The organism is Candidatus Providencia siddallii (genome assembly GCF_964026685.1).
Classification (GTDB): Bacteria; Pseudomonadota; Gammaproteobacteria; order Enterobacterales; family Enterobacteriaceae; genus Providencia_A; species Providencia_A siddallii_A.
The window spans coordinates 115,343-230,685 of sequence record NZ_OZ034688.1; the positions used below are offsets into that span (position 1 = coordinate 115,343).

A 115,343-nucleotide genomic window follows, 5' to 3' on the forward strand; every position below is an offset into this window, starting at 1 on the left:
TAAATAAAAATATAGTATGTTTTACTTAAAAATAGTTAATTTAAATAATAAAAAAAATTTTATAATTTTTATATAAAATTAAATTTATTTTTAATATTAAATAATTTTATAATCATTAATTATATTTATTTTAAAAAGTTATTTTTATAATATGTTTTTTTATTGGTAATAAATATTTTTTTGTATTTTTAATTAACGATTGAATTAATATATCATTAATATTTTTATGTATTCTTGATAAATAAAGATCTTTTATTTCACCGTATTTAATTTTATTCCCTTGAAGATTTTGAACAAGGATAGATTCTGCTTTTTGTAAAACATTTGGAGATGAAAAATCATATTGATTTGTTATTTTATTAAAACATGCTGATAACCAATTCCAACAACTGTTATTTAATAATAAAAGTGGAGAATTTTGTCCTTTTAAATATCCCATAATTAATAATTCTAAATAATTTAAATTTTTTTTCTTTTCTATAGAAGGAAATTTATAATAGTTATTATTGATATCTAAAATTGTAGTTTCTTTTTCTGATATTTTAAAATTAAAAAATAAATGTTCAATCCATAATCGAATAAAATTATTTGCATTTATATAATTTGGTTGATAACGTAATATTCCTGTTTTATAAATATTTTTTAATGAACCGTTAATATTAATATTTTTTATTTTACATTTAATATAATAATCAAATGGTTTTTCATTATGTTCTTTAATTTTTTTTATTAAATGTGATGTATTTTTAATAGATTCTTTTCATAAAATTTTATCAAAATTATTTATAGGTAATTTACCTTCTATTTTTAATTTGTCATAGATAGATTTTATATTTTTATTTTTTATTGAAAAATCTAAAATTTTTTTATACAAGTTATGTAATTGTAATTTATTAAAATAAAATGGTTCTGAATCAAATGATTCTTTTTCTTCAGAAAAATATACATTTAATTTTTTTTGAAAAAAAAATTTAATTGGATTATTGTAAAAATTTAATAGTTCTTCTATATTTATTTTTGTTATTATTTTATTTTTTTTAATTAAAAATGAGTTTTGTTTATTTTTTGATTTTGTTATTATTGTTTTTTTTAATGATTTATTTATATAATTTTGATTTTTTGTTTTATTGAAAAAATTTTCTTTTTTAAATTGTATATTATTGTGTTTTGTAATTAAATGTTTTTTTAAAATTTTATAACTATCGTCAACATTTAAATTTTCTGTTCCTATTATACGAAAATTTTGACAAATATAATTTAATAGCTCTTCAATTAAAATTGAAGGATTTCGGGGCTCATTATTAATTGATATTCCTATATAACTTAAGTAAAATATTTTTGTTGTAGAAATTAATGTTTCTAAAAAAAGATATTTATCTTCATAATCTGTTTTTTTATCTCCTAAAATTATTTTATTTTTTTTTAAATCAAAATTTTCTTGTGTTATATTTCTAGGAAAAACATTGTCGTTCATACCGAGTAAACAAATAATTTTAAAAGGAATAGATTTCATTTGGGTAAACGTACAGAAAGTAACTGATCCTGTAAAAAAATTATAATTTTCTTTTTTTTCATTTATACTAATTAATAATTCATCTCTAATTAAAAGTGATTTTATATGTTTTGTATGTCCAGAAGTAGTTGCTGTATTGATAATTTTATATAATTGATTTTTTAATAATGTTAAAATAATTTCTGTATTATCATTGATAATAAAAAAATCATTAATAAGTTCTTTATAAATATTTTTCCATTTTTTTAAAGAATATTTTTTTTTTAGTAATATTCTCCATTTTTTTAATGTTTCTATAAAAAAAAATAATTTGTTAATTAATTTTAATTTAGTATTGTTGTATTTATCATAAGAAAAAATATTATCTAAAGACTTAAAATCTTTATTAATAGAATATTTTGATAATATTTTTTTCAATCCAAATTCCCAAGTATTTTGATTTATGATTGGTAAATTTAAATCTTTGAAATTATTATTATCTAAACCAAATTTTATTTCATATTTATTAATCCAATTATTTAATATATCAAGTTCATTTTCATTAATATCAAATTTTTTAGAAATAGCAGAAATATCTAACAAATCAAATATTTGATCTTTGAAAAATCTAACTTTTGGTAAATTAAGTAAAGAGATAAATGCTTGTATAATTGGATTAGATTTTAAAGGTTTTTTATTTAAAATTGAAAATGGAATATAATTTTCAGATTTATCTTTGCTAAATATTGCGTAAATATAAGGTGTATAAACTTCTATGTTTGAAACTTTTACGAGAATGTCTTTTGGGGTTAATGTATTATCTTTTTCAAAAAATTCAAGTAGTTTTTCATATAGGTTTTCTATTTCTTTTTTTATATTATAACAAGAATTAAATGTTATTGTATTATCTAATAAATTTATAAGTCGCTTATTTTTACTAGTTTTATATTTTTCTATTGTTTTACCTAATTGAATGTTATTTTTTGAATCCAATATATCTTGTTTTATATTTTCTAATAAAGTTAATCTATTGGTATCGGTGAAAATAAAAAATTTTTTAGAATTTTTTATATTAGTAATAAGTTTTAAAAAATCATTTCCTAATTTTCCCCATGAAACTAATAATGGATTAATTTTTTTTTCTTTTTTATTTATGTTTATTGGTTTTTTTTGTTGTTTTGTTATATCTAAACATAATAAATATTTATTATATTTTAAAAAATGTTTGCAAGGATTTTTAAACATTAAATAAATATCTGTATATTTAGAAATAATATTTAAAATTTGTATATATATAGGAGGTAACGATGAAATTCCGTAAATAAAAATACGTTTTGGAAAAAAATTTTTTAAATAGTTTGGTGCAGATAAAAATTTTATAAAAATTTTATGTATTGTTAATAAATGTTGAGTTTTTTTTTCTAATGTTTTTCTATATACAAAAAGTTCTCGCCATAATTTTTTTTGCCATGATTGATTTTTATTGTTAATATTAATTAATTTATTTTTTTCCCATTGTGTTATTAATTTAGGTCTATAAATCATATAACTTTCAAATAAATTTGCTATTTTTTCTGATAATTGATGTAATTTTCTACCGTCTATATCATTTTTTATATAAAATTTTAATTCTTTTAATTTTTTATTATTTATAATTTTTGGTAAAATTGTTATTATTCTCCATTTTATTAAATTTTTTGTGTAATGATTATTTTTAGAAATGTCAGGTAAAATTTTATATATCATTTCCAAGATGAAATCTCTTGGTAATTTGTAGTGTATATTGCAAGTTATTCCAAAATATTTTGTTAATTCTATTTGTAACCATTGAGAAATTTCAAAATTTTCTACAATTATGATTTCCTCTTCAAAAGGATTTGAGAACTGTTTATTTTTTATAATATCAATAATTAAATTTTTTAAAGAAAATAGTTGATTAGAATGGTAAATTTTAAACATATTTTATGTAAGATTTTAAAAAAATGTATTTTTAATATATATTATATAGTAATATAGTTTTTATTAATTAATAGTTAATTATATGTTTTTATTATGTTTTGCATTAAGTATATTTTTTATGTATATTTTATATTAATTTTTTTAAATTAATTATAAAAAAACAATTAAAATATTTTTTTAAAAAATAATAATTTACAGTATTAATAAAATTAAATTTTATAAAATATTTATTAGTATAAAAATTATTAGTATGTTTTTGTTAATATATTATATAATTTAAAATTATTTGTTTTTAATTAATAATTATTTGTTTAGTAAAAATTTATGTTTTTTATTTTTTATTTATTAGTGAAATATTGTATATGTCAATTATAAGACAAGTTGTACTTGATACTGAAACTACAGGTATTAATAAATTTGGCATTCATTATGAAGGTCATAATATTATAGAAATTGGTGCTATTGAAATTATTAATCGTCGTTTAACAAATAATAATTTTCATGTTTATATAAAACCTAATCGTTTAGTTGATCCTGAAGCATTTAAGATTCATGGTATAAGCGATGATTTTTTACAAACAAAACCTTCTTTTGAAGAAATTGTTAATGATTTTATAGATTTTATATATGATGCAGAATTAATAATACATAATGCTTTTTTTGATATTGGTTTTATAAATTATGAGTTTTTTAAATTAAAAAAAAATATTCCAAATATATCAAATTTTTGTACTATAATTGATACATTAAGCATAGCTCGTAAAATGTTTCCTGGAAAAAGAAATAATTTAAATGCATTATGTGATCGGTATATGATAGATAATTCAAAACGTGTTTTACATGGAGCTTTGCTTGATGCTGAAATTTTATCAGATGTTTATTTAGCTATGACTGGGGGTCAAACATCATTTTCTTTTGAATCAAATAAAAAAACATTTTCTACAAAAAACGAACAAAAAACACAAATATTAAAAAATAATAAAAATAATTTTAAAATACTTTATGCATCTCCTGATGAACTTATTGAACATGAAAAAATTTTAGATATTATTGATAAAAAAAGTAATAAGTGTTGTTTTTGGAGAAAAAACGATAAATAAAATTTAATTTTTTTTATCGATAAAAAATATTTTAATTTAAAATTAATAAAAAATTTTTTAATATGATTTATTTATTTATAGTTTTTAAAAATTAAATTTTTTTATAAAATTTTAAAAAATAATTTTGTATAAATATTATTAAAAATATATTATAATACTTTTTATTAAATAATAGATGTTTTTGTTATTAATGATTTTGCAGTTTTTATTATATTTTTTGTTGTGATATTAAATGTTTTAAATAATTTATCAGCAGGAGCAGATTTTCCTAGAGTTTTCATTCCTATAATTGCTCCATTAAATCCTATATATTTAAACCAATAATCAGTTATACTAGCTTCAATAGCAATACGGTTTTTAATATTAGAAGGTAAGACGGATTCACGATATATTAAACTTTGTTTATCGAAAACATCTGTTGATGGCATAGAAACAACTCGTATTTTATATTTTTCTTTTGTAAGAAATTTAGCTGCTTTTATAGCTAATTCAACTTCTGATCCTGTGGCAATCATTATAATTTCAGGATGTCCTTTACAATCTTTGATAATATATGCTCCTTTTTTTATATTTTTTAATTGTTCATTAGTACGATTTTGTTGTTTTAAATTTTGGCGGGAAAATATTAATGCAGTTGGGCCATTTTTAGTAATAGCATATTTCCACGCAATAATTGATTCTACTTGATCACATGGTCTCCAAGTACTTAAATTTGGCGTTGTACGTAAAGAAGCAAGTTGTTCTATTGGCTGATGAGTCGGACCGTCTTCTCCTACTCCAATAGAATCGTGAGTATATATAAATATACAATGTGTTTTCATTAGTGCTGCCATTCGAATAGCATTACGTGCATATTCCATGAATACAAGAAAAGTTGCACCATAAGGAATAAAACCGCCATGTAAAGCAATACCATTCATAATTGCTGACATTCCAAATTCACGAACACCATAGTGAATATAATTTCCTGATGGATTTATATTTAAAGGATGAGAACCTGACCAAAAAGTTAAATTACTTGGTGTTAAATCAGCTGAACCTCCTATAAGTTCAGGTAAATTTTTTCCAAAAAATTCTAATATGTTTTGTGATGCTTTACGAGTTGATATATCAGATGGGTTTTGATGTAAAAATTTGATAATTTTTTTTATTTTTAAATTAAATTTTATTGGTAACTTACATTTTATTCTACGAATAAATTCTTTTGATAATTCTGGAAAATTATTTGAATATTCTTTAAAAATTTTATCCCATGCTTGTTTTTTTTGTTTTCCTATAATACGTGCATCCCATGCTTTATATATGTTTTTTGGTATTTCAAATGGTTTATATTTCCATTTAAGAAATTTTCTAGTTGCATTAATTTCATCATAACCTAACGGTCCGCTATGGGCGAATTCTGATCCAGATTTTTTTGGTGAACCATATCCTATAATGGTATTACATATTAGTAAACTAGGTTTATTAATTTGTTTTTTTGCTTTTTTAATAGCAGTATTAATTTGTAATGAATTATGACCATTAATATTTTTGATTACGTACCATCCGTAAGATTTAAAACGTTCATATGTATTTTCATTAAAACATTTTTCTGTTTTTCCGTCTATAGAAATTCCATTATTATCATAAAAAACAATTAATTTATTTAGTTTTAATGTTCCTGCTAGTGAGCAAGATTCATGTGATATTCCTTCCATCATACAACCATCACCCATAAAAACATATGTATAATGATCAATAATATTATAGTTTTCACGATTAAATTGTGATGATAATGTACGTTCTGCTATAGCAAAACCTACTGCATTTGCAATTCCTTGTCCTAAAGGTCCTGTTGTTACTTCAATACCTGGAGTCAATCCATATTCAGGATGACCTGGGGTTTTAGAATGTAATTGTCTGAATTTTTTTAATTCTTTTATAGATAAATTATAACCAGTTAAATGTAGTAAACTATAAATAAGAGTTGAACAGTGTCCATTTGACAATATAAATCGATCTCGATTAATCCAATTTGGATCTATAGGATTGTGGTTCATATGATCACGCCAAAGTACTTCAGCTATGTCAGCCATTCCCATTGAAGCTCCAGGATGTCCTGATTTTGCATTTTGAATTGTATCTATACTTAAAAATCGTATTGCATTTGCAAGTGTTTTTCTGGTTACCATTAATAATTCTCCAAAATAAAAAATATTTAATATGTTTTATATAATGATAATATTATTTTTATATATATTGGTATATAAAATTATTTTTAATAAAATTATTAATTTATTGTTTATTTATTAAATCTAATTTAATTGATGTACTATTTTTATAGTATTAAAAATAATTATTTTTTTGTAATTTTTTGTATTATTTATTTTTTATAAATAATTATTTGAGTTATGATAATATTCTTTAATAAAAATAAAATATTTTAATTTTTATTATAATTAATATATATATCTTTTAAAATATTTGTTATTGTATTTTATATAAATATAATCATCATATATGTTATATTAAAATAAATATAAAAAATATTTTAAAATATAATTAATTATAATTATATTTAATAAAATTTTATTTAAAATGATAAAAAATGTAGAAATTTTTACAGATGGATCTTGTTTAGGAAATCCTGGACCTGGTGGATATGGTATTATTTTTCGTTATAAAAATTATGAAAAACAGTTAAGTGATGGTTTTTTTTTAACTACAAATAATCGTATGGAATTATTGGCGGTAATAATTGCACTTGAATTTTTAAAAGGAACATGTAATGTAATTTTAACTACAGATAGTCAATATGTTCGTAAAGGTATTACAGAATGGATACATGTTTGGAAAACTACATATTGGTTTAAAATTAATAAAAAACCTGTATTAAATGTAGATTTATGGAAAAGGCTTGATATAGTTGTTAAAATGCATAAAATCAAATGGTGTTGGGTAAAAGGACATTCTTTTTATTTGGAAAATGAGAAGTGTGATTATATTGCTCGTTTGGCTGCAATGTCTCCAACTAAGGAAGATAAAGGATATTTTTCAAAAAAATGAATCTTTTGTTATTTAAGTTTTTTTATATAAAATATAAATTTATGTTATTGTATTTTTTTATAATTAATTATAAATATAATTTATTAGAATAAATTAATTTTTAAGTTGTCAATTAATCTTGTTTTTCCTAACCAAACAGCTATTAAAATTATCGCTTTTTTACTATTATTATTTATTTTTTCAAGATTTAATGCATCACGAATAAATATACTATCAGGAATAAAACCTGAATCAAGTAAATCTTTTTTTATTTCACTTTTAATAGATTCTATTGTTTGTTTTGAGTGAATTAATTTTATTTTTGCTTTTTTTAGAATATTATATAATTGAGGTGCAATTTTAAGTTCTTTTTTAGATAAATTATTATTCCTAGAACTTAATGCTAATCCATTTTTTAATCTTACAGTTGGAATTGAAATTATTTTAATATCAAATGATAAATCACGAACTAATTTATGAACTAATTGTAATTGTTGATAATCTTTTTCTCCGAATAAAGCAATATTTGGTTTTATTAAATTAAATAATTTTGTTAAAACAGTTGAAACTCCTCTAAAGTGCAAATGTCTATTAATTCCTTCTGCGATTGAAGAAAATTTTGGTACTTCAACAAATGTTTGATATTTAAGTGAATTGTATTTTGAAAAAAGATTAGTTGGTGAAAAAACTAAATCAACGTTATTTTTTTTAAGTTTTAAATAATCATTTTTAAGTGTTCGTGGGTAATTTTTAAAATCATTTTTGCAATCAAATTGCATTGGATTAACATAAATACTTACAATTATGATATCAGCTATTTGTTTTGCTTTTTTTATTAACATTAAGTGTCCATTATGTAAATTTCCCATAGTTGGAATAAATCCAATTTGTTTTTTATTTTTTTTTAAAATATTAATTTTATTACGTAATGTATTTTCTGTTTTTACAAAAAACATATTTTACCTTTTATTTATTTTAAATAAATGAATGTTTTTGATCAGGGTATATACCGTTTTCAACTTCTTGTATATATAAACTTATTGCATCATTTAAATTACCTGTTTGTATTAAAAAATTTTTGGTAAATTTAGGAGGATTATTTGTTATACCTAATGCGTCTTGCATTACGATAAGTTGTCCATCGGTTTCACTTCCAGCTCCAATGCCAATTACAGGGATTGATAATTTTTTTGTAATTATTTTTGCTAAGTGACTTGGTACGCATTCAAGAACAAGTAATTTCATTCCTGCTTTTTCTAATTCAATTGAATCTTTTATTAATTTATCAGCAGTTTTTTGATCACGTCCTTGTATTTTATACCCACTTAATAAATTGATAGCTTGAGGTGTTAACCCAATGTGTCCACAAACAGGAACTGAGCGTTCTGTTAACATTCTTATTGTTTCACATAACCATGCATATCCTTCAATTTTTATTATATTTGCACCTGATTTTATTAATGTAGCTGCATTAGAATATGTTTTTTCGAGTGTAGAAAAGCTCATAAAAGGCATATCTGCAATAATAAAAGAGTTTGGAGCTCCTTTACGAACACAACGAGTATGATAAGCAATTTGGTTTATAGTAACAGATAAAGTATTTGATTTACCTTGTATAGTCATTCCCAATGAATCACCAACTAGCATTACATTAATACCTTGTTTTGAAAAAAGTTTAGAAAAGCTATAATCATAAGCTGTTATAGCTGCAAATTTATGATTATTTTTCTTAAAAGAAAAAAGATCAGATAAAAAAAATGATTTCATAATAATAACCTTTTAATATAAAATTACTTATAATTAAATGTTTTTAATTGATTTATTCCAAATTGTTAAATCGTTATTAGGAATATACATAAGTCTTTTTGATAATAATTCACCGTCAGGAAATTTTATAGTAGGGTTTATTTCATTAAGTGGATATAACATAAATTCTCGTGTTTTTAACCCGTAATGTGGTATTGTTAATCTATTGGTATTAATTATTTTATTATCTAGTAACATAATATCAATATCAATAGTTCTTGGGGCCCATTTATCATTTTTACGTATACGACCTAAATTGAATTCAATTTTTTGTATATAATCAAGTAATATTTCTGGTTCTAGATTACTTTCAAGTAATATAACCATATTTAAAAAATCTGATTGTTTTATTTTTCCTAATGGTTTAGTTTTATAAATAGATGATGTTTTTATTATGCTGCTACTAGGTAATAAATTTAATGCTGTAATAGCTTGTAAAGTTTGTTTTAATGGATCACCCAAATTACTACCAATAGAAATATAAATATTTTTCATTATATTTTAATATTTTTTGAATGTAATAATATTTTTATTAATATTACTTTTTTTTGATATTGTATTCTTATTGTTTTTTTTATTTTTTAAATTGAAATTATTTTTAAGAAATTGATTAATAATTTTTTCAATTATTTTTTTTTATTTTTGTTAAAATATATTGATATTGTATAAAAAAGTTGTTTAAATAATTCATATTATATAAGCATATTGTATATTATATAACAATTAGTTATTTGAAATAATTTTAATAATTTTTCAAATAATTTAGTTGATAAAATTTATTTCAAAAGATATTCTAAACGTGGAATAGGTTTAGTAATATTAATTTTAATTTTCATATTAAGTTTATATGTAAAATATATTGATAGTAACATCCTAATAAAATCTTTTTGATAACGTGTTTTAGGGTTTTTAATTAATTTTATTCCATCTTTTTTAAATTTTTTAATTCATTTACATATTTATACAAAATGAAATTGTTTATATTATAATACAAACTATTTATGGTGAAAATTCTTTTTGTTTTAATTTTCTTCAATAGAAGTAAAATATTATAATATAATAAATATATCATTTTATATTTGTAAGAATATGTTTTTATTTTTTTATTTGTTTTTTTAAATGATTATGAAATATTTCAACTTTAATAATTTTATGTTTTCCACATAATGTGGACAAAACAAAATTTTTCCAATGATATGATGATTTTTAAATAATTTATAAATTTTTTGTAGTTATATTTATAGCAGGATCAAAATCTTTAGTCTCCATTAAAATTAAATTGCGAATAATGATACAGCTAAATACATTTTATAATTTTTTTATTTAATTGATATAATATTTTGATGTATTATCAATAATATCATTGTGTGAAATATGGTAATCAGAATTTTGAATTATTGATATTAATTAATTTTATTTAAAAATTTTTTTTTGAATATTTTTTATTATATATATATTACATGTAATATATATAAAAAATATATATGTAATATTCTTATAAAATAATAATCATAAGAAATAAAATTTGTAATGGTTATTATTAACCAGCTATTTGTTTTTCGCGAATTTCAGCTAACGTTTTGCAATCAATACATAAATCAGCTGTTGGTCTAGCTTCTAATCGTCTTATACCAATTTCTATTTTACAAGATTCACAGTAACCGAAATTATGATCTTCAATTTTTTTTAATGTTTTTTTAATTTTTTTAATTAGTTTTCGTTCTCTATCTCTATTTCTTAATTCTAAATTAAATTCTTCTTCTTGAACTGCTCTATCAACTGGATCTGGAAAATTAGATGCTTCATCTTGCATATAAATAACAGTTTTATTTACTTCACTTATAAGTTTATTTTTCCATGATTCGAGAATATTTTTAAAATGTGTTAATTGAGACTCATTCATATATTTTTCACCAATTTTTTCATTATAAGGTTTTACTTTTTCAATTGATAAAAATTTTGTTGATAATTTTTTGTAATTTTGTTTCATATATTTTCCATTTTTAGTGTTAGATTTTTATAAAAAATAATATAATAAAATTTGTGTAATATAAAAATTTTATGAATGTTTTATATAATTTTAAAATGTTTTTATTTAATATAAAATTATTTTTTTGTTTAATTTTAAATATATATTGTATTGAAAATATTTATTTAAAATTTTATGTATTGTATTTATTTATAAAATTTAACAATAGTATTATATATGTTAATTAAAATAATTAAAATTATTTTTATAAAAAAATTAATATTTTTTATTAAATATTAATAGTTTTTTAAAAAAAGTTAAGAGTTATTTTAAATTTTAAAAAAAACAATACAGTATTATTTAATAATAAATATTATTTTATAGTTAATAATTATTGTTTTTAAATTGTATATATAAAATTGATTTAATTTAAAATTAAGTTTATGTGTATTATATTTATTAATTTTTTAATAAAAGTCATTTTAAAATTTAAATGTATAATTTTTATAATTTTTTTTTAAAAATTAATATTTTTATTATATATCAAAAATATTTTGTATTAAATTTATTTAATATGTTCGTAATTACTAAAGATGATTGTTGAGCTGAAAAATATAAAAAATCATTAAAATTTTTTTTTGATTTTTCATTTGCAATATCTGAAATAGATCTTATTATTATAAAAGGAATTTTAAATTTATAACAAACTTGTCCTATAGCTGCTGCTTCCATTTCAATAGCAATTGTTTTTGGAAAAAGTTTTTTAATTTTATTAAATATTATTTTATCATTTATAAATGAATCCCCTGTACATATTAAACCGGCAATTGAATTAAATTTTAATAAAGAAATAGAATCCATTGTAATTTTTATTAATTTTTTATTAGCTTTAAATGATGTAGGACATTGAGCCATTTGACCTATTTTATAACCAAATAATGTAATATCTACATCATGATATTTTACTTCTTTAGAAACTGCTATATCACCAATTTGAAGTTTGTTGTTTAAACTACATGCTGAACCAATATTAATAATTGCGTCGGGGTTATATTTTTTTATTACTAAAGTAGTAGCTATTGAAACTGCTACTTTTCCTATTCCTGATTTAATTAAAATTATGTTAATATCATTAATTTTACCCGTATAAAAAATATATCCAAAATATATTGATATATTGCATTTTTTTATTTGTGTTTTAAGAAAACTAATTTCTTGTTCCATAGCTCCTATAATGCCAATATTCTTTATTTTTTTTAAAAAAATTTTTTTTGTTTTTTTTTCTTTCATATTTTGTTGCAATTTTCATTTTTTATTAAATTAAAGTTTTTTATTATATTATAAAAATAATTATTAATATATTTATATAAAATATATTTTAGTTAAAAAATATAAAAATGATGTTTTTATATAATTATTAATTATTTTTAATCTATTATATTATATAAAAAATAAAAATATTTTATTAAGTTTATTTTAATAATTTAAGATATTTATATTTGTATATGTAAAAATATAAAATTGTATGTTTTTATATAGCTCTATAAATAATTATAGATAGGTATAATATTATGGTTGCAATAAGAAATATACATTTTACATTAATAGATAATTTTTCAATAGAAAATTGGATTGATTCTTTAGTGGTTGATAAACCACAATTAAAAAAAAAAATAATAAGTATATGGCGTTATTGTTATGATAAATTATCAGATCAAAAACTAAGATATATATTATTATTGCGTAGTATTGAAATAATAGAAATTTTATTAATATTAAATATGGATTTTGTTAGTTTTCAAACAGCGATGTTATTACAATTAGTAGTAGTAAAAAAAATAGAAAAACAGGAAATTATCGATATTTTTGGAATATCTGTATATAATTTAATGAAATGTGTACTTGATATAAATATATTTTATCAAGTTAATTTAATTAATTATAATAAAATTAATTTTGAAATTAATAAAACATTATCAATTGTAAAAGATACACGTTGTATAATTATAAAACTTGCTGAACGTATTGCTTGTTTGCGAGAAATAAAATATGCTATCGAATCCAAGAAAATTTCAATTGCAAAAGAATGTTTTTATTTTTATGCGCCTTTAGCAAATCGTTTAGGTATAGAACAATTAAAATGGGAATTAGAAGATCTTTGTTTTTGTTATTTATATAAAAAAGAATATAGAAAAATTTCTAAATTTATAAACGAACGTCGAATTGATCGTGAAAAATATATTAGTGATTTTATTGTGATAGTTAATAATTATATAACTGAAAGACATATTAAAGCTGAAATTTATGGAAGACCAAAACATATTTATAGTATATGGCGAAAAATGCAAAAAAAATCGTTAAGTTTTAATAAATTATTTGATTTACTTGCTATTCGCATTATTGTTAATTGTTTAAGAGATTGTTATCTAGTATTGGATATTATCCATTCACATTTTTATCATATATATGAACAATTTGATGATTATATTTTAACTCCAAAATCAAATGGTTATCAATCAATTCATACTGTTGTTTTTGGTCCAAAAGATAGAATTCTAGAAATTCAAATTCGTACTAAAAAAATGCATAAAAATGCTAAATTAGGAATTGCTGCTCATTGGAAATATAAAGAATAATTAATTAATTATAATATTTTATGCAGTTAATTATTTTAATAAAAAAATGTTTTCAATTTTTAAAAAATAACAAATAAAGCATTTTATATATTTAAATTAATTTAAAACAAATAAAATTTATTTGTTATTATATTCTATGTTTTATAACTAGAATTTATTACTGATAATAATTAACATAATAATATAAAAAGAATATAAAAATTATATGTATTTTAAAAAAATATTATAAAAAAAATAAAATTGATGTAATAAAAGTTTTTTGTAATAAATTTGTCTTTTATTTTTTTTAAATATTAAAATATTTTTTTATTAAGTTTAATTTAATTAGTTTTAAAAAAATATATTTTTCATAATTATTTATGTTTTTTTAATTTTTAAATCTAAATTTTAGGTTTGTTATGAAAACTAATTATATTTTTGTAACTGGAGGTGTTGTATCATCTTTAGGTAAAGGTATAGTCACTGCGTCTTTAGCTGCAATACTTGAATCACGTGGACTTAATGTTACTATAATGAAATTAGATCCATATATTAATGTAGATTCTGGAACAATAAGCCCAATTCAACACGGAGAAGTTTTTGTTACAGAAGATGGAGCTGAAACTGATTTGGATTTAGGACATTATGAACGTTTTATACATACGAAAATGACTCGTAACAATAATTTAACTACCGGGCGTGTTTATTCAGAAGTTTTACGTAAAGAAAGAAGTGGATATTATTTAGGATCTACAATTCAAGTAATTCCTCATATTACAAATGAAATAAAAGAACGAATTATTTATTGTGCTAAAAATCATGATATTATATTAGTTGAAATTGGTGGTACAGTTGGTGATATTGAATCTTTACCATTTCTTGAAGCAATTAGACAAATGGCATCAAATGTAGGTCGTGAACATGCATTGTATTTACATTTAACTTTAGTTCCATATATAACAGTTACTGGAGAAGTAAAAACTAAACCAACTCAACATTCTGTAAAAAATTTATTATCTATAGGAATTCAACCTGATATATTAATATGCCGTTCAGATCATATTATTTCTAAAAATGAATGTAAAAAAATTGCTTTATTTTGTAATCTTCCTGAGAAAGCTGTTATTCCTTTAATAGATGTTGATTCTATTTATAAGATCCCATTTTTATTAAAAAAACAAAATTTAGATGAATATATTTGTAATCGATTTAAACTTATTTGTAATCAAGCTGATTTATCAGATTGGGAAAAGGTTATTTATGAAGAAACATATACTATTGGTAAAGTAACAATTGGTGTAATTGGTAAATATATTGAATTACCAGATGCGTATAAATCTATAATTGAAGCTTTGAAACATGGTGGTTTTAAAAATCGTTTAAATGTAAACATAAAATTAATTGATTCAGAAAAAATTGAATTAAATGGTGTACATCTTTTAAATGATCTTGATGCAATATTAGTTCCTGGTGGTTTTGGTAAACGAGGTATAAAAGGTAAAATTTTAACAGTTAAATATGCACGTGAAAACAAAGTTCCATATTTAGGTATTTGCCTTGGGATGCAAGTTGCTTTAATTGAATTTGCTTTAAATGTTCTTAATATAAAAAATGCAAATTCAACTGAATTTGATGAGCAATGTGATTATCCAATAATTGCTTTAATTACTGAATGGTGTAGTAAAAGTGGTGATATTGAAAAACGTTCTAAAGATTGTGATTTTGGTGGTACTATGCGTGTAGGAAATCAGTTATGTCGGTTAATAAAAGATAGTTTAGTTTTTAATATGTATAAAAAAGAAATTATCATTGAACGTCATCGGCATAGATATGAAGTAAATAACACACTTATCAGTAATATTGAAAAATCAGGAATTAAAGTAGTAGGGCGTTCAATAGATAATAAATTAATTGAGGTTATTGAAAATTCTAATCATCCATGGTTTGTAGCTTGTCAGTTTCATCCTGAATTTACTTCAACGCCAAGAGATAGTCATCCATTATTTATTGGTTTTATTAAAGCAGCTAAAAAATATCACAGTAATTATATAAAATAAATAATATGGAAAATTTTTATATATTTTTTATTTGTTGTAAGGAAAATTAAATGTCTAAAATTATTAAAGTTATTGGTCGTGAAATTATTGATTCTCGTGGAAATCCTACAATAGAAGCTGAAGTACATTTAAAAAATGGTTTTATTGGTTTAGCAGCTGTTCCATCTGGAATTTCAATAGGTTCTAAAGAAGCATTGGAACTACGTAATGGAGATAAAATTCGTTTTTTAGGTAAAGGTGTTTTAAAGGCTGTTAAAATTGTTAATAATCAAATTGCTCATTCTATTTTTGGTAAAAACGCTGAGGATCAAAATTATATTGATAATATATTAATTGAATTAGATGGAACAGATAATAAATCTAATTTTGGCGCAAATGCAATTTTAGCTGTTTCTTTAGCTAATGCTAAAGCAGCTGCAGCTGCAAAAAATATGCCTTTATATGAACATATTTCTGATTTGAATGGTACTCATGGTAAATATTCAATGCCGTTACCAATGATAAATGTTATAAATGGTGGTAGACATGCAGATAATAATCTTGATATACAAGAATTTATGATTCAACCAGTTTGTGCTTCAAGCATAAAAGAAGCAATTCGTATTGGTTCTGAAATTTTTCAACATTTAGCTAATGTTTTAAAATCTAAATGTATGAATACATCTGTAGGAGATGAAGGAGGATATGCTCCGAATTTAAAATCTAATATTGATGCGTTTATAGTTATAAAGGAAGCAGTTGAGAATGCAGGTTATGTTTTAGGTAAAGATATAACTTTAGCTATCGATTGTGCTGCATCTGAGTTATATAATAAAAAAACTGGTAAATATGAATTAAAAAATGAATATAAAATATTTACTTCACATGAATTTACTCATTATTTAGAAAAATTAACAAAACAATATCCAATAATTTCTATTGAAGATGGTTTAAATGATTCTGATTGGGAAGGGTTTGAATATCAAACTAAAGTTCTTGGAAAAAAAATTCAATTAGTTGGTGATGATTTATTTGTGACCAATATAAATAATTTAAAAAAAGGTATTGAAAAAGGTGTTGCTAATTCTATTTTAATAAAATTTAATCAAATAGGTACATTAACTGAGACGTTATCTACTATAAAAATGGCAAAAAAAGCTAATTATTCTGTAGTTATTTCTCATCGTTCTGGTGAAACAGAAGATGTAACAATAGCTGATTTAGTTGTAGGAACCTCATCTGGTCAAATAAAAACTGGTTCTATGAGTAGATCTGACCGCGTTGCTAAGTATAATCAACTTATACGTATTGAAGAAGCTTTAGGTAAAAAAGCTCCATTTAATGGGTTAAAAGAAGTTAAAAATCAATCATAGATTTATTTTTTTATATATTTAAAGTGTATAATTATGTTTATTTAAAATAAAATTAAGATTAATTAAATTAATATGGTTAATATGTATATTTAATAAAAATTTGATATTTAATTTTTATTAAATATATATTTTTTTGATAAAAATACACACTGTAATAATTATTTAATTATTAAAAAAATATTTTATGTGTTATACAATATATATTATAAATCAAATTAGTTTTTATAAAAATATAAATATTATTTTTTATTTTGTTTAAATAAAAATTAGAGAAATAAATTTGTTTTATTTTAATAAAAATTATATTTAATTATTTAATTTTTATTAATTTTTTTAAAAAATATTTAATAAAATATTTTAATATTTTAATGTATTAACACAATTTACATTGTTTATATAGAAAATAATAAATAAAAAATATATTTATATTTTATTTATATAAAAAATATTTTTTTATTTTTATAATTTGTTTTTTATAAAATTTAATTTTATATTAAACATGTTTAATATAAAATTAATATATATATAAAATATCTATAAAATACAATAAAATATAAGAATCATTTATTGCAGTGAGATACTTAGTAGAATGGACGATTCTGAATCCTTAATATCATCAGTTAGTTTTTCTCGTATAAATAAGCGAAATTTAATTATTTTAGTATTAGATATTATATTTTTGATGTTATTTTTAAAGTTGTTACCTTTTGAAAAAAAGGTAAATGCAGGTATTTCTATAATGCTTTTTATTGGTGTACTTTGGTTAACAGAGGCTATTCATGTTACAATAACTGCTTTATGTATTCCAATTTTTGCTGTTAGTTTTGGATTAATGAATACAAGTGATGCATTAAAATCATTTGCAAATCCTATTATTTTTTTATTTTTTGGTGGTTTTACATTAGCTACTGCTTTACATATTCAAAAATTAGATAAATTAATAGCTAATCGTTTACTATTGGTTGCACGTGGACGATTATCTGTTGCTGTATTTTTATTATTTGGTATAACAGCAGTACTTTCAATGTGGATTAGTAATGTTGCTACTACTTCAATGATGCTTCCATTAGTACTTGGTATTTTATCAAATCTTGATGTTAGTAAAGAACGAAATACATTTATATTTGTTTTATTAGGTATTGCATATAGTGCAAGTATTGGTGGTTTAGGAACTATAGTTGGGAGTCCACCAAATGCTATTTCTGCTGCAGCAATAGGTTTAGATTTTTTATCATGGATGAAATATGGTGTTCCTATAATGGTAATTTTATTACCTATAATATTTTTTTTAATGTATATTATATTACGTCCAAATTTAAAATATCGTTTTGAGCAAAAATTAGAACGATTAAAATGGAATAACAAACGTATTATTGCAATGATAATTTTTTTGTTGGTTATAATATGTTGGAGTATTAGTAGTTTTATTAGTAATTTATTAGGTGGTATAAAAGATTTAGATACTATTATAGCAATTGTTTCAGTTGTTTTAATTACTGTTACAGGTGTTGCTAATTGGACACAAATTCAAAAAAACACAGAATGGGGTGTTTTAATGTTGTTTGGTGGAGGCTTAACATTAAACGCAGTTTTAATATCTTCTGGCGCAAATAAAATTATGGCTAATTGGATGCAAGTAACGTTTGGTAATAGTCATTGGTTTATAATTATTTTAGCAGTTACTTCTTTTATTATTATTTTAACAGAATTTACAAGTAATACAGCTAGTGCTGCTTTACTTGTACCAATTTTTTTTACTGTTGCTAAGTCATTGAATATGCCAGTTGTAACTTTAACAATGATTATTGGTATTGGAGCTTCTTGTGCTTTTATGCTTCCTGTTGCTACACCTCCAAATGCAATAGTTTTTGGTTCTGGTTATATAAAACAAATAGAAATGGTTCGTGTTGGTTTTATATTAAATATAGCATGTATTATTGTTATTTCTTTATTTGCTTGGGTTTTTTGGACATAAATCTATTATTTTTTTAAAAAAATATTATTTATATGTATCTTAATTATAATATTTTTAATGTAATTATTTTTATATGTTAAATATATAAAAATATTATGATTATTTATTATATTTTTTATAATATTTAATATTAATTTTTAACAAAAAATTTAATATGTAAAATTTATTGAATTTTTTGTATATTTTATAGTACATTAATTTTATTTTTAAAAAAAATTAAAAAATGTTATTTTTATTACTAATTATAAATAATATGATTATTATCATAATAAAGTAATAAGTTATCAGTAAATTAAGTTATTATTTTTAATTAAAATATTAATTTAATTAAAAATAATAAAAATACAAATATAAAATATTTATGAATTATCAAGTACTTGCATTAAAATGGCGTCCTAAAAATTTTAAAGAAATAGTAGGCCAAGAACATGTATCTAGTGCAATTATTAATGCATTTGAACAAATGCGTTTTCATAATGGCTATATTTTTTCTGGAATGAGAGGAGTAGGAAAAACAACTATTTCTAGAATTTTTGTTAAAGGTTTAAATTGTATAAATGGTATAACATCTAATCCATGTAGTAAGTGCATAAATTGTCTTGAAATAGATCAAGGAAGCTTTGCTGATTTTATAGAAGTTGATGCAGCATCTCGTACAAAAATAGAAGATATTCGTGAATTATTAGAAAATGTGCAATACACACCAATAAAAGGACGCTTTAAAATATATCTTATTGATGAAATTCATATGTTATCACGTCATAGTTTTAATGCATTATTAAAAACTCTTGAAGAACCACCTAAGCATGTTAAATTTTTGTTTGCAACTACTGAACCACAAAAAGTACCTTTGACTATTTTATCAAGATGTTTAAAATTTAATCTTAAATCGTTAAGTATTAAACAAATAAGTAATAAAATTAAATTAATTCTTAATAATGAAAATATTGAATATGATAAAAATGCAATTCAATTGATAGCATCATCAGCAGATGGAAGTATGAGAGATGCTTTAAGTTTTACTGATCAAGCTATTATTTTAGGACAAAAAAAAATTACATATAGCATTGTAACTGAAATGTTTGGCACAATAAATGATGATTATTCAATAATAATCATTGAAGCTTTATTCCGTTCTGATAGTTTTGTTATAATGGAACAAATTGAACAAGTTTATTCACGTGGATTTGATTTAGATAATTTGTTACTTAAAATATTATCTCAATTACATTATATTTCTATAATGAAATTATCATCTTTTGATGAAAATGATAATTTATCTACTGAATGGAGATTAAAACAAATAGCAAAAAATGTTTTATTAGAAGATTTACAATTATTTTATCAAATATTATTATTAGGAAGAAAAGAATTAATTTATGCTCCTGATGTAAAAATTGGTATTGAAATGATATTTTTACGTGCTTTAAATTTTTTTTCTAAAAAAAGTATTAAAAAAAATTAAAATGATTATTATTTAGTTTTTAATGTTTTTAAAAATAAAAAATATAAAATTAATAAATTATTAATATAGTTTTATAAAAAAAATTATTTTAAAATATTTTTTTGATATTTAGTATTATAAACAATATATTATAAGAGAGTATTATGTTTAATAAAGGTGGATTTAGTGATTTAATGAAACAAGCTAAACAAATGCAAGAAAAAATGCAAAAAGTTCATAAAGAAATTGCTAATTTAGAAGTAACAGGTGAATCTGGAGCTGGTTTGGTTAAGATTGTTATAAATGGATTACATAATTGTTATCGTGTAAAAATTGATCCTACTTTATTAGAAGATGATAAAGATATATTAGAAGATTTGATTGCTGCAGCATTTAATGATGCAGTTCGTCGTATTGAAAAAGCTCAAAAAGATAAAATGACAGATGTTTCGGATGGAATAAATTTACCACCTGGATTTAAAATAACATTTTAATTTATTATGTTAATATAAAATATTTATATAAGTTATTTAATAAAATATTAAAAATATTTTTGTCTGTTTTTTATCTAATTAGATATAAAAAAGGTGGTATTAATGAACGTTAATAAACAAGAAACTCTTAGTTTTCAGTCTGAAATAAAACAATTACTTAAATTAATGATACATTCTCTTTATTCAAATAAAGAAATTTTTTTACGTGAATTAATTTCAAATGCATCAGATGCTGCTGATAAATTACGTTTTCGTGCAATTTCCAAACCGGAATTATATGAGAATGATAGTGATTTACATGTACGTATTAGTATAGATAAAGATAATTGTACTTTAATTATCAGTGATAATGGTATAGGTATGACTCGTGATGAAATTATTGATAATTTAGGTACTATTGCTAAATCAGGTACTAAAACATTTTTAAAATCTTTAGAAAATGATTTAGTAAAAAATAATAAAATGATAGGTCAATTTGGTGTTGGATTTTATTCGTCATTTATTGTTGCTGATAATGTTACTGTTCGTAGTCGTTCTGTAGATGCTTCTATAGATCAAGGTGTTGTATGGAAATCTTCTGGGGAAGGAGAATATACTGTTGCTAATATTGAAAAATGTGACCGTGGAACTGAAATTATTTTGCATTTACGTGAATCTGAAAAAGATTTTTTAGAGGATTGGAAGTTGCGTTCAGTAATTAATAAATATTCTGATCATATTTCATTACCTGTTGAAATTATGATTAAAAATGAAAAAGATCATCAAATAACATGGGAAAAAATAAATCAAGCAAAAGCGTTATGGACTCGTAATAAAACTGAAATTTCAAATGAAGAATATATTGAATTTTATAAACATATATCTCACGATTATTCATCCCCATTAACTTGGACTCATAATCATGTTGAAGGCAAACAAGAATATACAATTTTATTATATATTCCTTCAAAAGCCCCGTTTGATTTGTGGAATCGTGATCAACAGCATGGTTTAAAATTATATGTTCAACGAGTTTTTATTATGGATGACGCAAAAGAATTTATACCAAATTATTTACGTTTTATTCGTGGGATATTAGATTCTAATGATTTACCTTTAAATATATCTCGAGAAATTTTACAAGACAATGTTTTATCTCGTAATTTAAAAAATGCAATAACAAAACGAATTTTACAAGTTTTAGAAAAAATGTCAAAAAATGATTTAGAAAAATATCAAAATTTTTGGCAACAATTTGGTGTAGTTTTTAAAGAAGGTCCTGCAGAAGATATCAATAATAATAAAATTATTTCTAAATTATTACGCTTTGCTTCTACATATACTAATAGTAGTTTACAAAATGTATCTTTAGATGATTATGTTAGTCGTATGATTGAGGGACAAAAAAATATTTTTTATATCACTGCTGATAGTTATGTTTCCGCAAAAAGCAGTCCTCATTTGGAATTGTTTTATAAAAAAGGTATTGAAGTTTTATTATTATCTGATCGTATAGATGAATGGATGATGAATTATTTGCAAGATTTTGAAGGAAAACGTTTTCAATCGATTAGTAAAACAGATGAGTTTTTAGATAAATTAGCAAATGATAATTTAAAAACAGAGCAAAAAATTTTAGAGAAAGAATTGGATTCTTTTATTGAACGTGCAAAAAAAATATTAGGTGATCGTGTTAAAAATGTTAAATTTACTAATCGTTTAACTGATACTCCTTCTGTTGTAACTACTGATGTTAATGAAATGACTACTCAAATGGCAAAACTTTTTATGTCTGTAGGTCAAACTGTTCCAGAAATTAAATATAATCTTGAAATAAATCCAGATCATCCTCTTGTTCAAAAAGCTTCAAAAGTTATTGATGAAAATATTTTTAGTGATTGGATAGATATTTTTTTTGGTCAAGCATTACTTGCGGAACGCGGTACATTAGATGATCCTAATTTGTTTATACGTAAATTAAATAAGTTATTATAAAATTTTTTAAATTTTGTTCTTTTTTATAAAAAATATTTTTTAATAGTATTTAGGAAGATTATTAATGCGTATTATTTTATTAGGCGCTCCTGGAACTGGTAAAGGAACTCAAGCTAGTTTTATTAGTAAAAAATATAATATACCTCATATTTCAACTGGAAATATACTTCGTTCTGTTATAAAATCTGGAAATAAATTGGGATTATATATTAATGATTTAATGAATAATGGTAAATTAATTAATGATGATTTAGTTATATCTTTGATTAAAAATAGAATAAAAGAAAATGATTGTTGTAATGGTTTTTTATTTGATGGTTTTCCTAGAACTATTTTTCAAGCTAATGCAATGAAAGAAGCATTTATAAAAATTGATTATATTTTTGAGTTAATTGTTTCAGATGAAATTATTATTAATCGTATTATTGGTCGTCGCACACATGTGTCATCTGGACGTATATATCATATAATTTTTAATCCACCAAAAAATGTAAATAAAGATGATATAACAGGTGAAGAATTAGTTGTTCGTGATGATGATCAAGAAAATATTATTCGTAAACGTCTAATTGAATATCATAAGTTAACTATACCTTTAATAGGTTATTTCCAAAATGAAGATAAAAAAGGTAATCTTAAATTTTTTAAAATAGATAGTTCTCGTGGTATTTTTGAAATTAATAATGAACTATTAAAAATATTAAATTGATTATTTATATATAAATGTATGTTTAATATAAATAATCAATGGATATTTTAAATAATTTAACATTGTTGATTTTATTAATTATTTTATAATTTGAATTTAAAATTATAATTTTTAATAATATTAATATATTAAATATTTTATAAAAAAATAAATTAAAATAATATTAATATTATTTTAAATAAAAATCATGCTTAAATAGATAAACTTTATAATTTTGTTTAAAAAACATTTTTTTGTTGTTTTCTTAAAAGAATTCATAAAAAAATATGTAATAATTTTAAATTTATCAATAAAATTTAAATATTATAAAAATGTTATTTAATTGTAATTATAAAAAATTTAAGAATTTTTTTATTAAATAAAATATAACAAAATATCTCCCGGCGCCTTTTTTTTGACGCCGGTTGAGCGAATTATTTATTAAACTCTGCGTTTAGTAGTTCAGATAAATTTGCTGATGCTTCGTCGGCACTAATTTGTAAATTTTCAGTAAAATTTTTATTTTTTTTGCGAATACGAGTTTTATGATATGAAAATCCTGTTCCAGCAGGAATAAGACGTCCAACTATAACATTTTCTTTTAAACCTCGTAATTCATCTATTTTACCAGATACAGCAGCTTCTGTTAATACTCGTGTGGTTTCTTGGAAGGATGCCGCAGAAATGAAAGATTCTGTTGCCAATGATGCTTTAGTAATTCCTAATAAATCACGATTAAATTTAGCTTCAATTTTTCCTTCTTGTATTAATTTTCGGTTTGAAATTCTAAGTCTAGAAAATTCGATTTGTTCACCTTTAAGAAAATCAGAATCACCTGGATCTGTAATAGTAACTTTTCTTAACATTTGACGAATAATTACTTCAATATGTTTATCGTTAATTTTAACACCTTGTAATCTATAAACTTCTTGAACTTCATTAGTTATATAATGAGTTACTGCATGAACTCCTCTTAAACGTAAAATATCATGTGGAGATTCCGGACCATCGGAAATTACATCACCACGTTCTACAATTTCACCTTCAAATACATTTAATTGTCTCCATTTATGAATCATTTCTTCATGTGGTTCAGAGTTATTTATTGGTGTTATAATTAAACGGCGTTTTCCTTTTGTTTCTTTACCAAATGAAATAACACCACTTATTTCAGCAAGTATAGCTGGTTCTTTTGGGCGACGAGCTTCAAATAAATCTGCAACTCGTGGTAACCCCCCTGTGATATCTTTGGTTCCAACAGATTCTTGTGGAATTCTAGCTAAAGTATCACCAATATTAACTATATCTCCATCATTTAATTGAATTATGGTATTACCTGGTAAAAAATAATGAGCTGGTATATCAGTATTAGGAATAACAACATCATCTCCATTAATATTTACAATATGTATTGCAGGACGTAAATCTTTACAACCACTTGTTCGTTCAGAAGTATCTATAATAACTATTGAAGATAAACCAGTTAAATCATCGGTTTGACGAATTATTGTTTGGTTTTCTAGCATATCAAAAAATCGTATAATACCAGATACTTCGCTAATAATTGGCATTGTATGTGGATCCCAATTAGCAATAATTTCTCCGTTTTTAACTGTAGATTCGTTGATTTTTGTTATTTGTGAACCATAAGGAATTTTATAACTTTCTTTTGTGCATCCAAATTTATCGATTATTCGTAATTCACTATTACGTGATGTAATAATTAATTTGTTTTCTCGATTGATTACAAATTTAGCATTAATTAATCTTAATGTGCCTGAATTACGTATTTGAATACTAGATTCTGCTGCGGCTCTAGATGCTGCGCCGCCAATATGAAATGTGCGCATTGTCAATTGTGTTCCTGGTTCACCTATCGATTGTGCTGCAATTACTCCTACAGATTCTCCTTTATTGATTATATGACCTCTAGCTAAATCTCTACCATAACAGTGAGCACATACACCAAAATCAGTTTCACAGCTTACAATTGAACGTACTTTTACACTATTAATTGAGTTTTCTTCTAATATATTACACCATTTTTCATTTAAAAGAGTATTTCGTTTTATTAAAATATTTTTTATTCCTTTTATCATAATATCTTCAACAATTACACGTCCAAGTACTCGTTCTCGTAGAGATTCTTTAACGTCACCACCTTCAATAATTGGAGTCATTAAAATACCTTCATGTGTTTCACAATCATATTCGGTAACAACTAAATCTTGAGCTACATCAACTAGACGACGAGTTAGATATCCAGAATTTGCTGTTTTTAATGCTGTGTCTGCAAGTCCTTTTCTAGCACCATGCGTAGAAATAAAATATTGTAAAACATTTAATCCTTCACGAAAATTAGCAGTAATTGGTGTTTCAATAATCGAACCATCCGGTTTAGCCATAAGTCCACGCATACCTGCTAATTGACGAATTTGTGCAGCAGACCCACGAGCTCCTGAATCAGCCATTATAAAAATATTATTAAAAGAAATCTGTTGTTCTTTTTTACCTTTATTATTAATAACTGTTTCACTAGATAAATTATTCATCATTACTTTAGCTACTCGTTCGTTTGTTGCTGTCCAAATATCAATAACTTTATTATAACGTTCACCAGCTGTAACAAGACCAGATTGAAATTGTTCTTGAATTTCTGCAATTTCTGTTTCTGCTTCTGTAATTATTTCAAGTTTTTTTTCAGGAATAACTATATCATCAATACCAACAGATACTCCAGAACGTGCTGCATATGTAAAACCAGTATACATTATTTGATCGGCAAAAATAACGGTTGATTTTAATCCTAGTATACGATAACAAGTATTTAGCATTTTTGATATGTTTTTTTTACCTAATGTTTGATTTATTAATGAGTATGGTAAACCTTTTGGTATTATCATCCATAAAATAGCGCGACCAATAGTAGTATTAATTAATTTTGTATTAATTGAAATATTACCTTCTATATCTTTTATTTCTTCAGTAATTTTCACTTTTACTTTTGCATGCAATGAAGCATTTCCAGAACGATAAGCTCGTTCTGCTTCTTTTGAATTTAATAATATCATACCTTCGCCTTTTGCATTTATACATTCACGAGTCATGTAATAAAGGCCTAAGACTACATCTTGTGATGGTACTATAATAGGTTCTCCACTTGCTGGAGAAAGAATATTGTTTGTAGACATCATTAGTGCTCGTGCTTCTAATTGAGCTTCTAATGTTAAAGGAACATGTACTGCCATTTGATCACCATCAAAATCAGCATTATATGCAGCACATACAAGAGGATGTAATTGTATAGCTTTTCCTTCAATTAAGATTGGCTCAAAAGCTTGTATTCCTAATCGATGAAGTGTTGGTGCTCTATTTAGCATAACAGGATGTTCTCTGATAACTTCATCTAATATATCCCATACTATTGCTTCTTCACGTTCTACTATTTTTTTTGCAGCTTTAATTGTTGTTGCTACACCACATTTTTCTAATTTACCATATATGAATGGTTTAAATAATTCAAGCGCCATTTTTTTAGGTAGACCACATTGGTGTAATTTAAGATATGGTCCTACTGTTATAACAGAACGACCAGAATAATCAACTCGTTTACCAAGTAAATTTTGACGAAAACGTCCTTGTTTACCTTTAATCATATCTGCTAAAGATTTTAAAGGTCTTTTATTTGATCCGGTAATTGCTCTACCTCTACGTCCATTGTCTAGTAATGCATCAACTGCTTCTTGTAACATACGCTTTTCATTTCGAACGATTATATCTGGAGCTGATAATTCTAAAAGTCGTTTAAGTCTGTTATTTCTATTAATTACTCTACGATAAAGATCATTTAAATCTGATGTTGCAAATCTCCCGCCATCTAAAGGAACCAAAGGACGAAGATCTGGTGGTAAAATTGGTAATACATTTAAAACCATCCATTCTGGTTTATTTCCTGACTGTATAAATGATTCTAGTAATTTAATACGTTTAGTTATTTTATTTCTTTTGGTTTCAGAATTAGTTTGATTTAATTCTTCACGTAGTATAATACATTCATTATTAAGGTCTATGTTTTTTAATAAATTTTGAATTGCTTCAGCACCCATTTTAGCGTTAAATTCATCACCAAATTCTTCTAAAGCATCCAAGTATTGTTCTTCTGTTAAAATTTGTCCACGTTCAAGATTTGTCATACCTGATTCGATTACAACATATGATTCAAAATATAAGACACGTTCTATATCTCGTAATGACATATTAAGCAATAAACCTATACGGGATGGTAGTGATTTTAAAAACCATATATGTGCGGTTGGTGATGCAAGTTCAATATGCCCCATTCTTTCACGACGTACTTTAGTTTGTGTTACTTCTACACCACATTTTTCACAGATTACACCTCTATGTTTTAAACGTTTATATTTACCACATAAACATTCATAATCTTTTATTGGTCCAAAAATTCGTGCACAAAAAAGACCGTCACGTTCAGGTTTAAATGTGCGATAGTTAATCGTTTCTGGTTTTTTAACTTCACCAAATGACCATGAACGGATTACATCAGGTGATGCTAAAGAAATTTTAATTGCATCAAACTCTTCTATTTTAGTTTGAGTTTTCAGGAATTTTATTAGATCTTTCACAAAATAGCTCCTGTCGGAGTTGTATTTAGATAAGTAGTAAAAATTAACTTACATAAAAGTTTGTTATAGGTATTTCAAAAATAAAAATTATATTTAATATAAAAATTATTTATCTTCTAATTCAATATTGATACCAAGTGAACGTATTTCTTTTAATAATACATTAAAAGATTCTGGCATACCTGGTTCCATTTGATGGTTTCCATCAACTATGTTTTTATACATTTTTGTTCTTCCGTTAACATCATCTGATTTTACTGTAAGCATTTCTTGAAGAGAATAAGAAGCCCCATATGCTTCTAATGCCCATACTTCCATTTCTCCAAAACGTTGTCCTCCAAACTGTGCTCGTCCACCAAGAGGTTGTTGAGTTACTAAGCTGTAAGAACCTGTTGATCTAGCGTGCATTTTATCATCAACTAAATGATTTAATTTTAACATATACATATAACCAACAGTAACTTTACGTTCGAATTTTTCTCCAGTGCGACCATCGAATAATGTAATTTGTCCTGAAGTTGGTAATCCGCCAAGTTCTAATAATTTTTTTATTTCTTTTTCTTTTGCACCATCAAATACTGGTGTTGCAATTGGTAATCCTTTTTTTAAATTATTAGCTAGTTGTAAAATTTCGTTATCAGAAAAACAATTTAAATTAATTTTTTGACGTAAGTCTTCACCTATATTATAAGCTTTTTGAATAAAATTACGTATTTTATGAATTTCATTTTGATTTTTAAGTAATGTATTAATTTTATTTCCTATACCTTTAGCTGCCATACCTAAATGTGTTTCTAAAATTTGTCCAATATTCATTCGAGATGGTACACCTAGTGGATTTAGTACTATGTCTACTGTATTTCCGTTTTTATCGTAAGGCATATCTTCAATTGGATTAATTTTTGATATAACACCTTTGTTTCCATGGCGGCCAGCCATTTTATCTCCTGGTTGGATTTGACGTTTTACAGCTAGATGAATTTTAACAATTTTTAATATCCCTGGAGCTAAATCATCACCTTGTGTTATTTTACGTCGTTTTATATCTAATTTTTTTTCGAATTTAGATTTTAAATCGTTATATTGTTCAGTAAGTTGTTTTAATTGATTTTGCTTTTTTTTATCGATTAAAGTTAAATTTAGCCATTGTTCTTTAGATAATTCGTTTAATTTTTTTGTTTCTATTTTAGCATTAATTAATAAATTATATACACGTGTAAATAGATCTATTTCAAAAATACGTAATTCTTCTGTTAGGTCTTTTTTGATATCTTGTAATTGAGATTCTTCAATTTCTAATGCTCGTTTATCTTTTTTTATTCCATCACGAGTAAAGATTTGTACATCAATAACTGTACCAGAAACACCGTTAGGAACTCTTAGAGATGAATCTTTTACATCTGATGCTTTTTCACCAAAAATAGCACGAAGTAGTTTTTCTTCAGGTGTTAATTGTGTTTCACCTTTTGGAGTTACTTTTCCTACTAAAATATCTCCACCTTTAACTTCAGCTCCTATATAAACAATTCCAGTTTCATCGAGTTTAGAAAGAGCGGCTTCTCCTACATTAGGAATATCTGCAGTTATTTCTTCTGATCCTAATTTTGTATCTCGTGATACACAAGAAAGTTCTTGAATATGGATTGTTGTAAAACGGTCTTCTTGAACAATACGTTCAGAAATTAAAATAGAGTCTTCAAAATTATAACCATTCCATGGCATAAATGCTACACACATATTTTGTCCAAGTGCTAATTCACCAAGATCAGTTGAAGGTCCATCAGCTAAAACATCATCACGTTTAATTTTTTCTCCTAATGATACACATGGTTTTTGATTAATACATGTATTTTGATTGGAACGAGTATATTTTGTTAAATTATATATATCAATTCCACTTTCTTCAGAATTTAACATTTCTATTTCGTTTACTTTTATAACTATACGAGAAGCGTCAATATATTGAACTATACCACCACGTTTTGCAATAACTGTTACACCAGAGTCTACTGCTACTGTACGTTCCATTCCTGTTCCAACTAAGGGTTTTTCTGATTTTAAAGTAGGGACAGCTTGACGTTGCATATTTGCTCCCATTAAAGCTCTATTAGCATCATTATGTTCAAGAAATGGAATAAGTGCAGCACCAACAGAAACAATTTGTTGAGTTGAAACATCCATATATTCAACTTGTTCTGGATTAAATAAACTTGATTCTCCTTTATGTCTACAAGTTATAAGTTCTTCTATAAAAGCACCATTATCTCTTAATTCAGTATTAGCTTGAGCTATAATAAAATTACCTTCTTCAATTGCAGATAAAAAGTGAATTTTATTTGTCACAATACCATTTTGTACTAATCTGTATGGTGTTTCTAAAAAACCATGTTTATTAGTCTGCGCATAAATAGATAAAGAATTAATCAAACCGATATTTGGACCTTCAGGTGTTTCTATTGGACATAAACGTCCATAATGAGTAGGATGTACATCACGTACTTCAAAACCTGCACGTTCACGAGTTAAACCACCTGGGCCTAATGCTGATATACGGCGTTTATGAGTAATTTCAGATAACGGATTATTTTGATCCATAAATTGAGATAATTGGCTAGAACAAAAAAATTCTTTTATTGCTGCAGATATAGGTTTTGCATTGATTATATCTTGTGGCATTAATATATTTAAATCACCTAGAGATAATCGTTCTTTTACTGATCGTTCAACACGAATTAAACCTATTCGAAATTGATTTTCAACCATCTCACCAACAGAACGGATTCTTCTATTTCCTAAATGATCAATATCGTCTATTTCTCCTTTTCCATTACGGTTATCTATTAGTTTTCGCATAACATCGATAATATCTTCTTTATTTAAAACACTTGAGCCTTCAATTTTTTTACGATTTAATGAGCGATTAAATTTCATTCTTCCTACAACTGATAAATCATAACGATCTTTAGAAAAAAATAAGTTATCAAATAAGTTTTCTGCTGCTTCACGTGTTGGAGGTTCTCCAGGGCGCATCATTCGATAAATTTCTACTAATGCATTTAATCGATCGTTAGTAGAATCAATTCGTAATGTTTCAGATATATATGGTCCATGATCTAATTCATTAATAAATAATGTTTCAATTATGTTATGACCAGATTGGTATAAATTTGTTAATATGTCAGATGAAAGTCTAGTGTTTGCTTGACATATTAATTTTCCTGTATTTTTATTGATATAATCTTTTGATATTGTTTTACCGATAATATATTCCATAGGAATTTCAATATTATCAATTTTTTCTTTTTCTAATAATTTAATATGCTGTGAAGTAATTCTTCGTCCTTTTTCAATATAAATTTTATTATTTTTTTTAATATCAAAAAAAATAGTTTCACCTCTTAGTTGTTTAGGAATAAGAGACATTATAATTTTATTATTATGCAAATGAAATATTGTTTTTTCAAAAAATAAATTTAATATTTCTTCTGTGTTATAGTTCATTGCACGTAAAATAATAGTTGCAGGTAATTTTCTACGACGATCTATACGAATAAATAAATTATCTTTTTGATCAAATTCAAAATCAAGCCAAGATCCACGATAAGGAATAATTCGTGCATTATATAAAACTTTACCAGATGAATGTGTTTTTCCTTTATCGCTATCAAAAAATACTCCTGGACTACGGTGTAATTGAGATACAATTACACGTTCTATCCCGTTTATTATAAAAGTTCCATTTTTAGTCATAAGTGGAATTTCGCCCATATACACTTCTTGTTCTTTTATATTTTTTACATTATTTTCTTGTGATTCGCGTTCGTAAGTGATAAGACGTAATTTAGCACGAAGTGGAACTGAGTACGTTATACCACGAATTTTACATTCTTTTACGTCAAATGAAGAAGTTCCTAAACGGTAATTTATATATTCTAATTCAGCATTTCCGCTATAACTTTTTATTGGAAATATAGAACGAAAAGCTGATTCTAATCCATTTTTACCATTTGGATCTTTTTCTATAAACTTTTGAAATGAATTAAGTTGTATAGAGAGTAGATAAGGTATATTTAAAACTTGTGGACGTTTACCAAAATCTTTACGAATACGTTTTTTTTCGGTATATGAATAAACCATAAGCTTCCTCAGATCGTTTATTTAGTTTTTAAAAGTTTATAATATTAGTAAATATTACGTTTATTTTAGATATAAAAATAATAATATTTTTTTAAAATATTATTATTTATTTTAAATTAGTTTTTACATTTGTTATTGATATAGCAATAATTATTTAAAATATAACAAATTAATTTATTTAAAAATTAAATAAAGTTTTGGAAGGCGATTAATATTAATATAGTAAAAATACTAATATTTATCACAGTATATTGATAAATTTAATTTAGTTTTTTTAATTTATTAAAATATTTTATTTGCTTAATATTTTTATATTTTTTACTAATATTCGTGAAATGTAATTTTATTTTTTTATTTTTATATATTTTATAAAATATATATTTTTTTTATAAAATTTTTTTATATAAATGATAATTAAAATTTAATGAAATATTTTTATTATCTATATTTTTTATAAAAAATAAAATTTTTAAACTTATTAAATTTTAAAAATGTTGTTTTATTAATTTTCTACAATTAACCCCATAGAATTAGCAGTTCCTTTAATTGATCGTATTATTGCATTGATATCAGATCCAGTCATATCTGGATATTTTATTTTAGCTATTGTTTGAATTTGTTCGTATGTTATTTTTCCAATTTTTTCTTTATTTGGTTTTCCTGAACCTGATTTTATACCAGCTATTTTTTTAAGTAAAAATGTTGTAGGTGGAGTTTTTGTTATAAAAGTAAATGTTTTATCAGTGAAAACTGTAATTATAACAGGTATTGGTATTCCTTTTTCAAGTGTGTTTGTTTTGCTGTTGAATGTTTTGCAAAAATCCATAATATTTATTCCTTGTTGTCCTAATGCTGGTCCAACAGGTGGACTTGGGTTTGCCATACCAGCTGCAACTTGTAGTTTTATATATGTTTGTATTTTTTTTGCCATAAATATATTCTCTATAATTTATTAAAATATAGTGATTGAATTTTAAATATCTTTGAATAAGTAATTATAAAAGCTTAAAACTATAATAAAATTAAAATTTTTTTGCAAGTTAGTTTTTATTAAAAATTAGGTTTTTTCTATTTGACTAAAATTTAATTCTACAGTAGTAGCTCGCCCAAAAATTGAAATAGACACTTTTAAACGACTTTTTTCATAATCTATTTCTTCAACAACACCATTAAAATCAACAAAAGGTCCTTCACTAACTCGAATAATTTCACCAGGTTCAAATAATATTTTTGGTCGAGGTTTATCTCCGGCTTTTTGTAATCTATTTGTAATTAAATCAACTTCTTTATCACTAATTGGTGCTGGTTTGTCAGATGTTCCTCCTATAAATCCCATAACACGTGGTACACTACGCACTAAATACCAAGAATTATCATTCATAATCATTTGTACTAAAACATAACCAGGAAAAAATTTACGTTCACTTTTACGTCGTTGACCACTACGAATTTCAACAACTTCTTCTGTTGGCACAAGTATTTCACCAAAGTAATTTTCCATATAATGAATTTTTATATATTCTTGTAAAGATTGAGCTACTCGACTTTCAAAACCAGAAAAAGTTTGAATGACATACCAACGTTTTTTATATGAATCTGACATTGATAAAAACCTCAATAAAATTATTGCAGAATTATCATAAAATATATTTTTATGTGTTTAAATTTTTGTGATAAAAATAATATTTTATTGTTTTTTATTATTATAATTTTATAGTTACTTTTTTTATTAAAAATAATTTTTAATAATTTAAAATTATATTTTTAGAATATATTGAAAAAATAGAATATATTATATAATATATAAATATTAGTTTTATTAAACATTAGTTATAATAGATGTTTTAGTTGTTTAAAAAAATAAAATAATTAGAATTATAAGAATTAATGTATAGTATTTGTATAAATATAAATTTTTTATTATTTATTTTTTAATTACAGTAAATTTAATTATTAATTAATAAATTAAAAGTTAATTTTTATAAAAAATTTTTACATTTTTATATAATATATAGTAATAATTTTATTTTAATTTGTTTTTTTTATTTATATTTAAGTATGTGAAGTTTTTTATAAAAATAATTAATATTAATAAATTTAAAAAACTGGTAAAGTGAACTACCAGTTTTTATAAGATTTATTTTATTTTATTTAAGTTCAACAGAAGCACCTGAATCCTCTAAAGATTTTTTAAGATTTTCAGCTTCTTTTTTATTTATTCCTTCTTTTATAGTAACTGGTGCAGATTCAACTATATCTTTGGCTTCTTTAAGGCCAAATCCAGTCGCACTACGAACTGCTTTTATAACTGCAACTTTATTGTTTCCAATAGATGTTAATATAACATTAAATTCAGTTTTTTCTTCAATGACTTCAGTAGTGTTTTGAATAGTATTCATAGGTAAAGAAGTTGAAACACCAAATTTTTTTTCCATCATATTAATTAATTCAGTAATATCTGTAATAGACATTTCTGAAAGTGTATCAAGTATCTGGTTTTTAGTAATAGACATAACAAAATTTTTCCTAAAATTCATACATATTAATAATATTAAAAGTTAATTATCGTATTTAGTTTTTTGTTTTTTGTAAAGCAACAATAGTACGAATTATTTTACCAAAAGCGGCTTCTTTAATTGTTAATATTAAAATTGTAATTGATTCTTCAAAAGTTGGAATAGATGCTAAAGTTTCGATATCTTCAGCTTTAATTATTTTTTTTTCAAATGCAGCAACTTTTATTTTAAATAATGGATCTATTTTTTCAAATTCTTTGCATACACGAGCAGCGGCATTAGGATGTTTATTAGAAAAAGCAATTAATGTTGGACCAGTAAAAAATTTATCTAAAATTTCATAATTAGTTTTTTTTATTGCTATACGAATTAACGTATTACGAACAACACGTATGTAAACATTAGTTTTACGTCCTATTTTACGGAGTTCAGTTAATTTAACTGAACTTATCCCTCTCGGGTCAGCAATGACAGCAGACATAGCTTTTTTAGCAATTTTATTAAGTTTATCAATAATGTTTTTTTTATCTTGAAGATTTAATGGCACTATATTACTCCTGGATTAGTATATAATATTATTGATTAATGTATTAGTGTGTAATATTGAATATTATAATTATATATTGATATTTTGTTTTTAAAATAAAAAAAAACAAAATATCAATATATAATTATTTTATATGTTGTTATGTAGAATACAATATTCTATGTTTTAATATTAATTTATTAATAATAATTTATTATTTTATTTTAACTAGATTTTATACAAAATAATATAAATGTAAAGTATTATTAAAAATAATGTTATGTATCAATTATTGATTATATTAATAAACTTGTTTGATTTATAATAAGGCTTGTAGTCATAGTACTAGATAAAGTTATTTTTTTAATAAAAATTCCTTTTGATGTGTTTGGTTTTTCTTTTTTTAAATTATTTAATAGTGTTTTTAAATTTTCTTTTAGATTATTTACGCTAAAATTAATTTTACCTATACTTGTATGTATAATTCCATTTTTATCATTTTTATAGCGAATTTGTCCTGATTTAGCATTTTTTACTGCATTAAAAATATTAGTAGTTACAGTTCCAAATTTAGGGTTAGGCATAAGACCGCGAGGTCCTAAAAATTGTCCTATTTTGCTAACTACATGTATTGCTTCAGGAGAAGCAATAACTACATCAAATTTTATTTTTTCGTTTTTGATTGTATCTATTATATCTTCCATCCCAATTAAATCTGCTCCTGCAATTTTAGCTTCTTCTGCATTTTTACCTTGTGCAAATACTGCAACATTAATTTTGCGTCCAGTGCCATGTGGTAATATTATTGTACCTCTAATATTTTGATTTGATTTTCGTGGGTCTATTCCTAAATTAATAGCTACATCTATACTTTCTATGAATTTTACTGTAGATATTTCTTTTAAAAGGCATATAGCTTCATCTATGTTGTATTGTTTAGTTTTATCAATTTTTTCATTTATGTTTTGCATTCGTTTAGTTAATTTGGTCATTTGTTTTTTAATTTTCACAATTTTTAATTATTTATAGGATTAAATGTTTTTTAATATATAAAATGATGATATATTATTATTGAAAACAATTAATGTATTTAGTAGTTTTATAGTTATATTTTATATAATTTTTGATAATTTTTTAAAAAAAATAAATAAAATTACATTGATTATTTAATAGTATATTATAGTTTTTTTATATGAAAATATTCATTTAAATATTTTATTTTTTTTTATAGAATATTTAAGTATATTTTTATTATATATAAATATAGTGTAAAGTAAATATAAATTTAATCTTAAATATTTGTTTGGATTTGTTTTAGATAATAATTAATATTTATTGTATTTATTATAAATATAATATGTTTAAAATAACTTTATATTTGTAATAAATGAAATAAATCTTACTAATATACTATCTAAACCCCAAAGGATTAGTGACATAATAGTTGTTACTATAGCGACAACTAAAGTAATTTGTAATGTTTCTTGTTTAGTTGGCCAAATTACCTTTTTTATTTCTATAAATGATTCTTTTGTAAATTCTAATATTTTTTTTCCTTTTTTTGTCCATAAAGCTATAATACCTGAAAGTAATATTAAACTTATAATTACAAAAAATCTTATTATTAAATTATATTTACGGAAATAATAGTTTCCAATAATTGCTATAATTAATAAAATAAAAACTATACCCCATTTAAATATTTCTATATTATTTTTATTTTTTTGATTTTCATTGTTTTGATACATAATTAATATCTTTTAAGAAGTTTTTTATTAATATTTTTTTAGAAAACAATATATTTTTTAAAAAAATTATAAAATTAAAAAATATTGGTATATTTTAGAATAAATTTATGATAAGTTTTTTTATTATAAAAATCTTATTGAAAATTAGTTAATTTTTCTTTCTTCAAAAATAGATTGTGCAATATTATTTGGTGTTTCATTATATTTTATAAATTCCATAGAAAACGAAGCTCTGCCTTGAGTTTGAGATCTTAGGTCTGTTGCATAACCAAACATTTCTGATAATGGTACTTGCGCATGAACAAGTTTACACATATGTAAATCACTCATTCCTTCAATTATACCTCTTCTTCTATTAAGATCTCCAATTACATCTCCAATATAATCTTCTGGGGTTTCTACTTCGACTTTCATAATAGGTTCTAGAAGAATAGGTTTAGCTTTTTTAAATCCATTTTTAAAAGCAATGGATGCTGCAATTTTAAAAGCTATTTCAGATGAATCAACTTCATGATAAGAACCAAAATGTAGACGAACGCCAATATTTACAACTGGGTAATTTGCTAATGGACCAGATTTTAATTGTTCTTGAATTCCTTTGTCAATAGCATTTATAAATTCACCAGGAATTACACCTCCTTTAATTTCATTTATAAATTCATAATCTATATTTTCCCCATTTTTATCTTTTTTGTTTAATGGGAAAATATCAATAACAACATGACCATATTGTCCTCGCCCACCAGTTTGTTTTGCATGTTTTCCTTCTATATTATTTACTTTAATGGTAATTGCTTCACGATAAGAAACTTGTGGTTTACCAACGTTTGCTTCAACTTTAAATTCTCTACGCATACGTTCAACTAGAATATCTAAATGTAATTCTCCCATTCCAGCGATTATTGTTTGGTTTGTTTCGTTATTACTTGAAACTTTAAATGATGGATCTTCTTGAGCTAGTCGTCTTAATGCAATACTCATTTTTTCTTGATCAGCTTTAGTTTTAGGTTCAATTGAAACAGAAATTACTGGTTCTGGAAAATCCATTTGTTCAAGAATAATTGGATGTTCAATTGAACATAGAGTATCTCCAGTAGTAACATCTTTTAATCCAATGGCAGCAGCTATATCTCCAGCACGAACTTCTTTTAATTCTTCTCTTTTATTAGCATGCATTTGAACAATACGTCCAAATCGTTCTTTTTTTGATTTAATTGGATTTAATATGGTATCTCCTGAATTAATTATACCTGAATATACTCTAAAAAATGTTAAATTACCTACAAAAGGATCTGTTGCTATTTTAAATGCTAAAGATGAGAAATGTTCATTATCGCTTGCTTGTCTATTAGTATTTGTGTTTTCTCCTTTACCATTATCGATAATTCCTTTAATTGCAGGTATGTCTGTAGGAGCAGGTAAGTATTCAATAATTGCATCTAGTACAGCTTGAACACCTTTATTTTTAAACGCAGAACCACAAGTTACTACTATAATTTCATTTGCAATAACTCGTTTTCGCAAAGCGTTTTTAATTTCATTTTCGGTTAGTTTTTCGCCATTTAAGTATTTTTCCATTAATTCTTCAGAATTTTCTGCAGCTGATTCAATAAGTTTATTATTCCATTCTTTTGCATCTTTTTTTAAACTTGTAGGTATATCTTCATATTTAAATGTAACTCCTTGGTCTTTATTATTCCATTTAATTGCTTTCATTTTTATTAAATCTACAACACCAGTAAATGTATTTTCTGATCCAATTGGAATTTGTAATGGTACAGGATTTGATCCTAAACGAGTTTTTAATTGTTCTATAACTCTTAAAAAATTTGCACCGATTCTATCCATTTTATTAACAAAGGCTATTCTAGGAACTTTGTATTTATTAGCTTGTCTCCATACTGTTTCGGATTGAGGTTGTACACCACCTACGGCGCAATAAACCATTACTACACCATCTAAAATACGCATTGATCGTTCAACTTCTATTGTAAAATCAACATGTCCTGGTGTATCAATAATATTTATACGATGTGGTTTAAATTGTTTTGCCATTCCAGACCAAAAAGTAGTAGTTGCAGCAGATGTTATTGTTATACCACGTTCTTGTTCTTGATCCATCCAATCCATCGTTGCAGAACCATCATGTGTTTCACCAATTTTATGGTTTACACCAGTATAAAATAAAATTCGTTCAGTTGTTGTTGTTTTACCTGCATCTATATGTGCACTAATTCCGATGTTACGATAATGTTCTATAGGTGTTTTTCGTGCCATTATTTCCTCTGTGTTATATATTTAATTGATTGTTAAAAAAATATACTATAAATAAAATTTTAAGAAAATTATAAAATTACGATGACGAATTTATTACCAGCGATAATGTGCGAATGCTTTATTAGCTTCTGCCATTTTATGAATTTCTTCACGTTTTTTTACAGCAGATCCTTTTTTTTCTGTAGCATCTGTTAATTCATTAGATAATCTAAGAGACATAGACTTATCATTACGTTTGCGAGCAGCATTAATTATCCAACGCATTGCTAATGTATTACGACGTGTTTGTCGAACTTCGACTGGAACTTGATAAGTTGAACCCCCAACTCTTCGTGCTTTTACTTCTACAGTTGGTCTTACATTATCTAATGCTATTTCAAATGCATCAAGTTCATTTTTATTAGAATGTTTAGATAATTTTTTTAGTGCTTTGTATACGATTGTTTCAGCAATAGATTTTTTTCCGTTAATCATTAAGATATTTATAAATTTAGCTAGTAATTCTGAACCAAATTTTGGATCCGGAAGAATTTTACGTTGATTAATTATACGACGACGTGACATAAAATATTTTACTCCGTAAAATATAGTTTTTTAATTATTTAGAATTATTTTAAAAATTATTTTTTAGGTTTTTTTGTGCCATATTTAGATCTTGATTGTTTACGATTTTTTACACCTGCACAATCTAATGCTCCTCGAATTGTATGATAACGAACACCTGGTAAGTCTTTTACACGACCGCCTCGAATTAATACTATTGAATGTTCTTGTAAATTATGTCCTTCTCCTCCAATATATGAAGATACTTCATATCCATTAGTTAAACGAACACGACATACTTTACGTAAAGCTGAATTTGGTTTTTTAGGTGTAGTTGTATATACACGAGTGCATACTCCACGTTTTTGTGGACAAGATCCTAATGCAGGGACGTCGCTTTTAATAATTTTAGAATTACGAGATTTACGTACTAATTGGTTAATAGTGGTCATTATGTAATAATATTCCTAATAAGTGTATATTTTTTAAAATTGTAATTTTTACAAAAAGATTCTAGATTTTATGTCTGATTATTTTATCTGTCAAGATATGTATAAAATTTTATATTAAAAAGCAAATTGTTGTTCATGTATTTCAGTTAATTTCACAAAATCTATATATGATATAAAAAAAATTTTTTTAGATATTTTTTTTTGTAATCCTCTAGCATTAACATCTTCATTTAATGCATATATTTTTGCACATGTTTTTTGTAATGCTAAAAAAAAATTTGTTTTTGAAATTCCTGCAATGACTCCATCTTGAAATAGCAATATTGAATCATCTTTATTTATTAAACGTAAGATACTTGAAAAATCACAGTAATACGGAGATCTTGATAATGTATATAACATGATAAATTAATATTAAATTTATATAAAAAAACTAAAATGTAATAATTATTTTGCAATATGAAATTTCATTTTTTATTTGTTTAGAATTTATAAAACGAGGTTTTATAATCCATTTTGAATTTTTAAAAAATCCTCTTTCTTGTAAAGAATCTGTACAAAGATATATATTTTGGATTTTATATAATTTAAATATTTTAAATGTAGTAATATAATCTCGTAGAAGTATATCATTAGGTTTTTGATTGTCTAAAATTTGATAAATACCATCAGAAATAAAAAAAATACTTATTTTTTTTGTTAGTTCAGATGTAGCTATTAATGCATCTTGTCCTTCTTTTCCAATAGAATTTCCATGTGGTGCTCTTGTAAAAACGAATGCGATTTTTTTCATATTTTTTTAAAATTGTATTGTTCTATCAGAATTTAAAATAGCTTCTGCAAAACTTATTAATCCTGTAATTGTAAAATTATCTGCTAAATTATAAATGTTTGATAAAAGTGATTGTTCTTTACTTATAACACCTCTTCGTAATGAAGCAGAACCACAAATTTGTATTTTACACCCTGATTTTTTTGCAATTTGTTGCCATGCTTCATTTAAATTTAACTCATTGGAATCCATGAAAATAAATTTGTTTCCGTTAAGAACCCCTTCTTGATAAAAAAATATAGTTTTTAATATATGTTTTTTATGAAGAAGAGCATTTGCAAAATGATAAGCGCTTAATGCTTTTTGTGTTCCGTAAGGAGGACCTGTAATAATTAAAGAATATGTAAGTTTATTTTTGGAATCAATCATTTATTTTTTATTTTACAAAAATATATTTTGTTGTTTTTTATGTATTTTAAAAAAAATAATAAAAATATAATATTAATTATCAAAATTATATTAATAAATAGATATTTAAAAATTTTAATAGTTTTAAGTTTATTGTTAATAGTAATAAATTAATATAATTAATCTATTAGTATATTAAAAGAAACGTATATGTCTTATTTAAATATTAAAAAAACTGTTTGTTTAATATTTAATAATTTTACAATATGTTATTTTATTTTTTTATATTAACACAGAATTGTCTAGTATAAAACTAAATTTTTAAAATATTTAATAATTTTAAAGATTTAGTTTTATACTAGACAATTTTAGATGATATATAAATATATTATTTTTAGATTAATTCTATAAATTTAAAAAAATTAAAAAAACTTGAGAATCTTTTGAAAGATATTATAATTAATATTAATGTCTGAGTATTTATAAAAAAATATTTAGGTTAAAATTTTTAATATATTTGTATTATTAAAGAAAATTGAAATCTATTTAAAAATATTAAAAACATATTATTAATTTTCATCTAAAGACATAATCAATTTTTTAGGATAAATTTGTTAAGTGTTTTACTTATATTAGTTATAATTTTTAATTTTTAGGGAAATTGTTATGTCAAAAAATATAATACAGGATATTTCTATAAAAAAAATTATAAAAAACCGTAATGAACAACGAGATGCTGCAAAAAAATTTATAAAAAAAATATTAGGGGTTTATTTTCCTAATTCGAAACGTATTTATTTAAAAGGAAGTACTGAAGATATTAAAGTTCCTATGCGTGAGATTCAACTTTCACAAACATTAGTGAATAAAAATAAAAAAAAATTACGTTTTGAGGATAATGAACCAATTTTTGTTTATGATACTTCTGGAGCTTATGGAGATGGTAATTTAGAAATTAATATATGTGATGGATTAAAAAAAATACGATTAAAATGGATTAATGATCGCGAAGATACTGTATCTTTTAAAAATTTAATTTCTAATTTTAATGAGAAATATTTTTTTGATGATTGTTCTAAAAGTTTAAATAATAGTGTTTACAAACAAATATTAAAAGCAAAAAATAATAAATGTGTAACTCAAATTCATTATGCACGAAAAGGTATAATTACACCAGAAATGGAATTTGTTGCTATTCGTGAAAATATGGGTCGCGATCGTATTCGTAATAAAAATTTATTAAAACAACATATAGGAAAAAGTTTTAACTCAAGTATACCTGAAAATATTACTCCTGAATTTGTACGTGAAGAAATAGCTTCTGGTCGTGCGATTATGCCATCTAATATAAATCATCCTGAATCAGAACCAATGATTATTGGATGTAATTTTTTAGTAAAAGTAAATGCTAATATTGGAAATTCATCTATTACTTCTTCTGTTGAAGAAGAAGTAGAAAAATTAATTTGGTCAATACATTGGGGTGCTGATACTGTTATGGATTTATCCACAGGGCGTTATATAAATGAAACTCGTGAGTTAATTTTACGTAATAGCCCTGTTCCAGTTGGAACTGTACCAATTTATCAAGCAATAGAAAAAGTTAATGGTATACCTGAAAAATTAACATGGAAAATATTTCGTGATGTACTTTTGGAACAAGCAGAACAAGGTGTTGATTATTTTACAATACATGCTGGTGTATTATTTAGATTTATTCAAATGACTAGTAAACGTCTTACAGGTATAGTATCTCGTGGTGGTTCTATTATGGCAAAATGGTGTTTATATAATAAAAAAGAAAATTTTTTATATCAACATTTTGTTGAAATTTGTGAAATTTGTGCTGCTTATGATGTTTCTTTATCATTAGGAGATGGATTACGTCCTGGATCTGTTTATGATGCTAATGATGAAGCACAGTTTTCTGAATTAAAAATTTTAGGTGAATTAACTAAAATAGCATGGAAATATGATATTCAAGTAATGATTGAAGGACCAGGGCATGTACCGATGCATATGATACGTCGTAATATTGATGAAGAATTAAAGTATTGTTATAACGCTCCATTTTATACATTAGGTCCAGTGATAACAGATATTTCTCCTGGGTATGATCATTTTAGTTCAGGTATTGGAGCAGCAATGATTGGTTGGTTTGGTTGTTCGATGTTATGTTATGTTACACCTAAAGAACATTTAGGATTACCTAATAAAGATGATGTAAAACAAGGACTTATTGCATATAAGATTGCTGCACATGCTGCTGATTTAGCTAAAGGACATCCTGGAGCACAAATACGTGATAATGCTATTTCAAAAGCACGTTTTGAGTTTCGTTGGGAAGATCAATTTAATCTTGCTATTGATCCTGAAACAGCTAAAAAATATCATGATGAGACATTACCGCAGCAATCTAAAAAAAATGCTAATTTTTGTTCTATGTGTGGACCAAAATTTTGTTCAATGAAAATTTCTAAGGACATACGTAATTCTATAGATATACAAAAAACTGATCAATCAGATGTAAAAAATTAAATTTTTTGTATAAAATTTAATTTTTAGTTTTTTATTTTTATGATTAATTTTAACATAGTAAAATTCGTTATGAGTATATATAATATATATTATGAAGAAATTATATAATGGTAATTTATTACCTTTAACACCTTTTAAAAAAACTAAAAAAAAACTAGGTCTTTATCCTGTAGTTGATTCAGTCTTATGAATAAAACGTTTATTAAGAATAGGTGTTTCAGTTATTCAATTACGTATAAAAAATAAGAATAATGAAGAATTAAAAAATGATATAAAAAATGCTGTAGTTTTAGGAAAAAAATATAATGCATTTGTATTTATTAATGATTATTATGATTTGGCCATAAAATATGGTGCATACGGTGTTCATTTAGGTCAAGAAGATTTATTGGTTTCTGATTTGTTAACGATTCATAAAAATGGTTTGCGTTTAGGTATTTCAACTCATAATAAAAATGAGTTAATTATTGCAAAATATATATGTCCATCATATATATCTATAGGTCATATTTTTCCAACTAAAACTAAAAAGATGTTATCTTTTCCTCAAGGATTAAAAACATTAAAAACAATGGTTAAATCAACATCAAATTATTCTACTGTTGCTATAGGAGGAATTTCTGTAGAAAAAGTTTTGGATGTTTTATCTACTGGTGTTGGAGGTATTTCTTTAGTTAGTGCAATTACAAAAGTTAATAATTGGGATTATATTACTAAGACTTTATTAAAATTAATTGAAAATAAAAAATTATAAAAAAATATTTTATTATTTTATGTATTATAAAATATAATGTCATATATAAGGTTTTATCATGTTAACTGATCATGAGTTTATGCGTTATAGTCGTCAGGTTTTACTTGATGATATTGATGTTCAAGGTCAAGAAAAATTAAAAAATAGTAAAGTTTTAATTGTTGGTTTAGGTGGTTTAGGTTCACCGGTTTCTTTATATTTAGCAGGAGCAGGTGTAGGTAATTTATGAATTGCTGATTATGATAACTTACATTTATCTAATTTACAAAGACAAATATTATACGATACAAAAAATATTTCTAAATCAAAAGTTGAATTAGCTGCAAATAGGTTATATGAATTAAACCCTCTTATTAATATTAATATTTTACATCAAAAATTATTTTTTGAATCATTATTATCTATAGCTAAAAAAGTAGATTTAATTGTTGATTGTTCTGATAATATGATTACACGTCATGATATCAATTCCGTTTGTGTTATGACAAAAACTACTTTAGTAAGTGGTAGCGCTATAGGGTTTTCTGGTCAACTTATAATACTTGAGCCACCATTTAATTATGGATGTTATGCTTGTCTTTATCCTAATAAAGATGATATTGAATTAAATTGTCGTATGTCTGGTATTTTAGGACCTGTTGTTGGTATAATAGGGTCATTGCAAGCGTTAGAAACTATTAAATTGTTAATTGGTTTTCCATCTGTTTTAAGTGGAAAAATATTTTTGTTTGATGCTAAACAACAAAAATGGAATAAACTTCAATTATCTATTTCTTTTAAATGTCCAGTGTGCCAGGAAAAAAATGAACGTAATAATTAATGATCAACTAATGGAATTTGATAAGCATATTACAATTACTGATTTATTAATTTTATTAAATCAAAAAACTTTTGGAACAGCAATTGCAGTAAATAAAATAGTTATTCCTAAAAATCAATGGAATTGTTATTTTATAAATGATAAAGATAACATATTATTATTTCAAGTGATTTCTGGTGGTTAATTATAATGTTAAAAATTGATGGTATAATGTTTAAATCCCGTTTATTTATTGGAACTGGTAAATTTTCTAATTATAAAATAATGCAGGAAGCAATAAAATCTTCTGGAACTCAACTTGTTACAGTAGCTATAAAACGTATTAGTTTTGATAGTTATAAAAATGATAATATTTTAGATTTTTTACAAGAAATTAATGTTAAATTATTACCTAATACGTCTGGTGCAAAAAATGCTCAGGAAGCTATTATAGCTGCGTGTTTAGCACGTGAAGCATTAAATACTAATTGGGTAAAACTTGAAATACATCCAGATGCACGTTATTTATTACCAGATCCAATCGAAACTTTATTAGCTGCAGAAGAATTAGTAAAAAAAAATTTTGTTGTCCTTCCTTATTGTAATGCTGATCCTGTTTTATGTCGTCGTTTGGAAGAAGTTGGATGTGCCGCTGTAATGCCATTAGGTTCTCCAATTGGTACAAATAAAGGATTAATTACAAAAGAAATGTTGCGTATTATTATAAAACAAGCTGATATTCCTGTTATAATAGATGCAGGAATTGGTGTACCAAGTCATGCTGCGGAATCTATTGAGATTGGTGCTGATGCTGTATTAATAAATACTGCAATAGCAGTTTCTAAGCAACCGATTTTAATGGCAAAAGCGTTTAAGTTAGCAGTTCAAGCAGCAGAATTTGCTTTTAAAAGTGGAATTCCAAAAGAAAAAATTAAAGCTGAAGCATCTAGTCAATTAACTAGTTTTTTAGGAATAAAAAATAATGAATAAAAATTTTCGAGAATATTTTGAAAATTTTGACTGGGATAAAATCACATTAAAAATAAATAATAAAACAGTAAAAGATGTTGAATACGCTTTATTAAATGATGAATTAACATTAGATGATTTTATGGCATTATTATCTCCTTCAGCTTGTTTTTTTATTGAAGAAATAGCAAACAAAGCTCAACAATTAACTCGCAAGAGATTTGGTAATACTATTAATTTTTATTTACCATTATATTTATCAAATTTATGTAATAATGATTGCACTTATTGTGGTTTTTCTGCAAAAAATAATATTAAACGAAAAATTCTTAATGATATTGAAGTTATAAACGAATGTAATTTTATTCGTGATATTGGTTTTGATAGTATATTATTAGTTACTGGTGAACATAAAAATAAAGTTGGAATGAATTATTTTCGACATACAATACCTATTGTTAGAGAATTTTTTAGTACATTGATGATTGAAGTTCAACCATTAAGTATTAATGAATATATGGAGCTTAGAGTTATAGGTGTTGATGGTGTTATTATTTATCAAGAAACTTATAATTCTTTAATATATAAAAATAATCATATAAAAGGTAATAAAAAAGATTTTTTTTGGCGTATGAATACCCCTGAACGCATTGGAAATGCAGGGATTGATAAAATAGGGTTAGGGATTTTATTAGGACTTTCAAATAATTGGCGAACTGATTGTTATATATTAGCTGAACATTTATTTTTTCTGCAAAAATATTATTGAAAAACTCGTTATTCTATTTCTTTTCCGCGTTTGCGTCCTTGTATTGGGGGAATTAATCCTTTAATATTAATTTCTGAATTAGAATTGGTTCAATTAATATGTGCTTTTCGTTTATTGTTTCCTAGTGTAGAATTATCTTTGTCTACAAGAGAATCTCCTTTTTTTAGAGATAATGTTATTCCAATAGCAATTAATAATATAAGCGCAGGATCAAAAACGCAGCCTGGAGGTTATTCAAAATTAAGTGCAGAATTAGAACAATTTTTGCCTAATGATAATCGTACTGCGTTACAAATGATAAATGTATTAATTAAAAAAGGATTGCAACCAGTTTGGAAAGATTGGGATAAGTATTTTGGTCGTTAATTTTTATATAAGTATATTTTATATTTGAAATTATTAAATATATTAAAAAATTTAAGTTTTATTTTTATATTTATATATAAAATTATTTATATGTTTTTAAAAAAAATATGATTATTTTGTATATTTTGTTTTGTTTTTTAAAATATGCGTTATAAATATATTGAATTTTTATAGAATTATTTAATAATATTAAAAATATTTTTTAAGTTATTAATTTTTATTATTTTAATATTTTAATATTAAAGCAATAGCTTTTGATTTTTTTTGTAAAAAAGTATAATTTATATAAAAATATAATAAACGTTAAAAAATTTTTAATTAAAAATGTATTTTTTATTTATCATATAAATGTAATATTTTATTTAACATAATTAGTAATTTAATATGTATTTTAATATATATAAATGTATAAAAAATTTATATAAGATAGTATTTTAAAAAAATTCATTGTTTTTTAGAATAAAAATTATTATATGAGTAATATATAATAATTAATTATTATAATAATATTTTTATTTTATAATAAATTAACGTTATTTTATATTTTTTTATTTTAGGTTTTTAAAATAATACATACTAAAAAATAATAGTTTTAATAAAATTATATATTAATAATGATATTAAAACGTTTTGTATATTTTTTATGAAAAATATTTAAAGGTATTGTTTTTAAAAAAAATATATTTTAGTTTTTAATATTAAATATTAAAAAATATATTTAAATTAAATAAATTTTATTAATTAAAAATAATTAATTTTATTAATAACCAATTTTATTGATATATTAAAATATATAATAATTTAAAATTTAAAATATTTTAAAATTATTTAAAAATTTATAGTATTTTATTAAGGCTAAATATTTATAATTTAATATATTTTTATATAAATAATTAATTATTAAAAAAATTGTAATAAAATAGTATTTTTATAATTTTATATGTTATCAAATATTTTGAATAAATGTTATTTTTTAAATTTAAAAAAAATACTTATAATTTATTACAATTATATAAATTATATAAAAAAATTGATTAGATTATTAATTATTTACAAAAATAATATTTTAAATTATTTAAAATTAAAAATTAATATTTACAATAAAATTGTTTTATTTATGATATAAAATAATTAATTTAAGTTTTTTATTTAATAAAAATATATTTTTATTAGAAAATATTATGCTATATTAAAAAATTAATAAGATACTAAGAATTTATATTTTATATAAATATAAAATAAATTATATTTATTCATCTAGAAAACTACGTAATAATTCTGATCGACTTGGATGACGTAATTTACGTAGTGCTTTTGCTTCAATTTGACGAATTCGTTCACGTGTAACATCAAATTGTTTTCCAACTTCTTCAAGCGTATGATCAGTGTTCATATCAATACCAAAGCGCATTCTTAATACTTTTGCTTCGCGAGCTGTTAATCCTGATAATACTTCATTAGTAGCTGAACGCAAACTTTCTGATGTAGCAGAATCAACAGGTAATTCTAGTGTTGTATCTTCAATAAAATCACCTAAATGTGATTCATCATCATCACCAATTGGTGTTTCCATTGAAATTGGTTCTTTAGCAATTTTTAATACTTTTCGTATTTTGTCTTCTGACATTAGCATTCGCTCAGCTAGTTCTTCTGGTGAAGGTTCTCTTCCTGTTTCTTGAAGCATTTGACGAGAAATACGATTTAATTTATTTATTGTTTCAATCATGTGGACTGGTATACGAATAGTACGAGCTTGATCTGCAACAGATCTTGTGATGGCTTGTCTTATCCACCAAGTTGCATAAGTTGAAAATTTATATCCACGTCGATATTCAAATTTATCAACTGCTTTCATTAATCCAATGTTACCTTCTTGTATAAGATCTAAAAATTGTAATCCTCGATTTGTATATTTTTTTGCTATTGATATTACTAATCGTAAGTTTGCTTCAACCATTTCTTTTTTAGCACGTTTAGCTTTAGCTTCTCCAATGGACATTCTACGATTAATATCTTTAATGTGTTCAATTGGTAATTCGGTTTTTTCTTCTATTTTTCGTAAATTTTGTAAACAAAATAAAATTTCTTTTTCAACTTCTAATAATTTTTTAGACCATGGTTTATTCATTTTTTTTGCGGTTTTTAACCAAATTTCATTAGTTTCATTATTTGTAAATAATAAAATAAATTTTTTTTTCGGCATTTTGCAAAAATCAACACATAATTTCATTATAGTTCGTTCTTGAAAACGTATATGGTCCATCATCATGCGCATATTGTTAACTAAATAATCAAATTGTTTTGGTACTAATCTAAATTCTTTAAATATGTCAGATAGTTTTTCAATTGCATTTATTGTTTTTTTGTTTTGTCTTCCAAAAATTTTAATATATTTACGTGTTTTTTTATATTGTTCTCGAAGATTTAAGAATTTTGTATGAGCTATTTCAGGATCGATCATATTATCTTCATCAGATTCACAATTATTATTTTCTTCATTATCTTCGTTGTCTTCATCGTTTTTTTTATTTTTTTTATTTAATAGTTCTTGATTATTAAGGTGTATATTTTGTGTAATATGTTCATCATTATTTAAATTAATAAATCCTATAATTAAATCTGATAAACGGTTTTTTCCGGATTCAATTTGTTCATATTGTTCAAGTAAATATCTAATAGTTTTAGGGTATTCTGCTACTGAGCATTGAACTTGATTAATTCCTTCTTCGATACGTTTTGCTATATCAATTTCGCCTTCTCTAGTAAGTAGTTCAACTGTCCCCATTTCTCGCATATACATTCGTACTGGATCTGTTGTTTTTCCAATTTCATTTTCAAGTGTAGAAAGAACTTGTGCAGCTGCTTCAGCTATATCTTCATTAGAATCTGATGTATTTTCTGTTAAAATAAAATCATCTGCATCTGGTGCTTTTTCCATTACTTGAATACCCATATTGTTAATAATTTGTATTATATCTTCTATTTGATCAGAATCAATAATATCATCAGGAAGATGGTCATTAACTTCAGCATAAGTTAAATAACCTTGTTCTTTTCCTTTTGTCACTAGTAGCTTAAGTTGTGATTGTTGCTTATATTCCATTTTATTCATATTTTAAAATTTATGTAAATTTTTTATTAAATAGTTTAAAAGTATTGATAAAAGTGTTAATTTTACATGAAATTATTCAATAAAAAAGTATATTTTAAGTTTTTATATTAAAAGTTTTTTTATTTATTTTTGTTTGTAAAAGAATAAGTGAATAAACTTCTTTTCGTTCATCAAATGTAAGTTTTTGTGTTCGTTCTTTTGCCATTAAATATTCAAAACGTTTATTTAAAATATTTTTAAATAAATGATTTAATGTATCTATAAATAATTTTTTTGCTGTTTCTTCTGTGCATATATCGTTCCAAAATGCTAGTTTTTCAAGTAGTTTTAATAATTTATTATTTCTATATTTTTCTAATAATTGTCCTGTTGTTATTTCTGGAAGAGAATTGCAAAAATCAACTAATTGTTTAAATAATAAAAACCCAGGGATTTCTGTATATATTTTTTTTTTAAAAGATGGAACTAATTTTGAAAAAATTGGGTTTTGTAATAATAGTGTTATAAGTATTCGCATTGTTGTCAATTTGAATTTTGGTGTTTTATAATTGATTTTTATGTTGTTTTTTTTATTTGTTATAGCAATTACTTGTGTTATATCTGGTATTCCAATATAAAAACCTAATTTTTGTGTTATATAAAATCTCATAGTTTTATTAGGTATTTTTTTTATTAAATTAAGAGTAATATTAGCGAAATTTATTTTATCATCTTGTGTGATTAAATTAGTTTTTGATATAAGAGTATCAAATAAAAAATTAGAAAATGTTTTAGATGTTAAAATTCGTTTTTCAAAAGATTTTTTTCCTTCTTTTTGTATTAATGAATCTGGATCTTCACCACTAGGTAAAAAAATAAAATTTAATTTACGTTCCTCATTTAAAAATGTAAGTGAATTTTTTAAGGCTCTCCAAGCAGCTATTTTCCCAGCTTGATCTCCATCATAACAATATATTATTGTATTTGTAAAACGAAATAGAAGTTTGATTTGTTCATAAGTTGTTGATGTTCCTAAAGATGATACTGCATAATTAATATTGTATTTTGTTAGTGTAATTACATCCATATATCCTTCAACTATTAATATTTTTTCTAATTTATATTTTTTTTGTATTGCTTCATATAATCCAAAAAGATGATGTCTTTTATGAAAAATATTTGTTTCTGCTGAATTTAAATATTTTGGTGATGAATTATCTAATGTTCTTCCACCAAATGCAATTATTCTTCCATTATAATCTCGAATTGGAAATATAATTCGTTCTCTGAATCTATCGTATATTTTTCCATTATCGTTTAGTATAAACATCCCGGTTTCATTAAAACATTTATAATTTTTTATGTGTAAAATTAAAAAATTTAATAAATTATTTCAACCAAAAGGTGCGTATCCAATAGAAAAGTAATCAATAATTTCTTTTGTTAAACCTCGAATTTTTAAATAAATTTTAAGTTTTTTACTTGAAGTATTTTTTAAAGAATTTTGATAAAAATAATTAATTTTTTTCATAATGTAATATAGTTCTGTTCTTTTATGTAATATAGTTTTGTTTATTTTTTCTCCTTTTATATATTTTAAATTAATACCATGTAACGATGATAATTCTTCAATTGCTTCAACAAAATTAAGTTTGTTATAATTTATTAAAAAATCTATTGCATTTCCATGAACACCACAACCAAAACAATGATAAATTTGTTTTTTTTTATTTACAAAAAATGATGGGGTTTTTTCATTATGAAAAGGACAAAAAGCATTATAGTTCTTACCTTTTTTTTTTAATGGTATTTTTGAATTAATAAGATTTATTATATTTGTTTTCGTTAATAATTCATTTATGAATGAATGTGGAATTTGTCCAATCATAATTTTTTAAGATTTAATTTTAGTTATCATAATATTCTAATTATTATTTTTTTAAATGCATATTGTTTTATTATTTTAATTTTAAATGATTAATAAAGTCGTGTTCTTCTAGCATTTTCACGAGATAATTTTTTTATATGTCGTTCAATTGCTGAAGCTTTAGCACGTTTTCGTTCAGTTGTCGGCTTTTCATAAAATTCTCGTTTACGTATTTCAGCTAAAATTCCTGCTTTTTCACAAGAACGTTTAAAACGTCTTAATGCAATATCAAATGGTTCGTTTTCTCGTACTTTTATTACTGGCATGTTAACCTCTTAACAAAATTTTATTTATTTTTTTTATATTTAAAATTTTACTTTAAAAAACATTTGATTGTAAAGTTTTATATGTGAGTAAAAGATGTAATTATAATTTACAATTTTGAATTGTAAATTATAATTTTATTTATAATGTAAATAAATTTTTATAAAAATTTAAAATTAAGGATATTATAATGCGTGTTTTAGGTATTGAAACATCATGTGATGATACTGGTATTTCAATTTATGATGATAATATTGGAATTTTATCTAATCAGTTGCATAGTCAAATTAAAATTCATTCTTGTTATAATGGTGTTGTTCCTGAATTAGCATCTCGTGATCATATTTGTAAAATTGTACCTTTAATAAAAAAAACATTAAAAGAAGCTAATTTGAATATAACTGATATTGATGCTGTTGCATATACTGCTGGTCCAGGTCTTGTTGGTTCATTAATGGTTGGAGCAACAGTTGGTCGTTCTTTGGCATTTTCTCTTAATATACCATCTATTTCTGTGCATCATATTGAAGGTCATTTATTATCTTTTATGTTGGAAAAAAAGAAAGTTGATTTTCCGTTTCTTGGGTTAATTATATCTGGTGGACATACACAAATAATTAATGTTACTAAAATTGGTAAATATGAAGTACTTGGTGAATCACTTGATGATTCAGTTGGAGAAGTTTTTGATAAAATAGCTAAATTATTAGGATTAGGATATCCTGGTGGTAGATTATTATCGATTATGGCTGAACAAGGAATATCAGGTCGTTTTATTTTTCCTCGACCAATGACAAAAAAACCAGGGTTAGATTTTAGTTTTTCAGGTTTAAAAACTTTTGTTGCTAATACAATTTATAAAAGTTCTAATGATAAACAAACTTTATCTGATATTGCAAAAGGTTTTGAAGATGCTGTTATTGATACAATTATTATAAAGTGTAAACGAGCTATTAAACAATCTGGTATTAATCGTTTAGTTATATCAGGAGGCGTAAGTTCTAATAGTTCATTGCGAATAAAAATAAAAAATGTTATGAAACAAATTAATGTAGAAGTTTTTTATTCTAGTCCTGAATTTTGTACTGATAATGCTGCTATGATAGCACTTGTTGGTTCAATTAGAATAAAGAATGGTTTTATTGATGATTTAAGTATATTTGTTCGTCCTCGTTGGGGTTTGAATGAATTATTATGTATTTAATTTTTTAAAATTTAAATTTTTATAAGATAATTTAATATTTTATGCTACATATTTATTTTAAAAAATTTAAAATGTAATTTTTTTACATAAATTATATATAAAATATATTTTGATATTTTATCAATTAATAATGTTAATTTTAATGCATATTAAAATTAACATTATTAATTGATAATATTTTATAAAAAGTTTTTTATTATGATTAATTGTTTTAAATATGAATTATTTAATTAAATTAATATTTTTAAATATTAATATATTTGGTTGTTTAATATGAAATAAATATATTCTGCTATTAAGTTATTTTTTATTAGAAAATAATATAGTATTAATTATTTATTAATATGATAAAAAACAAATGTATAATTTTTTAAATATATGTTTATATAATATAAAAAATAATCTTTAGTTTTTAAAAAAATAATTTTATTTTTTCTTATTGAAAAGTTTTTAAAAAAATAATTTTATTTAATTTTGTTTATTAAAGTTAAATACTTGATAGTTTTAAAATAATGTTAAATTGTTAATTTAAAAGGTTGTTTTTTAATATTTAAATTTTAATCAAAAATAAAGTCTATTTTAGTTTAATATTAATAATAAATAATAATTTTGTTATCAAATATAATAATAGTAATATATTATGTTTGATTAAAGTTTATTTTTTTTAAATTTAGTTTTTATATCTAGTAATATATTTATTTTTAATAAAATTATTGATAGTTAAGAATTTTAGATTTCTTAATGTTGAAATGTTCAAATTTTTTAAATAAAAAATATTTTTTTATTTATTTAAAAAAATATTTTTTTAGAAAAATTTTGTTTAAGGAGAAAAAATGATTAAACTTGGGATAATCATGGATCCAATAGAATCTATAAAAATAAAAAAAGATACTAGTTTTGCTATGATGTTGGAAGCACAACATCGTGGTTATGAAATTCATTATATGGAAATAAATGATATTTATTTAAATAAAGGAGAAGCTAGAGCTTTAACTAAAATTATTTTCGTAGAAGATAATATTAAAAAATGGTTTAATTTTTATAGTGAACAAGATGTTGCTTTAAGTGATTTGAATGTTATCTTGATGCGTAAAGATCCTCCTTTTAATATTGAATTTATTTATGCGACTTATATTTTAGAGAGAGCAGAATATGCTGGTTCATTAGTTGTAAATAAACCAAGTAGTTTACGAGATTGCAATGAAAAATTATTTACATTATGGTTTTCTGAATTAATCCCAAATACATTAGTTACTCGTGATCCTAATAGATTAAAAGATTTTTATAAAAAAAATGGTGATATTATATTAAAAGTTCTTGATAAAATGGGTGGTATGTCTATTTTTCGTTTAAAGGAAAATGATTGCAATGTTGATGTAATTATAGAAACTATAACAAAATATGGTTCACGTTTTTGTATGGCGCAAAAATTTTTACATTCTATAAAAGAAGGTGATAAACGTGTGTTTATTGTAGATGGTAAACCAATACCTTATTGTTTAGCTCGTATACCAGCTAATGGAGAAACACGTTGTAATTTAGCCGCTGGTGGTTACGGTGAAGTACGATTATTAAATAAAAGTGATATAATGATTGCTAATATTGTTGCACCAAAATTAAAAGAAAAAGGTTTGTTTTTTGCAGGTCTTGATATAATTGGTGATAAATTAACTGAAATTAATATAACAAGCCCAACATGCGTTCGTGAAATCGAATCTGAATATAATGTTTTTATTATAAAAAAAATAATGAATTCTATTGAATATTATTTAAAAAATATTTAAGTTAATTTAAAATGAATTATAAAATATATTTGTATAGATAGCTTAAGTTTAATTTAATTTTTATTAATTAAATAAAACACATAGCTGGAGAAAAAACTTGAATTTACAAAATCATTTTCTTATAGCAATGCCATCATTGCTTGATCCTTATTTTGAGCAATCAGTTGTTTATATATGTAAACATAACGAAAAAGGTGCTATGGGGTTAATTATAAATAAATCGATTGAAAATTTTTCTGTTAGCAATATGTTAAAAAAACTTGAAATTAGAATTTCATATAATATTAATATTAGAAATTTAGAAAAGCCTGTTATTGCTGGCGGTCCAGTTGCTGAAGAACATGGTTTTATTTTACATACCCCAATTACTGGTTTTGCTTCTAGTTTACATTTAAATGATGAGATTATGGTAACTACATCAAAAGATATTTTAGAATTGTTAGGTACTGAACAACATCCAGTAAATTCTTTGGTTACATTGGGTTATTCAAGTTGGGAACCTGGTCAATTAGAAAAAGAAATTATGGAAAATTGTTGGTTAACTGTTGAAGCAGATACTCAATTAATTTTTGATACACCGATTAATGAACGTTGGAAAGCAGCTGCTAAGTTATTAGGAATTAATATTAGTACTATGTCAATACAATTTGGACATGCTTAATGCTTTTAAAAACTTTGTTAGCATTTGATTATGGAACTAAAAGTATTGGTGTTGCTGTAGGACAATCTATTACTAAAACTGGTAATGCATTGCCGTCATTAAAATTTAATAATAAATTACGATGTTGGGAAAAAATTGAATTTTTAATAAAAGAATGGCAACCTCAAACTATTATTGTTGGTATTCCATATAATATGGATGGAACAGAACAAAAGATGACAAATTTATCACGTAAATTTGCTAATAAAATTTATACTTTTTTTGGTGTAAAAGTTGATTTACATGATGAGAGACTTACTACAATAGAAGCAAAATCTATTTTATTTGAACAAAATGGATATCGAGCTTTAAATAAAGGTAGAATTGATTCTATTTCAGCGGTTTTAATACTTGAAAGTTGGTTTATTAAAAATAATTAATTAAATTAATGTATTGTATTATTAAAATGTTTTAAAGATAAGTTAATTTTATTAATTTTTAAAAAAATTAAATATAATTATGAATATTGAAAAAAATATTATTAATATAAAAAAAAAAATAAGTATTGCAGCATATGAATCTAATAGAAATCCGCAAGAAATAACTTTATTAGCTGTAAGTAAGTATAAATCTTGTGAAAATATTTCAGATGCTATTAAAGCAGGACAATATCAATTTGCGGAAAATTATGCTATTGAAGGTTTTAAAAAAATTCAATATTTTTCTTACAATGATAAAATAATTTGGCATTTTATAGGTTCACTGCAGACGAATAAAACAAAGATTATTGCGCAGTATTTTGATTGGTTTCATGCATTAGATAATGAAAAAATTGCTAAACGTTTAAATAGTCAAAGATCACATTATAAATCCAAATTAAATGTATTAATTCAGATTAATATAAGTAATGAAAACAGTAAATCTGGAGTTAAATTAAACAATTTAAATGATTTGGTTGAAAAAATAATTAATATGCCTAATCTACTTTTTAGAGGTTTTATGGTTATTCCTGCTTTTGAAAGTGATTATAATAAACAATATGATACTTTTTATAAAGTAAAATGTATATTTAATATATTTAAAAATAAATATTCGACAGTTGATACGCTTTCTATGGGGATGACTAATGATATAAAAGCTGCTATTCATTGTGGATCAACTATTGTTCGTATTGGAACAGGAATTTTTGGTGTTCGATAATAAAAAGGTGTATTGTGAAATATCGTAAAATTGCGTTTATTGGTTCAGGTAATATAGTAAATGCTATGGTTTCTGGAATAGTAAAATATGGTAAATATAAATCATCAATGATAACTATTTCTTCTCCTAATAATTGCAGACGTAATAAAATTGTAGAAAATTATAATGTTATTGGTATTAATGATAATAATATAGCCGTAAAAAATTCTGATGTAATAATATTAGCGGTAAAACCGCAAGTAATGGAATATGTTTGTAAATCATTAAGAAAAATAGTTGATTATAGAAAAAAACTTATATTAACTCTTGCTGCTGGTATTACTGTAAATCGATATAATGAATATTTTGATGATAAAATTAATTTAATTAGAATTATGCCAAGTATATTATCATTTATTGGTAAAGGTATTATTGGCATTTTTACACAAAATATAATTACTGAAGAAAATAAAATATTTATTGAAAAACTAATGAAAAGTATAGGGGATATTATTTGGTGTAAGGAAGAACATGAAATAAATAATATCACTGCAATTTCTGGTAGTTCACCTGCTTATATATTTTTATTTATGGAAGCAATACAACAGAAAGCAGAGGAGCTAGGATATAATAAAAAAATATCTCGTAAATTAATTTTTAATATATTTAATAGTTCATTAAAATTTGCTTCTTTTCAAAAAGATATTTGTTTTTCTGAATTACGTAAAAAAGTTATGTCAGAAGGCGGTGTTACAGAAAAAGCTTTAAATGAATTTTATAATGGATCTTTCAAACAAATAATTGGCAAAATAATGCAAAATGTTATTGATAAATCAAAAGAAATGGAAAACAAATTTTAAATTATTTTAATATATTCTTTAAAATTATTTTTTTAATAAAAAAATGATAAATTGTAAATATTAGTTTTTTTATAAAATAAATGAATGTTTTTTATTATTTTTGTTTTATTTTTTTTATTTTAAATAGTCTGTTTGGTAATAAAATTGCTATTTTATAGTAAAGTAAATTATTATTTTATTATTTATATAAAATGTAAAAAAAATAGTTTTTTATTAAAATTAAAATGTTTAAATAATATTAAAGTTTGAAAATTATTTTTTATTTACTATTAATATTTTATGTTAAAATAGATATTTTAAAACAATGACTATTTTATATAAAATCAGTTAAATTTATAATATATAATCAATATAGTAAGTAGTATATAATTTTATTAATAATAATAATTATTTTAAATTGTTCATAATATAATTTATTATTGTATTTTTTTAAACATTAAATCATAAATATTATGACCTAATTTTTCTCCTTTTATTTCAAATTTTGTTTTTGGTCTTGTTTTAGGTCGTGGAACATAATTTCCTGATTTAGATAAGTTAATAAAATAGTTAACTTTTTTCATAATTGAGATAACATGTTTAGCGTAAGGTTCTCAGTCTGTAGCCATATGAAATACTCCATTATTTATTAATTTAGCATAAATTTTTTCTATAAAAGATATTTGTACAATACGACGTTTGTTATGTTTAGTTTTGTGTCATGGATCAGGAAAAAATAATTGAATTATTGACAAACTATTATTAGGTATCATAAAATCTAATATATCAATTGCATCATATCTTATTATTTTTAAATTTTTTATATTTTTTTCTTTTATTAACATTAAACAAGTGGCTATTCCAGGTTTATAAACTTCAATTCCTAAAAAATTTTTTTTAGGGTTTTGAATTGCCATATCAATTAGAGATGTTCCAATTCCAAAGCCAATTTCCATTATTACTTCGTTAAAATTATTAAATATTTTTGATAAATCACATTGTTTTTTATTAAAATTAATTTCTATTTCTTCTCATATGTTATTTAAAATATATATTTGATTTTTTGTTAATTTTTTTTTTCTATTAATAAAACTACGAATTTTATTTTTAGTAATACATTCTTTTTTATAATTTAGTAAATTAATTTTGTTTGTCATATTTAATTTTATTTAATAGTTTTTATATAAAATGTATTGTATTTAATTATATATATGTAAAATATTTTAAATTTTAAAAAAAATATTGTATATTAATATTTTATTGTTTTAATAGAAATATTAATAATGTTAATTTTAATATTTGTTTTTTATAAAAATAAATAGTTAATTATATATAATTATCATTTTTTTATTATTTTAATATATTTTACAATGATAAGTTTTAAACTTATGTGTTATAGGTGTCATAAATTTATGAAAAAATAATAATTTTAGTTTTATTTAAAGTTTTTATTAATAATGTATTTTAATAAAATCAGATGTTATAAAAAATATAAATATTAATCTTTAATTAATAAAAAAATAGGTTTTTATCTAAAACAAATAATTTTTAAAATAATATTATTAAAATTATAGATTTTATGAAAAAAATATTTGTATTATTGTTAATGATGTTGTTTATTGTTTCTTGTGCTGATAATAAAAAAAATAATTTTAAGAATATATATATAAAAGATACTAATGGTTTTTCTATATTAATAGAACAATTAGCTAATGATATCGAAAATATTTGGGGTAGAAAAGAGGTATTAATAGCTGGACCAAAAGATTATGTTAAATATGATAACGAATTTCGCACACGTAGTCATATAAATTTTGAGATTGGTGTTATTACTATTGAAAGTATTTCATTAGTAAATCCTTTGGATTCTATTAAAAAAGCTATAATTGATATATTAATGATGAGAGATTATAAAAGCTCTTTTAATTTTTTTTCTAATAAATTAGATCTTTTTTATAATAAAAAACCATTTTTATTTGATCAAATAATTAATAATAGTGGTAAATATATTAATTCTAAATTAGATGTTATAAAATTTGCTGAATATATAATAAAAAATAAAATACGTCATAGAAAATCTGGTTTTAATACAATATGGTTTACTAAAATTAATATGGTTGTAAATCATTTAGATAAACGTATACATAATTATTTATATTATATAAAAAAATCTGCAGCTAAGTATGGTGTTGATGAATCTCTTATTTTGGCAATTATGCAAGTTGAATCAAGTTTTAATCCTTATGCTGTAAGTAGTTCTGATGCGTTAGGATTAATGCAAATAATGCCTACTTCTGCAGGTAAAGATGTTTTTCGTTTTCAAGGTAAAATAGGTATACCAAGTCGAAGTTATTTATTTGATCCTGAAAAAAATATAGATATAGGTGTGGCTTATTTGGCTATTTTACAAAAAAGTTATTTAGGTGATATTAGAGATCAAATCTCTAATCGTTATGCTGTTATTAGTGCTTATAATGGTGGTGTAAGTAGTGTTTTACGTTTGTTTCATAATAATAAAAAACAAGCTACTCAATATATTAATAAATTAAAACCTGGTGAAGTATATAAAATGTTGTCAACTAAACATCCTATACCTGAATCTCGTAGGTATCTTATAAAAGTAAATAATGCACAAAAGAAATATATATAACAATTTTAAATTAATATATGTTTTTTAGTTATTTTTAAATTTATTATTGACTAGTAAATTTAAATATGTTTAATATTAATAGTATTTTTTTGCCCGGATAGCTCAGTAGGTAGAGCAGGGGACTGAAAATCCCCGTGTCCTTGGTTCAATTCCGAGTCCGGGCATTTTAGTTTTGTCTAATTTTTATAATTGATGAAAGTTATTTTTTATTTTTATGAATTTATTTTTTTTATTAATATTTTAATTTTTATTTTTTTAATAAAAAATTTTATTTATTTTTAATAAAAAAATATTAATTTTTAAAAATTATTTTTTAAAATTAAATTAATTTTATTTTTATAAAAATTATATTTTTTTACATTGTTATATAATTAATTGGTTATGTATAATATTTAATTGTAATAATTTATATAAAGTTATTAATATTTTAATATTAATAACTTTATATTTTTATTTAAAATATAGTCAATTTATTTTAAATAATATTTTGCTATTATTTAAGTTTTAGTTAAATATATTAATTTAAATAATTGTTAAATTAATATATAAATGTTTTGTTAATTTTATTTTTTTTAATGTTTATATTTAAATAACGTTTATTAATTTATTATTTAATTATAATTATTAATATTAATGCATTATATATAAAAATAAAATTAGGATTAATTATATGAAAGTTTTAATTGATGAAAATATTTCGTGTATAGAACAATTATTTGGTAATTTTGACGAAGTAAAAAAATTTTATGGTCGTATTATTTCATCAAAAGATCTTATTAATGTTGATGCATTAATAATTCGATCTATTACTAAAGTGAATAAAATCTTGTTAAAAAATACATCAATTAAATTTATAGGTACAACAACATCTGGAATTGATCATATAGATATACAATTATTAAAGTCTATGAATATTTATTTTTCTTTTGCTCCTGGTTGTAATTCTATTGCTGTTGTAGAGTATGTTTTTTCATCAATATTAGTTCTTGCTGAACGTCAACATTTTAATTTATGTGATAAAATAGTCGGAATTGTTGGTGTTGGTAATATTGGTAAAATTTTATTAAAAAGATTAACATCTTTAGGTATAAAGTGTATTTTATGCGATCCGCCTCGTGCTGTAAATGAAAATTCGAAAAAATTTGTTTCATTATCTAATATAGTAAAACAAGCTGATATTATCACTTTACATGCACCATTAAATCTTTCAGATAAATATAATACATATCATTTGATGAATTTAGAACATTTAAGTAATTTACGTGATGGAGCAATATTAATTAATACCAGTCGTGGTGAACTTATAGATAATAAAGCTTTATTATCTTTATTGATAAAAGGCAAAAAAATAAGTGTGGTTTTAGATGTTTGGGAATATGAACCAAAAATTAATGTTGATTTATTAAATTTAATTAGTATAGGTACTTCACATATAGCTGGATATACTTTTGAAGGTAAAACAAGAGGAACTATTAAAATTTATGAAGATTATAACAATTTTTTTGATAGATCGTTTCGTCGGGTTTCTTTGTTGTCGTTAGCGCCAAAATGTGTTATTAATGAAATTACGGTTAATGGTAAATTAACACAAGAAATATTAAAACGATTAATTCATTTAGTTTATGATGTACGAAGTGATGATTCTAATTTACGTTTAGTGTCTGATATTAATAATGAATTTGATCAATTACGTAAAAATTATAAAGAAAGACGTGAATGGTCTTCATTAAAAGTAAAATGTAATTTTCAAAAAACGGCAATATTGCTTAATAAACTAGGTTTTAATGCTTGTTTTAAATAAAAATTTATAATTTTTATGAATTCATTTATGATTAAAACATTGTGTTAAATAACTATTGTTTATTTTTTATGTTTTTGATTATATAATATTGATGTTTTATTGTTTATATAATAGATAATAATTCAAATTTTATTTACTAAAAAATATTTTGATAAAATTATAAATATATAAATAAATGTCTAATAATATTAAAAAAATAGCGTTAGGAATTGAATATAACGGTAGTAATTATCATGGTTGGCAAATTCAACAGAACATTAAGAGTATTCAAAGTTATATTGAAAAAGCATTATCAAAATTTTCTAATGAGTCAATTGTTGTTTTTTGTGCAGGACGAACTGATGCAGGTGTTCATGCATTAGGACAAGTTATACATTTTGAAACTACAGTAATACGTAAAGAAATATCATGGGTTATTGGTGTAAATACTTATTTACCTAATGATATAAGTGTTCGCTGGTGTAAATTTGTAGATAAAGATTTTCATTCGCGTTACAATGCAATTGCTCGTAGATATTGTTATATAATTTTTAATGAACGGTCTAGACCTGCAATTTTATTTAATAAAGTAACACATTATTATTTTAAATTAAATGAAAAATTAATGCATGAAGCAGCTCAATATTTAATTGGTGAACAAGATTTTTCTTCTTTTAAATCTGTTAAATGTCAATCTAAAAGTTCTTATCGTAATATATTATATGCTAATGTTAATCGTTATGGTAGTTATATTATTATTGATATAAAAGCTAATGCGTTTTTTTATCATATGGTTAGAAATATTGTTGGTTGTTTATTAGAAATTGGTAGTTGTAATAAAAGTATAAATTGGATAAATAAATTAATTAAATTAAAGGATAGAAAAAAATGTGCATCTACAGCAAAACCTGAAGGTTTATATTTAGTTAATGTTGAATATCCAGAAAAATTTAAATTACCTAAAAATATAATTGAATCTGTATTTTTTTTAAAAAATTTTTTTATTTAAAATAAAAAATAATTTTATTATTTTAATGTTTTAAATATTATTGTTTAATTATTTATGTTGTTTTGTTTTTATAATTATTAATTTTTTTAAAAAAAATTTTATAAAAAAAATAAATTTTATATATTAATTTTAGTTAATTTGAATATATTAAATATATAAATAGGTGTTATTTATGAGCTGGATTAAAAAAATTTTAAAAAAAAACAATTCAACACAATCTAGTAAAATTAATATCCCAGAAGGTCTTTGGGTAAAATGTGAGCATTGTAAACAAGTATTATATAATGATGAATTAAAGCGTAATTTATCAGTATGTCCAAAATGTGATTATCATATGCATATTTATGCTCGATACAGATTAGAAAAGTTTCTTGATAAAAATTCGATGATAGAATTAGGAACTAAATTTGAACCAAAAGATATACTTAATTTTAAAGATTTAAAAAAATATAAAGATAGAATTTCTATAACACAAAAAAAAACTGGAGAAAAAGAAGCTATAGTTGTTATGAAAGGTAAATTAAAAAAAATGACTATTATTGTAGCAGCTTTTGAATTTTTTTTTATGGGTGGATCAATGGCTTCTGTGGTTGGTGCTAGATTTGTTTGTGCTATAAAACAAGCATTAAAAGATAATTGTCCTTTTGTATGTTTTTCAGCAAGCGGAGGAGCTCGCATGCAAGAAGCTTTGTTTTCTCTTATGCAAATGGCAAAAACAAGTGCTGCATTGGCAAAGTTACAAGATCATAATATTCCATATATTTCAGTATTAACTAATCCAACTATGGGTGGTGTATCTGCAAGTTTAGCAATGTTAGGGGATATAAATATCGCAGAACCAAAAGCTTTAATTGGATTTGCAGGACCACGTGTTATTGAACAAACTGTTCATGAAAAATTACCTCAGTATTTTCAACGTAGTGAATTTTTATTAAAAAGAGGAATGATTGATATGATTATTCATCGTCATAAAATGCGTGATCATTTATATGAAATATTATCAATATTAACTAATATAAATGTAAAAGTAGATGTATGTAAAAAAGTAATTTAAAATAATAGAAATCAATAACATAAAATATGAATGATTTATTTTTAAAAAATATAAAATATTCATTAAATGATTGGCTTATATACATTTCTAATTTACATGATAAATCTATAGATATGGGATTAGATCGTGTTAGAAAAGTTGCAAATATGGCATGTTTAACTAAAATTTGTCCTAATGTTATAACAGTTACTGGAACTAATGGTAAAGGTACTACTTGTCATATTTTAGAATCAATTTTTATATCTGCAGGTTTTAAAGTTGGTGTATATAGTTCACCTCATCTTATTCGATATACAGAACGTATTCGTATTCAAGGTTTAGAATGTTCTGAAAAAGATTTATGTAAAGCTTTTATAAATATTGAATTATATCGTAAAAATATTTCATTAACTTATTTTGAATATACCACATTAGTTGCATTATATTTGTTTAAAAAAACTTTGTTGGATATAGTTATTTTAGAAGTTGGTTTAGGTGGTCGTTTGGATGCTACTAATATTATTGATGCAGATATTTCTGTTATTACAAATATTGATATTGAGCATACTGATTTATTAGGATTTAATCGTGAACTTATTGGTTATGAAAAATCTGGAATTTTTAGAAAAAATAGTTATGGTGTAATTGGTGAATTAAATATACCTAATTCTGTTTTAAATTTTTCTAAAAAAATTGGTTCTAAGTTATTTTGTTATGGAAAAGATTGGTTTTATAAAAAAAATAATAATTCTTGGTCTTGGTTTTCTAATTTTTATAAAATATATAATTTACCATTACCAAATGTACCTTTAGTTAATGCAGCAACAGCTTTAAGTGTTATTCATTGTTTAATGAAAATTAATTTAAAATTTAAAAATAAAATAAAAGAAAATGTTATATGTAAAGGATTAAAAATTGCTAAATTACCTGGTAGGTTTCAAATTATTAATAAAAAACCATTAATTATTTTAGATGTTGCACATAATCCTCATGCTATAAAATATTTAATTGCTAAATTATCTGAATTGCCAAAAGTAAAAAATAGGAGAACATTAGCTGTTGTTGGAATATTGAGAGATAAAGATATAAAAAATATGATTAGATATTTATCTAAACAAGTTACTGATTGGTATATTGCAACATTAAGTGAATATAGAGGAACTAAAGCTTGTGAGATTAGTAAATATTTGTCTTATGCTAATGAATTTAATTCTGTAGAAAAAGCTTGGAAAAAAGCTTTTGATGATGCTGAAGAACAAGATTTAATTATAGTATGTGGTTCATTTTATACTGTATCACGTGTTATGATGATATTGAATAATTCAAAAATATAAATTCAATATAATAAATATTATTAAAAAAACAATTTTTAGAAAATATGTCATTAATAGATTACTTAATTATTATAATAATATTATTTTCTACGTTAATAAGTTTTACGCGTGGTTTTATTCGTGAATCATTATCAATTGTAACTTGCTATTGTGCTATTTTATTTTCAGTTATATTTTATTCTAGTATAACAAAATATATTACATTTTTTGAAAATTTGTTAATAAAAAATATTATTGCTATATTAATAATAATTATTGCTGTGATGATAACAGGTAAAATATTAAATAATATAGTTATTTTTTTTACTAAAAAAATAGGATTATCTAATATAGATAATATTTTAGGAATTTGTTTTGGATTATTTAAAGGGGTATTAATAGTATTATTATTATTATTTTTTTTTAAAATATTCCCTTTAAATGTACAAAAAACAATAAGAGAAAATTCAAAATTTATTCAATATTTTGATTTAATAAATATTTTGTTTTTTAATATTTAATTTTTAAATATTAGATAACGATTTTAATGGAAAATATAAATGTGTGGTATTGTTGGTATAACAGGATTTTCATCTGTAGTTCAATCAATATATGATTCATTAATAGTATTACAACATCGAGGTCAAGATTCAGCAGGTATTGCGACTATTGATGATAAAAATAATATTAGATTACGTAAAGCAAATGGTCTTGTTCAAGATGTATTTAAAACACGACATATGTTTAGATTACAAGGTAATATAGGAATCGGTCATGTTCGTTACCCAACATCTGGTAATTGAAGTGTTTCTGAAGCTCAACCTTTTTATGTTAATTCTCCTTTTGGGATCACACTTGTACATAATGGTAATATAATAAATACGTATGAATTAACTAAAAATTTATTTAAGATTGCACGACGTCATGTAAATACTAGTTCAGATTCTGAAATTTTATTAAATGTGTTAGCTTTTGAATTGGATAAGTTTAATCATTTTCCGTTAAAACCAGAAAATATTTTTAAAGCTGTTTCAGCTATGCATAAAAAATTACGTGGTGCATATTCATGTGTAGCGTTAATTATTGGTCATGGTATGTTAGCATTTCGAGATCCATATGGGATTCGTCCTTTGGTTTTAGGTAGACGTTATATCAGAGATAATATATATGAATATATGGTGGCATCTGAAAGTGTTGCGCTTGATTCTTTAGGTTTTGAACTTTTAAGAGATATATTACCAGGAGAAGCTGTTTATGTTACTGAAAATAAACAATTATTTACTTTTAAATGTGCGAAAAATACACAATTAACTCCATGTATTTTTGAGTATGTTTATTTTGCAAGACAAGATTCATTTATTAATAATGTTTCTGTATATAAGGCAAGATTACGTATGGGAAAAAAATTAGGTATAAAAATAGCTCATAAATGGAAAAATATAAAAATAGATGTTGTTATTCCAATACCTGAAACATCTTGTGACATTGCATTAGAAATAGCTCAGATTATAAAAAAACCTTATCGTCAAGGTTTTGTAAAAAATCGTTATGTTGGAAGAACGTTTATTATGTCTAGTAATCAAGCTAGACGTAAATCAGTACTTTGCAAACTTAATGCTAATTATATAGAATTTTATAATAAAAATGTTCTTTTAATAGATGATTCTATAGTACGAGGTACAACATCCGAGCAAATAGTTAAACTTGCACGTAAAGCTGGAGCTAGAAAAGTTTATTTTGCATCAGCTGCACCAGAAGTTAGATTTCCAAATGTATATGGTATTGATATGACAAATGTTAATGATTTAATAGCTAATGGTAGACAAGTTGATGAAATTTGTAAATTAATTGGTGCTGATGGTTTAATTTTTCAAGATTTAAACGATTTAATTGATGCTATTCGTGAAGAAAATCCTATGTTAACACATTTTGAATGTTCTGTATTTAATGGTTATTATGTTACAAAAGATGTTGATCAAAAGTATTTAAATAAACTTAAAAGTTCTCGTGAAACAAACTTAATAATTGATAAAAATGAAACAGAAAATCTTGAAATTTATTATGAACAATAATTTTTTTAAAAATATTAAAATTGATGTATTAATTTTAATATTTTTAAAAAATAAAATTTATATTAATTGCTATTATTTTATTTATTTTTTATAAAAAAAATATATTTTTTTAAAAATTATATTTTTATATGTTTTAATTATATATAAAATTGTTAATTATTAATAAAAACAGTTTTATTTTAAATAAAATACTAGAACTACAATTAATTTTTGTAGAAATATTATTATTTTTTTTAAAATTAAAAGTATTTTTAAAATTGTAAAAGTTTAAAAATTAATATTTTTATATAATTTTTCAAGGTGAGATGCTTGAATCACTGTTAATGCAACAGTGTATATTATATCATCTACTAAAGCACCACGAGATAAATCATTTACAGGTTTACGCATACCTTGTAACATTGGTCCGATTGAAATTAAATTTGCTGAACGTTGTACTGCTTTATATGTTGTATTCCCGGTATTTAAATCAGGAAATATAAAAACCGTTGCTTTACCAGCAACAGGTGAATTTGGTGCTTTTGATTTAGCTACATCAAGTATCGCAGCTGCATCGTATTGTAATGGGCCATCAATTATTATGTCTGGACGTTTTTTTTTAACTAAGTTAGTAGCTTTACGTACTTTATCTACATCTGTTCCTTTTCCTGAGTTACCTGTTGAATAAGAAATCATTGCAACACGAGGATCTATTCCGAAAGCTTTAGCTGAATCTGATGATTGAATAGCAATTTCAGATAATTGTTCTGCAGTTGGATCTGGGTTAATCGCACAATCTCCGTAAACATATACTTGTTCTGGTAATAACATGAAAAATATAGAAGAAACTAAGGATTTATCTGATGCGGTTTTAATTAATTGCAAAGATGGACGAATAGTATTAGCAGTTGTGTGAACAACTCCAGAAACGAGACCATCAACTTCTCCTTTTTCTAACATTAATGTACCAAGTACTACATTGTCTTCTATTTGTTTATTAGCAATTTGTTTTGTCATTCCTTTATTTTTACGTAGTTCAATTAATCGGTCTATATATTTTTTTCGAATTGTTATTGGATCAATAATTTCAATTTCGTCACTTAATTCAATATTTTGAGAATCCGCTATTTTTTTTATATTATCAGGATTACCTAATAATACGCAAGTTGCTATACCTCGTTTTGTACATATAGATGTTGCTTTTAAAATTCTTGGTTCATCTCCTTCAGGAAAAATAATACGTTTATGTAATTTTTTAGCTAACTCTGTCAATTGATAACGAAATGTTAGTGCGGATAGATTTTTATTATTTTGATCAATATTAGAAATTTCTGAATTTATTAATTTATTATTAATATAGGAAGATATATATTTTTTAATATTTTTAATTCGTTTATGATCGTCTATAGGTACTTCAATATTAAGATTTTGTAAATTTATTGATGTTTGCCATATATCATTATTTACTTTAAATATAGGTAGTTTACTTTTTATTATTTTGCTATATAAATTTTTAATAGATTTATTTATTTGAAAACCATCTGTTAATAAAATAGCGCTTATTACAAAACCATTTATTTCAGCTAGCAAAGCAGAAAATAAAATATCTAAACGATCTGAAGATGTTATTAATAAAGATTCGGATTTAAAATGTTTTTTTATATTAAAAGTATTGTTAGTGCAAAAAATAATTGATTTAATACGTCTAGTTTTGATTTCTCCTTTATTAATAATTTCAGCATTTAAGTATTTTGCTATATCTATTGATCTCATTGCTATTAAATTTAAATTTCATGGAATTGATGCAAGAATTGGTAAATTTATATTAAATAATTCTTTTGTATTAAATTTTTTTGTTTTATTATTTGTTGAATGGTTTAATATCTTATATATATCAGTACGTATTTGTCCTGATTTATCAATAGGAGCATTAATTTTGTTGATTATAACTCCAATTATTTTTTTATTTTTTTGTCCTCCAAATTCATTTTTAATTAATTTAAGACGTTCTTTAAATTGTATAATATTATTATTTTCTGGTGTAGTTACAAATATAATTTTAGCTCCTAATATTTTAGCTATTTCTTGGTTTAATGATTGTAAAAAAAAATAGTTTTGTGTAATTTTTAAGCCTTCGATAAATGTAACTTTAGATGTTTTAGTATTTTTATAATATAGTGATACTATTCTTTCCATTAAAAAATCTTTTTTTGAAGCTGTTAATAATGATTTAACATATTCTATACTTAAAGGTTTTGTTAGTATTTTTACATAAGAATATTTTTTTAAAAGTTCTGTGGTATAATCTTTATTTTTTAATATGTCTGGTTGATCTATAGGTTTAAAAAAATTTACTTCTCTGTTATCTTTTCTTATTAAGTGTATTAAACCTAAAGTAATACTTGTTAATCCAACATTATTTCCTATAGGAATCAGCATGATTGTATGTGACACAAGAGTCTCTTTATTTTAAATATATAAAATTTTGTTATGTTATGTATAGAATACTGTTAATAGTGAATATTTATTTAGTTAAACGAGCAGTATCTTTAGCAATTATTAATTCTTCATTAGTTGGAATAACTAATGCTGGTATACTGTCGTCTGTAGTAATTAAACATTTATTATTAAAACGTATATTAAGATTTCTTTTATGATCATATTTAAAACCAAGAATTGCTAATTTTTTTAATGTAATTTCGCGAAGTTGAATTGAATTTTCACCAATCCCACCAGTAAAAACTAATGCATCTAGACGATTATTCATTAAAGAAATATAAGAAGCAATATATTTTCCTAAACGATGACAAAAAATATTCATTGCACGATTAGCTTCTTTTTTTTTATTATAATTTTTTTCAACAAAACGATAATCATTGGTTATACCGGTTAAAGCTAATAATCCAGATTCTTTAGTTAATATTTTGTTTATTCTTTTTATGTTTATTTTTAGTTGATCATGTAAATAAAAAATAATTGCTGGATCAATATCTCCACTTCTAGTTCCCATAACTAATCCTTCTAATGGTGTTAACCCCATAGAAGTATCTACACTTTTTCCTTTTACAATTGCAGTTACAGAACAACCATTACCTAAATGGCAGGTAATAGCATTTAATTTATGTATTGGCTTATTTAATTTTTTAGCAGTTTCATTAGCAACATAATAATGACTTATTCCATGAGCTCCATATCTTCTAATTTTATATTTTGTATATAATTCATATGGTATTGCATATAAGAACGCTTCTTCTTTTATTGTTTGATGAAAAGCTGTATCGAAAACAGCAACATTTTTATTTATTAAATGTGGAAAAACTTTTTTTGATTCGTTTATACCAATAAGTTGTATAGGATTATGTAATGGTGCGAATGGAATTGCTTTTTTTATGCCTTGAATAACTTCATTAGTTATTATTACAGATGATGTGAATTTTTCACCGCCATGTACAATTCTATGTCCTATTGCTGTAATTTTTTTATATATATTATATTTTTTAGATAAAATTTTATTTGCAATAAAATTTAATATCTCATTAAATGAGGAATTAACTTCTAGAGAAGTTAATTTATTTATATTACTAGTTTTCCATTTAATATAATATTTATTTGAATTTATATATTCAGCTATACCATATATTTTTTTTTTATTATTATTTGGATTAATAACAGCAAATTTCAATGTTGAACTACCATAATTTAAAATCAGTATAAGCTGATTTTGCATGAAATAATCCTATTTTCAGTTAAATTATTTATATATTATATTATATAATATTATATATTTTATTATATAATACAACGTTTTATATTATTAGGTCAATTATTTATATTAAATAATTATACTAAATAATTTTTGTATTATCACGTATATTTAATGTTGTTTTTTAATAAAAAATTATTTGAAAAAGTATTTTTATAAAAGTATTTTATTAAATATTTGTTTAAAATATAATAAAATATTATTGTTTATATTAATGTTTTAAAAAAAATTAAAGTTTAATAGTTATTCAACTTTATATAAAAATTATTAAATTAATAAAATTAATATAATAAATTAACTTTTAATATTTATTGATTTAATTAATATTATTATTTACAACAAATATTTTATTGTTATTATATGTGTTATATTTTTATTTAATTAATTATATTTTTATATTTAATTTAAAAAATAAATATATTAAAAAACTTTTAAAAATGTTAATAATATTTTTTATTAAAAAATTTAATATTATTTTTTTTATATTTTTTGATATTAAAATATTTTATATTGATTTGAGATATATAAATTGTGTTATATTATTTTAAATGTGATCATTTAAAAAGTGTTTTTTAGTTTTTATATATAATTTATTACTTTATATAATTTTAAAAAATATTTTAGTATTCTATTAATATTCTTATAATAAAAACTAATTTAATTATATATTTTAGTTTTAAGTAATTTTTTTTATTTTTTTTATATTCAGTTTTAATATTTTGTATTTTTTTTATTTTTTAACTTTTTATTATTATTTATTTTGTAGTAAAAATTTTACTTATCTTGTTTATTATATTTTACAATTAAAATTGTATTTGATTTTTTTTATAAATAAAATAAATTAATTTTGAAAAAAATTATATTAAAAAATTTTTTTCAAAATTTATAATTAATAATTTTATAAAATATTTAAGATATAATTATTATTATATTTAATATTTAAAAGTTTTATATAAAAATAATTATAATTAATTTAAGTATTATTTTAATATTTTTAATATATAAGATGTTTTTATATAATATAATGTATAGTAAAAATACTAAATTAATGTAATTGTAAATATTAATTATTATAATATTATATTTTAAATATTATTAAATTTTTATGTAATTATTGTTTTATGATAGTTATTTACGTGTTGTTTTATATTAAATGTTTTATATTTTTATTATTTTTTATATATAATTTAATAAAATATACATGTAAAAAGTTTTTTTAATTTTTAATTAATTTATTGTTTTTAATGATTTTTAAAAAATATAAGTTTGATAAAATAATTTAATTTGGTTTTTTTAAAAAGTTATTAGTTAATTTTTGAAAATATTATTTAAAATTATAATTTTGATATTTTAATAAGTGAAAATAATATGATTTTATTAAATAAAAATTATGAATTACATTATATATTATCTTTATCAGTTTTTTTTATTGGAATTATTAGTTTTTGTGTTTTTTTGTTAATAATTGGATATTTATTTGGTGGTCGATCTAAAATGATAACAAAACACATTCCTTATGAATCTGGTATTGATTCAGTTGGCAGTGCACGTTTAAGGATGTCTGTTAAGTTTTATTTAATATCTATGTTTTTTGTTATTTTCGATGTTGAATCTATGTTTTTGTTTTTATGGTCAGTTAATATTTTAGAATTAGGTTGGATTGGTTTTATTGAATCTAGTGTTTTTATTCTAATATTATTACTTGGATTGTTTTATTTAATTCGTATTGGCGCATTGAATTGGACACCAATAAATTCACAAAGAAAAGTTAAGTATTCAAGTAATATTTTAAAAATTAGTAATCGGTGTTTTAAATAGAATTTAAGGTATAATATATGAAATATAATCTTACAAAGATAAATTTTAATACTATTAAAAAAAAATATTCATCAAATAAAACAGTTGATTATTCATTAATTAAAGAAGTAGAAAAATGTATATATATGGGGAAATTATCTAATATATTACATAATGTTGTTAATTGGGGTCGTAAAAATTCTTTATGGCCATATAATTTTGGTCTTTCATGTTGTTATGTAGAAATGGTTACTTCATTTACTTCTGTTCATGATATAGCTAGATTTGGATCGGAAGTACTTCGTGCTTCACCTCGCCAAGCTGATTTTATGGTAATAGCAGGAACATGTTTTATTAAAATGGCTCCTATTATTAAACGTCTTTATGATCAAATGTTAGAACCTAAGTGGGTTATTTCTATGGGATCATGCGCAAATTCTGGTGGAATGTATGATATTTATTCTGTTGTTCAAGGTGTAGATAAATTTATTCCTGTAGATATTTATATACCAGGTTGTCCACCACGTCCTGAAGCTTATATACAAGCTTTACTTTTATTACAAAAATCAATTGCTAAAGAACGAAGACCATTATCTTGGTTAATTGGTGACCAACATGTATATCGTGTAAAAATGCAGTCTGAAAAAGAAAAAAAACGTAATGAAAGAGTTAAAATGACTAAATTACGATCACAAGATGAAATTTAAAATTTTTAATATATATATTATATATAATATATATATTTTGATAATAAAATATTAATTACAAATAATGACTATAAAAAACAAAGATCAAAAAAAATATATTTTTGATAAAAAAATACAAAAAAAAGATCAGAAGTATTTTGATGAATTATTAATTTTAGAATTAAATAACGAATTTGGAAAAAATATTTTTTCATTTCAAACAACTTGTATTGGTATGATGGTTATTTGGATAACTCGCGAACAATTGTTAAAAGTAGTAAATTTTTTAAAGAAAATATCAAAACCATATATTATGTTATTTGATTTGCATGCAGTAGATGAACGTCAAAGGATTTATCGTCAAAACATTTCTGAGTCAGATTTTACTGTGTTTTATCATTTTATTTCTATTGATCGTAATCATGATCTTATGTTAAAAGTTGCATTAAAGGAAAAAGATTTAATTATTCCATCAATAGTTTCTATATTTCCAAATTCAAATTGGTATGAACGTGAAGTTTGGGATATGTTTGGTATAGTTTTTAAAGGTCATCCAAATCTTCGTCGTTTATTAATGTCAACGAATTGGAAAGGTCACCCGATGCGTAAAGATTACCCTGCTAGAGCTACTGAATTTAAATTATTTCATTTAACTAAACAAAAACAAGAATTTGAAATGGAATCTTTAATTTTTAAGCCAGAAGAATGAGGTATGTTACGTGGTAATAAAAATGAAGATTTTATGTTTTTAAATTTAGGTCCGAATCATCCAAGTTCTCATGGTGCATTTAGAATTATTTTACAATTGGATGGAGAAGAAATTATTGATTGTGTACCTGATATTGGTTACCACCATCGTGGCGCTGAAAAAATGGCTGAACGTCAATCATGGCATAGTTATATTCCATATACAGATCGCATTGAATATTTAGGTGGTTGTATAAATGAAATGCCTTATATTTTAGCTGTAGAAAAATTAGCTGGAATAGAAGTACCAGATCGCGTAAAAGTTATTCGTATTATGCTATCAGAATTATTTCGCATAAATAGCCATCTTTTATATATTAGTACTTACATACAGGATATAGGAGCTATGACTCCAGTTTTTTTTGCATTTACAGATAGACAAAAAGTATATGATGTTATTGAAGCTATTACTGGTTTTCGTATGCATCCAGCTTGGTTTCGCATTGGTGGTGTAGCTAATGATTTGCCACGTGGTTGGGATAAATTATTACGTAATTTATTAAAATGGTTACCAAAGAGACTAAAATTTTATATTTTTTCAGCATTAAAAAATTCTATTCTTAAAGGACGTTCAATTGGTGTTGCATCGTATAATAAGACAGAAGCTTTTGAATGGGGTGTAACTGGCGCTGGTTTACGTGCAACAGGAGTTGATTTTGATGTACGTAAATGGCGTCCATATTCTGGTTATGAAAATTTTGAGTTTGATATTCCAATTGCTAACAATGGTGATTGTTATGATAGACTTATGATTAAAGTTGAAGAAATATGGCAAAGTATTAGAATACTTGAACAATGTTTAAATAATATGCCAGAAGGTTTATATAAAGCAGAACATCCATTAACTACTCCTCCTTTAAAAGAAAAAGTTTTGCAAGACATAGATACGTTAATAAATCATTTTTTACAGGTATCTTGGGGGCCAATTATTCCTGTTAATGAATCTTTTCAAATGATTGAAGCAACAAAAGGAATTAATAGTTATTACCTTATAAGCGATGGTAATACTATGAGTTATAGAACTCGTATTCGAACTCCAAGTTATGCTCATTTACAGCAGATACCATCTGTTATAAAAGGAAGTCTTATTTCTGATTTAATTATTTATCTTGGTAGTATTGATTTTGTAATGTCGGATGTGGATCGTTAAATATGTGTGATAAAAATTGTAAAAAAAATAAATGTAATATGTTTAATAAATATAAGTTATTAATAAAAAATTTTAATTTAACATATGAAGAATATAAAAAAATTGAAAATGAAAAAAAATGTTATGAGAATCCACAATCAGCATTAATATCAGCATTGACACTTTTGCAAAAAAATCGTGGATGAATTGATGATAATACCATTTCAAGTGTTGCAAAAATTTTTGATGTTTCAATATCAGATGTAGAATGTTTAGCGACGTTTTATAGTCAAATTTTTCGTAAAGCAGTTGGAAAACATATTATTAGATATTGTGATAGCATTGTTTGTTTTATTACTGGATATAAAGATATAGAAAATGAAATAATAAGACAATTAAATATAAGACCTGGTCAAACAACATTTGATAATCGTTTTACACTTTTACCTGTATGTTGTTTAGGGAATTGTAATAAAGCTCCTACTATAATGATTGATGATAATGTTTATAATAATTTAAATTTTAAAGATATTAAAAAATTATTGGAAGATTATGATTAAATATAATCTAAATTTAATAAATTGTAACCCGGAAACACATCCTATTACATGGAGAAAACGTAAAGATAATCAACCTGTTATGTTAAATGAATATCTTAGTAAAAATGGATATAAAGGGATGAAACGTGCTTTAAAAAATATGACACCAGAAGAAGTAGTTAATATTATTAATGATTCTGGTCTTAGAGGTCGTGGTGGTGCAGGTTTTTATACTGGAGTTAAATGGAAGCTTATATCAAGAGGTAATTTAAATTTTCGTTATTTTTTATGTAATGCAGATGAAATGGAACCAGGTGTATATAAAGATCGTTTTTTATTAGAACAATTACCTCATTTATTAATAGAAGGAATTATTATTTCTGCTTATGCAATTAAAGCTTATCGTGGTTATATTTTTATTAGATATGAATATATTAATGCCGCGAAAACGTTACGTTTTGCTATTAATGAAGCAAAGATGAATGGTATACTTGGTAAAAATATTTTTGGTTCTGATTTTGATTTTGAGTTATTTTTACATACTGGTGCTGGACGTTATATATGTGGTGAAGAAACAGCATTAATTAATTCACTTGAAGGTAAAAGAGCTATACCTAGGTTTAAACCACCTTTTCCATCTGAGTTAGGTGTTTGGGGTAAACCAACGTGTGTTAATAATGTTGAAACTATTTGTAATGTTCCTGCTATTTTAGAACATGGAACTAAATGGTATATTAATTTAAGTTTAGGTAAAAGCAAGGATACTGGTACTAAGCTTATGGGTTTTTCTGGTAGAGTTAAAAAACCTGGTTTATGGGAATTACCATTTGGTGTATCAGCTCGTGAAATTTTAGAAGATTATGCTGGTGGTATGAACGATGGTTTAAGATTAAAATCTTGGCAACCAGGTGGAGCAAGTACAGGTTTTTTAACAAATAAACATCTTGATTTGCCAATGGATTTTGAAAATATTGCTAAATCTGGTAGTAGATTAGGTACAGCAATGTCTATTGCTATAGATAATAAAATTAGTATAGTTTCAATACTTTGTAATTTAGAAAAATTTTTTTCACGTGAGTCATGTGGTTGGTGTACACCATGTCGTGATGGATTACCATGGATTGTAAAAATTTTACAAGATTTAGAAAAACATAAAGGTAAATCTGGAGATATAGAAACTTTGGAAAAATTATGTTGGTTTTTAGGCCCAGGTAAAACTTTTTGTGCTCATGCACCAGGTGCTATTGAACCATTAAAAAGTGCTATAAAGTATTTTAGAGAAGAATTTGAATTTTGTATTTTACAATAAGGTATTTAATATTATAAAAGCTATAAAAATTTAGGTTATTTTTAAATTAATTGGTGAATTTTAATTATGGTTTTAATATATATAGATAATAAAGAATATAGAGTTAGTGAAAATGATAATTTATTACAAGCTTGTTTGTCATTAGGATTAGATATCCCATATTTTTGTTGGCATCCAGTTTTAGGAAGTTTTGGTTCTTGTAGACAGTGTGCTGTTAAACAATATAAAAATATTGATGATATTAGTGGTAATATAGTAATGTCTTGTATGACACCAGTGATTGAAGGTATTCGTATATCTATTAGTGATGAAGAAACAAAAAATTTTCGTAAATGTATTATTGAATGTTTAATGACTAATCATCCACATGATTGTCCAATTTGCGAAGAAGCTGGTAATTGTCATTTACAAGATATGACTGTGATGACAGGACATTATATTCGTAAATATCGTTTTAGTAAACGTACGCATATCAATCAAGATTTAGGTCCATTTATAAAACATGAAATGAATCGGTGTATTTCTTGTTATCGTTGTATTAATTATTATAAAAATTATGCAGATGGAGTAGATTTAGGTGTTTTTGGTTCTCATAATAATATTTATTTTGGTCGTGCAAAAGAGGGTTCATTAGAAAGTGAATTTTCAGGTAATTTAGTTGAAATATGTCCAACTGGAGTTTTTACAGATAAAACATATTCTGAATTTTATAATCGTAAATGGGATATGCAATTTGCACCAAGTATTTGTCATCATTGTAGTATTGGTTGTAATATTATTCTAGGAGAGCGTTACGGTAAAATTGGCAGAGTAGAAAATCGTTATAATGGTTCTATAAATCATTATTTTCTTTGTGATCGAGGTAGATTTGGTTATGGTTATACAAATCGTGAAGATCGTCCTAATCAAATTTTGTTACGACAAAATGGAATTGAATATATTATTTCTTCTACAAAAGCAATTCAAAATTGCATTGAGATTATTAATAATGCAAAAAGAGTAATTGGTATAGGTTCTTCACGTGCAAGTATTGAAAGTAATTATGTGCTTCGTAAATTAGTTGGTTCTGAGAATTTTTTTTCAGATTTTTCAGATGGGGAACATAGTAGATTACAATTAATATTAAATATTTTAAAAAATGGAGGTATTTATACACCAACACTTCGTGAGATAGAAAAATATGATATGATATTAGTTTTAGGAGAGGATTTAACTCAAACTAGTCCTAGAATGGCTTTATCTATACGTCAAGCTATTAAAAATAAAACCATAAAACAAAATATATTTAATTGGCAAACTGAAGCAATTAAAAATATTTATCAAAATAATAAAAATATATTGATTATTACTAATACAGACGAAACATCTTTAAAAGATATCGCTACTTTTAATTATTACGCACCAGCAGATGATCAAGCTCGTTTTGCTTTTGCTATAGCAAATATAATAAATAATGAGTTACCAAATGTTAGCGATTTATCAGAAGATTTAAAAAGAAATGTAAAAAATATAGCACAACTTTTTGTTAAATCTAGAAATCCATTAATTATTAGCGGTACTCATAGCGCTAGTGAATCATTGATAAAATCGGCTGCAAATATTGCTTTTTCTTTAAGGTTAAAAGGGATTAATGTTGGATTATCTTATTTAGTTTCTAATGCGAATAGTATTGGTTTAGCTATGATGAATGCTAAATCTATTGATAATGCATTTTTTTCTATTGAATCAAATGAAGTTGATGTTGCAATAGTTATTGAAAACGATCTTTATTATAATAATAGTATTAATGTTGTTGATAATGCTATTCAAAAATTAAATAAATTGATTGTATTAGATCACCAAAAAACTATTTTTATGGATAAAGCAACTTTAGCTTTTCCATCGGCAAGTTTTGTAGAAAGTAATGGTACTTTAATAAATCAAGAAGGTCGTGCTCAACGTTTTTTTAAAGTATTTGAACCAGATTTTTATAATAAAAAAATTGTTATAAAGGAAACATGAAAATGGTTATCACTATTTCAAAATAAATTAGATAAAAAAAATTTACAAGATATTACTTTTGATAATGTAGTAACTGATTGTGTTTTAAATATGCCTCAATTTAAAAAAATTATTGATGTATCTCCAAAGTCGTCATTTAATATTCACGGTCAAAAATTAGCTAGAGAACCTCATAGATATAGTGGACGTACAGCAATATTAGCAAATAAATCTGTTCATGAACCATCTCAACCTAAAGATCTGGATTCTCCTTTTGTGTTCTCAATGGAAGGTAATAATAATATGATATCAAAACGTCAACAAATTGCATTTGCATGGTCACCAGGTTGAAATTCACCTCAATCTTGGAATAAATTTCAAGAAAAAATTTTTGGTCATTTATTGTTTGGAGATCCAGGTGTACGTTTATTTGATTCTATAAAAAGAAATATAAGTTTTTTTACTGAAATTCCAGACAGATATAAACCAAAAAAATCACAATGGCTTATTGTGCCATATTATCATTTATTTGGTTCTGATGAAATATCGCAACGTTCTGAAAAAATTAAAAATTGTATACCAAAACCTTATATTGTTTTAAATAAAAAAGATGCTATAAAATATAATTTATGTAATAGTTCTAAATTTAAATTTATATATAATAAACAAACATTTATTTTAAATGTATGTTTAAGTAAATATTTATCTAATGGGCAAATTGGATTACCTTTAGGTATGCATGGTCTTCCAACTTCAATGGCTGGAAATTTTGTTGAAAATTTATATTGGAAAATATAATGGTTTTATTATCTAATAATTTGGAAGAAATATTATATTCTATATTAAAACCAATAATAATTTTATTATCTATTATGTTATGTAGTTCGTATATGAGTTTTATAGAACGTCGTATTTTGGGATTATTTCAAAATCGTTATGGACCAAATCGTGTTGGAATATTTGGTTTTGGACAAATTATAGCTGATATGTTAAAAATGATTTTTAAAGAGGATTGGATTCCAAATTTTGCAGATAAAAAAATTTTTGTTTTAGCACCAACTATTGCATTTTGTTCTTTATACTTTTCATTTGCAATAATACCGATTACATCGACATTTTATGTTGTTGATTTAAATATTGGAATTTTATTTTTTTTTATGATGTCAGGTATAGGAGTATATTCGATTTTATTTGCAGGTTGGGCAAGTAATAATAAATATTCATTATTAGGTTCAATTCGTGCTTCTGCTCAAATTATTAGTTATGAAATATTTTTAGGAATATCATTAATGGGTGTAATTGCACAAGCTGGTTCATTTAATTTAATTGATATTGTAAATTCTCAGAAAATAATATGGAATGTTATACCACAATTTTTAGGTTTTATAACATTTATGATAGCTTCTTTATCTGTTTGCCATAGACATCCATTTGATCAACCTGAATCAGAACAAGAAATAGCTGATGGTTATCATATAGAATATTCAGGTATGAAATTTACTTTGTTTTTTATTGGAGAATATGTTGGAATTATTACAGTATCTGCATTGATAGTTACACTTTTTTTTGGTGGATGGAACGGTCCATTTTTTTCGCCATTTTTATGGTTTGGATTTAAAACTTGTTTTTTTATTATTATGTTTATTCTTATTCGTGCTTCATTACCTCGTCCTCGTTATGATCAAGTAATGTCTTTTGGTTGGAAAATTTGTTTGCCATTAACGTTATTTAATTTATTATGTACTGCAATATTTATTTTATATGATGTTAAATAGGATTTTAACATGACATTAAAAGATTTATTAATAGGTTTTGCAACTCAAATAAGAAGTATTTATATGGTTGCTTTGCATATATTTGATAAACGTGAAACCAAGATGTATCCAGAAGAATCTGTATATTTATCACCACGTTATCGTGGTCGTATTGTTTTAACTCGTGCTCCTAATGGAGAAGAACGATGTGTAGCATGTAATTTATGTTCAGTTGTTTGTCCTGTGAGTTGTATATCTTTACAAAAATCTATTAGTAAAGATGGAAGATGGTATTCTAAATTTTTTAGAATTAATTTTTCACGTTGTATTTTTTGTGGTTTATGTGAAGAAGCTTGTCCAACAAGAGCAATTCAATTAATACCAGATTTTGAAATGGCTGAATGGAAACGTAAAGATTTAGTTTATGAAAAAAATGATTTATTAATTTCAGGTACAGGTAAATATCATGATTATGATTTTTATCAAAAATCAGGTGTATCTATTACTGGTAAGTGTAAAGGAGAAGCTGATAATGAAGAAAAACCAATTGATGTTAAAGAATTATTACCATAAGGAATAATTTTATGAAATATTCATTTTACATTTCTGGTTTTATTTCAATTTTTGTTACTTTTATGATCATAATAAATACTAACCCGATTTATGCTTTGTTGTATTTATTAATATCTTTATTATCTTTATCTGTAGTATTTTTTTCGCTTGGAGCTTATTTTGCAGGTGTAATGGAAACCATTATATATGCAGGTGCTATTGTAGTATTATTTATTTTTGTTGTTATGATGTTAAATCTTGGAAAATCAATAAAAAAACAAAAAAATATTTATGTAAAATCAAAAAATTGGATTATTTTCACTATAATATCTATTATATTATTAATTATTTTAATTTATGGAATAAATAGTTTTCCTTTTGAAGAAAGGAATATTTGCAATATTATTACAATAAAAGAAATAGGAATGAGTTTATTTGGACCATATATATTAATTATTGAATTTATATCATTTTTATTATTAGCTGGTTTGATTGTTGCTTTTCATATCGGTTCTAATTATAAAAAAAATGATATTAATATAAAAAAATAAAAAATTAGAGGATAATTATGGTACCTATTCAACATGGATTAATTTTATCATCAATTTTATTTGTAATTGGATTAAATTGTTTAGTTATTCGTCGTAATTTTCTTTTTATGTTATTAGGTCTTGAAATTATTATAAATTCAATTGCATTAGCATTTGTTGTTGTTGGTAATTTTTGGCAACAATCTGATGGTCAAATTATGTATATATTAATAGTTTCATTAGGTGCTGCTGAATCAAGTGTAGGATTAGCTTTATTATTACGATTTTATCGTCGTTATCAAAGTTTAAATGTTGATAATCTTAGCGAGATGCATGAATGAGTTTATTATATTTAACTATTTTAATTCCTTTTTTAAGTGCAATTTTATTAGCATTGTTTTGTGGAAAAGTATCAAAAAATACTTCTTCGGTTATTGGTGTTGGATCGATTTTAATAACATTTATTATTTCATTAATTATAAGTTATGAATTTTTGAAACATTTATCATTAATAAAAGGGTATATATTTGAACAAACTTTATGGAATTGGGTTTTATTAGATAATTTTAATATATCTTTTACATTAATGTTAGATGGGCTTTCTTTAACAATGCTATGTTTGATAACTGGTGTTGGATTTTTTATTCATCTTTATGCCTCTTGGTATATGTTTGATAAAGAAGGTTATTCACGTTTTTTTGTTTATACTAATTTATTTATATCATGTATGATAATTTTAGTTTTAGGTAATAACATGATGCTAATGTATTTAGGTTGGGAAGGAGTTGGATTATGTAGTTATTTATTAATTAATTTTTATTATACTAATCCAGATAATGGAAGAGCAGCAATGAAAGCTTTTCTTATAACAAAAACTGGAGATATTTTTTTAGCAATTGCTATATTTGCTTTATGGAATAGCTTTGGTACTTTAAATTTTAATGAAATAACAGTTACTGCTAATAAGTTTATTAATAATTTAGATTTAATATCATTTATTACTATAATGATATTGATTGGAGCTATTTCTAAGTCAGCTCAGTTTCCATTGCATACATGGCTTATTGATGCGATGGTTGGTCCAACCCCAGTTTCTGCATTGATACATGCTGCAACTATGATTACAGCAGGTGTTTATTTAATAGCAAGAACTCATGTTTTATTTTTATTGGTACCAAATATACTTTATTTTATTAGTTTAATTGGGGCTATAACATTAATTATTGGTAGTTTTTTAGCAATTTTTCAAAGTAATATAAAACGTATTCTTGCTTATTCTACTATGAGTCAAGTGGGTTATATGTTTTTAGCACTTGGGATACAAGCATGGGAACCAGCTATATTTCATTTAATGATTCATTCATTTTTTAAATCTTTATTATTTTTATCTGTAGGTTCTATAATTATTATATTTAATAATGAACAAAATATATTTAATATTAGTGGATTACGTAAAAAATATTTACATTTGTATGTGTTTATGTTAGTTGGAATAAGTTCGTTAGCATCTATTCCGTTATTTACTTCAGGTTTTTATAGTAAAGAAAAAATTTTATATAGTTTACAACTTAATGAAAAAACCATGTTGTTATATATAAGTATAATAGGTGTATTTTTAACTACAATTTATAGTTTTCGTATGTTTTTTCTTATTTTTTATGGAGAAGAAATAAAAAAAATAAAAGAAGTTAATTTTTTAAAAAAATTTTCTTATTCGTTGCCATTAGTTGTTTTAGCTATTCTTTCTATGTTTATTGGTGCATTAATTCATCAACCATTAGAAGGTGTTTTTCCAGTAATACATTTTAAAAATAATTTTAATAAAATATTATTAGAAATAATTAGTAGTTGTTTTGTTTTTATAGGATTATTAGTTACAATATTTTTATATTTAAATAAAAATTCAATTATTTATAAAATAAATAAAACATCGACTTTTTGTTTTTTGTTAAAATTTTTTAATGTAGATTTATTTTATGATACTTTTTTTGTAAAACCATTTAAAAAAATTACATATATTTTAAAAAATGATCCTATTAATTTATTTTTAGATTTATTTGGTTATTTTTTGTATTTTTGTGGGAAAATGCTTTCCATTAGTGAAAATGGGCAGATTCGTTGGTATATAACTTCAGTAGTATTAGGTGCGATATTGATTTTTACTTTTTTATTTTTAATTTAAAAAGGTATATATTAAATGATATTGGTAAATTTATTATTAATTTGTTTTTTTGGAGGGTTATTAAGTTGGCAAGTTGGAATATTTAATCGTAATATATCACGTTGGGTTTCAATTATTTCAACTATATTGTTATTTATTTTTTCAATTCATTTGTTATATAAAAATAATTTTATTTTATTTAATTTAAATAAAACTCAAAAATGGAAAGAAATTTTTTTTCTAAATTGGATTCCTTCTTTAGGAATAAATATTCATTTTGCTGTTGATGGATTGTCAATATTAATGATTATTTTAACTTCTATTGCTTCTATTTTTGCTGTATTGAGTTCATGGAATGAAAATAAAAAAAATCAAGGATTTTATTATTTTAATTTAATGTGGATAACTACAGGTATAATTGGTGTTTTTATATCAGTTGATTTATTTTTATTCTTTTTTTTCTGGGAAATGATGTTAATACCAATGTATTTTATTATTATAAATTTTAAAAATAAAGATTTAAAAGATAAAAAAAATATTAATGTAGCAATGAAGTTTTTTATTTATACACAAATGAGCGGTTTTATAATGTTATTATCTATAGTTGGACTTGTATTAGCTCATTTTAAAACAAGTGGTATATTAACATTTAATTATAATGATTTACTTAATACTAAAATGTCTAGTACATTAAGTTTTATTTTAATGTTAGGGTTTTTTATTGCTTTTGCGGTAAAAATGCCATTAATTCCTTTTCATGGATGGATGCCAGATATTCAGGAATATTCTCCAAAATCAGGTTCTTTTGATATATTAGGTATTATGTTAAAAACAGGTGCTTATGGTATGTTTCGTTTTATTTTACCATTATTTCCAAAATCATCTGATTTATTTGCTCCGATCGTAATGGTGATTGGGACGATTAGTATTTTTTATGGTGCAATATTAGCATTTAGACAAAATAATATTAAACGTTTAATAGCATATGGTAATTTATCTCATATGGGTTTTATAGTTATAGCGATTTTTTCTAATTCTATTTTAGCATATCAAGGAGCAGTTATTCAAATGATAGCTAATAGTTTATCAGGAATAGGATTAATTATAATTAGTGGTTTGCTTTATGATCGAATTAAAACTAGTGATATTCAAATGATGGGTGGGCTGTGAAAACATATTAAATGGTTACCTGTACTAACATTATTTTTTTCTGTTGCAAATTTTGGAATACCAGGAACAGCGAATTTTATCGGTGAATTTATGATTTTGTTTGGTAATTTTAAACAATTTACTTTTTTAACATGTATTATTGCTTTTGGAATTATTTTTACTTCTATTTATTCATTATGTATGATGCAACAAATATATTATGGTGTTTCAAAATTAAAAATTGAAGTTAAAAAATTATCAATTCGTGAATTTAGTATGCTTTTAATTTTAGCAATTTTAATATTTATAATTGGTTTTTATGTACAACCAATTATAGATATATCAATTAGTTCATTAAAAACATTATATAATCTACATTCTTTTTTGTTGAATTAGGATTATAATTAGATATGAAAATAATATTTCAAAAATTAATTGCAATGTCACCTATATTAATTATTGGTTTTACAATAGTAATATTAATGTTATCAATTTCATTAAAACGTAATAATTTGATTAATTTTATTATAACATTGTTTGGTTTTGTAACATCTTTATTATCAATTTTTTTATTAGGAATTAATAATTATTTAGTTAATATAAGTTTACTTGTTAAAATTGATAAATTTGCGTTATTTTGTAGTTCGTTAATTATTATTTCTGCTATTGCTTCTAGTATTTTTGGTTATTATTGGTTAAAAAATCTTGGTGATAATTATTATAAGGATGAATTTTATTTATTAATTACCATTATTGTTTTAGGTGGTGTTTTATTATCTATATCAGATCATATGATTTCAATGTTTGTTGGAATTGAATTAATTACATTACCATTATTTGGTTTAATATCTTATGATTATAAAACTAATTATTCTTTGGAAGCTGGAATAAAATATATATTATTATCGGTATCATTTTCGTTTTTACTATTTGGTATTGCATTTTTATATGCAGAATCAGGTGATTTAAGTTTTGTATCTATTGCAAATTTTTTTTCTGATAAACAAATTCATAAACCATTAGTAATAATTGGTTTAGGTATGTTGATAGTTGGATTTTGTTTTAAATTATCATTATTTCCTTTTCATTTATGGACACCTGATATTTATCAAGGATCTCCTATAGCTGTTTCGTCGTTTTTATCAACAGGAAATAAAATAGCTGTTTTTTCTGTTTTATTTCGTATTTTTGCAAAAACATCTATCAGTGATACTGAGAATATTGATATTTTATTTTCAATTATTGCAGTTACATCTATTATATTTGGTAATTTATTAGCTTTAATACAAAAAAATATAAAACGTTTATTAGGTTATTCATCAGTTACTAATATTGGATATTTACTTGTTGCTTTAATTTTAAGTCGTAATGACTTAATTATTTCAAAATATTTTATTATAATTTATTTAATAAGCTATGTATTTTCAAATTTAGGAATTTTTGGTGTTATTAATACAATTTCAAATTCTTTTAAAACAAAAAATTTTGATAACATGAGAGAATTTCGTGGATTATTTTATAATAATCCTATTTTAGCAGTGATTATGAATATAATGATATTTTCTTTAGCTGGTGTTCCTATGACATTAGGTTTTATTGCTAAATTTTATTTAATTATATCTGTTATGTATTCAAAAATTTTTTATTTAATAAGTATTATAGTTATAGGTAACATTATTGGTATATATTATTATTTACGTTTTGTAGCTAGTTTTTATGTTTATGAAAAAAAAGATATAAAAATGAATTTAAATTTTAAAAAAGAATTATTAAGTATTTTTTTTATAACAGTATGTACGTTTATTATTATTATATTCGGTATATGGCCTCAATTTATAATTGATATTGCTTCAATGATAATAAACAATTAAAAAAATAAAAAAATGATATAAAATATTTTTTTGTTTTTTTAATTGTTTATGATTATTATATATATTTTTTAATAAAGTTATGTTTTATTTAAAAAAATTAGTAAAATATAAAAAAATAATATTATGATAGATAAATACAATAAATATTTTTTTTTAAAGTTAATAGATGAAATAATATTATATATATCAATGTTAAAATTAAAAAAAAATGAATTTATTTCTATAGAAAAATATTTTAATAAAAACCTTTTTTTTCTTGGATTAAAATGGTTGTCAAATCAAATTTTTTATCCACAATTTTATTGGTATAATAGAAATGGAAAAGAGGAAAATAGTGCTATAGGTATGTTAAAATCATTTAATTCTATTAATGATGCCGAATTTTTTTTATTGCAACATTTAAAATATCCAAATTTACGGATTTGGGGTTTAAATGGTTGGAATTCAATTGGCAATGATATATCAAATAAAGTTAAACAAAAATCAACATTTTATTTTCTTCCGCGTTTAGAAATTTTTCGTTTTAATTTAAATATTACGTTTATTTTGAATATAAATGGTAAAAATGATATTTTAAATACTATTAATTTTTTACAGAAATTAAGATTTTTATCTAATTCAAAATTTGAATTATCAATAAATGTTATTAGTAAAAAATATAATCCAAATTATCAAGAATGGTTTAATTTATTAACAAAAGCAATAAAAGAAATAAAAACAGGTAAAATAAAAAAAATTGTTTTAGCTCGAGAAGTAAAAATAAATTTATCTAGTACAGTTTCGGTTGTTAAAATTTTGTTTTTTAATAAGAAAAAAAATTATAATTGTTATCATTTTATGATTGCATTTAATAAAAATTTAGGTTTTATATCATCTACTCCAGAACGTCTTTACTTACGAAAAGGAAAAAAATTATTTTCTGAAGCATTAGCAGGTACAATTGATAATGATATCAATAAAAATATTTCAAAAAAACAATCGTATTTTTTAATGAAAAATGAAAAAAGTCAACTTGAAAATTTGATTGTTGCTAATGATATATGTAAACAATTGCAAAATATAGTATCTAGTTTGTATGTTTCTAAACCTACAATTATTAAACTTTGTAAAATTCAGCATTTATGTAGGTCAATTAATGCTACGTTAATAAAGTCTTTAGATAGCATTTGTTTATTACGATTACAACCAACTGCAGCAGTTTGTGGTTTTCCTAGAAAAAATTCTCGTGTTTTTTTATTAAGAAATGAACCTTTTGATCGTAATTGGTATGCAGGAACCGGTGGATTTATCAGTTTAAATAAAAGTGAATTTGCCGTTTCTTTGCGTTGTGCCCAAATAAAAAAAACACAAATATTTTTATATTCAGGAGCTGGAATATTGGATAATTCAGATCCTAATGAAGAATGAAAAGAAATTGAAAAAAAAATTTTTACATTAAAATCATTATTTGAATAATAAATAATGATTTTTTTAAAAGTAAATGTTTTATTATTAAAAATTATTTTTTAAAAAATATTGAGTGTATAAATGTCTAGTTATTCTTTTAATATTAGTTGGGCTGAAGTAATAATAGAATCACTTGTTCGTCATGAAATGAAATATATTTGCATAGCTCCAGGATCACGTTCTACGCCTTTAATTATAGCAGCTGCAAAAAATAAAAAATTGATATGTTATACTCATTTTGATGAAAGAGGTTTTGGATTTTTTGCTTTAGGTATTGCTAAAGCAAAAAAAAAACCAGTTGGTATTATTGTAACATCTGGTACTGCAGTTGCTAATTTGTATCCTTCATTGATTGAAGCAAGTATGACTGGAGAAAAAATTATTTTTATTACTGCTGATAGACCTCCTGAATTAATTGGTTGTGGAGCAAATCAATCAATTAAACAAAGTAATATATTTTCATCTTATCCAATGCAAACACTAATGTTACCAAGACCAACAGAAGAAATATCTGCTAAATGGTTAGTTTCATCTATTGATGATTGTATGAATAGATTAAATTATGGAGTTTTTCATATTAATTGTCCGTTTGCTGAACCTTTATATGGTGAAATAAAAGAACATGATAGTTGAAAAAAATCATTAAATAATTGGTGGGATTCGAAATGTTTATGGTTAAAAGAATCATATATAAACAAAATGTATTTTGTTGAAGATTGGTATTTTTGGAGACAAAAAAAAGGTATTTTGGTTATAGGAAAAATTGATGTAAAAGATAGCAAATATATTATTTATTGGGGAAAAAAATTAGGTTGGCCTATAATTGGTGATGTTTTATCGCAAATAGGACAACCTTATCCTTGTGCTGATTTATGGTTAAATCACCCGTTAATACAAAATATGTTTAATGAAGTAGAGTTAGTGATTCAATTTGGTTCTAATTTAACAGGAAAATATTTGTTGAATTGGTTATCAAATTGTAATCCAAAAGAATATTGGATTGTAGATTTAATGCCTCAACGATTAAATTTTGCAAATCATAGAGGTCGTAAATTTACTTGTTCTATAAAAAGTTGGTTAGATAACAATAAAGCATGTTTTAATTACTTTTGGTGTGAAAAATTATTTAAAATTGTACAAAATACTAAAAAATATGTACATAATCAATTAAATGAAAAATTATCTGAAGCTGCTATTGCGTATCAGTTACCTAAATTATTGCCACAATCAGGTCAATTATTTATTGGTAATAGTTTAATTCTTCGTTTAATTAATGCTTTTGCTCAATTACCAATTTCTTATCCTGTATATAGTAATAGCGGTGTAAAAGGTATTGATGGTCTTATATCAACTATGGCTGGTATTCAAATGGCAACAAAAAAACCAACATTAGGTATTATAGGTGATTTATCTGCTTTATATGATCTTAACAGTCTTATTTTATTGCGTAAACCTTTTGCTCCAATTGTTTTGATTATTATTAATAATAATGGTGGACAAATTTTTTCTATGTTACCAACACCAAAAGATTTTAAAAAAAAATTTTTTTGTATTCCACAGAATATTAATTTTAAATATGCAGCTAAAATGTTTAATTTAGAATATTATATACCAAATACTTGGTTAGAATTAAAATCAAAAATAGATCATTTTTGGTTTAATAAATCTCATACTTTGTTAGTAGAATTGATAGTTAATGATGATGAAGGGGTTAGAGTATTAAAACAATTAATGAAAGAAGTAGTTTTACTATAAAATATTTATTTATTATATATTTAATTAATTTTTTTTATTTTTATAAAATTGTTTATTTATAATAATCAATAAAAATATTTTTAATATTAGTTATTAATTGATATAAAAGCATATATTTTATATAAAAAATATTTAATTTTTTAAATATATTTTAAATATAAAGTTTTAAAGTTTTGTTTTTAATATATAAATAATGTATTTTGGAAAAAAAATGAATTTAAAAAATAAAAAAAGAGAATTAAATTTAATAAAATGGAAAGATTGTTCAAAAGGATATAATGATATAATTTATTATAAATCTGAAGATAATATTGCAAAAATTGTTATTAATCGCCCCCATGTATGTAATGCTTTTCGTCCTGAAACTGTAAAAGAAATGATTAATGCTTTATATGATGCTCGTTATGATGAAAAAATTGGTGTAATTATTTTAACAGGAAAAGGTAAAAAAGCATTTTGTTCAGGTGGTGATCAAAAAATTCGTGGAAATAATGGTGGTTATCTTGATAGTAACGGTATGTCACATTTAAATATATTAGATTTTCAACGTCAAATAAGAACATGTCCTAAACCTATTATAGCTATGGTTTCAGGATATGCTATTGGAGGTGGTAATATTTTACATATTATGTGTGATCTAACAATTGCTGCTGATAATGCTGTTTTTGGCCAAACTGGTCCGAAAGTAGGATCTTTTGATGGTGGATGGGGAGCTTCTTATATGGCTAGAATTGTTGGACAAAAAAAAGCTCGAGAAATTTGGTTTTTATGTCGTCAATATAATGCTAAAGAAGCTTTAGAAATGGGATTAGTTAACATTGTAGTTCCGTATATTCAATTAGAAAAAGAAACAATACATTGGTGTCGTAAAATTTTAGAAAATAGTCCAATTGCATTGCGTTGTTTGAAATCAGCATTAAATGCAGATTGTGATGGTCAATCAGGTTTGCAAGAATTATCTGGGAATGCAACTATGTTATTTTATATGACTAAAGAAAGTCAAGAAGGTCGTAATGCTTTTAATGAAAAACGAAAACCTGTGTTTTCTAAATATAAGAGAAATCCATAATGCATGCTAAAATTTACTTATTTAAATTATTTATTGTGAAAAATAGTATTTTTAATAAAATGAAGATTCGTAATGGTTTATTAATTTGTTTAAAAGATAAACAAAATGAAGGTTGAAGGTGAAATTTCTCCTTTGTTTGGATTTAGTAGAGAAACATTAGATCAAGTTATAGATGAAAGTATTATTAAATTAACTGAATGGTTAAAAACAGGATTAATTAATGATAGTTGCTTTCCATCTGTAGCTTTTGGTTGTAGTTGTGCATTAGCTGAATTAAATGGAGAACTACCTAAACAAACAAATTATTCAAAAGCATTATTATATACTTTTGATGACTTAAAAAAATTAATTTTAAATGTTAATAAAATAAAAAACAAAAAGATTGTTAAAATTAAAATTAATAATAATAAAATACTTAAAACTAGTAATCTTATAAATTTATTGTTTGAGACGATACCAAAATTGAACTTACGAATTGATGCTAATCGAAGTTTGACTTTTAATGAAGCTAATACATTTATTAATAATATAAATGTTCAGTATAGAGGATATATTGATTTTATTGAGGAACCATGTAAAACATATGAAGAGTCTATACAATTTGCAAAAAATACAGGAATTAATATTGCTTTAGATGAAAGTATACGTGAAGTTAATTTTAAATTAAAATCTGATTTTGGTGTTACTACAATTATAATAAAACCGACATTAATAGGTAGTTTATCATACTGTCGTGATTTAATTAAAAAAATACATCTTTTAGGATTAAATGCTGTGATTAGTTCATCATTTGAAAGTAGTTTTGGATTAACACAATTATCAAGAATTGCTTATTGGTTAACACCTAATACAATACCAGGATTGGATACAATTATGTATAATGATTCGCAATTAATCAGAGTATGGCCAGGATGTTTTTTACCTGTAAAACAATTAAATGATTTAAAAATTATATGAAAAAGTTAAATATTTTAAACGATTGGCCTTGGATACATTGGAGTAATATTCAACCATATTCAATAGCAATAAAAACAGAATCAAAAAATTATACATGGCTTTCTTTAAAAAAAAAATTAATAAAATTGGAGCTTATTTATCGAGTCAAGGTTTAAAAAAAAATCAAATAGTAATGTTACGCGGTAAAAATTGTATTGATATTTTGTTATGTCAATTAGCAATTATATCTATTGGGTCAATTGTTTTGCTATTGAATCCATATTTATCGAAATTTTTACTTGATGAATTGCTTGTTCATTTAAATATTGATTTTATTATTGATTTTAATTTAGATAAATCATATTTATTTAATTATTCTAAATTAGAATATTTTAATTATAACAAATATAAAATAAAAAATAATTTTAAATTATTGAAATATTCTGAATTACTTAAAAAACCTGCTACATTAATTTTAACATCTGGTTCTAATGGATTACCAAAAGCTGTTGTACATAATATTTTTGCTCATATGAATAGTGCAAATAGTGTACTTGACGTTATTAATTATGAAAAATATGATTGTTGGTTATTATCATTACCATTATTTCATATATCAGGACAAGGAATAGTATGGAGATGGTTATTGCGTGGTGGTTTAATAGCGTTCAAGGAAAAAAAATTGTCAGATTCATTACATGGTGTTACTCATGTTTCTTTGGTTCCTACTCAACTTTTTCGTTTATTTAATAAAGATAGACGTATTTTATTAAATTTAAAAGAAATATTATTAGGTGGAAGTATGATTCCAATATCATTAACAACAAAAATTGCAAATTTGGGTATTACTTGTTGGTGTAGTTATGGTATGACAGAAATGGCTTCTACTGTTTGTATTAAAGTTACGAATAATAAAAATGGTGTTGGTCTTCCGTTAAAAGGAAAAAAAATTCGTATAATTAATAATGAAATACAAATAAAATCAAATACTAAAGCTTTAGGTTATTGGTTTGATGGTGATATTGTACCATTGAATTGTATTAATGGATGGTTTAAAACTAATGATAGAGGAGCTTATATTAATGGAGAATATCATGTTTTCGGTCGTTTAGATAATTTATTTTTTAGTGGTGGTGAATTTATTCAACCTGAATATATAGAAAAAATAATTAATTCTCATAAAAATGTAATACAGAGTTTTATAATTCCTATTAAAGATAAAGAATTTGGATATAAACCAGTTGCTGTATTAGAATTAAGAGAAAAAACATCAATTTCAATTATTGAAAAATGGTTAAAAGATAAAGTAGCTCCTTATCAATATCCAATTTATTTTTGTCGTTTATTACCTGAATTTAAAGTATGTATTAATAAGATTTCTAGAAAATATATAAAAAAATGGTTTTTATCAAAAAATATATTTAAATAATTAATAATTATTTAAATATATATTGTTTTAATGATTTTTTGTTTGAGAATTTATAAAATTCATATTTTTATATTTAACAAAATAACTTTTTTTTATAATTTTATATCCTATCCAAATTATTAAAAATATAAAGATACTAATATAATTTGTTATCAATTTTAACCAATTAATTTTATTTTCTAAAAATATTTGATAACTTTGACTAAATATAATTATAAAACATAATATAAATGCAAATATAGGACCTATTGGAAAAAATTTTGAATGATATGGTAAATCGTTAATATTTTTTCCATGAAAAATATATCCTTTACGAAATCTATAATGACTAATTGCAATACCTAGCCAAGCAATAAATCCTGTCATACCAGAAGTATTTAATAACCATATATAAATTGTTTTATTATTAAACATTGAACTTAAAAAACAAATAGATGCAATAAATGTTGTAGCTAATAAAGAATTAAGTGGAATACCGTTTTTAGAAAGATTACTAAAAATTTTATGAGCTTTTTTATCTATGGATAAAGCATATAATATACGACTAGAAGCATACATACCAGAATTACCAGCAGATAAAATTGCAATTAAAATAATTATATTTATTATTGATGCGGCATATAATAAACCAGAATTTTTAAATACTAAAGTAAAAGGACTTATACTTATATTTTTAATATTATTGTTTAATAAATTTAAATCATTATAAGGGATAATAAGACTAATAATTAAAATAGTGAGAATATAAAATAATAAAATACGCCAAAAAACTTTTTTTATTGCATTTGGAATATTTTTACTTGGATTTTCAGATTCTCCTGCTGTTATTCCAATAAGTTCAGTTCCTTGAAAAGAAAAACTTACAATCATTAAAACATTAATAATTGAAAAAAATCCATTAGTAAATTGCACATTGTTAATTTGTAATTTATTAAATTCTTGATTTATTATAATGTTTAAAATTATTGTAAAACCAACGATAATAAAAATTATTATTGTTGTGATTTTAATCAATGAAAACCAGTACTCTATTTCACCAAAATATTTTACAGATAGAAAATTAATTAAAAAAATTATTGTTAAAAAAATAATACTCCAAACCCAACATGGACTTTTTGGAAACCAAAAACTCATTATTAATTGTGCAGAAACTAAATCAACTGCAATAGTAACAGCTCAGTTATACCAATAATTTCAACTTAAAGCAAATCCAAAACCTTCATCTACATATTTAGAACCATATGTTGCAAATGATCCAGATACAGGCATATATGCAGCTAATTCGCCTAAACTTGTCATCAAGAAATAAACCATTAATCCAACAATAGAATAAGAAAATAGTGTACCGTATGGCCCAGCTTGTGTTAATATCGCTCCTGATGCAACAAATAGTCCAGTTCCTATTGATCCACCAATAGCAATCATAGTAATATGTCGTTGTTTTAAATTACGACGTAATTTAATATTATTTTTTTGTAAATCATTAATTATTTTTTTTGACATTTATTATCTACTATTTTTAATAGTTTATATATTAAAAAATAATTTAAATTATATACTTGTTGTAAATATATTTTGAATGATATTTTAAAATAAAATGAATTATTTTTTAGTTTTATATTGATGTTTGTAATATAAAAAAACAAATAAGTATTATGTTAAAATTTTTATATATTAGATAGTTATTTTTTTAAAAAAAATATGATATTAAAATAATTATAATTTTTAATAGATTATTTTTAATTATTAATTATGTAAAATAATAAGTTTATATATTATTTATAATACGTCTTCCTGTATAGTATTTTTTGTTTCAATATGAATTAGTTATTTTTGAAATAATAACACCATTACTTGTTGATGCATGAATAAATTTTTCATCTCCTATGTAAATGCCTACATGTTTTAATGTATTATTTATTTTAAATAATACTATATCTCCAATTTTTAAGCTTTTTCTTTTAACACTTTTTCCAGAAAATTCTTGTTCTGAAGTAGTTCGTGGTAGTTGTATTCCAAATTGTTCAAAAAAAGTTTGTTGTACAAAACTTGAACAATCAATTCCTTTTTTTGTTGTCCCGCCAAGTTTATATATAACATTTTTCCAATTATTATATTGTTTCATTATTTTTGATTTAGCATTAATAAGTTGAATTAATTGTTCAAAATCATCTTGAGATATTTGTGTTATAGAGTTGTTATATATGTTATTATTTATATAATTTTTAGAAAAATTTTCTGTATTTTTTAATTTTTTTAAATCTTTTAAATTAGAACAAGAAATTAAAGTTAATGCTATAATTATTAAAATTATAATATTTAAACAAAAATTTTTATTTTTTTTATTAATTAACATTATATTATACATCTTTATTTAAAAATAATATTTTAGATATTTATTTTTTAATGATTATTTAATATATGAAATAATTTTGTAATTTTTTTGATTTTTTTTATTTATTAATTTTATTTAATTTATATTAATAAATATATAATATGTTGAATATTTTTTGAAAATATTATTTTTTAAAATATTTTTATATACAAATATTATTTATATATATATAAATATTTATGTATGTTGTAAAAAATACTTTTGTGAAGCAATTGAAAATATATAAAATATATTTATATTTTTATGGTATTTAGATACTAAAATATTTTATTTTTGAGCATCAAAACTAATACCGGTTTTTTTTAAGCTATCGTTACTCATTAAATAAATATAAATTGGCATTATATCTATTGGTTTTTTTAGTATCGATGAATTTTCTAATGGAAAAGCTTTTTTACGCATTTTAGTATAAACAGCACCTGGATTTATACAATTAATTCTTAAATTTGTTTTCTTATATTCTTTTGAAAGAATTTTCATTAGACCTTCTGTTGCAAATTTAGAAACAGCATAAGCACCCCAACCAGCGCGACATTTTTTACCTGCTGTTGAACTTGTAAATACTAATGAAGGGTTTTGTGCTTTCATTAATAATGGAAGCAAAACTTTAGTTAATATAAAAACTCCATTAAGATTAACTTGTATCACTTTATTCCAAACATTAATAGGTTGATCTTTTATTGATGAAATAGTTCCTAAAATTCCAGCGTTATGTATAACACCATCTAAATATTTATATGTTTTAGAAATATTTTTTGCTAAATTTTTATATTTTTCATTGGTTGCTGTAAGTAAATCTAATGTATAAACATATGATTCTTTTGTTGTTAATTTTTTAATTTCTAAACTAACAGCATCAAGTTTTTTTTTTGTTTTTCCTACTAAAATTATCGAAGCACCAAAACGTGCAAAAGTTATTGCTGCTTCACGACCAATTCCATCTCCGGAACCTGTTATTAAAATTATTTTTTTATTTAAAATATTTTGTTTTGGTTTGTATTGAAACATAATTTACATAAAGTTTATTTTTTATTAAAATAGTAAGAAAAGTTAAATTGTATTTTTTTATATAATTTAACGATTTTATTTTGTATATTAAATAGTTTATTATAAATAATAAATATATATATTAGAAGGATTATTTTGTGGAATATTTATCTTTATATGGGTTATTTTTAGCTAAAATATTTACAATTGTAATTTTAGTTGTATTAATAGTATTTTTTACGTTTGGAATTGGTATAAAACGATATGAATCAAAAGGTTTTTTAAAAATTATAAAATTAAATAAAAAATATCTTGAATATCAACGTAAAATTAAACATGTTAAAATGAATGATTCAGAAAAAAAGATATGGTTAAAAAAAATAAAAAAACAACAAAAATTAAAATTAAAAAATAGAAAAAATAATTTAAAATTAGGTAATTTATTAAAAAAACCATGTTTGTATGTTTTAGATTTTAAAGGAAGTATAAATGCTAATGAAGTTATATCTTTAAGAGAAGAAATAACTGCTATTCTTTCAGTTATTGAAAAAGAAGATGAAGTTTTACTTCGTTTGGAAAGTTCAGGAGGCATTGTTTCAGCTTATGGTTTAGCTGCTTCTCAATTAATGAGAATAAAAGAAAAAAATATTCCTTTAACTATTGTTGTTGATAAAATTGCTGCTAGTGGTGGTTATATGATGGCATGTATTGCAGATACAATTATTGCTGCCCCGTTTTCAATAATAGGATCTATTGGTGTAGTTGCTCAAATACCAAATTTTTATAAATTATTAAAAAAATATAATATAGATATTGAATTACATACGGCTGGTGAATATAAAAGAACGTTAACATTATTAGGTAAAAATACTGAAGAAGGACGTAAAAAATTTATAGAAGATTTAAATTCAACTCATAAATTATTTAAAGATTTTGTTCATAAAAATCGTCCTTTATTAGATATAGAATCTTTATCAACTGGTGAATATTGGTATGGTCAAGATGCTTTAAATAAAGGTTTAATTGATAAAATTGGAGTTAGTGATGATATAATTATGAATTCAATAAAAAATAAAAAAGTTATTAGTATTAATTATTCTATAAATAGAAAAATATTATATAGATTGACTGATAATATTACAAAAAATATTAATAAATTTCTATGGAATAATTTATAACAAAAAAATATTTTTATATAATGCGAATTATAAATTTAATATAAATTATTTAAATTTAATATTTTATAAAACGTAATTTTATTACGTTTTATAAAATAAGTTGTTATTTGTTAGATTATATATTTTTTATAATTTAATTTTAAAAAAAAATTAATGTTATTTATTATTTAACTATAAAAAAAAGATATGTTTTTTATTTTTGCTAAAATAAATAGTTGATATTAATTTTGTTAATAATTAAAAAATTAAAATATTTTTACCAAATAAAAACTCGTTCTTCAGGTTTTAAATAAAGTTTGTTATTTTCATTTACATCAAATGCTATATACCATTCTTCAATGTTACGAATAACACCATTAGTGCGAAATTTGTATGGACTATGAGGATCTGTTATAATTCTATTAAGTTCTGATTCTTTATTAGATAATTCACGCCATATTCTAGCCCATGAAATAAAAAAATATTGTAATCCAATTTTATAATTATTTTTTTGAGATTTTTTTAAATAATTTTTTTTTGTGTAATGTTTATATGAATTTAAAGCTATATTTAATCCACCTAAATCTCCAATGTTTTCTCCAAGTGTTAAATTTCCATTTATTTTTTTACCATTTACTTCAAAAGTATTGTATTGGTTTATTAATTTTTTTGTTTTTTCTTTAAAATTATTTTTAGCTGTATCGCTCCACCAATTTCGTAATTGACCTGTACTGTCATATAAACTTCCTTGATCATCAAAAGCATGTCCCATTTCATGTGCAATAACTGCTCCAATTGAACCATAATTATATGCAGGATCAACATTACAATCGAAAAATGGAGCCTGTAATATTGCTGCAGGGAATACTATTTCATTTTGAACTGGATTAAAATATGCATTTACAGTTTGAGGTGTCATTTCCCATTCCCATTTACGATTTGGTTGTCCTAATTTACTTAGTGTATTTTTATTATTCCATTTTAAAATTTGTTTGTAATTATTTATAAGTGTTTTTGAATTAAGATTTATATCACTAAAATCATTCCATTTATCTGGATAACCAATTTTTATTGAAAAATTATCAAGTTTTTTTAATGCTTCTTGTTGTGTAAATGAATCCATCCAATTGTTGTTTTTTAATCGTTCACTAAATGTTTTTCGTATATTGTTAACTAATTCTTGAATTTTTTCTTTTGAATTTTGATTAAAATATTTTTTGACATATATTTTTCCTAGAGCTTCACCTTGAAGTGAATTAATTATTTGTAAAGCTTTTTGTTTTCTTGTTCTTTGTTTTTTTATACCATAAAGTTTTTTTGAAAAAAAATTAAAATGTATATCAAAAAATTCTTTGTTTAAAAAACCTGCATATCTATTTATATGTTTTAAAATAAGATAATCTTTAATAGTTGAAATTTGTGTGTTAAGAAATATTTTTATTGTATTTTGTACAGAGCTATCTGTTTCTACAATAATTTTTTTAAGTTTTTCTTCATTTAATTTATTTTTTTTTATAAAAAAATCCCAATTAAATCCATTTGTAAAATTTTTCATTTCCTGTAATGACATAGCATTATAATTTTTAATGGTATCACGTTGTTCTTCAGGTGTTCAATGTATTTTAGCTATAGATTTTTCTAATTCAAGTATTTTTTTTGCTCTATTATTAACATTATTTTCACCTAATTTTTTTAAAATAATTGTTATATAATTATAATAATCTTTACGAATTTTTTTCATTTGATCTGAATTTTCAAGATAATAATTACGATTAGGTAGTTCTAAATTTCCTTGACTTATATATAAAATATATTCTTTTGGATTTTTAGCATCTAAATCTACCCAATAATTAATTATTGAACTATAGTATGGTGATGTCATTAAATTACTTATTTCATTGTGGTTTTTTGCTTGTTTAATTGTTTTTAAATCATTTTTTATAGGAAGAATTCCAATTTTTTCAATAATATCTTTATTTATGTAGCTTAAATAGAGATTACGAATATTTCGTTGGTTATGGTCAAGTTTGCTTTCATTAATTATTTGAAGTTCATTAATTATATGTTGTAATTGTTTTTCTAAAATTAAATATAAATCAATAAAAGAATTAATTCGTGGCATCCCATTTGGAATTTTTGCGTTATTTATCCAATTATTATTAACGTAATTATAAAAATCATCACCGGGTTGAATTGAATCTGATAATATAATTTTTTGATTTTTATTATAAAATATTTCTTTTGCTATAACTTGATTTGTAAAAGAAGAAAATGTTGATATCCCAATGAATAAAATTATCATATTGTTATGCACGTAATAATTCCTTATTTTTTATAAAATTATTTAAAAATTAAATGTGTATTTATTTGAATTTTTTGAAGAAAATTTCATTAAGAATTAATATATCATTAATTGATATTTTAATATGTATGTATAAATATAGTCAAGTTTTTTAAAAATATTTTTTTATATTTAATTGTTATTGTTTATTATTATACTTATAATATAATATAAAACTATAATATATGAATATATATTTTATAAAAAAAATATTTTATAATTTTTAAAATTAATTAAAAATTATAATAAAATATGTCCCATTTTTTTTGCTTTTATATCTAAATAATTTTTATTATTTGGATTACGACCAACTATCAATGGAACTCGTTCAATCACGTTAATTTTTGCGTTTCTCATTATATCTACTTTTTTAGGATTATTAGTTAATAATCGAATTTTTTTTATACCTAATAATTTATACATATCAGCACATATTGTAAAATCACGTTCATCTGCTTTAAAACCTAATTTTATATTTGCCTCTACTGTATCAAATCCTTGATCTTGTAAACTATAAGCACGAATTTTATTAAGTAAACCAATATTTCTACCTTCTTGTCTATGATATAAAAGAACTCCACGACCTTCTTTGCTTATTTGAATTAAAGCAGTTTTTAATTGAAAACCGCAATCACAACGTAAACTAAATAATGCATCACCAGTTAAACATTCAGAATGAATACGGCTTAATACAGGTTTATAACCTGAAATATCACCAAAAATTAATGCTATATGATCTTGTTTTGTTAGTTTTTCTTCAAAACCAATCATAATAAATTGACCAAATGGAGTAGGTATTTTAGTTTGTGCAATGATTTTTAGCTGCATATTTTTTCTCATTGGTGTTATAATTCTTTTTGGATTGATAATGTTTTATCAATATAAAAAACAGATGCAGTTTTAAATAATTATTTATACTTTTATATTTTAAAATATATTTTTGATATATATATTATTAATGTATAGTATTACTATATCAAAGTTAAATAAAAGTAAAAAATATTTTTTTAAAAAGAAAAAAATGAAAAAAATAACTTTAATTATTATTTTTTTTTCTATTATATTAATAATTCCTTATTTTTTTATAATTTTTAAAAATTTAACTTGTTTTCAAGAAATTGATAGTAAATTAATAAAATATTTTTTATTATTAACTAATACAGCTGGTTTTCCGTATGCTATTTTATTATCAGTTATATTTTTATATTTTATATTATATTTTATTAATAATAAAAAAAAACAATTTCAAATAGCGATTATTTTATTATTTTGTATATTTTCACAACAATGTTTTAAAATATTAATTAAAAATATTTTTCAAAAACCAAGACCTTATGTTATTTGGTTATATAATAAAAATAAAAGAATAAATTTAAATTTTTATGATTTAAAAAAATATGAACGTATATATTTAATTGAAAAGATTGCTAAACAAAATAACGTATCTGTATTACAATATAAACATTGGCAAAGCGAAACTAGTTATTCGTTTCCATCAGGTCATGTGTTGTTTGTTTTTGATTGGTTGTTTTTATTTATAATTTTTTTTTGGCATCGTAAAAAATATTTTTTATTTATTATATTAATAATATGGGCTGAAGGGGTATCTTTTAGTCGTATATTATTAGGAATGCATTGGCCTATTGATGTTATAGCTTCAATTATAATTAGTGCAATATTTACTTTGTTTTTTTATAAAATTTTTATATATAAAAATTTTATAAAAAAACAAAGTAAATAAAAATTAATATTTTTTAATTTTTTTTTATTATTTATAATTTTATTGTTTTAATTTAATATATATATATTTTTATTAAATATTAAAAATTATAATATTTAAGTATTTTGAATTTTGTTTGAAATGATTTTTTTAAAAATTTAAATTTTATTATTTTATTTAATTGTTTAAAAAAATATCAAGATATTTTTGAAATATAAGATATTGTTTTTGAATATATTTTATTATATTAAATATATTAGTATTATTAATATATGTGAAGTTAGTTTTTAATATTATTTTTTGTAAAAATATTAATAATTATATTATATTTTAAATTTATTAACTATATTAATTAACTAATAAAAAGGTTTTAAAATGTCTAATTTAAAAGAAAAATCATTATGTTTTAATCAAAAAATTATTGTTGCATTAGATTATAAAAATATTAACGAAGCATTAGCTTTTATTGATAATATAAATCCAAAAGATTGTAAATTAAAAGTTGGACAAGAAATTTTTACTATTAATGGTCCTAGTATTGTTAAAATACTTCATGATCGTGGTTTTGATGTTTTTTTAGATTTAAAATTTCATGATATTTCTTATACTGTTTCACGTGCAGTTGCCGCAGCAGCAGATATGGGTGTATGGATGGTAAATATTCATGCTATTGGTGGTGTTCGTATGATGGAAGCTGCAAAAAACGCTTTAAAAAATTATTCTTATGATGCTCCATTATTAACAGCAGTTACAGTTTTAACTAATTTAAATCAGTTAGATTTTAATCGTTTAGGTATATATATTAATCTTCGTAAATATACAAAACATCTTGCTTTATTAAGTAAGGCATGTGGTCTTGATGGTGTTATTTGTTCTACTAGTGAAATTCAAGAATTAAGAAAAGCATGTGGCGTTGATTTTAAATTAATTACACCTGGAATTCGTATTTTAGGTGATAGTTCAGATGATCATGAAAATATCATGACTCCAGAAGATGCAATAAAAAAAGGATCTGATTATATAGTTATTGGTCGATCTATTACGCGTACTAATAATCAATCTTTTATACTTAAGCAAATTAATAATTCAATAAATAAATTATATTTATCTAAAAGTGTATCTCTTAATAAATAATATTTTAATTATTTAAATTATTATTATTGATATAATAACATAATGTTATTTATAAATTTGTAAAAATATTTTTATTATTTATGTTATATTATTTTTTATTGATATAAAATTTATTAAAAAAAATAATTTATATTATTTGTATTTTTTTAAATTTTAAAAATAAATAAGTTGTTTTTAAAAGCATTCATTAATTTTATTTAAAAAGATTTTATATATAATATTTATTAAAATCGCATAAGTCTTTTATTATGCAAGAATAACAAGTAGGTTTTTTTGATTTACAAACATATTTTCCATGCAATAAAAACCAATTATGAAAATTAATTTTAAATTTTTTAGGTACAATTTTAAGTAATTTTTTTTCAATTATAGTTACATTTTTACCGGTTGCAAAACCTGTTCTATTACATACACGAAAAATATGAGTATCTACAGCAATTGTAGGTAAACCAAATATAACATTAAGAATTATATTAGCTGTTTTATCACCTATACCTGGTAATTTTTTAAGAAGAATTTTATTTTTTGGTATTTGACTATTATATTTTTTAATTAAAATATTACATGTTTTATATATATTTTTAGCTTTTTTATTATACAAACCAATTGTTTTAATATATTTTTTTATCCCATCGATTCCAATCAATATCATTTTTTCAGGTGTATTAGCTATTTTATATAGATTTATTGTAGCTTTATTTACACTAATATCTGTACTTTTAGCTGAAAGTAATGTAGATACTAATAATTCAAAATGTGAATTATATTTTAATTCTGTAGTGGGATTTGGATTATTGTTTTTTAAACGAAATAAAATTTTTATTCGTTTTTCTCTATTCATTGTTATTGTTTTATAATAGTAAAATTATTATTTATTGATATTACAATTAATAATATTTATTATTTATTTTAAATAATATTACATAATTAATATAGATATTTAAATTATTTTATTAGGATTAAATTTATAATGTATTTTAAAATATTATTTTTTATAGAATAGATATATATAATTTTATGTTAAAATTTATGTAATTTTTTATAAAAATTAAATAAATATTTGATCGTTTTTTTATATAAGAATATTATTTGTTAGTAAAATAATAAATTATATATATAAGTAATATATTTATACATAAATATATATTTTAAACAATATTATAAAAGGAAAAATATTTATGGAAAAAACTCGTATAGAAAAAGATTCTTTTGGAACAATTGAAGTACCTGATAATAGATTATGGGGGGCACAAACTCAACGTTCTTTAAAATATTTTTGTATTTCAACAGAAAAAATGCCAATATCTTTAATACGTGCTTTAGCAATAGTTAAAAAAGCTTCTGCTATTGTAAATATTGATTTAGGATTATTAAAAAAAGAATATGGATTAGCAATTATTTCTGCTGCTGATGAAATTTTATCTAATAAACATATAAATGAATTTCCTCTTGTTATATGGCAAACTGGTTCTGGTACTCAAACTAATATGAATATGAATGAAGTTTTAGCTAATAGAGCAAGCGAAATTCTTGGAAGTAAAAAAGGAATTGGACGTATTATTCATCCTAATGATGATGTAAATAAAAATCAAAGTTCTAATGATGTTTTTCCAACTGCAATGCATATTTCAGTTATTTTAAATATTTGTGAAAATTTATTACCTGAAGTAAAAAATTTGTTTAATACATTAAATATAAAAGCAAAAGAATTTAAAAATGTAATCAAAATAGGCAGAACTCATTTACAAGATGCTACACCGTTAACTTTAGGTCAAGAAATTTCAGGTTGGTCGTCTATGTTAATGAATAATTTTGTACACATAGAAAATTCGTTATCTCATGTTCGTGAAATAGCTTTAGGAGGTACAGCAGTAGGTACAGGATTAAATACTCATTCAGAATATTCAATAATGGTTGCCGAAAAAATTTCTGAATTAACAAAACATCTTTTTATAACTTCTCCTAATAAGTTTGAATCTATTTCTACTTGTGATGCTTTAGTTCATTCTCATGGTTCATTAAAAGGTTTAGCAGTATCATTAATGAAAATATCAAATGATATTAGGTGGTTATCATCTGGACCACGTTGTGGTATTGGTGAAATTTTTATACCTGAAAATGAACCTGGAAGTTCAATTATGCCTGGTAAAGTTAATCCAACTCAATGTGAATCGTTAAATATGATTTGTGCTCAAGTAATGGGAAATGATGTATCTATTAATATAGGTGGATCATCAGGTAATTTTGAATTAAATGTTTTTCGTCCGATGTTAATATATAATTTTTTACAATCTGTAGAATTATTATCTGATGGTATTAAAAGTTTTAATAAAAATTGTGTTATAGGTATAAAAGCTAATTATAAACGTATTAATGAATTATTAAATAAATCTTTAATGCTTGTAACTATTTTAAATACACATATTGGTTATGATAAATCTGCTGAAATTGCAAAAAAAGCATATAAAGAAAACTTAACTCTTAAAGAATCAGCTTTAGCATTAAATTATTTAACAGAAGAGCAATTTGATAAATTTGTTCGTCCAGAAAATATGATTGGTGATATAAATTTATAAAAGAATTTTTTTAAAAGAATATTATTTATTTTTTAAAATATTATTTATTAAATATATATTTTTTTAATTGTTTTATTAATTAAAATATTTTTTTTATTAAAGTTTTTTATTAAAATATAAAATATTTATTATATTTTATATTATACACGTTATAATTGTTAATTAAATATGATTTAAATAATATTTTGTTATAGTAAAATATATTTTTATTTTTATGGATTTTATTTTTTAATTAGTTTTATTTAAAATTATTATTTTGATTAATTAATGTTTATTAATGATTAATTAAATTTATTTTTTTTATTTTTGTTAAAAATTTTAAGTTTTTTATTTTTATTGTGAATTATTTTGTAAATTTTTGATTGTAATAATATTTATTATGTTTTTTAATTTATTTTTTTTAATTAATTAAATTTTCTTTATTTAAATTTTTTAAAAGATGACGTATTTTACTACGTGCTTTTGAACTAACAACAAAATTTAACCATGATGCATTTGGTTTTTTTTTTTGAGATGTAATGATTTTAATAGTTTGCCCGCTTATTAATGATTTTGATAATGGGTAAAATTTACAATCAACATGAGCTGCTATACATTTATGACCTATATCTGTATGAACAGCATAAGCAAAATCAACAGGTGTTGCTCCTATTGGTAACTCAATAATATGTCCTTTTGGTGTAAAAACATAAATTTCATTAGGAAATAAATCTAATTTTACATTTTTGATAAATTCAAATGAATTAACAGTATTTTGTTGTAATTGTTTTAAATTTCGTATCCATTTCCATGTTCTTAATTGTATATGATAATAATTATTGTTTTGTTTTTTATATTTCCAATGTATTGCTATTCCAATTTTAGTAATTTGATTCATTTCTTTTGTACGAATATAAATTTTTATAGGTATTCCTTGAGGTCCAATTAAAGATGTATGCAGTGATTGATATCCATTTGCTTTAGGAATTGCAATATAATCTTTAATTTTTCATGGATGTGGTTTATATAAACTGTGAATTTTACCTAAAACTCTATAACAAGTATCTATATCTTGAACAATTATAATAAACACATAAATATTCATAATTGAATAAAAATGTTGTTTTTTTTGTTGGATTTTTTGATATATCGAATATAAAGTTTTTTCGTGTAAGTTAATATAATAATTAAAATTCATTTTTGTTAAACATTTATTAATTTCAAAAAATATTTTTTTTGTTAAAATTTTATGATTATTATTAGCTGATTCAATTATTTTTTTTATAATGCGATATTTTTTTGGATATAATGTTTTAAATCCAAAATTTTCTAATTTATTTTTTATATAGTTAATTCCGAGTTTATTAGCAAGTGGGCTGTAAATTTCTAAAGTTTCACGTGCAATACGTATTTTTTTATCATATCTTAATGAATTAATCGTTTGCATATTATGCAAACGATCTGCTAGTTTTATTAGAATAACTCTAGTATCTTTTATCATAGCAATAATAATTTTTCGTAAATTTTCTACTTGCTCTTCTTTTTCATTGCGAAAATTAAGTTTATCTAATTTTGATACTCCTTCTACAAGATCAGCAACAGTTTTCCCGACTAATTGTTTTATATCGTCAAATGTTGTTTGTGTGTCTTCAATTGTATCATGTAATAATGCTGCCATTAATATTTCGTGTTCTAAATGCATTTTAGCTAAAATGCAAGCAACTGCTATTGGATGTGTTATGTAAGATTCTCCGCTGAATCTGGTTTGTCCTTCATGTGCTTTTCGTGCTATTAAATATGCTTTTTTTAATAATTCAATATGTTCATTTGTAAGATATTCTTGAATAATTAAATTAAGTTTTTCAAATAAATGCAATTCAGACCTCACTTTTAGTGATTAGCGATGATCTTTTATATTTTAAGAAAATGATTGAATTTTATTTGTTTTTTATTTTCATATTCTTGATATTCATATTTGTTTAAAATATCAGAATTAATTAATCCTTTTTCTAGTTCTCGTAATGCTATAACTGTAGGTTTATCATTTTCTTCAGGAACTAAAGAATTTTTTATTCCTGTTTGTAATTGACGAGCTCTTCGTGCTGCTATTAATACTAAATCAAAACGATTACCTATTTTTTCTACTGCATTTTGTACTGTTATTCGAGCCATAAAATATTTATACTCCAAAAATAAAATATTTTATTTTAAATTATTTTTATTTTTTTAAGAAATTGTTAATTAAAATATTAGTTTTTTTTATTTGGTATTTTAGTTTTAAATGCTCACTTCGTATAATTGATTGTAAATCATTTAAAGCTGTATTAAAATCATCATTTATAATTAAATAATCATATTCATTAAAATGTTCTATTTCATTTATAGCGTATGAAATACGTTTTTTTATTGTTTCTTTATTATCTTGTCCACGTGTTTTTAATCTATGAAAAAGTTGTGTTTTTGATGGAGGAAGAATAAAAATACTACGTGTTTTTAATATTTTTTTTCTTATTTGTAAAGCTCCTTGCCAATCTATATTAAGAATAACATCTGTGTAATTATTTAATAATTTTTCTATCATTATTTTTGATGTTCCATAATAATTTTCAAAAATATATGCATATTCTAAAAAATCATTATTTTTGATTTTTTTTAAAAATTTACTTTTAGAAATGAAAAAATAATGTTTTCCATTTTTTTCTCCAGAGCGAATTGTTCTTGTTGTATAAGAAATAGAAACTTTGATATTATTAAAAATATAATTCTTTAATAGAGAATTAATTAAGCTTGATTTTCCTGTCCCGCTTGGTGCTGAAATAATATATAATATACCTTGTGTCATAATATTTTTAACTAATTGTTGTAATAAAAATGTTAGTATATTGTATGAATATTAGTTAAATTTTTTAGAAAATTAATTTTTTATTAAAATAATATTTATTTTTGTAGAAAAATATGTATTTAAAAAAATAATTGTTAATTATTAATAGAAATGTATATTTTATTTTTTATAAAATAGTTTTAATTCGCAGGGGCGGAGAGTTTCGAACTCCCAACACCCGGTTTTGGAGACCGGTGCTCTACCATATTGAACTACGCCCCTATAGTGGCGGAACGGACGGGATTTGAACCCGCGACCCTCTGCGTGACAGGCAGATATTCTTACCAACTGAACTACCGCTCCATAATTTTTACTATTTGGTATTTATATTTAATAAATTTTTTATTAAAAATATTTAAAATTATTTTTAATACAAAATTTATTAAATATAAATAATTTTTTTATAATATGATGCTATATTTTTTTTTTAGTAAGTCAAGTTGTATTTTTAATATTTTTATTTTTATTTATTAGTTTTATACTATAAATATATTTTTTAAAAAAATATATTTATAGTATAAATTATTTTTTTGTTTTTTTATATATAATTTTATAATAAAATATTATATATAAATTTTATATATGAGTTTTATTTTTTTTTAATTTTAATAATACTGGAATTACGTCTGGTATTTTTCCAAACCAACATTTAAAAGATATTGCTGCTTGCCAAACAAGCATACCTAATCCATCAGAAAGTTTATTAGCTTTATTATTTTTTGCATATTTTAAAAAAGGTGTTAATTTATTTTGATAAAATAAATCATAATAAATAGTATTTTTTTTAAAAATTTTTGTAGTTATTTTTGGCATTTCATTATTCATGCTTGAAGATGTTGCGTTAATGATTAAATCAAAATTAGTTATAATATTTTCATTGTTTTTCTTACATTTTATATTTCCGAATTTTGTAAAAATATGAATTAATTTATTTGCTTTATAAAAAGTTCTGTTTATTAAAGTAATATTACATCCATAATTTAATAATGGGTGTAATATGCCGCGAGTAGAACCTCCAGCACCTAATATTAATATATTACTATTAGTATGAATATAATTATTTTGTTTTAAATCTAATAATAAACCTATTCCATCTGTATTATCACCAAGCAAAAAATTGTCATTTAATTTAATTATTGTATTAACTGAACCACAGATTTGTGCTCTTTTAGTTGTTTTTGAAACTATTTTGAATGCTATTTCTTTAAATGGTGATGTGATATTTGCTCCATGACCACCATTTAAAAAAAAATTAATTATATCTTTTTTAAAATTTTTTTTTGAAGTCGAAATTTTTTTGTATTTAATAGAAATTCCTATTTGTTTTGCATACATTTTATATATAAAAGGTGATTTACTATGAATTATTGGATTTCCAAAAAGTGCAAAAATTTTCATTATATTTTATCCTTTTCGATATATTTCACCAGTTTTTGAATTTCTAATTTCAGATTGTTTTGTTGATCCTCCAATTAATCCGTCGATAACATATATATTTTTAAAAAGTTTAATAACTTCATTTTTTGTTTTACATGGTTTTTGTCCATTTAAATTAGCACTTGTTGATATAATAGGTTTTCCATATTTGTTGCATAAAGTTTTAATAGGTTCATAATTAATAATTCTTATAGCTAATGTGTCAAATTTACCTGTTAACCATTTTGGTGTTGTTATTTTTGCTTGAATAGTTCATGTTATATGTCCAGGCCATGTAGAAAACATAATTTTTTTTTGTTTTTCAGTTAAAGAATTATCATTTATATATTTTTTAAAATTTTGATAATTGTTAGAAATAAGTATAAAACCTTTTTCTATTGAACGCTGTTTTAGTTTTAGTAAAGTATTTACTGCAATTTCACAATCTGGATCACAACCTAAACCAAATACTGATTCAGTTGGATATGCAATAATTTTTTTTTTATTTAGATATTTAATCGCATTTTCTATGTATTTATTTTTCATATTGTAAAAATAATAAATTTATTATTGAATATATTTTTTTATTTAATTATAATTAGCGAAATTTTTATTTTTTAAAGAAAATTATATAGAATTATTTTAATAAATTTTTTTAATATTTTATATTTTTATATAAAGATAAGATAATTTTTGTTATAATATAATATTATGTTATTCAATATTTTTATTTATATAAAAAATATTTAATAATTAATTTTAATTTAATATAATAAAAAAATATTTTTATAAGAAGTATTCATTATTTTAAGAAAGTTTTATTTGTTTTTAATAGTATATTATTTTTTTTAAAATTATGTCAAATTTAAATATATTATCTTATCCAGATAAACGATTACGTATAATAGCCAAACATATTAATAAAGTTAATATAAAAATTCAACGAATTATAGATGAAATGATTAATATTATGTATGAAAAAAAAGGTATTGGTCTTGCTGCAACACAAGTTAATGTTCATCATCGTATTTTTGTAATTAATAATACTGAATTATCTGAAAAAAATAATATATTTATTAATCCAGAAATATTAAATAGATCAGGTGAAATTTATATAAAAGAAGGATGTCTTTCGATACCAAATCAATATGCATTTATATTAAGATCTAAACATATTAAGGTTCGTGCATTAAATTATAACGGTAATTTATTTGAGATTGAAGCTAATGATCTTTTAGCTGTTTGTATTCAACATGAAATAGATCATCTTTTTGGAAAATTATTTATTGATTACTTATCTTTTTTAAAACGTCAACGTATTTGTAAAAAATTAAAAAAAATTGATAAATTTAAAAATATTATTTTAAATTAAATGAAATAGTTAAGAAATGGGTTTTATGTGTTTAAACAGTTAAAAATTATTTTTGCAGGAACAACAGATTTTGCAGCTAAACATTTGTTAACATTAATTAAAAATAATTATCAAATAGTTGGTGTTATTACTACTTGTGATAAACCATCAGGTAGAGGTAAAAAAATAAAAAAAAATCCTGTTAAAATTCTTTCTGAAAAATATTTCATATCTTTTTCTCAACCGATTAATTTTAAAAATATAGAAATTCATCAATGGATTAAATATAAAAAAGTTGATTTATTAATTGTGGTTGCATATGGATTAATTTTACCACAATCTATATTAGATATACCTAAGTTAGGATGTATAAATGTTCATGCTTCTTTGTTACCTCGTTGGAGAGGACCAGCACCAATTCAATATTCTATTCATTCTGGAGACGATAAAACTGGTATAACTATTATAAAAATGGATGTTGGTATAGATACTGGTGATATACTTTATAAATCAATTATACCTATAAAGAAAAATGATACTAGTGCAACGTTATGTGATAAATTATCCAAAATAGGTTCGATTTCATTAATAAAAGTTATTAAATTAATTTTAAATAATAAATGTAATTATGAAAAACAAAATAATAATTTTGCAAGTTATACTAAAAAAATTTTAAAAAAAGAAGCAAAAATAAATTGGAATGAAAGTGCTATTCAAATTGAACGGTATGTTCGTGCATTTAATCCATGGCCTATAAGTTATTTTTTATTAGAAAAACAATTAATAAAAGTATGAAAAGTTGAAGTAATTTCAGAATCGTATTCCAAAATACCAGGAACAATTGTTAGTGTAGATAAAAAAGGAATATATATTGCTACTGGTAATAATACTTTAAATTTAATTCAATTACAGTTACCAGGTAAAAAATCGGTTGATATACGAAATATAATTAATTATTATAAAAAATTTTTTATACCTAATCAAATTTTAAAATAAATTAATATTTTTATTAAATAAATTTATGTTTTATATTTAGTATATTATTTATATTTTCTTAGAAAAATAATTCTATAAATAATAATTTTTAAAAAAATTAAAATCTTAAAAATTATTATTTATATATATTACATATTAAAATGCTGTATAAAATACATAATAATGAAAATTATCATTTTAGGTGCAGGTAAAGTTGGAATAACACTTGCTGAAAATTTAGTTAATAAAAATAATGATATTACTATTGTTGATTTAAATGCAAATAGATTACGTCTTTTGCAAAAACAATTTGATTTACGTGTTGTAAATGGATACGGATCTCATCCTTGTGTGCTTAAAGATGCTGGAGCAAAAAATACTGATATGTTAATAGCTGTAACTAATTCTGATGAAGTAAATATGATTGCTTGTCAGATAGCTCATTCTATTTTTAGTATACCTAAAAAAGTTGCTCGTATTAGATCATCTGAGTATATGCGTGAATCAAAAAAGTTATTTTTATATGAACAAATTCCTATAGATTATTTAATTTCTCCTGAACAAATAGTTATAGATTATATATTTAATGTTATTAAATATCCTGGAGCATTACAAGTTGTTAGTTTTGCAGAAGGTAAAATTAGTCTTGTTTCAATAAAAGCTTATTATGGTGGATATCTTATAGGAAAAACGCTTTTAAATTTACATAAGCATATATCTGATGTTAATGTTTATATTGTTGCGATTTTTCGTAAAAAAAAAACTGTTAAACCAAAAGGATCTACAGTTATAGAAGTTGATGATGAAATATTTTTTATTGTATCTACTGAACATATTAGAATAGTAATAAGTGAATTTCAACGGCTTGAAAGATCTTATAAACGATTAATGATTGTTGG

The 115,343-nt window shown here is 22.7% G+C and carries 91 protein-coding genes, 3 tRNA genes and 2 pseudogenes (1 of these 96 cut by a window edge); 56 read left to right on the forward strand and 40 right to left on the reverse strand.

What is annotated here, in order from left to right:
• Nucleotides 1–130: 130 nt before the first annotated feature.
• Nucleotides 131–3,451: an exodeoxyribonuclease V subunit gamma gene (recC, locus tag AAGD61_RS00455; RefSeq protein ID WP_341765080.1), complete on the reverse strand. Its 3,321-nt coding sequence runs from the start codon at nucleotides 3,449–3,451 to the stop codon at nucleotides 131–133.
• Between the two features lie 362 nt (nucleotides 3,452–3,813).
• Between recC and dnaQ the strand changes: the two genes are divergently transcribed.
• A complete protein-coding gene (gene dnaQ, locus AAGD61_RS00460) occupies nucleotides 3,814–4,551 on the forward strand; it encodes a DNA polymerase III subunit epsilon (protein ID WP_431307848.1) in 738 nt (245 codons plus the stop codon).
• 164 nt (nucleotides 4,552–4,715) lie between these two features.
• Here dnaQ and tkt read toward each other — a convergent pair whose 3' ends face one another.
• On the reverse strand, nucleotides 4,716–6,722 hold the full coding sequence (gene tkt, locus AAGD61_RS00465; RefSeq protein WP_341765082.1) for a transketolase: 2,007 nt from the start codon (nucleotides 6,720–6,722) through the stop codon (nucleotides 4,716–4,718).
• 406 nt (nucleotides 6,723–7,128) lie between these two features.
• Here tkt and rnhA point away from each other — a divergent pair, with 406 nt between their 5' ends.
• Entirely contained in the window at nucleotides 7,129–7,626 is a 498-nt protein-coding gene (rnhA, locus tag AAGD61_RS00470; protein ID WP_341765083.1) for a ribonuclease HI, read from the forward strand.
• 53 nt (nucleotides 7,627–7,679) lie between these two features.
• On the opposite strand, the gene panC is transcribed toward rnhA, so the two are convergent.
• The 5 genes from panC to mtnN all read right to left on the reverse strand — a co-directional run bounded on the left by panC (nucleotide 7,680) and on the right by mtnN (nucleotide 12,640).
• Nucleotides 7,680–8,531 (reverse strand): pantoate--beta-alanine ligase, encoded by an 852-nt coding sequence (gene panC / locus AAGD61_RS00475; protein WP_341765084.1) that lies wholly within the window; start codon nucleotides 8,529–8,531, stop codon nucleotides 7,680–7,682.
• Nucleotides 8,532–8,550: 19 nt separating this feature from the next.
• The gene (panB, locus tag AAGD61_RS00480) at nucleotides 8,551–9,342 is read right to left on the reverse strand and encodes a 3-methyl-2-oxobutanoate hydroxymethyltransferase (RefSeq protein ID WP_341765085.1); all 792 of its coding nucleotides are present in this window, start codon (nucleotides 9,340–9,342) and stop codon (nucleotides 8,551–8,553) included.
• 33 nt (nucleotides 9,343–9,375) lie between these two features.
• Complete coding sequence (gene folK / locus AAGD61_RS00485) at nucleotides 9,376–9,876, reverse strand: 2-amino-4-hydroxy-6-hydroxymethyldihydropteridine diphosphokinase (RefSeq protein WP_341765086.1); 501 nt, start codon at nucleotides 9,874–9,876, stop codon at nucleotides 9,376–9,378.
• A gap of 1,045 nt (nucleotides 9,877–10,921) precedes the next feature.
• A complete protein-coding gene (dksA, locus tag AAGD61_RS00490; RefSeq protein ID WP_341765087.1) occupies nucleotides 10,922–11,371 on the reverse strand; it encodes an RNA polymerase-binding protein DksA in 450 nt (149 codons plus the stop codon).
• A 483-nt stretch (nucleotides 11,372–11,854) separates the two neighbouring features.
• Nucleotides 11,855–12,640: a 5'-methylthioadenosine/S-adenosylhomocysteine nucleosidase gene (mtnN, locus tag AAGD61_RS00495; protein ID WP_341765088.1), complete on the reverse strand. Its 786-nt coding sequence runs from the start codon at nucleotides 12,638–12,640 to the stop codon at nucleotides 11,855–11,857.
• 281 nt (nucleotides 12,641–12,921) lie between these two features.
• On the opposite strand from mtnN, the gene AAGD61_RS00500 reads away from it, so the two are divergent.
• The 8 genes from AAGD61_RS00500 to adk all read left to right on the forward strand — a co-directional run bounded on the left by AAGD61_RS00500 (nucleotide 12,922) and on the right by adk (nucleotide 24,021).
• Entirely contained in the window at nucleotides 12,922–13,986 is a 1,065-nt protein-coding gene (locus AAGD61_RS00500) for an HD domain-containing protein (RefSeq protein WP_341765089.1), read from the forward strand.
• Nucleotides 13,987–14,384: 398 nt separating this feature from the next.
• Nucleotides 14,385–16,022 carry a CTP synthase gene (locus AAGD61_RS00505; RefSeq protein ID WP_341765090.1) on the forward strand — a complete coding sequence of 546 codons (1,638 nt, stop codon included), beginning with the start codon at nucleotides 14,385–14,387 and terminating at the stop codon, nucleotides 16,020–16,022.
• Nucleotides 16,023–16,072: 50 nt separating this feature from the next.
• Entirely contained in the window at nucleotides 16,073–17,374 is a 1,302-nt protein-coding gene (gene eno, locus AAGD61_RS00510) for a phosphopyruvate hydratase (RefSeq protein WP_341765091.1), read from the forward strand.
• Between the two features lie 589 nt (nucleotides 17,375–17,963).
• Nucleotides 17,964–19,349 carry an SLC13 family permease gene (locus AAGD61_RS00515; RefSeq protein WP_341765092.1) on the forward strand — a complete coding sequence of 462 codons (1,386 nt, stop codon included), beginning with the start codon at nucleotides 17,964–17,966 and terminating at the stop codon, nucleotides 19,347–19,349.
• Nucleotides 19,350–19,710: 361 nt separating this feature from the next.
• On the forward strand, nucleotides 19,711–20,814 hold the full coding sequence (dnaX, locus tag AAGD61_RS00520; protein WP_341765093.1) for a DNA polymerase III subunit gamma/tau: 1,104 nt from the start codon (nucleotides 19,711–19,713) through the stop codon (nucleotides 20,812–20,814).
• 143 nt (nucleotides 20,815–20,957) lie between these two features.
• Nucleotides 20,958–21,287: a YbaB/EbfC family nucleoid-associated protein gene (locus AAGD61_RS00525; protein ID WP_341765094.1), complete on the forward strand. Its 330-nt coding sequence runs from the start codon at nucleotides 20,958–20,960 to the stop codon at nucleotides 21,285–21,287.
• A gap of 102 nt (nucleotides 21,288–21,389) precedes the next feature.
• A complete protein-coding gene (gene htpG, locus AAGD61_RS00530) occupies nucleotides 21,390–23,261 on the forward strand; it encodes a molecular chaperone HtpG (RefSeq protein WP_341765095.1) in 1,872 nt (623 codons plus the stop codon).
• A gap of 64 nt (nucleotides 23,262–23,325) precedes the next feature.
• Nucleotides 23,326–24,021: an adenylate kinase gene (gene adk / locus AAGD61_RS00535; protein ID WP_341765096.1), complete on the forward strand. Its 696-nt coding sequence runs from the start codon at nucleotides 23,326–23,328 to the stop codon at nucleotides 24,019–24,021.
• Between the two features lie 362 nt (nucleotides 24,022–24,383).
• Here adk and rpoC read toward each other — a convergent pair whose 3' ends face one another.
• The 14 genes from rpoC to tusD all read right to left on the reverse strand — a co-directional run bounded on the left by rpoC (nucleotide 24,384) and on the right by tusD (nucleotide 41,992).
• The gene (gene rpoC, locus AAGD61_RS00540) at nucleotides 24,384–28,592 is read right to left on the reverse strand and encodes a DNA-directed RNA polymerase subunit beta' (protein WP_341765097.1); all 4,209 of its coding nucleotides are present in this window, start codon (nucleotides 28,590–28,592) and stop codon (nucleotides 24,384–24,386) included.
• 105 nt (nucleotides 28,593–28,697) lie between these two features.
• Nucleotides 28,698–32,729 (reverse strand): DNA-directed RNA polymerase subunit beta, encoded by a 4,032-nt coding sequence (gene rpoB, locus AAGD61_RS00545; RefSeq protein ID WP_341765098.1) that lies wholly within the window; start codon nucleotides 32,727–32,729, stop codon nucleotides 28,698–28,700.
• A gap of 502 nt (nucleotides 32,730–33,231) precedes the next feature.
• Complete coding sequence (gene rplK / locus AAGD61_RS00550; protein ID WP_341765099.1) at nucleotides 33,232–33,660, reverse strand: 50S ribosomal protein L11; 429 nt, start codon at nucleotides 33,658–33,660, stop codon at nucleotides 33,232–33,234.
• A gap of 126 nt (nucleotides 33,661–33,786) precedes the next feature.
• Nucleotides 33,787–34,332: a transcription termination/antitermination protein NusG gene (gene nusG / locus AAGD61_RS00555; RefSeq protein ID WP_341765100.1), complete on the reverse strand. Its 546-nt coding sequence runs from the start codon at nucleotides 34,330–34,332 to the stop codon at nucleotides 33,787–33,789.
• Between the two features lie 544 nt (nucleotides 34,333–34,876).
• Entirely contained in the window at nucleotides 34,877–35,242 is a 366-nt protein-coding gene (gene rplL / locus AAGD61_RS00560) for a 50S ribosomal protein L7/L12 (RefSeq protein ID WP_341765101.1), read from the reverse strand.
• 58 nt (nucleotides 35,243–35,300) lie between these two features.
• On the reverse strand, nucleotides 35,301–35,792 hold the full coding sequence (gene rplJ / locus AAGD61_RS00565; protein ID WP_341765102.1) for a 50S ribosomal protein L10: 492 nt from the start codon (nucleotides 35,790–35,792) through the stop codon (nucleotides 35,301–35,303).
• 275 nt (nucleotides 35,793–36,067) lie between these two features.
• Nucleotides 36,068–36,763, reverse strand: a complete 696-nt coding sequence (rplA, locus tag AAGD61_RS00570) for a 50S ribosomal protein L1 (protein ID WP_341765103.1) — start codon at nucleotides 36,761–36,763, stop codon at nucleotides 36,068–36,070.
• 369 nt (nucleotides 36,764–37,132) lie between these two features.
• Entirely contained in the window at nucleotides 37,133–37,519 is a 387-nt protein-coding gene (gene secE, locus AAGD61_RS00575; protein WP_341765104.1) for a preprotein translocase subunit SecE, read from the reverse strand.
• A 144-nt stretch (nucleotides 37,520–37,663) separates the two neighbouring features.
• On the reverse strand, nucleotides 37,664–39,796 hold the full coding sequence (gene fusA, locus AAGD61_RS00580) for an elongation factor G (RefSeq protein ID WP_341765105.1): 2,133 nt from the start codon (nucleotides 39,794–39,796) through the stop codon (nucleotides 37,664–37,666).
• Between the two features lie 93 nt (nucleotides 39,797–39,889).
• Nucleotides 39,890–40,360 (reverse strand): 30S ribosomal protein S7, encoded by a 471-nt coding sequence (gene rpsG, locus AAGD61_RS00585; RefSeq protein ID WP_341765106.1) that lies wholly within the window; start codon nucleotides 40,358–40,360, stop codon nucleotides 39,890–39,892.
• 56 nt (nucleotides 40,361–40,416) lie between these two features.
• Nucleotides 40,417–40,791 (reverse strand): 30S ribosomal protein S12, encoded by a 375-nt coding sequence (rpsL, locus tag AAGD61_RS00590; RefSeq protein WP_341765107.1) that lies wholly within the window; start codon nucleotides 40,789–40,791, stop codon nucleotides 40,417–40,419.
• A 114-nt stretch (nucleotides 40,792–40,905) separates the two neighbouring features.
• Complete coding sequence (tusB, locus tag AAGD61_RS00595) at nucleotides 40,906–41,193, reverse strand: sulfurtransferase complex subunit TusB (RefSeq protein WP_341765108.1); 288 nt, start codon at nucleotides 41,191–41,193, stop codon at nucleotides 40,906–40,908.
• Between the two features lie 31 nt (nucleotides 41,194–41,224).
• Nucleotides 41,225–41,584 carry a sulfurtransferase complex subunit TusC gene (gene tusC, locus AAGD61_RS00600; RefSeq protein ID WP_341765109.1) on the reverse strand — a complete coding sequence of 120 codons (360 nt, stop codon included), beginning with the start codon at nucleotides 41,582–41,584 and terminating at the stop codon, nucleotides 41,225–41,227.
• A 6-nt stretch (nucleotides 41,585–41,590) separates the two neighbouring features.
• Entirely contained in the window at nucleotides 41,591–41,992 is a 402-nt protein-coding gene (gene tusD, locus AAGD61_RS00605; RefSeq protein WP_341765110.1) for a sulfurtransferase complex subunit TusD, read from the reverse strand.
• 645 nt (nucleotides 41,993–42,637) lie between these two features.
• Between tusD and thiC the strand changes: the two are divergent.
• From thiC to thiH, 6 genes and pseudogenes are all read left to right on the forward strand, one after another.
• A pseudogene (thiC, locus tag AAGD61_RS00610) lies at nucleotides 42,638–44,464 on the forward strand (phosphomethylpyrimidine synthase ThiC); the annotation flags it as partial.
• A 136-nt stretch (nucleotides 44,465–44,600) separates the two neighbouring features.
• A complete protein-coding gene (gene thiE / locus AAGD61_RS00615) occupies nucleotides 44,601–45,263 on the forward strand; it encodes a thiamine phosphate synthase (protein ID WP_341765111.1) in 663 nt (220 codons plus the stop codon).
• 58 nt (nucleotides 45,264–45,321) lie between these two features.
• Nucleotides 45,322–46,083, forward strand: coding sequence for a HesA/MoeB/ThiF family protein (locus AAGD61_RS00620; RefSeq protein WP_341765112.1), 762 nt, complete (start codon nucleotides 45,322–45,324; stop codon nucleotides 46,081–46,083).
• Complete coding sequence (thiS, locus tag AAGD61_RS00625) at nucleotides 46,067–46,267, forward strand: sulfur carrier protein ThiS (protein WP_341765113.1); 201 nt, start codon at nucleotides 46,067–46,069, stop codon at nucleotides 46,265–46,267. The genes AAGD61_RS00620 and thiS overlap by 17 nt, the downstream gene beginning before the upstream one ends.
• Nucleotides 46,268–46,272: 5 nt before the next feature.
• Complete coding sequence (locus AAGD61_RS00630; protein WP_341765114.1) at nucleotides 46,273–47,052, forward strand: thiazole synthase; 780 nt, start codon at nucleotides 46,273–46,275, stop codon at nucleotides 47,050–47,052.
• Nucleotides 47,045–48,166, forward strand: a complete 1,122-nt coding sequence (gene thiH, locus AAGD61_RS00635; RefSeq protein WP_341765115.1) for a 2-iminoacetate synthase ThiH — start codon at nucleotides 47,045–47,047, stop codon at nucleotides 48,164–48,166. Before AAGD61_RS00630 ends, thiH begins: the two co-directional genes overlap by 8 nt.
• Before the next feature lie 1,249 nt (nucleotides 48,167–49,415).
• Here the strand turns inward: thiH and rpoD are convergent.
• The 3 genes from rpoD to rpsU all read right to left on the reverse strand — a co-directional run bounded on the left by rpoD (nucleotide 49,416) and on the right by rpsU (nucleotide 53,450).
• Complete coding sequence (gene rpoD, locus AAGD61_RS00640) at nucleotides 49,416–51,278, reverse strand: RNA polymerase sigma factor RpoD (protein ID WP_431307849.1); 1,863 nt, start codon at nucleotides 51,276–51,278, stop codon at nucleotides 49,416–49,418.
• Nucleotides 51,279–51,372: 94 nt separating this feature from the next.
• Entirely contained in the window at nucleotides 51,373–53,145 is a 1,773-nt protein-coding gene (dnaG, locus tag AAGD61_RS00645; RefSeq protein ID WP_341765117.1) for a DNA primase, read from the reverse strand.
• A gap of 89 nt (nucleotides 53,146–53,234) precedes the next feature.
• Nucleotides 53,235–53,450, reverse strand: coding sequence for a 30S ribosomal protein S21 (gene rpsU, locus AAGD61_RS00650; protein WP_341765118.1), 216 nt, complete (start codon nucleotides 53,448–53,450; stop codon nucleotides 53,235–53,237).
• A 188-nt stretch (nucleotides 53,451–53,638) separates the two neighbouring features.
• Here rpsU and tsaD point away from each other — a divergent pair, with 188 nt between their 5' ends.
• From tsaD to proC, 6 genes are all read left to right on the forward strand, one after another.
• Entirely contained in the window at nucleotides 53,639–54,652 is a 1,014-nt protein-coding gene (tsaD, locus tag AAGD61_RS00655; RefSeq protein WP_341765119.1) for a tRNA (adenosine(37)-N6)-threonylcarbamoyltransferase complex transferase subunit TsaD, read from the forward strand.
• 833 nt (nucleotides 54,653–55,485) lie between these two features.
• Nucleotides 55,486–56,436 (forward strand): glutathione synthase, encoded by a 951-nt coding sequence (gene gshB, locus AAGD61_RS00660; protein WP_341765120.1) that lies wholly within the window; start codon nucleotides 55,486–55,488, stop codon nucleotides 56,434–56,436.
• A gap of 97 nt (nucleotides 56,437–56,533) precedes the next feature.
• Nucleotides 56,534–57,097, forward strand: a complete 564-nt coding sequence (locus AAGD61_RS00665) for a YqgE/AlgH family protein (protein WP_341765121.1) — start codon at nucleotides 56,534–56,536, stop codon at nucleotides 57,095–57,097.
• Nucleotides 57,097–57,516 carry a Holliday junction resolvase RuvX gene (ruvX, locus tag AAGD61_RS00670; RefSeq protein WP_341765122.1) on the forward strand — a complete coding sequence of 140 codons (420 nt, stop codon included), beginning with the start codon at nucleotides 57,097–57,099 and terminating at the stop codon, nucleotides 57,514–57,516. The genes AAGD61_RS00665 and ruvX overlap by 1 nt, the downstream gene beginning before the upstream one ends.
• A gap of 79 nt (nucleotides 57,517–57,595) precedes the next feature.
• Nucleotides 57,596–58,276: a YggS family pyridoxal phosphate-dependent enzyme gene (locus tag AAGD61_RS00675; RefSeq protein WP_341765123.1), complete on the forward strand. Its 681-nt coding sequence runs from the start codon at nucleotides 57,596–57,598 to the stop codon at nucleotides 58,274–58,276.
• A gap of 14 nt (nucleotides 58,277–58,290) precedes the next feature.
• Nucleotides 58,291–59,115, forward strand: a complete 825-nt coding sequence (proC, locus tag AAGD61_RS00680; RefSeq protein WP_341765124.1) for a pyrroline-5-carboxylate reductase — start codon at nucleotides 58,291–58,293, stop codon at nucleotides 59,113–59,115.
• A 416-nt stretch (nucleotides 59,116–59,531) separates the two neighbouring features.
• Here proC and trmB read toward each other — a convergent pair whose 3' ends face one another.
• Nucleotides 59,532–60,251: a tRNA (guanosine(46)-N7)-methyltransferase TrmB gene (gene trmB, locus AAGD61_RS00685; protein WP_341765125.1), complete on the reverse strand. Its 720-nt coding sequence runs from the start codon at nucleotides 60,249–60,251 to the stop codon at nucleotides 59,532–59,534.
• A 422-nt stretch (nucleotides 60,252–60,673) separates the two neighbouring features.
• Here trmB and mltC point away from each other — a divergent pair, with 422 nt between their 5' ends.
• The 8 genes from mltC to purF all read left to right on the forward strand — a co-directional run bounded on the left by mltC (nucleotide 60,674) and on the right by purF (nucleotide 68,951).
• Nucleotides 60,674–61,744, forward strand: coding sequence for a membrane-bound lytic murein transglycosylase MltC (mltC, locus tag AAGD61_RS00690; protein WP_341765126.1), 1,071 nt, complete (start codon nucleotides 60,674–60,676; stop codon nucleotides 61,742–61,744).
• A gap of 91 nt (nucleotides 61,745–61,835) precedes the next feature.
• Nucleotides 61,836–61,908 (forward strand) — tRNA-Phe (locus tag AAGD61_RS00695).
• 506 nt (nucleotides 61,909–62,414) lie between these two features.
• Entirely contained in the window at nucleotides 62,415–63,545 is a 1,131-nt protein-coding gene (locus tag AAGD61_RS00700; RefSeq protein WP_341765127.1) for a 4-phosphoerythronate dehydrogenase, read from the forward strand.
• A gap of 175 nt (nucleotides 63,546–63,720) precedes the next feature.
• Nucleotides 63,721–64,533 carry a tRNA pseudouridine(38-40) synthase TruA gene (truA, locus tag AAGD61_RS00705; protein WP_341765128.1) on the forward strand — a complete coding sequence of 271 codons (813 nt, stop codon included), beginning with the start codon at nucleotides 63,721–63,723 and terminating at the stop codon, nucleotides 64,531–64,533.
• Nucleotides 64,534–64,705: 172 nt separating this feature from the next.
• Nucleotides 64,706–65,587, forward strand: coding sequence for an acetyl-CoA carboxylase, carboxyltransferase subunit beta (accD, locus tag AAGD61_RS00710; RefSeq protein WP_341765129.1), 882 nt, complete (start codon nucleotides 64,706–64,708; stop codon nucleotides 65,585–65,587).
• A 26-nt stretch (nucleotides 65,588–65,613) separates the two neighbouring features.
• Entirely contained in the window at nucleotides 65,614–66,900 is a 1,287-nt protein-coding gene (folC, locus tag AAGD61_RS00715) for a bifunctional tetrahydrofolate synthase/dihydrofolate synthase (RefSeq protein ID WP_341765130.1), read from the forward strand.
• Nucleotides 66,901–66,944: 44 nt separating this feature from the next.
• Entirely contained in the window at nucleotides 66,945–67,400 is a 456-nt protein-coding gene (locus tag AAGD61_RS00720) for a CvpA family protein (RefSeq protein ID WP_341765131.1), read from the forward strand.
• 39 nt (nucleotides 67,401–67,439) lie between these two features.
• Nucleotides 67,440–68,951, forward strand: coding sequence for an amidophosphoribosyltransferase (gene purF, locus AAGD61_RS00725; protein ID WP_341765132.1), 1,512 nt, complete (start codon nucleotides 67,440–67,442; stop codon nucleotides 68,949–68,951).
• A gap of 267 nt (nucleotides 68,952–69,218) precedes the next feature.
• Here the strand turns inward: purF and pta are convergent, their stop codons facing one another.
• Both pta and AAGD61_RS00735 read right to left on the reverse strand, forming a co-directional pair.
• Nucleotides 69,219–71,369, reverse strand: a complete 2,151-nt coding sequence (gene pta, locus AAGD61_RS00730; RefSeq protein WP_341765287.1) for a phosphate acetyltransferase — start codon at nucleotides 71,367–71,369, stop codon at nucleotides 69,219–69,221.
• A gap of 85 nt (nucleotides 71,370–71,454) precedes the next feature.
• A complete protein-coding gene (locus tag AAGD61_RS00735) occupies nucleotides 71,455–72,657 on the reverse strand; it encodes an acetate kinase (protein WP_341765133.1) in 1,203 nt (400 codons plus the stop codon).
• A 1,404-nt stretch (nucleotides 72,658–74,061) separates the two neighbouring features.
• On the opposite strand from AAGD61_RS00735, the gene ndhC reads away from it, so the two are divergent.
• The 19 genes from ndhC (at nucleotide 74,062) to menE (ending at nucleotide 95,532) form a co-directional block, all read left to right on the forward strand.
• Nucleotides 74,062–74,511, forward strand: coding sequence for an NADH-quinone oxidoreductase subunit A (gene ndhC / locus AAGD61_RS00740; RefSeq protein WP_341765134.1), 450 nt, complete (start codon nucleotides 74,062–74,064; stop codon nucleotides 74,509–74,511).
• 17 nt (nucleotides 74,512–74,528) lie between these two features.
• Complete coding sequence (locus tag AAGD61_RS00745; protein ID WP_341765135.1) at nucleotides 74,529–75,197, forward strand: NADH-quinone oxidoreductase subunit B; 669 nt, start codon at nucleotides 74,529–74,531, stop codon at nucleotides 75,195–75,197.
• Between the two features lie 64 nt (nucleotides 75,198–75,261).
• A complete protein-coding gene (gene nuoC / locus AAGD61_RS00750; RefSeq protein WP_341765136.1) occupies nucleotides 75,262–77,073 on the forward strand; it encodes an NADH-quinone oxidoreductase subunit C/D in 1,812 nt (603 codons plus the stop codon).
• A 2-nt stretch (nucleotides 77,074–77,075) separates the two neighbouring features.
• Entirely contained in the window at nucleotides 77,076–77,612 is a 537-nt protein-coding gene (nuoE, locus tag AAGD61_RS00755) for an NADH-quinone oxidoreductase subunit NuoE (RefSeq protein ID WP_341765137.1), read from the forward strand.
• Nucleotides 77,605–78,900 carry an NADH-quinone oxidoreductase subunit NuoF gene (gene nuoF, locus AAGD61_RS00760; RefSeq protein ID WP_341765138.1) on the forward strand — a complete coding sequence of 432 codons (1,296 nt, stop codon included), beginning with the start codon at nucleotides 77,605–77,607 and terminating at the stop codon, nucleotides 78,898–78,900. The genes nuoE and nuoF overlap by 8 nt, the downstream gene beginning before the upstream one ends.
• A gap of 57 nt (nucleotides 78,901–78,957) precedes the next feature.
• Nucleotides 78,958–81,678, forward strand: a complete 2,721-nt coding sequence (nuoG, locus tag AAGD61_RS00765) for an NADH-quinone oxidoreductase subunit NuoG (protein ID WP_341765288.1) — start codon at nucleotides 78,958–78,960, stop codon at nucleotides 81,676–81,678.
• A complete protein-coding gene (gene nuoH, locus AAGD61_RS00770; protein WP_341765139.1) occupies nucleotides 81,678–82,655 on the forward strand; it encodes an NADH-quinone oxidoreductase subunit NuoH in 978 nt (325 codons plus the stop codon). The genes nuoG and nuoH overlap by 1 nt, the downstream gene beginning before the upstream one ends.
• A gap of 9 nt (nucleotides 82,656–82,664) precedes the next feature.
• On the forward strand, nucleotides 82,665–83,207 hold the full coding sequence (gene nuoI / locus AAGD61_RS00775; RefSeq protein ID WP_341765140.1) for an NADH-quinone oxidoreductase subunit NuoI: 543 nt from the start codon (nucleotides 82,665–82,667) through the stop codon (nucleotides 83,205–83,207).
• Nucleotides 83,208–83,218: 11 nt separating this feature from the next.
• On the forward strand, nucleotides 83,219–83,737 hold the full coding sequence (nuoJ, locus tag AAGD61_RS00780) for an NADH-quinone oxidoreductase subunit J (RefSeq protein ID WP_341765141.1): 519 nt from the start codon (nucleotides 83,219–83,221) through the stop codon (nucleotides 83,735–83,737).
• Between the two features lie 17 nt (nucleotides 83,738–83,754).
• A complete protein-coding gene (gene nuoK, locus AAGD61_RS00785) occupies nucleotides 83,755–84,072 on the forward strand; it encodes an NADH-quinone oxidoreductase subunit NuoK (RefSeq protein ID WP_341765142.1) in 318 nt (105 codons plus the stop codon).
• Nucleotides 84,054–85,898 (forward strand): NADH-quinone oxidoreductase subunit L, encoded by a 1,845-nt coding sequence (gene nuoL, locus AAGD61_RS00790; RefSeq protein ID WP_341765143.1) that lies wholly within the window; start codon nucleotides 84,054–84,056, stop codon nucleotides 85,896–85,898. The genes nuoK and nuoL overlap by 19 nt, the downstream gene beginning before the upstream one ends.
• A 15-nt stretch (nucleotides 85,899–85,913) precedes the next feature.
• Nucleotides 85,914–87,422 (forward strand): NADH-quinone oxidoreductase subunit M, encoded by a 1,509-nt coding sequence (gene nuoM, locus AAGD61_RS00795; protein ID WP_341765144.1) that lies wholly within the window; start codon nucleotides 85,914–85,916, stop codon nucleotides 87,420–87,422.
• Between the two features lie 14 nt (nucleotides 87,423–87,436).
• Nucleotides 87,437–88,897: an NADH-quinone oxidoreductase subunit N gene (locus AAGD61_RS00800; RefSeq protein WP_341765145.1), complete on the forward strand. Its 1,461-nt coding sequence runs from the start codon at nucleotides 87,437–87,439 to the stop codon at nucleotides 88,895–88,897.
• Nucleotides 88,898–89,020: 123 nt separating this feature from the next.
• Nucleotides 89,021–90,352, forward strand: a complete 1,332-nt coding sequence (locus tag AAGD61_RS00805) for an isochorismate synthase (RefSeq protein WP_341765146.1) — start codon at nucleotides 89,021–89,023, stop codon at nucleotides 90,350–90,352.
• Nucleotides 90,353–90,424: 72 nt separating this feature from the next.
• Nucleotides 90,425–92,098, forward strand: a complete 1,674-nt coding sequence (gene menD / locus AAGD61_RS00810) for a 2-succinyl-5-enolpyruvyl-6-hydroxy-3-cyclohexene-1-carboxylic-acid synthase (RefSeq protein WP_341765147.1) — start codon at nucleotides 90,425–90,427, stop codon at nucleotides 92,096–92,098.
• 211 nt (nucleotides 92,099–92,309) lie between these two features.
• A complete protein-coding gene (gene menB / locus AAGD61_RS00815; RefSeq protein ID WP_341765148.1) occupies nucleotides 92,310–93,167 on the forward strand; it encodes a 1,4-dihydroxy-2-naphthoyl-CoA synthase in 858 nt (285 codons plus the stop codon).
• 105 nt (nucleotides 93,168–93,272) lie between these two features.
• Nucleotides 93,273–94,133 carry an o-succinylbenzoate synthase gene (menC, locus tag AAGD61_RS00820; protein ID WP_341765149.1) on the forward strand — a complete coding sequence of 287 codons (861 nt, stop codon included), beginning with the start codon at nucleotides 93,273–93,275 and terminating at the stop codon, nucleotides 94,131–94,133.
• A complete protein-coding gene (locus AAGD61_RS00825; protein WP_341765150.1) occupies nucleotides 94,121–94,279 on the forward strand; it encodes a hypothetical protein in 159 nt (52 codons plus the stop codon). The genes menC and AAGD61_RS00825 overlap by 13 nt, the downstream gene beginning before the upstream one ends.
• Nucleotides 94,219–95,532 (forward strand): o-succinylbenzoate--CoA ligase, encoded by a 1,314-nt coding sequence (menE, locus tag AAGD61_RS00830; RefSeq protein ID WP_341765151.1) that lies wholly within the window; start codon nucleotides 94,219–94,221, stop codon nucleotides 95,530–95,532. Before AAGD61_RS00825 ends, menE begins: the two co-directional genes overlap by 61 nt.
• Before the next feature lie 27 nt (nucleotides 95,533–95,559).
• On the opposite strand, the gene AAGD61_RS00835 is transcribed toward menE, so the two are convergent.
• The 3 genes from AAGD61_RS00835 to AAGD61_RS00845 all read right to left on the reverse strand — a co-directional run bounded on the left by AAGD61_RS00835 (nucleotide 95,560) and on the right by AAGD61_RS00845 (nucleotide 98,935).
• Entirely contained in the window at nucleotides 95,560–97,035 is a 1,476-nt protein-coding gene (locus AAGD61_RS00835) for an amino acid permease (protein ID WP_341765152.1), read from the reverse strand.
• A 265-nt stretch (nucleotides 97,036–97,300) separates the two neighbouring features.
• A complete protein-coding gene (gene mepS / locus AAGD61_RS00840; protein ID WP_341765153.1) occupies nucleotides 97,301–97,888 on the reverse strand; it encodes a bifunctional murein DD-endopeptidase/murein LD-carboxypeptidase in 588 nt (195 codons plus the stop codon).
• A gap of 306 nt (nucleotides 97,889–98,194) precedes the next feature.
• Nucleotides 98,195–98,935: a YciK family oxidoreductase gene (locus AAGD61_RS00845; protein ID WP_341765154.1), complete on the reverse strand. Its 741-nt coding sequence runs from the start codon at nucleotides 98,933–98,935 to the stop codon at nucleotides 98,195–98,197.
• 137 nt (nucleotides 98,936–99,072) lie between these two features.
• Between AAGD61_RS00845 and sohB the strand changes: the two genes are divergently transcribed.
• The gene (gene sohB, locus AAGD61_RS00850; protein ID WP_341765155.1) at nucleotides 99,073–100,092 is read left to right on the forward strand and encodes a protease SohB; all 1,020 of its coding nucleotides are present in this window, start codon (nucleotides 99,073–99,075) and stop codon (nucleotides 100,090–100,092) included.
• Between the two features lie 256 nt (nucleotides 100,093–100,348).
• Here sohB and AAGD61_RS00855 read toward each other — a convergent pair whose 3' ends face one another.
• Both AAGD61_RS00855 and ribA read right to left on the reverse strand, forming a co-directional pair.
• Nucleotides 100,349–102,385 (reverse strand): M13 family metallopeptidase, encoded by a 2,037-nt coding sequence (locus AAGD61_RS00855; RefSeq protein WP_341765156.1) that lies wholly within the window; start codon nucleotides 102,383–102,385, stop codon nucleotides 100,349–100,351.
• A gap of 267 nt (nucleotides 102,386–102,652) precedes the next feature.
• Nucleotides 102,653–103,240 carry a GTP cyclohydrolase II gene (ribA, locus tag AAGD61_RS00860; RefSeq protein ID WP_341765157.1) on the reverse strand — a complete coding sequence of 196 codons (588 nt, stop codon included), beginning with the start codon at nucleotides 103,238–103,240 and terminating at the stop codon, nucleotides 102,653–102,655.
• Nucleotides 103,241–103,433: 193 nt separating this feature from the next.
• On the opposite strand from ribA, the gene AAGD61_RS00865 reads away from it, so the two are divergent.
• Entirely contained in the window at nucleotides 103,434–104,153 is a 720-nt protein-coding gene (locus tag AAGD61_RS00865; RefSeq protein WP_341765158.1) for a phosphatase PAP2 family protein, read from the forward strand.
• Between the two features lie 354 nt (nucleotides 104,154–104,507).
• Nucleotides 104,508–105,266, forward strand: coding sequence for an orotidine-5'-phosphate decarboxylase (gene pyrF, locus AAGD61_RS00870; RefSeq protein WP_341765159.1), 759 nt, complete (start codon nucleotides 104,508–104,510; stop codon nucleotides 105,264–105,266).
• Nucleotides 105,267–105,474: 208 nt separating this feature from the next.
• Here the strand turns inward: pyrF and nth are convergent, their stop codons facing one another.
• Nucleotides 105,475–106,107, reverse strand: coding sequence for an endonuclease III (gene nth / locus AAGD61_RS00875; RefSeq protein ID WP_341765160.1), 633 nt, complete (start codon nucleotides 106,105–106,107; stop codon nucleotides 105,475–105,477).
• A gap of 337 nt (nucleotides 106,108–106,444) precedes the next feature.
• On the opposite strand from nth, the gene fumC reads away from it, so the two are divergent.
• Nucleotides 106,445–107,842, forward strand: coding sequence for a class II fumarate hydratase (gene fumC, locus AAGD61_RS00880; RefSeq protein WP_341765161.1), 1,398 nt, complete (start codon nucleotides 106,445–106,447; stop codon nucleotides 107,840–107,842).
• A gap of 403 nt (nucleotides 107,843–108,245) precedes the next feature.
• On the opposite strand, the pseudogene AAGD61_RS00885 reads toward fumC, so the two are convergent.
• The 7 genes and pseudogenes from AAGD61_RS00885 to AAGD61_RS00915 form a co-directional block, all read right to left on the reverse strand.
• Nucleotides 108,246–109,697, reverse strand: a pseudogene (locus AAGD61_RS00885) (RelA/SpoT family protein); the annotation flags it as partial.
• A 35-nt stretch (nucleotides 109,698–109,732) separates the two neighbouring features.
• A complete protein-coding gene (gene rpoZ, locus AAGD61_RS00890; RefSeq protein ID WP_341765162.1) occupies nucleotides 109,733–109,993 on the reverse strand; it encodes a DNA-directed RNA polymerase subunit omega in 261 nt (86 codons plus the stop codon).
• A 46-nt stretch (nucleotides 109,994–110,039) separates the two neighbouring features.
• Nucleotides 110,040–110,663 (reverse strand): guanylate kinase, encoded by a 624-nt coding sequence (gmk, locus tag AAGD61_RS00895; RefSeq protein WP_341765163.1) that lies wholly within the window; start codon nucleotides 110,661–110,663, stop codon nucleotides 110,040–110,042.
• Nucleotides 110,664–110,850: 187 nt separating this feature from the next.
• Nucleotides 110,851–110,924, reverse strand: a tRNA-Trp gene (locus AAGD61_RS00900).
• 4 nt (nucleotides 110,925–110,928) lie between these two features.
• Nucleotides 110,929–111,005, reverse strand: a tRNA-Asp gene (locus AAGD61_RS00905).
• Between the two features lie 273 nt (nucleotides 111,006–111,278).
• Complete coding sequence (gene aroE / locus AAGD61_RS00910; RefSeq protein WP_341765164.1) at nucleotides 111,279–112,100, reverse strand: shikimate dehydrogenase; 822 nt, start codon at nucleotides 112,098–112,100, stop codon at nucleotides 111,279–111,281.
• A 6-nt stretch (nucleotides 112,101–112,106) separates the two neighbouring features.
• On the reverse strand, nucleotides 112,107–112,664 hold the full coding sequence (locus AAGD61_RS00915; protein ID WP_341765165.1) for a Sua5/YciO/YrdC/YwlC family protein: 558 nt from the start codon (nucleotides 112,662–112,664) through the stop codon (nucleotides 112,107–112,109).
• 310 nt (nucleotides 112,665–112,974) lie between these two features.
• On the opposite strand from AAGD61_RS00915, the gene def reads away from it, so the two are divergent.
• The 3 genes from def to trkA all read left to right on the forward strand — a co-directional run.
• A complete protein-coding gene (gene def / locus AAGD61_RS00920) occupies nucleotides 112,975–113,490 on the forward strand; it encodes a peptide deformylase (RefSeq protein ID WP_341765166.1) in 516 nt (171 codons plus the stop codon).
• Between the two features lie 27 nt (nucleotides 113,491–113,517).
• Nucleotides 113,518–114,465 carry a methionyl-tRNA formyltransferase gene (gene fmt, locus AAGD61_RS00925; protein ID WP_341765167.1) on the forward strand — a complete coding sequence of 316 codons (948 nt, stop codon included), beginning with the start codon at nucleotides 113,518–113,520 and terminating at the stop codon, nucleotides 114,463–114,465.
• Nucleotides 114,466–114,627: 162 nt separating this feature from the next.
• On the forward strand, nucleotides 114,628–115,343 hold the 5' portion of the coding sequence (gene trkA, locus AAGD61_RS00930) for a Trk system potassium transporter TrkA (RefSeq protein ID WP_341765168.1). It continues 658 nt past the right edge of the window; the window shows 716 of its 1,374 coding nt (coding positions 1–716); it begins with the start codon at nucleotides 114,628–114,630; its stop codon lies off the right edge, out of view.